Raw genomic sequence first — 115,343 nt, forward strand, 5'->3', positions numbered from 1 at the left:
CGATCACCGCATGTTTCGACGCCGCGTAGATGCTCATCTTCGGCGCTGCACCCAGCCCGGCCACCGACGCCGTGTTGACGATCGCGCCACCGCCTTGGGCCAGCAGCAGCGGCAACTGATACTTCATGCACAGCCAGACGCCTTTGACGTTGACGCCCATGATCGCGTCGAACTCGTCCAAAGAACCGTCGGCGAGTTTGCCTTTCTCGATTTCGATCCCGGCGTTGTTGAAGGCGTAGTCGAGACGCCCGTAGGTAGTGATCACCTCATCCATCAGATTTTTTACATCGCTTTCCAGCGTCACATCGCAGCGCACGAAGGACGCTTCGCCACCGGCTGTACGAATCAGCGCCACCGTGCCTTCGCCTCCAGCCGCGTCAAGGTCAGCCACCACCACTTTCAGGCCTTCGGCGGCAAACGCCAGGGCTGTCGCGCGACCGATGCCGTAGGCGGCTCCCGTGATTACAACCACCTGACCGGAAAATGTCATGCTCATGGAGATGTCCTCGAATGCAAAAACTGGAGATGTTGCGTCGCAGCATAGCCAAGGGCGGCGAAAGCGCGTCAGCACTATGCAATCGCTGTTTACCGGCGCATGCGCTGCAGTGATGAAACCCGCCGCGTAACCATCACTGCACTGGATCGTCTCGCATTCGCCGTATCAGCCAACCTTGCGACATCGCCGTTGAAGAGCTATCAACAAGGCTTCCTTCCATTCGAGTGCCTGTCATGACCAACCAGACCAATCGCCAGTTCCTGCTCGCCAAACGCCCGGTGGGCGCCGCGACTCGCGAAACTTTCACTTACCAGGAAGTACCGGTCGGCGAGCCACAGGCGGGACAGATTCTGGTGAAAAACGAATACCTGTCCCTCGACCCCGCCATGCGCGGTTGGATGAACGAAGGCAAGTCCTACATCCCGCCGGTCGGTCTCGGTGAGGTCATGCGCGCACTGGGCGTGGGAAAAGTCATCGCCTCGAACCATCCTGGCTTCGCCGTCGGCGATTACGTTAACGGCGCCCTCGGTGTGCAGGATTATTTCCTCGGCGAGCCGCGCGGTTTTTATAAGGTCGACCCGAAACTCGCGCCATTGCCACGCTATCTGTCTGCACTGGGCATGACCGGCATGACCGCCTACTTCGCCCTGCTCGATGTCGGCGCACCGAAAGCCGGTGACACCGTGGTGCTATCCGGCGCGGCCGGTGCGGTGGGCAGCGCGGCCGGGCAGATCGCCAAAATCAAAGGCTGCCGCGTCGTTGGCATCGCCGGCGGGGCCGACAAGTGCAAATTCCTCATCGATGAGTTGGGCTTTGACGGCGCCATCGATTACAAGGCCGAAGATGTTGTGGCCGGACTCAAACGTGAATGCCCGAAAGGCGTGGACGTGTACTTCGATAACGTCGGCGGTGACATTCTCGACGCGGTGCTGAGCCGCTTGAACATGAAGGCGCGAGTGGTGATCTGCGGCGCGATCAGCCAGTACAACAATAAAGAAGCGGTCAAAGGCCCGGCCAATTACCTGTCACTGCTGGTCAATCGCGCGCGCATGGAAGGTTTTGTGGTGATGGACTACGCCGCGCAGTTCGCCAGCGCCGCGCAGGAGATGGCCGGCTGGATGGCCAACGGGCAGCTCAAGAGCAAGGAAGATGTGGTTGAAGGACTGGAGACGTTCCCGGAGACGCTGATGAAACTGTTCAACGGCGAGAACTTTGGCAAATTGGTGTTGAAGGTTTAAGGCAAGCCTGAAACCAATGTGGGAGCGAGCCTGCTCGCGAAAGCGGTGGATCAGTCGGTTATGATGCCGACTGACACTCCCCTTCGCGAGCAAGCTCGCTCCCACAGTTGGATCTTCAATAAGCTTCAGGCGATTTCGGCTACCACCGCCGCCAACGCCTGCGCCGGATCTGCCGCCTGGCTGATCGGACGGCCGATCACCAGGTAATCGGAACCGGCATCCAGCGCCTGACGTGGGGTCAGAATGCGCCGTTGATCATCTTGCGCGCTGCCCGCCGGGCGAATCCCCGGGGTCACCAGTTGCAGCGACGGGTGCGCGGTTTTCAGCGCCGACGCTTCCAGCGCCGAACACACCAGACCGTCCATCCCGGCCTTCTCGGCCAGCGCCGCCAGACGCAGCACTTGTTCCTGCGGCTCGATATCCAGGCCGATACCGGCCAGATCCTCGCGCTCCATGCTGGTCAGCACGGTCACACCAATCAACAACGGTTGCGGACCACTGCGCTTGTCCAGCACTTCACGGCAGGCCGCCATCATGCGCAGGCCACCGGAGCAGTGCACGTTGACCATCCACACACCCATCTCGGCAGCGGCTTTCACGGCCATCGCGGTGGTGTTGGGGATGTCGTGGAATTTCAGGTCCAGAAACACTTCAAAACCCTTGTCACGCAGGGTGCCGACGATTTCCGCCGCGCAACTGGTGAACAGTTCCTTGCCCACTTTGACCCGGCACAGTTTCGGGTCCAACTGGTCGGCCAGCTTCAGTGCGGCGTCACGGGTGGGGAAATCCAGGGCGACGATGATAGGAGTCTGGCAGGCGGACATGGATGGGCTCTCAGGCTGGTCGAAAACGGCGCGCATTGTAGCGGAACCGGCGGCGGCGCGGCACCCGATGATCGGTAAATCGTCGCGCCGACCGTGATCAGCTTAGCCGGCGCGGTGAATGTGTCGACTCCGATACACAGCCGACACGCCCGCAACACGCACCGGGGTTAGCCTCGCCGGCGCAACACGTCCTTACAACAGCACTTCCCGCCTCCCGGCTGGACGCCTATGCTGAAACCACCTCTGGTAGTGAACAGCCCCATGCCCAACGCCCCGACAACCGTGACGGATGAAAGCAAAGACGACAAGCGCTGGAGCATCCGCGCTTTGATCGTCGACGACGACGTGCCGATCCGCGAGCTGATGATCGATTACCTCGCCCGTTTCAACATTCACGCCAGCGGCGTCACCGACGGCGCGGCGATGCGCCAGGCGCTGCAGGGCGAACATTTCGACGTCATCGTCCTCGACCTGATGCTACCCGGCGAAGACGGTCTGTCGCTGTGTCGCTGGCTGCGCGCCGAATCGGACATCCCGATCCTGATGCTCACCGCCCGCTGCGAACCCACCGACCGCATCATCGGCCTGGAACTGGGCGCCGACGATTACATGGCCAAACCGTTCGAACCACGCGAACTGGTCGCCCGCATCCAGACCATCCTGCGCCGCGTGCGCGACGACCGCACTGACCAGCGCGCGAACCTTCGCTTCGACAACTGGCGCCTCAACAGCGTCCTGCGCCAAGTGGTCGCCGACAACGGCCTGGTAGTGCCCTTGTCCAACGCCGAATTCCGCCTGCTCTGGGTCTTTCTCGAACGCCCGCGCCGCGTGCTCAGCCGCGAACAATTGCTCGACGCCGCTCGCGGTCGCTCGATCGAAGCCTTCGACCGCAGCATCGACCTGCTGGTCTCGCGCCTGCGGCAAAAACTCGGCGACGATCCGAAAGCCCCGCAACTGATCAAGACCGTACGCGGCGAGGGTTACCTGTTCGACGCGCGGGACATCGGCTGATGAAGGCGCGCTTCGACACGCTGTTCGGGCGTCTGTTTGGCGTGCTGTTCGTGGCGATTGTCCTGGCGCACTTGCTGGCCTTCGCCTGGTTCAGACTCTACGGCCCTCCTCCGCCCCCACCGCCGCCAGAACTCTCAACGAATATCGACGGCCAACCGCCCATGCACGATCCTGCTTACCCTCCGAGGCAAGCACGGCCCTGGTTCGGTGGCCCGGTGGTGCCGCTGACCTTTCAATTCATCACGCTGATGATTGCTGCCTGGTACGGTGCGAAACTGCTCAGCCGACCAATCCAGCGCCTGAGCGACGCCGCCGAACGCCTGAGCGAAGACCTCGACAGCGCCCCCTCGACGAATCCGGCCCGCGCGAAGCCCGGCAAGCGGCGCACACCTTCAACCTCATGCAACGGCGCATCCGCGAACAGGTCCAGCAACGCGCGCGCATGCTCGGCGCCGTCTCCCACGACCTGCGCACGCCACTGTCACGGCTGAAACTGCGCCTGGAAAACATCAGCGACGACAAGCTGCAAAACCAGATGCGCCAGGATCTGGACGACATGATCAGCATGCTCGACGCCACCCTCACCTATCTGCACGAACAACGCACCAGCGAAGCCTTGCAACTGCTCGACGTGCAAGCGCTGGTCGAATCGCTCTGCGAGAACGCCCAGGACCAGGGCGCCGATGTACAGGTCAGCGGCGGCTGCACGCCCTTGCCGGTGCAACCGATGGCACTGCGTTCGTGCATCAACAACCTGCTGGACAACGCCCTGCGTTACGCCGGACAGGCAAGGATTGAACTGCTGGAACAGCGCGAAGAACTGCTGATTCGGGTAATTGATCACGGGCCGGGCATTGCTGAAGACCAGCGGGAAGCCGTGTTTGAACCGTTCTACCGACTGGAAGGCTCGCGTAATCGCAACTCCGGCGGCGTGGGGTTGGGCATGACCATTGCCCGGGAAGCGGCGCAGCGGTTGGGTGGGCGGTTGGATCTGGAAGAAACGCCGGGTGGCGGGCTGACTGCCATTGTTCGGTTGCCACGGGGCTGAGGCTCAGCCGACTTGAAGTGTGAGCGAGCCTGCTCGCGAAAGCGTCTGATGATTCAATGCCTTGGTTGAATGTATCGGCCTCTTCGCGAGCAGGCTCGCTCCCACAATGAAACTGAGTGTATTCGGCAGATATTGGTTGGATGTGGAGGCGCTATCGCTGGCAAGCCAGCTCCCACAGGGATCGAGTGGTTTCAGAGAGAGATGGGTTGGCTTTGTGGGCGCTATCGCGAGCAGGCTCACTCCTACAGTTTGATCGAGCGCGTCCAGCAAAAAGGGGTCGGCTGCCAGGCCGCCTTCGCGAGCAGGCTCGCTCCCACAAAAGCAAAAGCAAAAGCAAAGCAGCGCAGCTGCCCGCGGCGAAGCCGCCCCACTCAACAATGAGCGCAAGCTCGAGTGCTCTTGATCTTGATCCACCGGCGACGTCGGAAGGCTGAGTGGAGGGATTGATCCGGGGTGGGAGCGCAGCGACCGTCTGGCGCAGCCAGACACAGCGGAAGGAGGTGCAGCGAAGCAAACCGTAGCCGCTGCGCCCGGATCGATCCCGTAGCGAAGGAACCCGAGCCTGCGAGGGCCGAACGCAGGAGCAAGCCTTTTCGGTTACCTTTTTGGCGTTTGAAAAAGGTGACCCGCCGTAAGGGCGGAACCGTAATCAGCAACACCCGCAGAAACGGATATACACCCAAAACCCCAAGAGCCTGGTCGGCCCAAAGGCCGCCAAGCCCCCTAGACCCGAGCCTGACTCTTACTCCAATCCGTCAAAAGACTATAAGCCACCGCCAACAAAGTAGGCCCAATAAACAACCCGATAAACCCAAACGCAATCAACCCGCCAAACACCCCAAGCAACACAATCACCAACGGCAGATTGCCGCCACGGCTGATCAGATACGGCTTGAGCACATTGTCCACGCCACTGATGATGAACGTCCCCCAGATCCCGAGAAAGATCGCCATCCCGTACTCACCCTTCCACACCAGCCAAGCCGTGGCCGGCACCCACACCAGCGGTGGCCCCATCGGAATCAGACTCAACATAAACGTGACGATCCCCAGCACCAGCGCCCCAGGGACCCCGGCAATGAAAAAGCCGATCAACGCCAGCACCGCCTGCGCCGCCGCCGTACCAATCACACCGTTGACCACCCGCTGCACCGTGCCCGCCACCAATTCGATGTAATAACCGGCACGATCGCCAATCAAGCGCTGCAACAGACTGTGCACAAACGCCGCCAGTCGTGGCCCGTCACGGTAGAAAAAGAACACGAACACCAGACTCAGCGTCAGCTCGAGAATCCCGCCGCCGATCTGCGCACTACGCGCCAGCAGCCAGTTGCCGACCTGGCCCAGATACGGCTTGATCGAGACCATCAGCGCCGCGCCCTGCTGATCGATGCTGTCCCACATCGCCACCAGCCGCTCACCGACCAGAGGCACGCTGCCAAGCCAGGTCGGCGCTTCCGGCAAACCGTCGACCTGCACGTCCTTGATGAATGCCGTGGCATCGCGCACATGATCGGCAAGATTGAAACCCAGCCACACCAGCGGCGCCGCCACCAGCAACATCCAGCCCAGCGTCAGGATCAACGCAGCCAGCGATTCGCGGCCATTGAGCGCGCGGGTCAACAGACGCATCAGCGGCCAACTGGCGAACGCCAGCACCGCGCCCCAGAACAGCGCCGACCAGAACGGCGCCATCACCCACAGGCTGGCACCAAACAACACCAGCAGCAGAATCTGCACCAGCAGGCGATCGTTATTGAGCATGGAAAATCCCGGCAAAGTCAGTCAGCGAAAGAGTAGGCGAACACTGCGTGCGTGCTCGCCCGGCACAGCTTATCGCAACAGGTCGATGCGCAGGCCAGAGCCGTCGAGATTGCCGGTTTCCATCCGCGCCGCGCGCACACCCTGAGTGATCAGCGCCTGGCGCCACGCTTCGGCCTTGGCCCCGGAAACCGTGACCCGCAAGGTCGTGTCGAGATTCAGGCCACGGGAAATCAAGCGCAGCCAGGTGGCATCCGGCTCATCGACCAGTTTCGGGAAATCCAGCTCGCCAGTGCTCTTCAATTGACGCAGCAAGGTCGCCGAGGTCGGCAGCAACTCGCCCAACGGCGCAACCGCCTCGAATTGCTCGACATGCAGATAGGCTTTGCGATTGCCGCGAGTGATGCTGTAGAGCGCCACCAGCGTGTTGTCCTCTGGCGCCGCCAGCCTGAGCAACAGATAGGCCTGTTGCTCGTCAGCGCCATACAGTTTGGCGTTGCCGAACACTTCGTTGGCCCACAGGCTGCTTTCGCCGCAGTCACGTGCCTGACACCAGAACAGCAACTCGGCATCCTGCTGTTGCAGGGCTTCGCGGGCGGCGGTAAAGGCTTCGGTGGCGGAATGTTCCGGCGGCAACTCGTAGGTCACCGAGGTGGTCTGGCCGCGAGCGGTGATCTGGCCGTCGAAGCGCAACTGGCCGCTGATCTTGCGAATCGAGCCCAGCGGGTAGATGCGCTCCAGCTCGGCCGCCGGGCGATAGTCGACGATCTGTGCGTCGGCCAGACGCGGCACGATTTGCAGATCCTGGCTGCCCGGCACATCGGCAGCGAAGGACAAGGGGCTGAAGCAGCACAGCGCGAAAAGACTGAGTGACCGCATAGTCAGGCTCACCGGACGGTCATGGCTGGGCGGGTCGGGGTCGCAGCGGTATAGAAATCCATCGAGTTTGTCTCCCATTTCAACCCGCCCAGCCTCGGCAGTTGCCCGCAGCAAGTCAAGGCATGGCGAAGAAGCGATTGAAACAGTCTGCTACAAGACCTGCGCCAGCCTCGTCATTCAGGTGCAGATGATGCCCGCCCGGCAGCTGTTCGTGGCTGAAGGGTAGACGCTGCAGCAACTCAGGATGCCTGGCCAGCATGCCATCCGCCGCGACTACCAAATGCGCCGGGCAACTGACGCGCGAGGCAAACGCCATTGCCTGTTCTTCCGTCAGGCGCAGCGGCGATGGCAGGGTCAGGCGATTGTCGGTGCGCCAGGTGTAACCGCCGGGGACCGGCATCAAGCCGCGCTGGGCCAACAGCTCAGCAGCTTCGCGACTGACCGCCACCAGGCCTTTCATCCGCGCCTCGATGGCTCGATCGAGGGTGGTATAGACCGGTTTGCGCTTTTCGCGCAGATCGAGTTGCGCCTGCAAGGCCATGCCCATGCGCTCGGCGGCGTTCTCACCTTTGTCTGTCGGAGGAATCACTCCATCGATGAGCGCCAGATGGCTGATGCGCTCCGGCAGCGAACCGGCGAGGACCATCGAGACAATCGCGCCCATCGAATGCCCGAGCAAACCGAAACGCTTCCAGCCCAATTGCTCGGCGACTTGCAGCACATCATGGGCGTAGTCCCACAGGGCATAACCGGCGCCGCTTGGCCGATGAGCGGAATGACCGTGGCCGGCCATGTCCAGCGCGACGATACGCAAACCGTGGAGCTTCGGCGCCAGCCGCGCGAAGCTGTTGGCGTTGTCGAGCCAGCCGTGCAACGCGATCACCGGCAGGCCGTCCTCGGGGCCGAACAGATGCGCGGCCAACTCGATATGCGGCAGGTTCAGGCGCACTTCTTCGCAGGTCGGGCTCATGCGCAATCCTTGTTCTGCCGCTGTTCCCAGCGCATGAACAGGCTCTTGAGCAATCGCGCCGTGTCCTGCGGGCGCTCCAGCGGAAACATGTGCCCGCCGGGCATGCTCAGTGCCTCACCTTGCGGCAGTCGCGAGACGAAACGCGTGTGATGACGCATCACCACGCGGCTCTTGTGCCCGCGCACCATGGCCAGCGGCACCTGCAACTGGCGGGTGCGCCCCGGACTGGTGTGCGGCACGCCGCGATAGATGCTGATTTCCGTGGCTGGGTCAAAACGCAGACGAAGCTTGTCGTCGACCTGATGCAAACCGTGTTGCAGGTAGGCATCGAAGCATTCCGGATCGAAGCCGCGAAACAGGGTTTTGCCGGAAAAATAACTGCGGGCGCTGTCGAGATCGGCGAATTCTTCACGGCGCCCAAGGGTGCGCCCGGCCGGAGTCAGCTTATCGATGAAACCAAAGCGTTTGGCCGCACGAATCACCCACTGATCAGTGCGGGTCAAGACTGGCGAGTCGAGCATCACCACACCGCGATACAACTCTGGACAACGCAACGCCGCGTGCAAATGCAGCAGACCACCAAAGGAATGGCCAACGCCCCATACCGGCTGTTCCTGCTGCTCGAGATGATGGATCAGTTCATCGACGAGGTTGTACCAATTGTCGTCCGCCGGAAAACGCGGGTCATGGGCGTGCTGCTCCAGATGCGCGACCCGGTACTCCGGCGCCAGCGCCGCGAACAACTTGCCGTAGGTTCCCGAAGGAAGCCATTGGCGTGGGCGAAAAAGATCGGTTGCGACATGCGGGCAAATCCATGAGCGGGAAACGTGCGTTGATTGTCCGCAAGACCCGGCGCCGCAGCAATGACCATAACTGCCAGAAATGGTGGTGGAGACGCTTCGCAAGCAAAAGACCACAACACCGAAGGCTGCGGTCTTTTGATCTTCAACCTGTCAACGCAGCGGCGGCTGCTCTCCCAGCGGCACCACCGCCATGGTCAGGCGCGACACGCAACTGGCCTTGCCTTCGTCGCTGGTCAAACGGATGTCCCAAACGTGCGTGGTGCGGCCGATATGGATCGGCGTGGCCACCGCCGTCACCCGCCCACTGCGCAAACCGCGCAGGTGATTGGCGTTGATCTCCAGGCCAACGCAATAGAACCTGCTGGCATCGATGCACAGATAACTGGCCATCGAACCCACGGTTTCCGCCAGCACCACCGACGCGCCGCCATGCAGCAGACCATAAGGCTGATGGGTGCGGTGGTCGATGACCATGCTCGCCGTCAGCGACTGTTCATCGAAGGCTTCGAAACGAATATCCAGCACTTCGCCGATGGTGTTCTTCTGGATCGCGTTCAACTGTTCGATGTCGGGAGTAGTACGCCACAAGCTCATCGCAGACTTCCTTTGTTGTTGTAATCGATGCCTAATCCTGCCACAGCACCGCCTCGCTGCGCGCGCTCCATTCTTCGAAGCGCGGCCCGTAGCGATCCTCGATGACGTTGCGTTTGATTTTCAGGGTCGGTGTGAGGAAGCCGTTGTCCACCGCCCAACTGTCCTTGACTACGACCAGCCGGTGCAGGCGTTCGTGCTTGTCGAGGGCGGCGTTGACCTCCCCAGCAGCTTTTCCAGGCTCGCGTGCAGGCTGGCACGAGGCTCTTGCTGATTGACCGTCGACAGCACGCACAAGCCCAGCGGCGCCCTCAGGCCATCGCCGACCACGCACACTTGCTCGATGCGCGAATGCACGGCCAGACGGTTTTCGATCGGCGCCGGCGCGACGTATTTGCCCTTGCTGGTCTTGAAGATTTCCTTGAGTCGCCCGGTCAGGCGCAGGCGCCCTTCACTGTCCTGCTCGCCCTTGTCGCCCGTGCGCAGAAAGCCGTCTGCGGTAAGCGTCTCGGCGGTTTTCTGCGGTTCCTTGAAATAGCCGAGCATGTTGGCCTGGCTGCGCACCTGCACTTCGCCGGACTCATCGATGCGCACCTCGACTTCCGGGCATGGCTGGCCGATCCAGCCCTGCTTGTACTGCCCCGGCAAGCAGATATGCGAATAACCGCAGCCCTCGGTCATGCCATAGACCTCCAGCACATCGAGGCCGAGTTTCTGATACCAGGCGAGCAAGGTCTGCGGTACCGGCGCGGCGCCGGACAATGCCACGCGCAAGGCGTCCAGCCCAAGCCCGGCGAGCACTTTGCGCCCGACCCGTTTACCGATGAAGGGCAGCCCGAGGAGAAAATCCAGACGCTTTGCCGGAATCTTGCCATACACGCCCATCTGGAATTTGGTCCAGATACGCGGCACGCCAAACATCGCCGTCGGCCGCGCGCGCTGCAGATCGGTGATGAACGTCTCGAGGCTTTCGGCAAAGAACACTGTCTGCCCGGTATAGATCGAGGCCAGTTCGACAAACATGCGCTCGGCAACGTGGCACAGCGGTAGATACGACAGCAGCCGATCGTTCTCGTTGAGCCCGAACAGCTGCGTGCCACGACTGGTGGCGAAACCGAGATTGGCGAAACTGTGCATCACGCCTTTCGGCAGGCCGGTGGTGCCGGAGGTGTAAATGATCGTCGCCAATTGCTCGGCGGCGGGACGTGGATCGTCCTGGATTGGCGAACAGCTCTGCAGGTCCGCCCAGCTGTAATCGAACTCGCCTGGCGGATGCAGCGGCAGGCTGATGGTCGGCAGGCCCGTCGGCACGCCCTGCGACATGCCCGCCCAGTCATCGAGCTTGCCGATGAACGCCAGCGCACTTTCTGAATGAGTCAGCACCTGCGCCACGGACTCGGCGGTGAGATTGGGGTACAGCGGCACCGACACATGTCCGGCCATCCAGATCGCCAGATCGGCGATGATCCAGTGCGCGCAATTTTTCGAGATCAGGGCGATGTGGCTGCCGGGCGGCAGCTCCCGCGCCCGCAACCAGTGCGCGGCGCAGCGGGCCTGATGGCCGACATCGGCCCACGTCAGCGTCTCCACCTGACCACCGCCGATGGGCTGCACCAGAAAGCGCTGGCGCGGGTGCCGGGCTTCCCGTTCGTAGAACACGTCCAGCGGCAAACGGAAGGCGGCAGACATGCGACTCGCTCCTGTTTTTTTGGTCTGGAGCAAGCGTAGTCAACCAAGCAAGTGCTTGGTTGGAATTTTCAAACAAATAATTTCCTAAGGATTGCGCCGCTCAAATGTGGGAGCGGGCTTGCTCGCGAATGCGGTGTATCAGACACATCAACCGTGAACGACACACCGCATTCGCGAGCAGGCTCGCTCCCACAGGGATATGGCGTTAAGGGTGCTTGAGGCTGTTGAGCTTCATCGAGCCAATCAGCAGCTCGCTGTGCTCAAGCTCCGCCAGCCCCGCTGTACTGACCTTCTCCGACGGATGCCCGGCGCCGTGTTGCAGATAGCTGAGCAGATTGCCCACCAACGGGTTGTGGCTGACCAGCAGCACATTGCTCACCGACACCAATTGCTCGGCCACCTTGTCCGGATCGCTCTCCGGCGTCAGCCATTCGACCGTGCGAATCTCCGGCTCGAACCCCAGCGCCTCGCGGACAATCTGCGCGGTTTGCTGAGCGCGTACATAAGGGCTGGCATAAATCGCCGTCAGCGGCTGCCCGATCAGATGCGCCGCGCTGCTGAGGACTTCCTTACGGCCGTGCTCGGTCAACTCGCGTTCGGAATCGATTTTCGAGCCGTGAGGCACCGCCTCACCATGACGCAATACCCAGAGTTTCATAGTTTGGGCTCCTCATCGCGCACGGGATGCGCGGCCGGGGCGACGGTGTGCGGCGCTTCCCCTTCCGGGGTGCGCGGCGCCGGCCAGTCGGCGAACGGCCAGGGCTTCTGGTCACTGTGAAACGTGCCGAAGCGGCCGATCTGCGCGAGGAACTGGCTGAGGCTGTCGCCAAAATTCATCAGGCTGGCGCTCGGTGCGCCGTAGATCAGGCGGTAGATCAGTTGCACCAGGACCACCGCGCCGAGGATGAATTGCGCGACTTGCCAGACCAGCAGATAAACGATCATCCACAACACCCGCAGGAGAATGGATTCGTACTGGGTTTCGCTTTTCGGATCGTTCATGGCTTGCTTCCTGTCCGTGTAACAGCTGAATCAGTTGAAACCGCTGGTGGAAATAAAGTCGACGTCGGTTTTCGGCTCGGCACGCATCAGTAGACCGATCACCTGCTCCAGCGTGCGTCCTTCGAACAGGATCGCGTGCAGCCCGGCGACCAGCGGCATGTACACGCCGACTTCCTGGGACTTGGCCTTGAGCACCTTGAGGGTGTTGACCCCTTCAGCGACCTCACCGAGACGCGACACCGCTTCGTCGAGGCTCAAGCCCTGACCGAGGGCGAAACCGACCTGATAGTTGCGGCTTTTCGGTGAAGAGCAGGTGACGATCAGATCGCCGACCCCGGCCAGACCGAGGAAGGTCATCGGGTTGGCGCCTTGATTCACCGCAAATCGGGTCATCTCGGCCAAGGCGCGGGTGATCAGCATGCTCTTGGTGTTCTCGCCCATTTCCAGCGCCACCGCCATGCCGGCGATGATTGCGTAAACGTTTTTCAACGCACCGCCCAGCTCGACACCGAAACGGTCGGCGCTGGCGTAAACGCGGAAGGTGCGCCCGTGCAGCGCGGCTTGCACCGCTTTGCACAGTTCTTCGTCTTCGCTGGCGACCACCGTGGCGGTCAATGCGTGCTCGGCGATTTCCCGCGCCAGGTTCGGCCCGGACAACACGCCGATGCGTGCCTGCGGGGCGATCTCTTCGAGGATCTGGCTCATCAGCTTGAAGGTCTGCGCTTCGATGCCTTTGGTCAGGCTGACCAGCATCTTGCGGCTCAAACGCTCGGCGTGGGCGGCGAGTACCGTGCGCAAGGCGCTGGACGGCAGCGCGACAAAGCACAGATCGCAGGCGTCGAGGGTGGCTTGCAGGTCGGTGACGGCGGTCACGCCCGGCAGAATCTTGATGCCTTTGAGGTAACGCGGGTTTTCGCGATTTACCCGGATGGCCTCGGCCTGCTCGGGGTCACGCATCCACTGAAGGACTTGATGGCCGTTCTCGGCCAGCAGATTGGCCACGGCGGTACCAAAACTTCCGCCTCCCAGGACCGCAATCGGGCGCTGTTCAGTCATATGCAATCCGTTAATCCATACCAGTGGCGATGCCGGGCATTATACGGGGCGCCCCGGTGGCGGCCAGCCCCAGCAACAATTACCGACATTTGTAGGAAGAAGACCAATAAAACCTACGAAAATGCCTGTAACGTCACTGGAAAAGTCGCGGCCCTCGGTTAACATGCGCGCCAATTCCTTTCTCTGCAGGCTGTGTCGTGTTTTCTGGCCCTCCTCCTCCGCGCTCGCCCCTGCTACTGGCGCTGCTGTTCAGCCCGCTGATACTGGCGGACGACCTGTTCGTCGACAGCCAGACGCTGCCGCCGGTGCTGACGGCCACGCGGCTGAAGCAGACGCCGGCGGAAGTGCCCGGGAGCATGACCGTGCTCGACAACGAATTGATCAACGCCAGCGGTGCCCGCGATATCAGCGAACTGCTGCGGCTGGTGCCCGGAATGATGGTCGGCAGCATCAACGGCAATCAGCCGGCGGTGAATTACCACGGCACGAATGCCAGCGAAGCTCGGCGCATGCAGGTGTTGATCGATGGCCGCTCGGTGTACCGCGCCGGCCTGGCGACGGTGGACTGGAGCGATATTCCGGTAGCGATGGAAGACATTGACCGGATCGAGGTGTTTCGCGGCCCGAACACGGTCAGCTACGGCGCCAACGCGCTGATGGCGGTGATCAACATCATCACCCGCCACCCGGCCGACAGCCACGGCACGCGCCTGAAAATCACCCGCGGTCAGCGTGGCATCAACGACTTTTATGCCAGCCAGGGCACCGGTTGGGATGGCGGTGATCTGCGCCTGTCGCTGTCCGGCCAGGAAGACGACGGTTTCGACAGCGACCGCAACGGCGCCGATTATCGCGACAGTCGACGCTTGAATCGTCTGAGCCTGGCGGTCAGCCACGACCTCAATGAAGGGCAAAGCCTCGACTGGCAGCTCAACGCCAAGGACGGCAGCAATCAGCGACCTTATACCTATCGCCCGGTGTTCTCGGGGATTACCGACGCCGGGAACAATTCCGACGTGGTGGCCAAGGATTACGCCGGCTCGGTGCGCTGGAACCTCGATATCAACCCCGAACACAGCCTTTATGTACAAGGTTCGGCGCAGCACTGGGATCGCCAGCAAGTCTGGCGCGCCTGCGATGCCGAGGTGTCGTTCAGCCCCGAGCTGGCGCAGCTGTGGCAGCTCAACCCGAATTACACCGAGCGGCTGGCGCGCAACATCAACCAGTTCACCGGCCCCGGCGCCGCGCCCGGCACGCCACAGGAAATGGCGCTGGCCAATCAAGTGCTTGAGCAATGGCGCAACGGCGCCAGCCAGACCCTGTGCGGCGACATCGACCAGAGCGCCCGCGAATCGCGCTACGACTTCGAACTGCAGGACACCCTCAGTCTGTCCGACAGCCTGCGTCTGGTCAGCGGCCTCAACTACCGCTACGACCGCGCCGATTCCGAGACCTATTTCAACGGCACCCTCGACGACACCACCTGGCGCGCCTTCGGTCAACTGGAATGGCGCGCCACCGAGCACTGGCTGCTGCAGGGCGGTGCGATGTTCGAAGACACGCAACTGATCGGCAGTTCGCTGACGCCGCGCTTCGCGGTCAACTACCTGATCAACCCGCGTCACGGCCTGCGTGCGGTGTATTCGGAGGCGATCCGTTCGCCGGACATGTTCGAGAATAACGTCAACTGGAGCTATCAGGTCAGCAACCTGCGGCCCTCGGCGTACGGCCAGTCGTCGGCGCGTTATTTCGTCAAGACCCGTGGCCCCGGCGATCTCGATCAGGAGCACATGCGCTCGCGTGAATTGGGCTACAACGGTTATTTCGCCGAACTCGGTCTGGCGGTGGACGTGAAGCTGTTCTACGACGAAATCACCGGGATGATCAGCGAGCCGCTGCGCAACAACCAATACATCGCCAGCAACGCCAACAGCTCGCGCTTTCGCGGCACCGAAACGCAACTCGACTGGCGCCTCGGCAGCGCCGACCGCTTGCGTTTGACCTACGCCTTCGTCGACGCCGAGGCCAGCAATCCGCTGGACCAGCAGTACACCTCACGCCACAGCGGTTCCGCCGGTTGGCTGCGCAACTGGGGGCATGGCTGGAACAGCGCCCTCTTCTATTACGGCGACAACGCGCTCAACGGCTATCGCTTCGAACGCGTCGACACGCGCATCGCCAAACGTATCGCCATTGGCAAAGCTCAGCTGCAATTGGCCGGGGTGCTGCAACAGCGCCTCGATCATCAGCCGAACACATTCGTCGACAATAATTACGATGAACGCCGGGTGATGTATTTCAGCGCCGAGCTGGAGTTCTAGGATGCGCAACGGCCCGTCACGGAAGACGCCAACCCTTGGCCACTGGCTGGCCGGGCTCTGCCTGTTCTTGACCGCGTGGCTGCACGGTGTCGCGGTGCAGGCGGCGGATATTCTGTTGACCGGCGCCGAGGAAAGCCCCGGCGTGCAAGCTTTTGTTCAGGCACTGAGTGAACTGCGCCCGACTGACAACGTGCGGTTTCAGCCGCTGGCCAGTTTGCCGGCTCCGGGCAAACTGCCGGCCAGCCTGCGCTTGATCCTGCTCGATCTGCCCAGCCTCGACTGGCGCCTGCAGGACTCGCAAGGCCCGTCGACGCTGGTGTTGCGCATCAGTCGCTTGCAGGCACGCCAGCGTTTCGCTGACTCGCACCCGGCGCGCCTGAGCCTGTTGTGGAGCGATCCGCCGCTAAGCCGACAATTGCAACTGATCCGACGGATTCTGCCGCAGGCCCGACGCGTCGGCGTGTTGTTCGATGAGCATGGCGAGTTCCTTCTCGACGAATTGCGTGCGGCTGCGCGGCCGTTGAATCTGGACATCGTCAGCCAGCGCTGGGACAACACCCACGACAGCCGTCCGCTGCAAGCGGTGCTGAAAAACAGCGACGTATTGCTCGGCCTCGACGATCCCGACCTGTACAACTCGCAAACGGCGAAAAACCTTTTGCTCAGCAGCTACTCGCGACAGGTTGCGCTGATCGGCCCCAACATTGCCTTCGTTCGCGCGGGCAGCCTCGCCAGCACGTACAGCGACCAGAGTGACTGGCTGGCGATTCTCGATCATTTGCTCGACCAGCCGACCAGTGCCTGGCCACGAACGCTTTATCCCGCTCGTTTCAAAGTCTCAAGTAATGCGCAGGTGGCTCGTTCCTTAGGCATCGAACCGCTGAATGAAGCATCTGTCGCCAGTGCCTTGGCCGAAGGAGAGCGCCGCCCATGAGTTTTCGTCGCCGTTGGGACATCAACACCCGCACGCAGCTGATCAGCCTCGGGCCGGCGCTGTTGCTGACGTTGCTGTTGATCAGCTTCTTCACCTTCGTGCGCATTCAGGATTTGCGCCAGGAGCTGAACCACACCGGCCAGTTGATCGCCAACCAACTGGCCCCGGCCACCGAATACGGGGTGATCTCCGGCAACAACGAAGTCCTGGAAAGCCTGCTCAAGGCGACACTGGCCACGCCCAATGTGCGCTTTCTCGAAGTGCAGGACAGCGCCAACCGGATTGTGGTGTACGTCGAACAACCGGCCGACAGCCACAGCCGCCCGCATCAGGTCGAAGTATTCCAGGCGCCGGTGCGTTTGCAGCGTATCGCCTTGCACAATGATTTTTTCCAGGACGGCAAGGTCAGCAACAGCGCTGCCGGCGAGGATTATTTGGGGCGGGTCATCGTCGGGCTGTCCAATGACGCCTTCAGTCAGCGCCAGCAGGAGATCCTGTTCAAGGCCGGGATTCTCGCGCTGTTCGCCCTGCTCTTCACCTTTGTCGTGGCGCGGCGCCTGGCCGGCAGCCTGTCGCAGCCGATCCGTGACATTGGCAACGCTGTCAAAGCGATCCAGGAAGGCGACTACAAAACCCCGTTGCCGATTGTCGATGACACTGAATTGGGTGCGCTGTCGCAGCACATCAATAACCTCGCCCAAGCGCTGGAGCAGGCCAGCCGCGAACAGCAGCAGGCGATGGCGCAATTGATCCAGACCCGCGAAGAAGCGGAAAAGGCCAACAACGCCAAGTCGGATTTTCTGGCGATGATGAGCCACGAACTGCGCACGCCCATGAACGGTGTGCTGGGCATGTTGCAGTTGCTTGAAACCACCGAGATGACCGACGAGCAGGCGGAATACGCGGCGCTCGCGTCGGAGTCGACCGAGCATTTGCTCAAGGTCATCAACGACATTCTCGACTTCTCGCGAATCGAGCGTTCGGAGCTGGAGCTTGAGCACATTCCGTTCAACCTCGCCGAGTTGATCGGCGCCTGCGCGCAGTCGTTCCAGCACAGCGCGGTGCAGCGAGGCCTGGCGCTGAATCTGCGCATCCCCGATGACATGCGTGGCTTGCAGGTCCAGGGTGATCCGACGCGGATCCGGCAGATTCTGGTCAACCTGGTCGGCAATGCCTTGAAGTTCACCGAGCAGGGCCGGGTGAGTATCGAGGCGCAATGGCAGTCGCTGGATCATGAACTGCTGTGGTTCACCTGCTCGGTGCGCGACAGCGGCATCGGCATTTCTTCTGAGAGTCTGGAGCTGATGTTCAATGCCTTCCAGCAGGCCGACAGTTCGATCTCCCGTCGTTACGGTGGCACCGGGCTTGGTCTGCCGATCGCGCGGACTTTGGCCGAACGCATGGGCGGCACCTTGCGCGCACAGAGTGAGGAAGGACGCGGTTCGGTATTCACTCTGGAAATTCCATTGGCGCTCTATAAGCAGGCAATGCCAGCGCTGGCCGCGCCGCGCACCCTGAACGGCAGTGGTCAGGGCGAGGGACGCCATGTGTTGCTGGTCGAAGACAATCCGGTCAACCAGACCGTGATCGAAGCGATGCTGCGCAGCCTCGGCTTTGCCGTCAGCGTGGCGACCGATGGCGCGCAAGCGGTGCGCAGTGCCGAGGGTGGCGAATTCGAAGTGATTCTGATGGATTGCCGGCTGCCGATCATCGACGGCTACGAGGCCACGCGGCAGATCCGCGACCTGCCCGGACGCCGCGATGTGCCGATCATCGCGCTGACCGCCAACGCCTTGCAGGGCGATCGCGAAACCTGTCTCGCGGCGGGGATGAACGATTACCTGGCCAAGCCGTTCAAACGCAATGACCTGCAGCAGATTTTGCAGCGCTGGGTGTCGTAGTGTGGGCCTTTCGACCATCTGCGACTGGCGTGAAAAGCGAAAGTGCGGCAGTCTTAGGCACCCGAACGAGCCCCAAAGGGGCTTGATTAAAAATTTCAGTGCACAAGTGTACATTCATGTCCTTGGTGCTGTGACTTTCACCACAACGCAATAGTCTATGAGTAGGCTGCCGGTTCGAGGCATGAACGCCTTGAACGGTCGGGAAGATCTGCCCCACCTGCCGCATGGGATTATTGAGGAGCTCGCATGACCAAACAAAACGCCTTTACTCGGGAAGACCTGCTGCGCTGCAGTCGCGGTGAGCTGTTCGGCCCAGGTAACGCGCAACTGCCCGCCCCGAACATGCTGATGGTGGATCGCATCACCCATATCAGCGAAGAAGGCGGCAAGTACGGCAAAGGTGAATTGGTCGCCGAGCTGGATATCAACCCTGATCTGTGGTTCTTCGCCTGCCATTTCGAAGGCGATCCGGTGATGCCGGGCTGCCTGGGTCTGGACGCCATGTGGCAACTGGTCGGTTTCTTCCTGGGCTGGCAAGGCCTGCCGGGCCGCGGCCGTGCGCTGGGTTCGGGCGAAGTGAAATTCTTCGGCCAGGTGCTGCCGACCGCCAAGAAAGTCACTTACAACATTCATATCAAACGCGTCCTCAAGGGCAAGCTGAACATGGCCATCGCCGATGGTTCGGTCAGTGTCGACGGACGCGAAATCTACACCGCCGAAGGCCTGCGCGTCGGCGTGTTCACCTCCACTGACAACTTCTAAGGGTTATTCGCATGCGCCGCGTCGTTATCACTGGTCTGGGCATCGTTTCGTGCCTGGGCAATGACAAAGAGACCGTCTCCGCTAACCTGCGTGCAAGCCGCCCTGGCATCCGGTTCAACCCGGAATATGCTGAAATGGGTCTGCGTAGCCAGGTTTCCGGCTCCATCGACCTCAACCTTGAAGAGCTGATCGATCGCAAGATCTATCGCTTCGTCGGCCATGCAGCGGCTTACGCCTACCTGGCCATGAAAGACGCGATCACTGACTCCGGTCTGACCGAAGAGCAGGTGTCCAACCCGCGCACCGGTCTGATCGCCGGCTCCGGCGGTGCTTCCACGCTGAACCAGATGGAAGCGCTGGACATCCTCCGCGAGAAAGGCGTGAAGCGCGTTGGCCCGTACCGTGTAACGCGGACCATGAGCAGCACCGTTTCCGCTTGCCTGGCCACACCGTTCAAGATCAAGGGCCTGAACTATTCCATCGCATCTGCCTGCGCCACCAGTGCTCACTGCATCGGTACCGCCATGGAGCAGATCCAGATGGGCAAGCAGGACATCGTCTTCGCCGGTGGTGGTGAAGAAGAGCACTGGAGCCAGTCGTTCCTGTTTGACGCGATGGGCGCCCTGTCCAGCAAGCGCAACGACACCCCGGAACAAGCTTCCCGCGCCTACGACAAGGACCGCGACGGTTTCGTCATCGCTGGCGGCGGCGGCATGGTTGTCGTCGAAGAACTGGAACACGCTCTGGCCCGTGGCGCGAAGATCTACGCCGAGATCGTTGGCTACGGCGCAACGTCCGACGGCTACGACATGGTTGCCCCGAGCGGCGAAGGCGCGATCCGCTGCATGCAGCAGGCGCTGTCCACCGTCGATACCCCGATCGATTACCTGAATACCCACGGCACTTCGACTCCGGTCGGCGACGTCGCGGAGATGAAAGGTGTGCGTGAAGTGTTCGGCGACAAGGCTCCGGCAATCAGCTCGACCAAGAGCTTGTCCGGTCACTCCCTGGGCGCTGCCGGCGTGCACGAAGCGATCTACTGCATGCTGATGATGGAAGGCAACTTCATCGCCGGCTCCGCCAACATCGACGAGCTCGACCCGGAAGTGGCCGATCTGCCGGTGCTGACCAAGACCCGCGAAAACGCCACCATCAACACCGTGATGAGCAACAGCTTCGGCTTCGGCGGCACCAACGCCACGCTGGTGCTGAAGCGCTGGGAAGGCAAATAATTCCCCGCTGCTGAGCCACACATGAAACGCCCCGACTGGTTCGGGGCGTTTTTTTCGTCTGCAGAAAATAGCAGGTACACCGCAAAACCTGTGGGAGCGAGCCTGCTCGCGAATGCGATATTGATCGTTCCCACGCGGAGCGTGGAAACGATCAAAGACAGGGATCCAGAGCGTTCTGGAGATGAAACTTCTGTCATGAAACTTACTGCCCTGCGACCGAATGTCGCGGTTTACGCGGCCTCCAGCTTTGTTGCGAAATCCGCAACAACACCTTGCGCCAATCGGCAGTTTACTTAGCTGACTAACAAATCCTATAACAGAGTCCTGCACATGCCTTGCTGCAGAAACCTGAAAAAATTGGAGCTAGCAGATGACTGTAAAAGTAACTGAACGCGACGATTCACACATGTCCCACGAAGGCCTGGCCGCCGGCATCCGTATCTGGGATGTGCATCAACAAGATTTGCTGGTCGGCATGTTCCACAACGAGATCGATGCCCACAACTACAAGGCCGAACTGGAAGTGCAGGAACAGCAACGAGAACTGAAGTCCGCCTGAGGCAACCACAGCATTGAAAACGACAAGCCCCGCCATGAGCGGGGTTCGTCGTTGTTACAGCCGTGGATTTACCACATCAGATCGTCAGGGATCTGGTACGCCGCGTACGGATCGTCCTCAGCGTTGACCTCTTCGGTCTGCACGTTGAGCTGGACGATGCGCTGCGGGTCGCGCTCCTGGATCTTCAGCGCCGCTTCACGGGGAATCACTTCATAGCCGCCGTTGTGGTGCACGATCGCCAGCGAACCGCTGCTGAGCTTGTTGCGCATCAGCGTGTTGACCGAGATGCGCTTGACCTTCTTGTCGTCGACAAAGTTGTAGTAGTCCTCGGTGGTCAGCTTGGGCAGACGCGAGACTTCAATCAACTGCTTGACCTGCGCGGCGCGGGCCTTGGCCTCGGCCTTCTCCTGCTGCTGACGATTCAGCTCCTGGTCGCGCTTGACCTTCTCGGCCATGGCTTCCTGGGCAGCGCGCTGCTGCGAATCGTCCAGCTCGGCCTGGCCTTTGTGGGCCAGGCGCTGTTGCTTCTGCTTGTCTTTGCTGACCTGTTTGGCCTGCTTTTGGTTGACCAGGCCTGCTTTGAGCAACTGGTCGCGAAGGGAAAGGCTCATCAATGCTTACTCACTTGGGCAACGGCTCAGCCACAGCTGGGCTCATTCTTTTCCTGGCGTTTGGCTTCGCCCCACAGGGCGTCCAACTCTTCGAGGGTGCAATCTTCCATGGGACGGTGGGTGTCGCGCAATGCCTGTTCGATAAAACGGAAACGTCTTTCAAACTTGCCATTGGCGCCGCGCAAGGCGGTTTCCGGATCGACCTTCAGATGCCGGGCCAGATTGACCACGGAAAACAGCAGGTCGCCGATCTCGTCGGCCACGGCTACCGGGTCATTTTCCGACATCGCCTCGAGCACTTCATCGAGCTCTTCGCGCACCTTGTCGAGCACTGGCAAAGCGTCCGGCCAGTCGAAACCGACCTGCCCGGCGCGCTTCTGCAACTTGGCCGAGCGCGACAGTGCCGGCAAGGTGGCCGGCACATCGTCGAGCAGGGACAACTGCTCGGGCGCCGATGCTTTCTCGGCGCGCTCTTCGGCCTTGATCTCTTCCCAGCGCTGCTTGACCTGCTCTTCGCTCAAGCGCGGCACGTCGAGCGGCGCGTAGAGATCGCCAGTGGGGAATACGTGGGGATGACGGCGGATCAGTTTGCGCGTGATGCTGTCGATCACCCCGGCGAATTCGAACCGCCCTTCTTCCTTGGCCAACTGGCTGTAATACACCACCTGAAACAGCAGATCGCCTAACTCGCCCTGCAAATGGTCGAGATCGCCACGCTCGATGGCATCCGCCACTTCATAGGCTTCTTCGAGAGTGTGCGGGACGATAGAGGCGTAGGTCTGCTTGATGTCCCACGGGCAACCGAACTGCGGATCACGCAGACGGGACATCAGGTGGAGCAGGTCTTCGAGTGAATACGTCATTTATCTGTCTCACCACAAAATCCTGTGGGAGCTGGCTTGCCAGCGATTGCATCACCTCGACTCTCCTGAGAGACCGAGTTGTCTGCATCGCTGGCAAGCCAGCTCCCACATGGGATCAGAGTCATCTTCACGGGGTACGGTTACGCCGCGTTTCGATGATGTTCGGCAATTGCGAAATCCGCCCCAGCAGCCGCCCGAGCGCATCCAGACCGGGGATCTCGATGGTCAGCGACATCAGCGCAGTGTTGTCTTCCTTGTTCGAGCGGGTGTTGACCGCCAGCACGTTGATGCGCTCGTTGAGCAGCACCTGCGAGACGTCACGCAGCAGCCCGGAACGATCGTAGGCGCGGATGATGATGTCCACCGGATAGGTGAGCACCGGCACTGGCCCCCAGCTGACCTGAATGATCCGCTCCGGCTCGCGCCCGCCCAGCTGCAGTACCGAGGCGCAGTCCTGACGGTGAATGCTCACGCCACGGCCCTGGGTGATGTAACCGACGATCGCATCGCCCGGCAGCGGCTGGCAGCAGCCGGCCATCTGCGTCATCAGGTTGCCGACGCCCTGGATCTGAATATCGCCGCGCTTGCCCGGTTTGTAACCGGTGGCCTTGCGCGGGATCAGTTCCAGTTGCTCGTTGCCGCGCTCCGGTTCGACCAGTTGCTGCGCAAGGTTGACCAGATGCGCCTGACGCAGGTCGCCGGCGCCGAGGGCAGCGAACATGTCTTCGGCGGTTTTCATGTTGGCCTTTTCGGCCAGCTTGTCGAAATCCACCGCGGGCAGCCCGAGGCGAGTGAGTTCGCGCTCGATCAGGGTTTTACCGGCCGCAACGTTCTGATCACGAGCCTGCAACTTGAACCAGTGAACGATCTTCGCCCGCGCCCGCGAGGTGGTCACGTAACCGAGGTTCGGGTTCAGCCAGTCGCGGCTCGGCGTGCCGTGCTTGCTGGTGATGATCTCGACCTGCTCGCCGGTCTGCAGGCTGTAGTTCAGCGGGACGATACGGCCGTTGATCTTCGCGCCCCGGCAGTTGTGGCCGATTTCGGTGTGCACGCGATAGGCAAAATCCAGCGGCGTTGCGCCTTTCGGCAAGTCGATGGCGTGACCGTCGGGAGTGAAGATGTAGACCCGGTCGGGCTCGATGTCGACGCGCAGTTGTTCGGCCAGACCGCCGATATCACCGAGTTCTTCGTGCCATTCGAGGACCTGACGCAGCCAGGAAATTTTCTCTTCGTAATGGTTCGAGCCGGATTTGACGTCGGTGCCCTTGTAGCGCCAATGCGCGCAGACGCCGAGTTCGGCTTCTTCGTGCATCGAATGGGTACGGATCTGCACCTCGAGGACCTTGCCTTCCGGGCCGATCACCGCCGTGTGCAGCGAGCGGTAGCCGTTCTCTTTCGGGTTGGCGATGTAGTCGTCGAATTCTTTCGGGATGTGCCGCCACAGGGTGTGGACGATACCGAGCGCGGTGTAGCAGTCGCGCATTTCCGGCACTAGCACGCGCACCGCGCGAACGTCGTAGATCTGGCTGAACTCCAGACCCTTGCGCTGCATTTTGCGCCAGATCGAGTAGATGTGTTTGGCCCGGCCGCTGATGTCGGCGTCGACGCCGGTGGCCTGCAGTTCGTCCTTGAGCTGGGTCATCACGTCGCTGATGAAACGCTCGCGATCCAGCCGCCGCTCATGCAGCAACTTGGCGATCTGCTTGTATTGATCGGGTTCGAGATAGCGGAAGGACAAGTCCTCCAGCTCCCATTTGATGTGACCGATGCCGAGGCGATGGGCCAGCGGTGCGTAGATGTCGAAGACTTCGCGAGCAACGCGGTTGCGCTTTTCATCGTCGGCGGTTTTCACCGCACGGATGGCGCAGGTGCGTTCGGCCAGTTTGATCAGCGCAACGCGCACGTCATCGACCATGGCCACAAGCATCTTGCGCAGGTTCTCGACCTGCCCTTGCGTGCCCATGACCATCGACTGCCGTGGGCTGAGGCTGGCGCTGATGGCCGCCATGCGCTGCACGCCGTCGATCAGCTTGGCCACTACCGGACCGAAGCGCTGGCCGACTGCTGCCAGTTCAATCTGGCCCTCACGCACGCCGCGATACAACACGGCGGCGACCAGCGAATCCTGATCGAGCTTGAGGTCGGCGAGGATCTCGGCGATCTCCAGGCCCGTGCTGAAACTGCCGGAGCCTTCGGCCCACAGGTTCTTCTTCGCATTGGACTGCTGTTCGGCCTCGCGGGCGAACTCGCAGGCCTCTTTCAAGGCCTCGCGATCCAGTGCCAGATCGACACTGACCGCGTGATCGAGCCAGGCCTCGAGATTGATACTGCCGTCGGTGTTGATCGGCTGGTGTGCTCTCACCTGTACCATGCTGCTTTACCTTCCCTACGACGCAGATTCAATGCGTCAAATCGCTGATCCTCGGTGTCCGTTCGCGCTCGCGGGGCTCAGGCGAGCGCTGCGCGGACAGATCAGGCGGATTCAGACGAGCCGTCCTGGCTCGCTTCAAATAACGCCATGGCCTCGACATGTGCCGTCTGAGGAAACATATCGAGAATCCCGGCACGTTTTAACCGGTAGCCCTGCTTGATCAATTCCTGCGTGTCGCGCGCCAGCGTGGCCGGGTTGCACGACACATATACCAACCGCCTGGCACCCAGGGTCGCGAGCTTGCGCACCACCTCGAAAGCACCGTCACGCGGTGGGTCCAAGAGTACCGCAGAAAAGCCGTTTCCGATCCACTGGGCATCGGTCAAAGGCTGGGATAAATCGGCTTGAAAAAACTTTGTGTTATGCAAATTGTTACTGACGGCGTTGGCAGCGGCCCGCTCGACCATGGTCTGCACGCCCTCCACCGCCACCACTTCACGGACGCTTTTGGCCAGCGGTAGCGCAAAATTTCCCAACCCGCAAAACAGGTCGAGCACGCGTTCTTCAGCCGTCGGTTTCAGCCAGTCCAGCGCCTGGGCGATCATCGCTTCGTTGACCCCGGCGTTGACCTGAACAAAGTCTCCCGGTCGGTAAGCCAGCTCGAGATTCCACTCTTCAAGGCGATAACCGAGGCTCTGACCGGCCTCGACCGGTTGCGGTTCACCTTCGCCATGCAGCCACAATTGCGCCTCATGAAACTGGCAGAAATCCTTGAGAATCGTCAGATCCGCTTCGGACAACGGCGACATGTGCCGCAGCAATACCGCCAGCGACGAACCACTGAACAACTCGACATGGCCCAGCGCCTGCGGTTTGCTCAGGCGCCGCAGCATCTCCGGCAAACGGGTCATGATCGGTTGCAAGGGTTGTACCAGCACCGGACATTCGCTGATCGCGACGATGTCCTGACTGCCGGCAGCGCGAAAACCCACTTCGAGCTTCTTCGCTTTCATGTCCCAGCGCACGGCGATCCGCGCGCGCCGACGGTAACCGAATTCCGGGCCGGTCAGCGGCGCTGCCCACTCTTCAGGTTCGACACCGGCCACCCGCGACAATTGCTCGGCGAGCATGCGTTGTTTGAGGGCAAGCTGTTCGGTATGGGGCAAGTGCTGAACGCTGCAACCGCCACAGCGGCCGAAGTGTGGGCATGCTGCCGGGCGACGCAATTCGCTGGCAGTGAAGACGCGCTCGGTGCGTGCTTCGACCACTTTGCCGTGGGCGCCGAGCACCCGCGCTTCGACCTCTTCACCGGCGAGGGCGCCGAGGACGAACCAGGTTTTGCCTTCGAAAAACGCGATACCGCGACCGTCATTGGCCAGGCGCTCGATACTCAAGCGCTGCTTTTTGCCGGTCGGGATCTGTGGCGCCTTGCTGCCGCCGGTGGGCTGGAAGCGCAGGCCTCTTTCGTGTTTGGCCATCAGTTGGGCGCGTCGAAAATGCCGGTCGACAGGTAACGGTCGCCACGGTCGCAGATGATCGCGACGATCACCGCGTTTTCAACTTCTTTGGACAAGCGCAGCATCGCCGCCACCGCACCGCCGGAGGACACGCCGCAGAAGATGCCTTCTTCGCGGGCCAGACGCCGGGTGACGTCCTCGGCCTCGCTCTGCGCCATGTCGACGATACGATCGACGCGGTCAGCCTGATAGATCTTCGGCAGGTATTCCTGCGGCCAGCGGCGGATGCCGGGAATGGCCGAGCCTTCCATCGGTTGCAGGCCGACGATCTGCACGCTGTCGCTCTGCTCTTTGAGGTAGCGCGACACGCCCATGATGGTGCCGGTGGTGCCCATCGAACTGACGAAATGGGTGATGCTGCCCTGGGTCTGACGCCAGATTTCCGGGCCGGTGGTGGTGTAGTGCGCTTCGGGGTTGTCGCCATTGGCGAACTGGTCGAGCACCTTGCCACGGCCTTCGGCTTCCATACGCTGGGCCAGATCGCGGGCGCCTTCCATGCCCTCTTCCTGAGTCACCAGGATCAGCTCGGCGCCATACGCGGTCATCGCCGCTTTGCGCTCGGCGCTGGAGTTGTCCGGCATGATCAGGATCATCTTGTAACCCTTGATCGCAGCGGCCATCGCCAGCGCGATACCGGTATTGCCGGAGGTCGCCTCGATCAGCGTATCGCCGGGATTGATCTGCCCGCGCAACTCGGCGCGAGTGATCATCGACAACGCCGGGCGGTCCTTGACCGAACCCGCCGGGTTGTTCCCTTCGAGCTTGAGCAAAAGGGTGTTGCTGGTGGCGCCGGGCAGGCGCTGCAAACGCACCAGCGGCGTGTTGCCGACGCAATCGGCGATGGTTGGGTACTGCAAGGTCATGGCGTATTCGCAATCCAGACGTGCGGGGGCGCCTATCATACCGGCAAACCCGCGCAGGCCATATCACGCAAAGTGCGGTGCTTATGGTTTATGGGAATAAGGGACAACAGTCCAACCAGTGGTGAGACATTTAAGTTCGCCAGACTTCATCTGCAGCGATGCGGATGGCCTCATCGCTGGCAAGCCAGCTCCCACAGAGACCGAGTCTTCACACGATTTGTGTTTGGCAGAAACTCCCTGTGGGAGCTGGCTTGCCAGCGATAGCGCCAGTCGGTGCGACACCATCATCCGCCCGCAAGCGCAAATTCAGTCGCAGCCCCGCCCCGGCATTTTCCGCCCAGAGCATCCCGCCCTGGCGCTGCACAGCGTTGCGGGCAATGCTCAAGCCCAGGCCAAACCCGCCATCCCCCGGCCTCGATCCATCCAATCGAATAAACGGCGAAAAGATCCGCTGCAGATCTTCGTCAGCCACGCCGCCGCCCTGATCCTCCAGCCACAAATGCCAATACTCGCCATCACGCCGTGCATCGAGACGCACAATCCCGCCCTCGGGCGAGTGACGAATGGCATTGCGCAGGATGTTTTCCAGCGCTTGCGCGAGGGTATTGAGGTTGCCGCGCACCCAACACGAAGCTTCGACCGAGCATTGCAATTGCAGGCTCGGCCAGCCGCTTTCATAGCAGGCGTTGTCGGTGAGCATTTCCCACAGCGCCTGAATCTGGATCGCTTCATCCGGCAACGGCGAGCGGTCGGTGTCGAGCCAGGCCAGTTGCAGGGTGTCTTCGACCAGCCGCTGCATGCCGTCGACCTCGCGGCCGATGCGTTCGCGCAATTGCGCCAGGCCCTGTTCGCTTTCACTGGCCACGCGCAGGCGGCTCAGCGGCGTGCGCAGTTCGTGAGACAGGTCGCGCAACAACTGCTGTTGCAGGGCGACTGTGCTTTGCAGGCGCTCGGACATGGAATCGAAGGCCCGCGCCAGCTCACCGAGTTCATCCGGGCGCTGGGTGATGCCGCTCGACAGGCGCACATTCAATTGATCGGCACGCCAGGCATTGGCCTGTTCGCGCAGGTTGTTCAGCGGCACCACCAACAGGCGATACAGACCGACGCAGAGCAACAGAGTGAACAACCCGGGAATTACGCCGTTGGTGATCACCCGCCAGAACACCCGGTATTTGCCTGGCACAAAACGTTCAGGCAGCTCGATGACGAGGATGCCGGCGGCCGGATCCTGAGGGAACGGTACCCTCAGCCAAGGTCGGCCCTTCTTGTGGATCGGCCAGTCGAGGCCGCGCAAAAGGTCAGGTGCTGCACCTCTGCCGCGTTCAACGGCTGGCTGCTCAGCGACTGCAAATCAGCGCCGATCACGCCGACCCAACTGGCCTCGCGCAATTCCATGCTCTGCAACCAGTCATCGACGCCATTGCGCCCGCCGCGCTGCCACGCCTGTTCGGCTTGCGCGGCATAACGGCTGAGGGTGCTGCGCGCGTCACTGGAGAGGAACTGGTTGCGCTCCTCCATGTAGCGACCCCACGACCAGCTCAACCAGATCATCAGCAGACAGAACGCCACCAACAGGCACGCCAGTTTCCAGAACAGCGAATGCCGCCCCGGCAGTTCAGACAGTTTCATCGGCGGCACTCAAAACGTAGCCCTTGCCCCACACCGTACGCACTTCGCGCTCGGTGTAACCGATGGCTTTGAGTTTGCGGCGGATCTGGCTGATGTGCATGTCGAGGCTGCGGTCGTGCGCGGCATAGCCGCGTTGCAATACGTGCTGATAAAGGAAGGCTTTGCTCAGCACTTCTTCGTTGTTGCGGTGCAGGGTTTCCAGCAGACGGAATTCGCTGCGGGTCAGCCCGGCGGCTTGCTGGCGGAAGAACACGTCGCAGTTATCATCGTCGAAACGCAGGGTGCCGCTGACGACCGCAGGGGCGACAGCGGGCGGGCGCCGATCCAGCGCAACCCGGCGCAGGATCGCTTCGATGCGCACATGCAGCTCGGCCATGCTGAACGGCTTGGGCAGATAGTCATCGGCGCCGAGGCGGAAACCGCTGATGCGATCAGCCTCGGCACCCAGCGCCGACATCAGCAACACCGGCGTCGAATGGCTCTGCCGCAATTGCGTCAACAACTGCAGACCATCGAGCCCCGGCAGCAGAATATCCATCAGCACCACGTCGAAAGGCTGGCGCTGGGCGATGTTCAGACCTTCCTGGCCGTTCTGGCACCAGGTCACCTGAAAACCGCTGCGGCCCAGATGCTCGTGCACGTACGCGCCGAGGACCGGATCGTCTTCAATGGAAAGAATGCGTGGCTGGCCAACGGAAACAGGAGTCATGAGTATCTGCAAGTAATTCTCAGTTGGCGGATTATTCAAGATTGTCCGACAGCGGGCAACACAAGCTTGGCCTGTCGGACGAACGAGTGCCTGGGCGGCGCTGCATTTTCCGCAAGATTGCCCGCCTGCAAATCGCTACACTGCGCCCATGTCGCGTGCCGGATGCACGCATGTGTCAACAGATCAGCGGGATGCGGGAGATAGGCGTGCTCAAGAAACTGGGAATCAAAGGTCGCGTGCTGTTGCTGACCTTGTTGCCGACCAGCCTGATGGCGCTGGTGCTGGGTGGCTATTTCACCTGGACGCAGCAGACCGACCTGCAGAGCCAATTGATGCAGCGCGGCGAAATGATCGCCGAGCAACTGGCGCCACTGGTCGCGCCGGCGATGGGCCACGGTGACGCCGACCTGCTTGAACGCATCGCCACCCAGTCCCTTGAACAACCCGACGTGCGCGCGGTGACCTTCCTCGCGGCGGACCGCTCGCCTCTGGCCCACGCCGGCCCGACCATGCTCAATCAGGCACCGAGCGGCGACAGCGCGCTGCTGCAGCGACGCAGCGGCAATGACGCGACGCGCTACCTCATGCCAGTGTTCGGCAAGCACCGCAACCTCGCCGGTGAAATCATTCCCGAAGAATCCGAACGGCTGCTCGGCTGGGTCGAGCTGGAGCTGTCGCACAACGGCATGTTGCTGCGCGGCTATCGCAGCCTGTTCGCCAGCCTGCTGCTGATCGCCGCCGGACTGGCCGGTGCCGCCCTCCTCGCGTTGCGCATGGGCCGCACCATCAATCGTCCGCTGAGCCAGATCAAACAAGCGGTCGCCCAGCTCAAGGACGGTCATCTGGAAACCCGCTTGCCGCCCCTCGGCAGCCAGGAACTGGACGAACTGGCCTCGGGCATCAACCGCATGGCCGGCACCCTGCAGAACGCTCGCGAAGAATTGCAACACAGCGTCGATCAGGCCACCGAAGACGTGCGGCAGAATCTGGAAACCATCGAGATCCAGAACATCGAACTGGACCTGGCGCGCAAAGAGGCGCTGGAAGCCAGCCGGATCAAATCCGAATTTCTCGCCAACATGAGCCACGAGATCCGCACGCCGCTCAACGGCATTCTCGGCTTCACTCACCTGTTGCAGAAAAGCGAACTGACCCCGCGCCAGCTCGACTATCTGGGCACCATCGAAAAGTCCGCCGACAGCCTGTTGGGAATCATCAACGAGATTCTCGACTTCTCGAAAATCGAGGCCGGCAAACTGGTGCTCGATCACATTCCGTTCAATCTCCGTGATCTGTTGCAAGACACCCTGACCATTCTCGCCCCGGCGGCGCACGCCAAGCAGCTCGAACTGGTCAGTCTGGTCTATCGCGATACGCCGCTGTCGCTGGTCGGCGATCCGCTGCGCCTGAAGCAGATCCTCACCAATCTGGTCAGCAACGCGATCAAGTTCACCCGCGAAGGCACTATCGTCGCCCGGGCGATGCTCGAAGAAGAACATGAAGACAGCGTGCAGTTGCGCATCAGCATTCAGGACACGGGCATCGGCCTGTCGAGTCAGGATGTTCGCGCGCTGTTCCAGGCCTTCAGTCAGGCCGACAATTCATTGTCACGTCAGCCCGGCGGCACCGGTCTGGGGCTGGTGATATCCAAACGACTGATAGAACAGATGGGCGGCGAGATCGGCGTCGACAGTACTCCGGGCGAAGGTTCGGAATTCTGGATCAGCCTCAGTCTGCCGAAGACTCGCGACGATGCCGAGGACCTGCCCGCCGCGCCACTGCTCGGGCGCCGCGTGGCGGTGCTGGAAAATCACGAACTGGCGCGTCAGGCCTTGCAGCATCAACTGGAAGACTGCGGCCTCGACGTCACTCCGTTCAACACCCTGGAAAGCCTGAGCAATGGCGTTACCGGCGCGCATCAGACCGATCAGGCGATTGATCTGGCGGTGATCGGCATCACCAGCAACGACATGCTCCCGGAACGCTTGAACCAGCACATCTGGGACCTCGAACACCTCGGCTGCAAAGTGCTGGTGCTGTGCCCGACCACCGAGCAGACGCTGTTCCATTTGTCGGTGCCCAACCCGCACAGCCAGCTTCAAGCCAAACCGGCGTGTACGCGCAAATTGCGCCGGGCCTTGGCCGATCTGGTCAATCCGCGCCAGACCCGCAGCGAACCGGGCGAACCGCTGTCGAGCCGTGCGCCGCGCGTGCTGTGTGTCGACGACAACCCGGCCAATCTGTTGCTGGTGCAAACCCTGCTCGAAGACATGGGCGCCCGCGTACTCGCAGTGGAAAGCGGTTACGCGGCAGTCAAAGCGGTACAGAGCGAATCTTTCGATCTGGTGTTGATGGACGTGCAGATGCCGGGCATGGACGGTCGCCAGACCACCGAAACCATTCGCCAGTGGGAAAGCGAGCGGCATTGCACGCCGCTGCCGATTGTTGCGCTTACTGCCCACGCCATGGCCAACGAAAAACGCGCGCTGCTGCAAAGCGGCATGGACGACTACCTGACCAAACCGATCAGCGAGCGGCAACTGGCACAAGTGGTGTTGAAGTGGACCGGACTGGCCCTGCGCAATCAGGCGCCGGAGCGCAGCGGCGACAGCGCGGCGAGTCAGCAGGAACTGCCAGTGCTTGATCACGAGGAAGGCTTGCGCCTGGCGGCGGGCAAGGCCGATCTGGCGGCGGACATGCTGGCCATGCTGCTGGCCTCGCTGGAAGCCGACCGCGAAGCGATTCGCGCCGCGCGTGACAGTCACGACCAGAATGCTCTGCTCGAACGCGTGCACCGGTTGCACGGCGCAACCCGTTATTGCGGCGTGCCACAACTGCGCGCCGCCTGCCAGCGCAGCGAAACCCTGCTCAAGCAGGACGATCCGAAAGCCGCCGCCGCACTGGATGAACTGGAGCGTTCGATCAATCGACTTGCGGCGCAGGCGCGCATCAGCGCCTGATCCACGGCAAGGCACGGCGCGCGCAAAGCGCTACAGTTGTCGCGGGCCATTGCGGCCCGCGTCGATGTTCCAGGAGGATTCATGCGCACGATCATTTTCAGTAGCCAGACCTACGACCGCGACAGCTTCCTCGCCGCCGACTGCCCGGCCGGGCTTGAACTGCACTTTCAAGCGGCGCGACTGAGCCGCGATACGGCGGCGTTGGCCGAACAGCACGAAGTGGTCTGCGCGTTCATCAATGACGACCTCAGCGCCCCGGTGCTGGAACGCCTTGCTGCTGGTGGCACGCGGCTGATTGCCTTGCGTTCGGCGGGTTACAACCATGTCGACCTGCCGGCGGCGAAACGCCTCGGCCTAGCCGTGGTGCGTGTGCCGGCCTACTCGCCGCACGCCGTGGCCGAACATGCGGTGGCGCTGATCCTCGCCCTCAATCGTCGCTTGCACCGTGCCTACAACCGCACCCGCGAAGGCGATTTCAGCCTGCATGGCCTGACCGGTTTCGATCTGGTTGGCAAGACCGTCGGCATCGTCGGCACCGGGCAGATCGGCGCAACGTTCGCAAAAATCATGCATAGCTTCGGCTGTGATTTGCTGGCTTACGATCCGTATCCCAATCCCGACGTGCTGGCGTTGGGCGCACGTTACCTGAGCCTGCCGGAGTTGCTCGCAGAGTCGCGGATCATCAGCCTGCATTGCCCGCTCAACGAGCAAAGCAAACACCTGATCAATCGCCAGTCATTGGCGCGCATGCAACCGGGGGCGATGCTGATCAATACCGGGCGCGGTGGTCTGGTGGACACGCCGGCGCTGATCGACGCACTGAAGGACGGCCAACTCGGGTATCTGGGGCTGGATGTTTATGAGGAAGAAGCCCAACTGTTTTTCGAGGACCGCTCCGACCTGCCGTTGCAGGACGATGTGCTGGCGCGGCTGCTGACGTTTCCCAACGTGATCATCACCGCGCATCAGGCGTTCCTGACGCGCGAGGCGCTGGGCGCGATCGCCGCGACCACCCTGCACAACATCGCGACCTGGGCGGCGGGGGCGCCGCAGAACCAGGTCGAGGGTTGAAGCGCTTACTTGGACAGCGAAGACGCCAGGATCAGCAAGCCCAGCCAGCCGAAACCGAGCAGGCGCTGCTTGCTGGAGTGGCCGCTGCGCAGCAGGAACCAGACAAAAAACGCTGGTAACAGAAACACCATGATTTTCAGCCAGCCTTCCACCGGACGGCTGCCATCTGCGTTGAGCGGTTGTTGTACCTGGCGTGCCTGTTCCGCAGCCTGCTGACGACGGCGACGCCCTGCTGCCGCCGGCATCACTTTGGGTAAAGGCTCGGACACTGGTGGCGCAACCGCCTCGGGCACAGCCTTGTTGCGAGGCAAGCTGCCGAAGGAAATCGTCGAGATCTGCGCCGCTGCCGCAGTGGATTGCGCCTGCATGGCGGCGTGTTCGGCCATCGGCGCGCCGCAGTGAATGCACACCAGCGCTTCGGAACTGATGCTCCGCTTGCATTCATAACATTCGATCAGCGCCATGTTCCGTTCCTTCAGATTCGGGGGCCGGCAGTTTGCCATGACTGTGCTCTCATTTGAACCGGATCGAAGGTCGCACGCGCGCATCATTCTGCAATCGAGCCCGTGCTAGCATGTCGCGCATATTTGGAGGACCCATGGTCGAACACGATTTCCGCTACACCCTGATGAACCCGCAACACACCCTCACCGAATGCCGCGCCCTGGTTCCGGGCCGCTATCAGGTGACCGGCAACGGTGGCTCGATCCGTATTGGCGATGCCCTGCTGGTCACGCTCAAAGGCAGCAAGGATTTGTCCATGCGCCTGACCGTCGACACCGTCCGCCACCTGATCAACCCGCCAGGCCAATGGACCGCAATGACCACTGGCCCGGTGTTTGGCGAACTGGCGATTCACACCTGGCAGGTCAACTGCGACAGCTGCGCGAAAGAGCTGAGCTTTGAATTTGCCGTGGATGCCAAGCTGGGCAAGACCGCCGAGAAACCCGCCGCCACCGCGCGCATCGCCGAGCTCGGCTGGAAAGCCGTGGGCGACAAGCACCTGTGCCCGAAATGCCAGGAGCCTGCGTGATGAAACGGCTTGCCCTGACCGCACTGATCGGTGTCGGCCTGGTTGGTTGTGCCGCAGAGCCGGTGCAACTGCAGCACAACCGCAGCTACATCCTGGAATGGATCGGCGAGCGGCCACTGATGGATTACAGCCATCTGACTGTGACCCTCGGCGATGACGGCCGCGCTTATGGCAACGGTGGCTGCAACCATTGGTTCGCGCCTTATACGCAGGACGGCGACAAGCTGACCTTTGGCAAGATCGGCAAGACCCGCAAACTCTGCGCCCCGGCGCTGATGGAGCAGGAACAACGGTTCTTGCAGGCGCTGGAAAAAATCGAGCGCTGGGACATTTCGCCGATCGAGCAGGTGCGCTTCTGGCCGGCTGAAGGCAAGCCATTGCGCTGGTGGCTGGAAGAGGGCTGAGCCCCTTCTTTGCCCGCAGGGGACCTGTGGCGAGGGGATTCATCCCCTCGCCACAGGTTACTTGTTCCGCAACGCCTCCAGCTTCGCCATGACCCTGCCGCCGTCTGCTCGCCCAGCAATTGTTCACGCACCTTGCCCTTGTCATCGATGATGAACGTCACCGGCAGCGCTTCACTGCGCGGCAGGTCGAACAGCTCGGCCGGATCCTGCGCCAGCACGGTGAACTTGATGCCGAGTTTTTCACTCGCCTCTTTCAATTCCGCGCCCTGCACGTTGTCGAAGTTGACCCCGAACACCCCGACATTCTTGCTCTTGAGCTCATCAGCCAAATGATTCAGCTCAGGAATTTCCGTGCGGCACGGGCCACACCACTCGGCCCAGTAATTGAGCACCACCCATTGTTTATCCAGACGTTCGGACGCAACCTTCTGGCCGTTCTGGTCGATGCCGTAATCATTGCCGCAGCCCCCAGCATCAACGCCCCGAGAATCGTCAATGCCGCTGCCAATCGCCGTGTCATGTCGTGTTCCTTGTGAAAATTCGAAAGCGCCTGCGACCCATCGCCTCTGACGGTTCTGGATTGCGCGCCGCACAGTTAGAATAGCCGCCACTTTACGCCAGAAGCGACCCGCCATGACCGATCTGACGCTTTATCACAATCCGCGCTGTTCGAAATCCCGCGGCGCGCTGGAACTGCTCGAAGCCCGCGGCTTGACTCCGACTGTCGTGCGCTACCTGGAAACGCCGCTCAGCGCCGCGCAGATCAAGGCCTTGCTCGGCAAACTCGGGATCAGTGCGCGGCAGTTGTTGCGCAGCGGTGAAGAGGAATACAAAACCCTGAACCTGGCGGACGCCAGCCTCAGCGAACAGCACCTGATCGACGCCATCGCTGCGCACCCGAAACTCATGGAGCGGCCGATTCTCGAAGTCGGTGACAAGGCCGTCATCGGTCGCCCGCCGGAAAACGTGCTGGAGTTGTTGCCATGAGCACGCCGTACATTCTGGTTCTCTATTACAGCCGCAACGGTTCGACCAACGAGATGGCCCGGCAAATCGCCCGTGGCATCGAGCAGGCCGGAATGGAAGCGCGTTTGCGCACAGTGCCGGCGATTTCCACCGAATGCGAAGCGGTGGCCGCGGAGATTCCCGATGAGGGCGCGCTCTACGCCAGCCTCGATGATCTGAAAAACTGCGCCGGCCTCGCCTTGGGCAGTCCGACGCGTTTCGGCAACATGGCCGCGCCGCTCAAGTACTTCCTCGACGGCACCAGCAACCTCTGGCTGACTGGCGCGCTGGTCGGCAAACCGGCCGGTGTGTTCACCTCCACCGCCAGCCTGCACGGCGGTCAGGAAACCACGCTGTTGTCGATGATGCTGCCGCTGTTGCATCACGGCATGTTGATCACCGGCCTGCCCTACAGCGAATCGGCCCTGCTCGAAACCGAAGGTGGCGGCACGCCTTACGGCGCCAGCCATCACGCTGGTGCCGACGGCAAGAGTGGCCTGGATCAACACGAAATGGCGCTGTGTCGCGCACTCGGTCTGCGTCTGGCGAAAACCGCGCAGAAACTGGTGAGCTGATGGCGAAGAAGCCGAAAGTTCTGCCCTCGGTGGCGTGGCTTGAGCCACGGGTCAAGGCGATGCGCGTGCTCAGCCTGCTGAGCTTTTTCGCCCTCGCCGGCTTGCTGGCCGCTTATTATCTGCTGTTCGCCGACCTGCATGGCGCGCGGCCGTGGGTGATTCTGCTGGTCGAGCTGATCCCGTGGCTGGTCCTCGCCCCGGCGATGATCATGGGCAGCGCCCGTGGTCATTCGTGGATGTGTTTTGTGGTGAACCTGTATTTCATCAAAGGCGCACTGGCGGCGTACGATCCCAACCGGCAGCTGTTCGGCCTGCTGGAAATGGCCGCGAGCCTGGCGGTGTTCTGCTCGGCGCTGCTGTATGTGCGCTGGCGCTATCAGTTGAATCGCAAATTGGCGGGCGAAGGCGAGATCAGCGTCGCCTGACCAAGCGCTTTCGCGAGCAGGCTCGCTCCCACATGATCGTTCCCACGCTCCGCGTGGGAATGCATCCCGTGACGCTCTGCGTCACAGTGGACGCGGAGCGTCCATGGCGGCATTCCCACGCGGAGCATGGGAACGATCGGATTGACTCAATGGTTGACGGTATAGGCGAGCATCATCGAAATCTGGCTCATCGGCCGGCCGCCGCTCTGTTCGTGCCACTGGTTGAAGGCGTTCTGCACCGTTGCCAGATCACGCTGGCTGGTCGGCACTTTGTCGACGATCTTCTGCGCATTCAGCGCCGCGACCACGTCGTAGCTGGGCACGAACGTGTCCTTGCCGACCATGCGCAAAAAGCGTGGCGCCGACAGCCCGCCGAGTTGGTGGCCGTGTTTCTTCAGGTATGTCCACAGGCCGACGATATCGGTCACCGGCCAGTCGGCGATCAGCGCGCCAAAGCTGCCCTTGTCCTTTTCCACATCAAGAATGAACTGCGCATTGCGCGGCACGCTTTTCAGCTTGCCGAGGTGGCGGATGATCCGCGCGTCCTGCATCAGCCGCTCCAGGTGTTCGGCGCTCATCAGCACGACTTTTTCCGGATCGAACTTGAAGAACACTTCTTCGAACGCCGGCCACTTGGCGTCGACCAGGCTGTGCTTGAGCCCGGCGCGAAAAACCCGCAGGGCCATGGTCGAGAGGTAGCGGTCGTCGCGGATCTTGCGCAGTTGAGCGGGGGTCTTGGGAACGGGCAGATGGGCTTCCAGTTCAGCCGCCGAACCAAAACGGTTCAGACAGTATTCGTGCAGCCACTTGTAATCGCGCATGCCCTCTCCTGAGGTTTGGAAATGAATAACACATGCAGAAGCTGTCCCCTCAACCACAGGGCTCGCTTCTACAGGTTGTGTTTACAGATTGACGACATTGACGAAACGCGAAGCCGCGGTTTCGTCGATCTTCAGGCTGGTGAAGTCGAAAAGGTTGCGGTCGGCCAGTTGCGACGGCACCACGTTCTGCAGGCTGCGGAAAATCGATTCGGTACGGCCCGGAGTCTTGCGGTCCCAGTCCTGGAGCATTTCCTTGACCACCTGGCGTTGCAGGTTTTCCTGTGAGCCGCAGAGGTTGCACGGGATGATCGGGAATTGCTTGAAGTCCGAGTAGGCCTGAATGTCCTTCTCGTTGCAGTACGCCAGCGGACGAATCACCACGTTGCGGCCATCGTCGGCGCGCAGTTTCGGCGGCATCGCTTTCAGGGTGCCGTTGAAGAACATGTTGAGGAAGAACGTTTCGACGATATCGTCGCGGTGGTGACCGAGGGCCATTTTCGTCGCGCCGATTTCGTCAGCGAAGGTGTACAGCGTGCCGCGACGCAGGCGCGAGCACAGCGAGCAGGTGGTCTTGCCTTCCGGCACCAGTTCCTTGACCACCGAGTAAGTGTCCTTCTCGACGATGTGATACTCGATGCCCAGTTCTTTCAGGTAGCCCGGCAGCACGTGCTCGGGAAAGCCCGGCTGTTTCTGGTCCATGTTCACCGCAACGATGTCGAACTTGATCGGTGCAACCTTCTGCAGGTGCATCAGCACGTCGAGCATGGTGTAGCTGTCCTTGCCCCCGGACAGGCAGACCATGACCTTGTCGCCGTCTTCGATCATGTTGAAATCGGCGACCGCTTCGCCGGCCAGGCGGCGCAGGCGCTTTTGCAGTTTGTTCTGGTTGACCGTAAGAGTGCCCATGACGCGAAATCCGTGAGGTGTGACGAAAGGCCGGCATTTTACGCAAAAACCCCAGTAGCGCGAAGCATCTGTGGCGAGGGGATTTATCCCCGCTGGGTTGCGAAGCAGCCCTGAAACCCGAGAACTCGTATCGCCTGACACTGCTCGGTGAATGGCTTGGCGACTGCTGCGCAGCCGAACGGGGATGAATCCCTGGCCACAAAAGTGTTTCGCCTCAAAAATGCCTTCCCCGCAAGACCCCGAGGCGATTACCTGCAATGTTTACAGCGCGATTTGCTCTAAGCCCGGCATAACGGTGCGCTGGAGTCCTTCCTATACTGCGACATAAGGTCGCACACGTCTTTAGACCTGTATTTGCTCGGCCACCTTGGCCCGTAGGCGCTCCGTTGGGGGGCGATGGCAATGACAAGAGGAGTGAATGGCATGATCCATCACGTAGTGGGACTGTTTACCCACCCCGATCAGGAATGGAAAGAGATCCGTGGCGACCAAGAGGAAAGCATCAGCCACATGTACTTGACGCACACGCTGATCCTGGCGGCGATCCCTGCGGTCTCGGCGTTCATCGGCACGACCCAGGTGGGCTGGGTGATCGGCAATCGCGCGCCGGTGATGCTCACGTTCGAAAGCGCCTTGTGGATGACCATCATGTCGTACCTGGCCATGCTCGGCGGGGTCGCGGTGATGGGCGCCTTCGTGCACTGGATGGCGCGCACCTACGACGCCAACCCGAGCCTGGCCCGTTGCGTGGCGTTTGCCACTTACACCGCAACACCGTTATTCGTGGGTGGACTGGCCGCTTTGTATCCGCACATGTGGCTGGGGATGATCGTCGGCACGGCGGCCATCTGCTACACGGTGTATCTGTTGTATGTCGGCCTGCCGACGTTCATGAACATTCCTTCGGATGAAGGTTTCCTGTTTTCCAGCTCAGTGCTTGCCGTCGGCCTGGTGGTGCTGGTGGCGATCATGGCATTCACCGTGATTGTCTGGGGCCTGGGTGTCGGCCCGGTCTATACCAACTGACCTGTTTCCTCCTGAGAAAAACAACATCTGCCAATACAGGCCGCCGCAAGGCGGCCTTCTCGTTGGGCGACGACCATTCGGCAGGTCGGCGATTCGCAAGTCGCCGGGGTTGCGGCATACTCGGCGTCTCTGGAGATCCATCAAGCATGCCCGAGCAACTCAATACCCGCGTCGAAGATTGTTACCAACTCGCTGAATCCTTTTTCAAACGCTCCTTCAAACGCCCCGTGGTCAGTCTCAAGCTGCGCGGGCAGAAAGCCGGTGTCGCGCATCTGCACGAGAACCTGCTGCGCTTCAACCCACAGCTGTACCGGGAAAACACCGAGCACTTCCTCAAGCAGACCGTGGCCCACGAAGTCGCCCACCTGATCGCTCATCAACTGTTCGGCGACCGCATCCAGCCCCATGGCGAGGAGTGGCAACTGATCATGCGTGGCGTCTACGAATTGCCGCCGGACCGCTGCCACACCTATGAAATCAAGCGACGCAGCGTGACCCGCTATATCTACAAATGCCCGTGTCCCGACAGTGATTTCCCGTTTACCGCCCAGCGTCATGGCCTGGTCGGGAAAGGACGTCGCTACTTCTGCCGACGGTGCCGCACGACATTGGTGTTCAGTGGTGAGATGCGGGTGGAATAGTCAGTTCCTGCGGTGCCCTGAATGGCCCCTTCGCGAGCAGGCTCGCTCCCACAGGGGAATGCATTTCAATGTGGGAGCGAGCCTGCTCGCGAAGGCGGCGCCAGGGCGCTACAAAATCACTCTGGCGGAACGCAGCTCAGCGATCTTCGAAGCACTCAACCCCAACTCCCCAACACCTCATCCGTATGCTGCCCCAACCCGGCGCCAACATGCCTTGGCGCCGGCAACGCCTCGGAGAATTTCAACGGACAGGCGATCTGCGCCTGCGTCGTGCCATCGCCGCGCGGCACTTGTGTCATCAACTCCCGCGCCTGTAGCTGCGGATGGCGCACCGCCTCACCCAGACTCAATACCGGCTCGACACAGGCATCGACCCCGGCGAACAACTCACACAGTTCTGCAAAATCATGCCGTTCGAATTCGATCCGCAACGCCTCCTTCAGTGCCTGTCGCTGCTCAGGCCTGGGCGACAATCCTTGCGCTGCCAGTTCCGGTCGGCCCAGCGCCGTGCACAGTTGCTGCATGAACGCCGGTTCCAGACTGCCCACCGACATCCAGCGCCCATCCCGGGTGCGGTAATAATCGTAGAAGCTGCCGCCATTGAGCATCTGGTCTTCCCAACCCGGTTCCGCGCCACAGGCCAGATATCCCGCGCCGGCCATGGCGTTCAGGCTGAACGCGCAATCGGTCATGCTCACATCCAGATGGGTGCCCTGCCCGGTTTGCTGACGGGCAATCACCGCTGCCAGCAGGCCGATCACGCCGTGTAGTGAGCCGCCCGCCACGTCCGCCACCTGCATGCCCAGCGGCAACGGCCCGCTGTCGGCGCGTCCGGTGTAGCTGGCGAGTCCCGCCAGGGCCAGATAATTGATGTCATGCCCGGCGCGCTCCTTGTACGGCCCGGTCTGGCCGTAACCGCTGATCGACACATAAATCAGCTTTGGGTTGATCGCCTTCAATGCCTCATAACCCAGGCCCAGACGCTCCATCACCCCGGGGCGAAACTGCTCGAGGACGATGTCGTATTCGCCCAGCAGTTGCTTGATGATCTGCAGCGCTTCGGGCTGTTTCAGATCCAGCGCCAGACTGCGCTTGTTGCGGTTCAGATAAGCGTGGCTGGCTGATACCCCGCCATCATGCGGTGGCAACACCCGCAGCAGATCCATACGGGTTGGCGATTCGATGCGCAGCACCTCGGCGCCCATGTCCGCCAGCAGCAACGAGGCGAACGGCCCCGGCAGCAAGGTCGAGAAATCGAGAATCTTCAGTGAGGCCAGCGGTGCGGACATGGGCAAACTCCTTGGGCGATGCACTCAGCCTAGGCAGCCATTGTCGATGCGGCAATCACCGCAAATGTCAGCAGGTGTGACCGTTGCGCTCAAATCCCGGGCAAGAAAAACCCCTGTGGCGAGGGATTTATCCCCGATGGGTCGCGAAGCGGCCCCTTCTCTGGAATTGGAAGAAGAGGCCCGCTGTGCAGTCCATCGGGGGTAAATCCCTCACCACAAGGGATTTTTACAACCTCACATCGTACTGATGCGCAGTTCTTGTATTTACTTCACATTGCTCGGGGTTGGGCCTTCAGCCACACCCAGGTCGTCTTCTTCACGCTCGTCGGAGATGCCGCGACCGCCGGAAGCCAGCTCGGCTTGCAGTTGATCGGTGTCCAGCTCCTTGACCCACTTGGCCACAACGATGGTCGCAACAGCGTTACCGACCAGGTTGGTCAGTGCGCGGGCTTCGGACATGAAGCGGTCAATACCGAGGATCAGCGCCAGACCGGCCACCGGCAGGTGACCTACTGCCGACAGTGTCGCGGCCAGCACGATGAAGCCCGAACCGGTCACACCCGCCGCGCCTTTGGAGGACAGCAGCAGTACCAGCAGCAGAGTGATCTGGTGGGTGATGTCCATGTGCGTGTCAGTCGCCTGGGCGATGAACACGGCGGCCATGGTCAGGTAGATCGAAGTACCGTCGAGGTTGAACGAGTAACCGGTCGGGATCACCAGACCGACAACCGATTTCTTCGCGCCCAGACGCTCCATCTTGATCAGCATGCGTGGCAGTGCCGATTCCGACGAGGAGGTGCCCAGTACGATCAACAGTTCTTCACGGATGTAACGCACCAGCTTGAACACGCTGAAACCGTGAGCCCGGCAGATCGCACCCAGCACCAGCACGACGAACAGTACGCAGGTGATGTAGAAGCAGATCATCAACTGGCCCAGTTGCACCAGCGAGCCGACACCGTAGGCACCGATGGTGAACGCCATGGCACCGAACGCACCCAGTGGCGCCAGTTTCATGATCATGTTGATGATGTTGAACATCACGTGGGCGAAGCGATCGATCATGTCCAGCAGCGGACGACCGTACGAGCCGAGGCGATGCAGGGCGTAGCCGAAGATCACCGAGAACATCAGCACTTGCAGGATGTCACCGGTGGCGAACGCGCCGACGATGGTGTTCGGGATCACATTGAGGAGGAAACCGACAATGCTCTGGTCTTTACTGGCCGTCACGTAGGTGGCGATTTTCGAGGCGTCGAGGGTGGTGACGTCGATGTGCATGCCGGCGCCCGGTTGCACAACGTTGACCACGACCAGACCGATCAGCAGGGCAATGGTCGAAACGATTTCGAAGTACAGCAGCGCGTAGCCGCCGGTCTTGCCTACCGATTTCATGTTCTGCATGCCGGCGATGCCGCTGACAACAGTACAGAAGATGATCGGGGCGATGACCATTTTGATCAGCTTGATGAAGCCGTCGCCCAGTGGCTTGAGGGCCACACCGGTCTGCGGATAGAAGTGACCGAGCAGGATGCCGATGGCGATGGCAACGATCACCTGGAAATACAGGGATTTGTACAGTGGCTGACGAGTCGTCATTGCAGGTTTCCTCAAGCGTCCAGCGGCAACATCCATCTGTCGAGCGCCGAACCTTAATTGCGAACCCTCCTGCACTGGAGGGATTTGTTGTTGGAGCGGCATCCTCCCGGGCGGGAAAAATGCACGCTTCTGTCGCTTGTATCGCAAACGTCGTGCCAGATTGGTGCGATTGCCAGCAAGCCTTTTGATATCAGGGGCTGCAGGATTTTTCCTGTCCCCCATCGGCGACTTGAGCATGGCGGATTTCCGCCAACCCGCCGCGCGTCGTCCTGAAATTTGGCGGAAATCCGCCTTGTTGCGTTGCAGGCCCGCCATTACGATCGGTGCCTGAACAAGGATTGCCGCTTATGCGCGAACGCACCATCGCCAGCCATTTCGCCCGTGCCGCTCTTGGCGGCGCACGCCGGCGCGGCCTGGATTATTCAGGCCTGTTACAGCAAATGGGGATCAGCCCGGAGTTGCTCGACGAGCCCCGCGCGCGGATTGCCCCTGAGCAGTTCACCCGGCTGATTCAGGGGCTGTGGCTGGCGCTGGACGACGAATACCTGGGTTTCGGTAACGCCCCGAGCAAGCCCGGCAGCTTCGCCATGATGTGCCACGCCTCGATTCACTGCCGCAACCTGGAGAAGGCTCTGCAACGTGGCTTGTTGTTTTACAGCCTGTTCCCCGACGCCCCGCGCCTGGCCCTGCGCCGCGAAGACGAATGGGTGCGTTTGAGCCTCGACGATGCGCAGTGGTGGGACCCGGATCATTTTCTCAGCGAGAGTTTGTTGGTGATCTGGCATCGCCTCGGCAGTTGGCTGATCGGCCAGCGCATTCGGCTCGAGCAGGCGACTTTCAGCTATCCGCGCCCCGAGCACGGCGGCGAATACGACTTGCTGTTCCCCTGCCCGCTGACCTTTGATGCCGAGCAGAGCAGCCTGCTGTTTCACAGTCGCTACCTGGCCATGCCGCTGTTGCAGGACGAACGCACGCTCAAACATTTCCTCGAACGCTCCCCGCCGACCTGCTCTCACGCCCGGACGACGGCGACAGCCTGAGCAGTCGCCTGCGCCGCTTGCTCAGCCGCGACGCGGCACATTGGCCGGATCTGGAAGCCGTCGCCGCGCACTTGCACATCAGTCCACAGACCTTGCGCAGGCATTTGCGTGAAGAAGGCACGAGTTTTCAGGAGCTCAAGGATCAGCTGCGGCGGGATATCGCCATCTATCATCTGGGCCGGGCGGATCTGTCGTTGCAGCAGATTGCCGAGCAGCTCGGGTTTTCCGAGCCTTCGGCGTTTCACCGGGCATTCAAGAAATGGACGGGGCTGACACCGGGGGCTTATCGGGCGCAGGAGTTGTGAAGTCAGACGCCTTCGCGAGCAGGCTCGCTCCCACAGGGGAATGCGTTTCAAGGTGGGAGCGAGCCTGCTCGCGAAGAGGCCGGCACGGCCAACCTTCACACCGCCGGAAAATGAATCCTGAACGCCGCCCCGCCCATCGGTGAATCACCCAAAGCCAAGCGCGCGTTGTAGCTTTCGATGATGTCCTTGACCACCGCCAGCCCGATCCCCTGCCCCGGATGCTGGGCGTCCAGACGTTCGCCGCGTTCGAGAATCCGCGCACGCTGATCGAGCGGTACACCCGGCCCGTCATCTTCTACGCACAATTCGATCCCGGCCAGTGACTCGCGCACGCTGACCCGCACTTCGCCGAGGCACAGGCGATAGGCGTTCTCCAGCAAATTGCCGAGCATTTCCAGCAAAGCGCCCTGTTCGATCGGCACGTAGCAATGTTCCGGCAGATCAAAGGTTACGCGCACGTGTTTGTCGCGGTAGACCTTGTCCAGCGTATCGCAGAGGCTTTTGAGCACCGGTTGCAGGCGCACCTGATGGCGCACCAGGCCGCTTTTGCGCAGGCTGGCCCGTTGCAGTTGGTAGCTGATCTGCTGGCTCATGCGTTCGATCTGGCTTTGCAGGACCCAAGCCTGGTCGCGGTCTTCCGGGCGCTGCGCCATGTCTTCGCTGACACCTTGCAGCACCGCCAAGGGGTTTTCAGGCTGTGGGCGAGGTCGTCGAGGAGTCGCGGTAGCGGCTGCGCTGCTGGCGTTCGCTGAGCAGCAGGCGGTTGAGCGAGCCGGTCAGGCGCAGCAGTTCACGCGGGTGTTTTTCCGTGAGGCTTTCGCGAGTGCCGCCTTCGATTTCGTCGAGTTCCTGGCTCAAGCGGCGCAAGGCCTTGAGGCCCCAGGTCAGGCCGATCCATAGCAGCGCCAGCAAAACCAGCAATGCCGCGCCGAAGCCCAGATAGAGGTTTTCGCGCAGGCCTTCGAGAGTGGTTTCGTATTCGCGCACCGGTTGCAGGGCGACGATGCTGAACGCTGCGCTTTTGCCGCCGAGCAATTTGACTTCGACGTCGTAGACGAAGAACTCCTGACCGCTGGCTTCCCGGATCCGCGCGAACTCGTTGCCGAGGCCGTCGTAACGCGGTTTGTAGTTGATCTGTTCTTCCTGGGTGGCTTTCGAACGCCACACCAGTTTGCCATCGCGGTCGTAGATATAGCCGAGCAAGCGGAAATCAGTGAGATTGAAGCGCTCGTCCGGCAATTGCGACGGCATCACCAGCCGACCGTTTTCCACCCGCGCGGCGGAGATAAGTGTGGTGACGTCGGACGCCAGGCGTTGTTCGATCGAATCCTGCAAGGCAAGGCTGAACGCACCCTGCATCGCCGGCAGCAAGGCAAGCATGAACAACACCGCCAACGTGGTGGCGGCGAGCATCAAGCGAACGCGAAGGGAACGGATCAAGTGCAGCGCTCATTGAACAGGTAGCCGAGGCCGCGCACGGTGTCGATCGGTTTGAACCCGGCCGGGCCTTCGAGTTTGCGCCGCAGACGGCCGACCAGCACTTCGATGACATTCGGATCGCGCTCGTCATCGTCCGGATAAAGCTGCTCCATCAAGCGATCCTTGGGCACCACTTGCTGATGATGGCGCATGAGGTATTCGAGGATGCGGTACTCGTAGGCGGTCAGCGCCAGCGGCTGCTCATCAAGGCTCGCCTGTTTGCGATTGAGGTCGAGCAGCAACGGCCCGGCAACGATGGTCGACTGGGTGAAACCGCTGGAGCGGCGCAACAATGCGTTGAGGCGTGCGTCGAGTTCTTCGAACTGGAACGGCTTGACCACGTAATCGTCGGCACCGGCGGCGAGCCCTTCGACCTTGTCCTGCCAATTGCCGCGCGCGGTGAGGATCAGGATCGGAAAGGTCTTGCCGCCCGAGCGCAACTGGCGGATCAGGTCGAGGCCGCCCATGCCCGGCAGGCCGAGATCAATCACTGCCAGATCGAAGTTGTACTGTCCGGTCTGGTACAGCGCCTCCTCGGCATTGGCCACGGACTCGACGACGTGACCGCTTTCCGTCAGGCGGGTTTGCAGGTGATGACGCAACAGCGCCTCATCTTCGACGACCAACAGTTTCATGTCCTTCTCCCCATCACTTGAACACTCCAGTCACAACCTGTGGGAGCGAGCCTGCTCGCGAATGCGGTCATTCAGTCAACGATGATGTTGAATGAAACATCGCTTTCGCGAGCAGGCTCGCTCCACACTTCAATCGGCGGCAACCGCTTAGAAATAGTAGTTGGCCGACAGGTAGGTCTGCGCGCTGCTGGTCAAGTCCAGCGAGCCCTGTTTGCTGCCGCCGCTCTCTTTCATTTCGGTGCTGGCGTTGCTGCGCAGGTAACGGTAACCGAGTTCCACCGACGTGTTCTGCGAAACCTGCTGCAACACACCGACCTGACCACCGATGGCGTAACCGATGTCGCTGTCACGGCTGAAGCCCGGCGAATCCTGCGTCAGCTTGGTCAGACCGGCGGTGGCGCCACCGAACAACTTGGTGCTGCCGCCCACCGGGTAGAACAGGTCATAGCTGCCGAGCAGATTTTCCTGGCGCAGTTTAACGCCATTGTGCGAGCCGGAAACGTTGTCGTAGGTGGCGTAGTAGCGGCCCTGGCTGTTTTGCTGACCGAGGCGCATGCCGTAGGTGTTGTTGCCGTCGATGGCCCCGGTGGCGTTGGGGTGGCCAAGGTTATTGTTCAGTGCGTGGGACTTGTCGATCTTGTCGCTGGTCTGGCCGAACGTCAGGCCGGCGAAGTTGCTGGTGTCGTCGGCATTGGCCGCGATGCTGGAGCCTAACAGGGTAAAAGCCAGCAGCAGTTTGTTGATACGAGTCATGGGTATTTCCTCTTTCACAGTGCTGTTTGGGTATGGCGCAAGGTTACTCAGCCGCCCCTGTACGGCCCCTGAACCGTCTCTGAACCAGACCTGAACCAGATCGACTAGGCTGTTCTGATCACTTTCAATAAGGAGACCCGACCATGCGCCTGTTCCTCGCCCTGACTTTGCTGGCGGTCAGCAGCCTCACCCAGGCTGCGATCAAGACTGCAGAAATCCCCTATCAAAGCGCCGACGGCAGCCAACTGATCGGTTACTACGCCTATGACGACGCGATCAAAGGCCCCGCCCCGGCGTTGTCGTGGTCCACGAATGGTGGGGGTTGAACGATTACGCCAAGCGCCGCGCGCGGGATCTCGCCGAACTCGGCTACAGCGCGCTGGCCATCGACATGTACGGCGAAGGCAAGAACACCGAGCACCCGAAAGACGCCATGGCCTTCATGCAGGCAGCGACCAAGGACGCCGATGCTGCCGGTAAACGCTTCGCCGCCGGGCTCGATCTGCTGAAGAAGCAACCGCAGACCGACCCGAACAAAATCGCCGCCATCGGCTATTGCTTCGGTGGCGGCGTGGTGCTGAATGCGGCGCGTCAGGGTGTGCCGCTGGCCGGTGTGGTGAGTTTCCATGGCGCGCTGGCAACCAAGACCCCGGCGACTCCGGGTAGCGTCAAGGCGAAGATTCTGGTCGAGCATGGTGCGTTGGACAGCATGGTCACTCAGGACCACGTCACCGCGTTCAAGTCGGAGATGGACAAGGCCGGGGCGGACTACCAGTTCGTCAGTCTGGATGGCGCCAAGCATGGTTTCAGCAACCCGGATGCCGATCGCCTGAGCCATGGCGAGCATGGCGGGCCGGACATTGGTTACAACAAAGCGGCGGACGAGAAGTCATGGGCGGATATGCAGGCGTTCTTCAAGAAGATTTTCGGTTGAGTCAGTAACGACCGAGGCGTGGCTTTCGCGAGCAGGCTCGCTCCCACACCGGATATCTGTCGCACAGAAGATCCTGTGGGAGCGAGCCTGCTCGCGGAGGCTTTACCGCCGATCTCGACCTCGCCCCGACTAACCGGCAAAATGCCCGCCATGCATATCACCCTCGCCCTGCCCGCCTGCTGCACTGCCCTCGACAGCCATTGGCCGTTGCCGACGGTCTTGGCCGATACCGTGCTGCTCAGTACCCACTTCGACCCGGCACGCCTGCTTGGCGATGACTTCCAGCGCAGCGCTGTGCTGGCGCCGCCGAGCATTCAGCGCTCGGTGGCCAAGCGCCAGGCCGAGTTTCTCGCCGGGCGCATTTGCGCCCGCGCCGCGCTGCAACAACTCGAAGGCCTGGATATCGTCCCACCGATCGGCGAAGACCGCGCGCCGGTGTGGCCGGCGCACATTTGCGGTTCGATCACCCACAGCACTGGCCGTGCGGCGGCGATTGTCGCCAACAAACAGCACTGGCGCGGCTTGGGCATGGATCTGGAAAACCTGTTGAGCCACGAGCGCGCCGAACGCCTGGCCGGGGAAATTCTCACCCCGGCGGAACTGCAGCGCATGGCAGCGGGATCTGAGGATCAGTTGGCGTTACTGGTGACCCTGACGTTTTCGGTCAAAGAAAGTCTGTTCAAAGCGCTGTACCCGATCGTGCAGCAGCGTTTTTATTTCGAGCATGCCGAAGTGCTGGAATGGACTGCGGCGGGTCAGGTCAGGCTGCGGTTGTTGACGGATCTGTCCAGCGAATGGCGCAACGGATCGGAGCTGGAGGCGCAGTTCGGAGTGCAGGATGGGCAGTTGTTGAGTCTGGTCAGTATTCGGGCCTGAAGTTTTGCATTGCCTGCATGGTCCTCATCGCTGGCAAGCCAGCTCCCACAGTATTCGCGGTGTACACAGAGACAATGTACACCCGCAAAACCTGTGGGAGCTGGCTTGCCAGCGATGGGGCCAGCCCTGCCACTACACACCCTACCGGCGCTCCTGATTCCTCGGCCAACTCAGACTGAAACACGCCCCACCCAGGCTCTTGCTCTTGCCAATGATCGCGCGGCCGTCGTGCCAGTGAATGATCCGCCGCACAATCGACAGCCCCAGCCCATGCCCGCCCGACGCCCGCGTGCGGCTGTCGTCGAGGCGCAGAAACGGCGTGAAGATCCGCTCCCACGCCACCTCCGGCACGCCCGGCCCGTCGTCCTCGACGTCGATCCGGCAGCGCAATTGGCCGACCTGATAACTCACCGTCACGTGCGAATGCGCATGGCGCATCGCGTTGCCCACCAGATTCTGCAGCGCCCGATGCAAATAACGCGGTTCAGCCTCGACCCAGGCGCCGTCATTGTCGGCCGATGACAGACACAAACCGCGCTGCACCGTGACTTCGGCGCGCAGTGGCGCCAGTTCTTCGATAACCTGATTGACCAGCGCATCCAGATCGATGCGCTGGAAGGTCAGCGCCGGTGAGCCTTGCTCCAGTCTTGCGTAGGTGAGCATCTCGTCGACCAGCTTATCGAGGTCTTCGATGTCGTGATCCATGCCTTCGCGGTATTTCTCCAGTGCCTGCGGGGTGGTCGCCGTACCGATCATCTCCAGACCGAAACGCAGCCGCGCCACCGGCGTGCGCAACTCATGGGATACCGCGCGCACCAGTTCACGCTGGATCGCCAGCAGTTGCTGCAAATGCTCGGCCATGCCATTGAACGCCGACGCCAGCCGCCCGACCGAGTCGGCTCCGCGTGCAGGTACGCGGGTTTCCAAGCTGCCCTTAGCGATGCGCGTGGCCGCTGCTTCGAGGCCGCGCAAACGCCGCTCAAGCTGACGCACCAACAGATAGACGATGAGACCGATCAGCGTCAGACCCAGAGCGGCAATCAGCACCAGCCATTCCGGCGGGTACGGATTCATCTGATACAGCGGGCCGATTTCCAGCACCCACGGCGTGCCGACCATGCCGGCGAAAACGCGGATCGAATCGCCGCCCTTGCCCAGCGCCATCACCGTATCGCCCTCGGCCACGCGGCGGCTCTGGTCTTCGTCCATGTCGGCGTCATTTACCGTGACCAGACGCAGATCGAAGCCGAAGCCTTTTTCCTGCTTTATCTGCGCCAGACGTTTGGGCTGTTCGCCGACCGGTACTCGCACCAGTTCATCGGCGAGCAAATAAATGGTCGCCCGGGCCAGTTGCTCGCTGATCTGCTGTACCTCTCCTACCAGTACAAGCTGCTCTTTTTCGCTGACCAGTCGATAGACCTTGGCCGCGTGGGGTCCGGTCTGCTCGACCAGCGCTTGACCGCGCAGCACACGGGTGCGCTGGGCCAGATCGAGGTCGCTTTCGGGGAATTTCTTCAGCGTCAGCGGGATGCCGAGCAGCCGCTCCCACACCAGCAACGCGCGATGGCGTTCGGTCTGGTTCATCGGTTGCAGGTTGTCGGCCATCAGCGAGAAAGTGCCGTGCGCCAGGCGTTCGCGATATTGCTCGCTGCGCACCTGATTGAGCAGGTTCAGTGCCAGCACGCCGAGCACCGCCACCAGAATCAGCGCGGCGCACATGCCGCCGTAGATGCGCAGGAAGATCGAATTCACAGCGCCAGGTCTGCGCAGGCTTCAGGGACGAACAGGTAGCCTTTGCTGCGAATGGTCTTGATCAGACGCGGATGATCGGGGTCGTCGCCGATTTTCGGACGGATGCGTGAGATGCGCACGTCGATCGAGCGGTCCTGGCCGTCATAGCCGATGCCGCGCAATGCGGTGAAGATTTCTTCGCGGGAAAGAATCCGCCCGGCGTTGGAGACCAGCAGCCAGAGCAGGTCGAACTCGGCGCTGGTCAGCTCGATGCCGTTGTCGCTCAGCCAGGCTTCACGCAACGCGTTGTCGACCACCAGCGGGCCGAATTGCAGGCGACGGGATTTTTCCGCGGCCGGTTCCGGTGTGTCACTGCGTCGCAGCAACGCCTGGATCCGCGCCAGCAACAAACGCGGGCGCACCGGTTTGCAGACATAGTCGTCGGCACCAAGGTCGAGGCCGTGGATCTGATCAGCGTCATCGGTGCGCGCGGTGAGCATCAGGATCGGCCCGTCGTACTGGCTGCGCACCTTGCGGCAGATGCTCAGGCCATCCTCGCCGGGCAGCATCAGATCGAGGATCACCAGATCCGGCTGCTCCCTGATGATCCGCGCCGCCGCCAGCGCACCGTTGCCTTCGATCTCCACGCGCAGGCCATTGGCTTGCAGGTAGTCACGGGTGAGCTCGGCCAGTCGCTGGTCATCCTCGACAATCAATACCTGCCAGGTTTGTTGCTCCACCGGTGACCTCTGTTTGCTGTTTTTATTAAAAGAAGAAAGACAATCGCCTGACACGGACAAAACCTGTGGGAGCGAGCCTGCTCGCGAAAGCGTCTGTTGCTCCAACCTGAATGCTCAGTGGTCAACCGATTCGCGAGCAGGCTCGCTCCCACAATCCTGCGTGTACCTCCCGATCATCTGTCATGTTTCAGGAGGATAAAAATGCCCATGCAGCCAGCGATTGTATAAACGCCGGCCACCCGGAAAACAAGTCGGTAAATGCGTTCGGACAAGGCGGAATTCTGTGATAGGGTTCGCGCCCTTAAAAACCGCTGTAACGTTTTTCCAGGCAAAAAAACAGTGACAAACGGTCTGGCTCAGCAGGTTCGCGGCCTACACGCGTTTTCCCTGTTTCTTACACAAATTACGCACAGGCTTATCCACAGGTAGTACGTTGCAATCCCCCCTGAAACGCATTATCTTGTAGCACCGCGAAAACGCAGACCCTACATATAGGGTTTTCGTCTAAATCGCCCAACCACATTTCAGACCTGAAACTCAAGCGCTTTATGGCGAGTTTCCGGTTGAACGAACGAGTTTTTTCAAGCCCAAACCGCACTGGCGGATGGCACCGTTTTATTTGGTCCGAAACGGACAAAACGGTATGGGTGTTGCAGTCATGACTGTCACCCGCGAAGGAATCCGGTGGCGAGCTTCGGCTGGCTACCAAAACTTCGGCAAGGATGCGGCGTTGCAGCCTTTTTCCTACTGTTCCGAAGTTTGTAATGCCGACGCCCGTCGGGCGCAGTGCTTCGGTACAGAACGGTGAGCACCATGACGGTGCCAAACAAACATAGAGAATGTGGAGACCACCCCCATGCAAACCGACACAACTCGCGAGAACCCGCAGGGCACCTTGCCGCAGGCCGCCGATTCGACTTCGGATCTGGCAGCCACCGCGCCTGGCCAGCTGCGCGTGATCAAGCGTAATGGCACTGTCGTTCCTTACACCGATGACAAGATCACCGTCGCTATCACCAAAGCGTTCCTCGCAGTTGAAGGCGGCACCGCTGCCGCCTCGTCGCGAATCCACGACACCGTTGCGCGCCTGACCGAACAGGTCACCGCGACCTTCAAGCGTCGCATGCCATCGGGCGGCACCATCCACATCGAAGAAATCCAGGACCAGGTCGAACTGGCCCTGATGCGTGCCGGCGAGCAGAAAGTCGCTCGCGACTACGTGATCTACCGTGACGGCCGTTCGAAAGAACGCGCTGCCCACGCCCCGGCCGAAGCAGCCGTCAACGCGCACCCGTCGATCCGCATCACCCGCGCCGACGGTAGCCTCGCGCCGCTGGACATGGGCCGCCTGAACACCATCGTTACCGAAGCCTGCGAAGGGCTGGAAGAAGTCGACGGCGACCTGATCCAGCGCGAAACCCTGAAGAACCTGTACGACGGCGTCGCCCTGACCGACGTCAACACCGCACTGGTGATGACCGCCCGCACCCTGGTCGAGCGTGAGCCGAACTACTCGTTCGTCACCGCCCGCCTGCTGATGGACACCCTGCGTGCCGAAGGCCTGAACTTCCTCGAAGTCGCCGAAAGCGCCACCCATCACGAAATGGCCGACCTGTACGCCAAGGCCCTGCCGGCCTACATCGCCAAGGGTATCGAGTTCGAACTGCTGAACCCTGTGCTGGCCACCTTCGACCTGGAAAAACTGGGCAAGGCGATCAACCACGAGCGCGATCAGCAATTCACCTACCTGGGCCTGCAGACCCTGTACGACCGCTACTTCATCCACAAGGATGGCGTGCGTTTCGAACTGCCGCAGATCTTCTTCATGCGCGTGGCCATGGGCCTTGCGATCGAAGAGAAGCAGAAAGAAGACCGTGCGATCGAGTTCTACAACCTGCTGTCCTCGTTCGACTACATGGCTTCGACCCCGACCCTGTTCAACGCCGGTACCCTGCGTCCACAGCTGTCGAGCTGCTACCTGACCACTGTGCCGGATGACCTGTCGGGCATCTATCACGCGATCCACGACAACGCCATGCTGTCGAAATTTGCCGGCGGCCTGGGCAACGACTGGACGCCTGTTCGTGCGCTGGGTTCGTACATCAAGGGCACCAACGGCAAGTCGCAAGGCGTGGTGCCGTTCCTCAAAGTGGTGAACGACACCGCTGTGGCCGTGAACCAGGGCGGCAAGCGCAAAGGCGCGGTGTGTGCCTACCTGGAAACCTGGCACATGGACATCGAAGAGTTCATCGAGCTGCGCAAGAACACCGGTGACGATCGTCGTCGTACCCACGACATGAACACCGCCAACTGGATCCCTGACCTGTTCATGAAGCGTGTCTTCGATGACGGCAAGTGGACCCTGTTCTCGCCATCCGAAGTACCGGACCTGCACGACCTGACCGGTAAAGCCTTCGAAGAGCGCTACGAGTACTACGAAGCGCTGACCGAGTACCCGGGCAAGGTCAAGCTGTTCAAGACCATCCAGGCCAAAGACCTGTGGCGCAAAATGCTGTCCATGCTCTTCGAAACCGGCCACCCATGGCTGACTTTCAAAGACCCGTGCAACCTGCGCAGCCCGCAGCAGCACGTCGGCGTGGTCCACAGCTCGAACCTGTGCACCGAGATCACCTTGAACACCAACAAGGACGAAATCGCCGTTTGCAACCTGGGCTCGATCAACCTGCCGAACCATATCGTCGACGGCAAGCTCGATACCGCCAAGCTGCAACGCACCGTCAACACCGCTGTGCGCATGCTCGATAACGTGATCGACATCAACTACTACTCGGTGCCGCAAGCGAAGAACTCCAACTTCCGCCACCGTCCCGTCGGTCTGGGCATCATGGGCTTCCAGGACGCTCTGTACCTGCAGCACATTGCCTACGGCTCCGACGCTGCCGTCGAGTTCGCCGACAAGTCGATGGAAGCGGTCAGCTACTACGCGATCCAGGCTTCCTGCGACCTGGCCGACGAGCGCGGCGCCTACGAGACGTTCAACGGCTCGCTGTGGTCCAAAGGCATCCTGCCGCTGGATTCGCAACAGATCCTGATCGAACAGCGTGGCGAGAAGTACATCGACGTCGACCTGAAGGAAACCCTCGACTGGGCACCGGTTCGCGCCCGTGTACAGAAAGGCATCCGTAACTCGAACATCATGGCCATCGCACCGACCGCGACCATCGCCAACATCACTGGCGTCTCGCAGTCGATCGAACCGACCTATCAGAACCTGTACGTGAAATCGAACCTGTCGGGCGAATTCACCGTGATCAACCCTTACCTGGTTCGCGATCTGAAAGCTCGCGGTCTGTGGGACTCGGTCATGATCAACGACCTGAAGTACTACGACGGTTCGGTGCAGCAGATCGAGCGCATCCCGCAAGAGCTCAAAGAGCTCTACGCGACCGCGTTCGAAGTGGACACCAAGTGGATCGTTGACGCCGCCAGCCGTCGTCAGAAGTGGATCGACCAGGCCCAGTCGCTGAACCTGTACATCGCCGGCGCATCGGGCAAGAAGCTCGACGTGACCTACCGCATGGCCTGGTACCGTGGCCTGAAAACCACTTACTACCTCCGTGCCCTGGCCGCGACCAGCACCGAGAAGTCGACCATCAACACCGGTAAGCTGAACGCTGTTTCCAGCGGCGGCAACCACGGCGACGATTCGGTCCTGGCCGCTCCGGCAGGTCCGGCACCCGTGCCAAAGGCCTGCGCGATTGACGAGCCGGATTGCGAAGCTTGCCAATAAGCTGAGCTGATTTCAGGCGTTGCGAGACGCCTGGAATCTCAAGGCAAACAAAACCCCCGACAGACTTCTGGTTTGTCGGGGGTTTTGTTTTTGGGGTTTAGGTTTGGGTGAATATCCGTTGCAGCGATAACGGCTTCTTATGGTTTCGCTGTTACAGCGAGTCACCTTTTCAGAGACCTGGTCGTAGGTTGCTGCGCTTCCTCCCCGGATCGATCCCGTAACGAAGCCTGCCGAAGGGGCGAAAGATCAAGAGCCGAAGCAAAGCAAAAGCCAGATCAAGAGCCAGATCAAAAGATCGCAGCCTTCGGCGGCTCCTACAGTTGGATCGTGGGTATCTGGGCGAAATTGGTTGGCCGCAGACCGCTATCGCGAGCCGGCTCACTCCTACAATTGGATCGGGTACACCCGCGAAATCAGGTCAGCTGTCAGGCCTCCTTCGCGAGCAGGCTCGCTCCCACAGAAAAGCAAGCAGCGAAGCTGCCCGCGGCAAAGCCGCCCCACTCAACAATGAGCGCAAGCTCAAGTGCTTTTGATCTTGCTTTTGATCCACCGGCGACGTCGGAAGGCTGAGTGGAGGGATTGATCCGGGCGTGGGAGCGCAGCGACCGTCTGGCGCAGCCAGACACAGCGGAAGGAGGTGCAGCGAAGCAAACCGGAGCCGCTGCGCCCGGATCGATCCCGCAGCGAAGGGACCCGAGCCTGCGAGGGCCGAACGCAGGAGCAAGCGTTTTTTTGCTTACTTTTTTTAGGCGTTTGTAAAAAAGTGAGTCGCCGTCAGGCGAAACCGCCAGCCGCAGCACCGCAAAAAACGGATATACCCCTAAACCCCCAAGAACCTGGTCGGCCCAAAGGCCGCCACGGCCAAAAAAAGCCCCTCAAAACCGAGGGGCCCAAAAAACCAGCTCAGAAACCCGAATCAGGTCATCTGAATAATGGTCTGCATAATCGTGCTCTGCGTCGAAATGGTCTTGGCGTTCGCCTGATAGTTGCTCTGGCCTTTGATCAGATCAACCAGCTCATTGGTCAGGTTAACGTTCGATTCTTCCAGCGAGTTGGACACCACCGAACCCAGCGTACCGGTCTCAGGCGCATCGTAGCCCGGAATACCCGAAGCAAACGTCTCTTTCCAGCTGGTGCCACCGATCGCCTGCAGGCCCTGTTCGTTGGTGAAGCTCGCCAGTGCAACCTGTCCGATGGCCTTGCTCTGGTTGTTGCTGAAGTTGGCGAACAAGGTACCGGTACCGTCGATGGTCAGGTTGGTGATCTGGCCAGTCGCGTAACCATCCTGAGTAGGAATCGTGCGCGAGGTGTCGGCGTTGTACTGAGTGGTCTTGGCCATCGAGATGGTCACACCCGCCGGGTTTGCCGCCGCGCCGTTAGCCTTCCAGACACCATCGGTCACAGTGCCTGGCACCCAGCCCTTGAGTGTCAGGTCGCTGCTGATGATGGCCGGGCCACCCAGCGGATCTGGCGTGCTGACCTGGGTCAGCTTGCCGGTCGCGTCAAAGGACAGCGTCGAGGCTACAGGCGCGGTGGTCTTCGGATCGCTGCCGGTCGCATCCGGGTTACGACCGTCCACCAGGGTGTAGACCTTCCAGGTGTTGGCGCCGGTTTTCACCATGTATTGATCCATGGTGTGCTGGTTGCCCTGGCTGTCATAGATCGGGGTGCTGAACGACTTGGTGTAGGTCGCAGTGTTGGTAGGGTCGAATTTGCCTGCCGCGACCGTATCGTCGATCACCGCAGCGGTCGAGTTCAGATTGATGGTCGAAGCCACCGCCGAAGTCGACTTCGGGGCCAGGTTCGAGGTATCGATCTTGAGGTCGGTCAAGACGCCGTTAATAATCTTGCCGTTGGCATCCACACCGTAGCCCTGCAAACGCGAGGTGTAGTCAGTGTTGGTGATGTAGCCGGCGTTATCGACCTTGAACGTACCGGCACGGGTGTAAGACACCGAGCCGTTGTTGTTCATGGTGAAAAAGCCAGAGCCGTTAATGCCCATATCCAGCACGTTGCCAGTGTTGTTGATGTCACCCTGGGTGAACTGCTGGGACACGTTGGCCAGGCGTACGCCGTTACCGATCACTTTGCTGCCGCTGCCCAGACGAGTCGCCGAATAGACGTCTTCGAATTCTGCGCGCGAGGATTTGAACCCGGCGGTGGCGACGTTGGCGATGTTGTTGCCGGTTACGTCGAGTTGTTTGTTGGCGGCATAGAGACCGCTAAGGCCGATGTTAAAAGACATGTTCCACTCCTTCGTGCCGGGTTAGTCGGCTCTATATACCAATGGTTTGTACTTTGGACAGGGCAACGGTGCCCTTGCCGGCCAGGTTGAGCATCAGCTCGCCACCGGTCTGGCTGATCGTCACGCTGTTGACGGTCGCTGGCAGGTAGGTCGCCAGGTCGGTCGCGGTGCCGTTGATCGGTGCGTTGGCCTTGAACGTATAGGTGCCAACCGGGACCACGGTGCCGGCAGTGTCCTTGCCGTCCCAAGTGAAGCTGGCATCGCCGGCAGCGCGGCTGCCCAGGTCGATGGTGCGCACGGTTTTGCCGTCCTTGTCGGTGATGGTCACGGTGCCGCCGGCAATCGACGAAGGCACGGTGACCGAACCGGTCAGGCCTTTGCTCGGGTCATCGAGCTGGGCGGTGTTGGTCTGCACGATCACGTTGCGACCGACCAGCGACGAGGCTTGCAGCGCCTGCGACGAGTTGTAGTTGCCGGCAAGGCCACTGACTGTGGAGTTCAGCGTGGTGATGCCTTCAAGGCTGCTGAACTGCGCCAGTTGCGCCACGAAAGCGCTGTTGTCCTGCGGGTCGAGCGGGTTCTGGTTTTTCAGCTGGGTGACCAGCAATTGCAGGAACGCATCCTTGCCCAGCGCCTGGCCGCCGGTGGCACTGTTGGTCGCCGAGGCGATGCCGCCCGACGTGGTGCTACTCGTCTTGGACGAGTTGGCCAGGATGTCTTTCATGCTCAGGGTGCTGGTGGTGTCCGTAACGCTCATGGCATTCGTCCCTTATTACTGACCGAGGGTCAGTACCTTCTGCATCATGGTCTTGGCGGTGTTCATCATTTCCGCGTTGGTCTGGAACGAGCGGCTGGCGGAAATCATGTCAGCCATTTCTTCCACCACGTTGACGTTCGGGTAGTAGACGTAGCCCTTGGCGTCAGCGGCCGGGTGGTTCGGCTCGTAGCGCGCCTCGAGGTTGCTCTGGTCTTCGACAACGCCGAGCACCTGCACACCCTGCCCGGCCGCGTCCTGGTTCTGGAACAACGAACTGCTGCCGCCGGCCTGGCCGCCCTGGAACATGGTGGCGAACACCGGGTGACGGGCGCGGTAGGTCTGGTCGATGCTCGACGAGACGGTTTCGGCGTTGGCGATGTTCGAGGCCACGGTGTTCAGACGTGTGGTCTGCGCGCTCATGCCGCTGCCGGCAATGTTGAAAACGCTGGACAGGGACATGGATTATTCTCCGCGCAGGGCTGACACCAGCCCTTTGAATTTGCTGTTGAGCAAGGTGAAGCTGGCCTGGAAACCGACGGCGTTTTCCGCGTAGTTGGACTGTTCCAGTTGAGCGTCGACGGTGTTCTGGTCGATCGAAGGCTGCATCGGCGTGCGATACATCAGCGACTCGTCGCCGTTGCCCAGCCCTTCAGCCTCGATGTGACGGCTGTTGGTCATGTTCAGGGCAAAGTGGCCGCCGGTCTTGGTTTTCTCGGTCTGTGCTTCGAGCACTTTGGAGAAATCCAGATCCCGCGCCTTGTAGTTCGGGGTGTCGGCGTTGGCGATGTTATTGGCCAGTACTTCGGCACGCTGGGCGCGGAAGCCCAATGCCTTTTCGTGAATGCCCAGCGCTTTGTCGAAGCTGATGCTCATGTCGGGAACCTTCAGGTGACCGGTTTTTCGTATCTGAGCTTTAGCAAGCGCCGTGCCAGATTGTAACCCCCCGGTTTCCGGGGCTTTGCCGGCCGCCGGCAAAGCGGCAATGCCAGAAAAGCGGCAACCGGCTTCCGCCAGATGCCGCTTTTCTGCCGCTTGGCTGCCTCTATCGCCGGCGAAAAACTGTGGGAGCGAGCTTGCTCGCGAAGGCGGAGTGCCAGCCAATGCAAATGCAGAATGTGACGGCCTCTTCGCGAGCAAGCTCGCTCCCACAGGGATTGTTGGTGTTAAGAGAATTTCTTCGGACATAAAAAAACGGGAGGCCTTTGCGGGCTTCCCGTTTTTTGTATGAGCGCAAACCGCTTATTTCGCCTTGTAAATAATCCCCGGGCTGCACTGAACCATCTGGTAATGATCCGGCAATCCGTTCAGCGCTTCGGACGCGCCAAGGAACAGGTACCCGCCCGGCTTCAATGTGCTGTGAATGCGCAACAGGATGTCCTTCTTCACTTCGGCAGAGAAGTAGATCAGCACGTTGCGGCAGAACACGATGTCGAACTTGCCCAGCGCCGCGTAACTGTCGAGCAGGTTGAAAGAGCGGAATTCCACCCGGCTCTTGATCGGCGCCTTGACCACCCAGCGCCCCGGCCCTTTCGGGTCGAAGTAGCGTTGCAGGCGTTCCGGCGACAGACCGCGACCGATCGCCAGGCTGTCGTACTCGCCGGTCTTGCAGTTGTTGAGCATCAGACCCGACAGATCGGTGGCAACAATCTGCACGCCCATCTTCAACTGGCCCAGGTTGCTGCGCTCGAACTCGTCGATCGACATCGACAGCGAGTAGGGTTCCTGCCCCGACGAGCAGGCCGCCGACCAGATCCGCAGACGCTGGTTGGGGCTGGCCTTGATCGCTTCCGGCAGTACCTTGTTCTTCAAGACTTCAAACGGATAGGTGTCGCGAAACCACAGGGTTTCGTTGGTCGTCATGGCATCGACCACCTGCTCGCGCAAACCGCTGCGCGGCTGGGTCTGGATGCGCTGCACCAGCTCACCCAGGGACTTGATGCCTTGCTGCTCCATCAGTTTGTTGAGACGGCTCGAGACCAGATACTGCTTGTTTTCACCGAGCAGAATGCCACAGGCTTTTTCCAGGAAGACCCGGAACTGTTCGAAATCCAAATTACCCGTAGACAATGATGCCGCCTCTTAAATCGTGTTGAACGCCAAGGGCAAAACGCCCCTAGCTGATATCTGCTGCTTTGATCCGGTCGACTACCCGGGATGCGAGGTCATCAGGACGGAATTTGGCCAAAAAGTCATCAGCACCGACTTTCTTCACCATCGCCTGATTGAATACCCCCGACAACGAAGTATGCAGGATGATATGGAGCTTTTGCATGCGTGCGTCGCCGCGGATTTCCGCCGTCAGGGTGTACCCGTCCATCTCCGGCATCTCGATGTCGGAAATCATCATCAGGAACTCTTCTTCCGGCTTCTTGCCCTCGTCGACCAGCTTGCGCAGGTAATCCAGCGCCTGCTTGCCGTCGTTCAGCGCCACCACTTCGACACCGATGGTCTGCAGACAACGCGTGACCTGCTTGCGCGCCACCGACGAGTCATCGACCGTCAGCACCCGCAGCGACAATGCCTTGGTCTGCGTCTCGACATCGACCACGCCCACCGAAATCGCTTCCGGCGTCGGCGCCACTTCGGCCAGCACCTTCTCGACATCGATGATTTCGACCAGCTGGTTGTCGACCCGAGTCACAGCGGTCAGGTAGTGATCGCGGCCGGTTCCCTTGGGCGGCGGATGGATCTCTTCCCAGTTCATGTTGACGATGCGCTCCACCGAGCGGACCAGGAAACCCTGGGTCTTGGTGTTGTACTCCGTGATGATCACGAACGGGCTGTTCTTGTCTTTCAACGCACCGGAGCCCGTTGCCATTGCCAGATCCAGGATCGGAATGGTCGCTCCCCGTATATTCGCTACCCCGCACACGACAGGACTGGATTTGGGCATCAACGTCAGGGACGGGCATTGCAACACTTCCCGTACCTTGAACACGTTGATCCCATAGAGCTGCGGCCCGTCGAGACGGAACAACAGCAGCTCGAGGCGATTCTGCCCTACCAGTTGCGTGCGCTGGTTCACCGAATCCATTACACCAGCCATGCCCAGACTCCTACATCAACGCCAAGTGTTGTTGCGACGCACATTCATTGCTAAACGGCACGGCGCTTGCTTTTTAACTCGTATGAACGCTCAAACGACATTTTCCCGACGCCTGACATCTACCCTTCGCAAAGGGCTTTGCGCGGTGTCCGCCGTTTGCTGCTTGCTTGCTGGCAGTCCTGCCCATGCAGATGCGGTTACCTTGCCTGATATGCTTATCGGCGTGACTCAGGGCTTTCTTGAATTCACCGTAGAAGACTATTTGGCTTCCAGTCAAACCGAAGGCCGCTACGAAATCGAAGTCAACCAGCTCGACCCGCGCATGCGCATGCCGATGTGCGACAAGGAATTGACAGCCACGCTGGAGAGCCCGGCACGCCCGCTGGGGCGCGTCACGGTGAAGGTTCGCTGCGAAGGCAGTTCGCCCTGGACGGTGTTCGTACCCGCTCAAGTCCGCCTGTTTCGCGAGATCGTGACCACCACTCGTCCGCTGAAACGCGCCGGTATCATCGAGCCGCAGGACGTGACGTTGCGCGAGCGCGATGTCAGCACGATCAATCAGGGTTTCCTTACCTCCGTCGACGAAGCGATCGGGCAGAAATTAACCCGACCAACGGTAGCCGATCAGGTCATCACGCAGGTGCATCTGGAGCAGGCCGAAGTCGTGCGCAAGGGTGACCAGGTGGTGATCACAGCGCGCAGCGGCACCCTCGCCGTACGCATGCCGGGGAAGCACTCTCCAATGGCGGCATGAAAGAACAGATTCGCGTAAAAAACCTTAATTCTCAAAGAGTTATCAAGGCGCAGGTGATTGCGCCGGGACAGGTCGAAGTGGCCATGTAAAAGCCTCGCGGAGAAAACTGGCGCCGATCCCGTCGCTTCCCTAAACTGTGCCGCAGCAGGTCTCGCAACGGCGCATGCAAGCTTATGGTTGATTGGGCCTAAAGTTTTTCAGGGGATAGCCGAAAACATGGCAAGCGTCCAAATTCCCAGAGGTTTTTTATCATGGTTATCGATTTCAACCGATTGAACAGTTCCTCGTCACTTACCGGCAATACACGTACCAGCAACGCCAGGGAAAGCGCTGAAAACAGCCCCTCCGCGCCGCTGAATACCCAGGCCGAACCGCCCAGTGCCGCCAAAAGCGGGGAATCGGTACACCTCAGCAATGAGGCTCAACAGTTGCAGAAGGTCACTGACAAGCTGCGCGATCAGCCTGCTGTCGACAAAGCCCGTGTGGCCGAGTTGAAAGCCGCGATTGCCGATGGCAGCTATAAAGTCGACAGCAACCGTGTAGCCAGCAAACTGCTCAACTTCGAAGCCCAGCGCTAGGCTTTTGCCGGCGCCAGGCTTTTGGACGCTTAAACCCCAAGGCCAGCCATGCACGACACTAACTTATTGCAACTGATCAATGACGACTTTGCTCCAGCGCAACAATTGCTGGAGTTATTGCAAACCGAATCCCTCGCTTTGCATGGTCGCGACATGCCGTTGCTGGAAGAAATTCTGGCGACCAAGCAAGCGTTGATCATTCTGCTCGAGCAGCATGGCCGCAAGCGCAGCGAAATCCTCGCCAGCCTCAACCTGCCGACCGACCGCACAGGTCTTGAGCAACTGGCCAGCCAGTCGAGCATTGGCGACCAGTTGCTGACCCAGGGCGATGCCCTGACCGCGCTGATCGCCCAATGCCAGGCGGCCAACATCAAGAACGGCCAGTCGATCCAGATCCAGCAGGCGACTACGGCCAACCAGCTGAAGATCCTCACCGGCGGTGAGCCGCCAGCGCTGTACGACGCCAGCGGGACCTTTGCCAAACCGGTCAAGCCGCGAACGCTCAGCCAGGCATGAGCCATTCGCTGGCCCTGCACTATCCACTTGCGCAACATGCTGGCAAAATACTGGCCAGTCGTCTTATTTTGTCTGGAGATTGAAGAACCGTGTCCAACACCCTAAGCGCGGATGATGCTCCGCAGCCTCCGAAGGTGCTCACCACGCCACTGGAAATCTCCAGCAACCTGCGCCAGCTGCAAGACAGCCACGATCCGCTGATCATCACCTTCCATGAACGCAGCCAGCGCTTTCAGAGTTACCTGATCAAGGTCGACCGCGAAACCGCAACGATTGCGCTGGACGAAATGATCCCGCGCGATGGCGAGCGCTTCCTCCAGGCTGGCGAACCGTTCAAGGTCGAAGGCTTTCATGACGGCGTGCGCATCGCCTGGGAATGCAACGGCACGCTGAACATCGAAGAATCCGACGGCGACCGTTTCTACACCGGCGACCTGCCGAGCGAAGTGGTCTATCACCAGCGCCGTAACGCCTTCCGCGCTGCGTTGAAGCTCACCGATCTGGTCAGCGTTGAACTGGGCGGCGAAAAGCTCAAGGCGCCTATCCACGGCAAGCTGCTGGATATTTCCGCGACCGGTTGCAAGTTCCGCTTCGAAGGCGACATCACTGATCGCCTGCAACTGGGCCAGGTCTACGATCGTCTGATCGCCCCGCCGCTGTTCGGCAATCAGCCAACGTCGGTCGAGCTGCGCTACCTGCACTTCGAAGAAAAACTCAACATCACCTTCGCCGGTCTGCGCTTCCACAACATCAGTGGCCAGGCTGCGCGCAACGTCGAGCGTTTTGTTTACCAGTTGCAACGTGAAGCACGGCGTTTCGACAAAGACGATCTCTGAGTCGCAGCGATCAAAAAGGGCAGTCCCGCACAGGGCTGCCCTTTTTATGCGCCGGTGTTTACCTTCGATTCAGGGCCTGCCACCGCTGATATCCGGCGCAGGCTTGTCTTCATTGCCGCTGTCCAGTTCGGTTTCAACGACTGCTTCCGGCTGCGCTTCGGGCTCAGGCTCAGGCTCAGGCTCAGGCTCAGGCTCAGGAGTGACCGGCGCCGGGTCCTGGACCATCTGCTCCTGCACCACCTGCTCATCGACACGCGGGTCAAGCGCCGCCACCAGCGGCGAGCTCGACATGCTGTCCGGCATTGCCACGTGATGCAGCGGTGCGTCGTCGACCTGGTGCAGGTTGGTGACCGCTTTCGGACGAATCCGCCAGACCAGCACCAGCGCGAAGAAACTGAAGAACGCATACAGGCTCTGACTGCCGAGAAACTTCATCAGCACGCCCGCCAGCAGCGGCCCGATGCTCGCGCCGACGCCATAAGTCACCAGCAACATGGCGGTCAGCGACACCCGGCGATCGCCTTCGACGTGGTCGTTGGAAAACGCCACCGCCAGCGGATACAGGCAGAACTGCACCAGCGAACAGAAGAAACCGACGACGAACAGCACCTCCAGCGGCACCTGCGGCATGATCGCCAACGGCAACGCCGCCACCGCGAGAAACCCGGCAAAGCAGCGAATCAGCAGCGCGCGGTCATAACGGTCGGACAACCAGCCCAACGGCCACTGCACCAGCAGACCGGCAAAAATGCAGCTACCCATGAACAGACCGACCTGCTCGGTCGACAGCCCTTGCTGCGAGGCGTACAGCGGTGCCAGACCATAAAACGAACCAATGATCAGACCGGCGCCGAGCACCGTGCTCAGCGATTGCGGCACCCGTTTGATAAAGAAGCGCGGCTCCATCGGCGCCGGGTGCAGGGGCGCCGGGTGAATCCGTTGGGTCAGCGTCACCGGCACCAGACACAGGGCAAAGCACAGCGCGACCAGCATCAGCAGTTCCAGGCCGAGGCCGGGGTGCATGACCAGAATCAGCTGGCCCAGCACCAGGCCCAGATACGAGGCGATCATGTAGCCGCTGAACACCAGGCCGCGTTGATTGGCATCGGCCTGCTCGTTGAGCCAGCTCTCGATCACCATGTACTGACACATCATGCCCAGACCAACGATTGTCCGCAGCACCAGCCACGCCGGCAGCCAGTCCACCAGCCCATGGCCGAGCACCGCCGCGCCGACGATCCCGGCACACGCCGAGTAGGCACGGATATGCCCGACCCGGGCAATCAGGCGATGGCCGATCTTGCCGCCCAGCACCAGACCGAAATAGTTGGCCGCCATCAGCGCACCGACCCACAGACCGTCGACATTGTCGGCGGCCAGACGCAAAGCCAGATAAGTAGAAAGAAGGCCAGAGCCGATCAACATCATCAGCGAGGCGAAATACAGTGCTCGAAAGGATTTCCAGATTTGGCGCATCGGCGTTCCGAGCGGCTCCTTGCAGTAAATACCGGGCGGTCAGAACGACTGCCCGGCAGCAGCGATACGTCAGGCCTGGGCGGCCAGCACACGGCGCTCCCAGGGAGTGATTTCATCAAAGAAGCTGGTCAACTCCATGGTCTTCGAAGCGATGTAGCCTTCGATGAACTCCGACCCGAACAGTTCCCTCGCCAACTGGCTACGTTTCAGACGCTCCAGCGCGGCGTGCAAGGTACACGGCAAGGCCAGATTATCCGGCACGGCGAACTCACCCTGGATTGCCGCGCTCGGCTCCAGTTCCTGCTCGATGCCATGCAAACCCGCAGCCAGACTGGCGGCGATGGCCAGATACGGATTGGCATCGGCGCCCGGCAAACGGTTTTCGACCCGACGGGCGACCGGCGAGCTGGCGGGAATACGCAAGCCGGCGGCGCGATTGTCATGGGACCAACAGGCGTTGTTCGGCGACGCGTACGGATGACACAGGCGCTGATAGGAATTCACATTGGGCGCGAACAGCGCGGTGAAGTCGGCCAACCCTGCCTGCTGCCCGCCGATGAAGTGGCGGAACATCGCTGTCGACTCACCGTTCGAGTCGGTAAAGACATTCTTGCCGCTGCCGATCTCAACGATGCTCTGGTGAATATGCATCGAACTGCCCGGTGTGTGCGCCAGCGGTTTGGCCATGCACACCACGCTCAGGCCATGCTTGAGCGCGACTTCCTTGAGCAGGTGCTTGAACAGGAACGTCTGATCGGCCAGCAGCAGCGGATCGCCGTGCAGCAGATTGATCTCGAACTGACTGACGCCCATTTCATGCATGAAGGTGTCACGCGGCAGGCCAAGGGCGGCCATGCATTTATACACTTCGCTGAAGAACGGCCGCAGACCGTTGTTGGAACTGACGCTGAACGCTGACTGGCCATCCTCGCGGCGACCGTCGAGGCCTACCGGCGGACGGAACGGCTGAGTCGGATCGGTATTGGGTGCGAAGACAAAAATTCCAGTTCGGTCGCCACCACCGGCGCCAGACCGTGCGCGGCATAACGGGCGATGACCGCTTTGAGCTGGCCACGGGTCGAGAGACTTGAGCTCTCCCGCTCAGTTCGTCGGCGTCGCAAATCGCCATGGCGCGCGGCTCGTCGCTCCACGGCAAACGATGAATCTGCGCAGGATCGGCGACCAGCGCCAGATCGCCGTCGTCACTGCCGTAAAACCGCGCCGGCGGGTAGCCGCCCATGATGCATTGCAGCAGCACACCCCGCGCCAACTGCAAACGCCGCCCCTCGAGGAACCCCTCGGCGGTCATCACCTTGCCCCGTGGCACCCCGTTCAGATCCGGGGTGACACATTCAATCTCATCAATGCCGGTCAATCGCTGCGCGAGTGAACCCTGGCCATCGGTTGTCATGACGCAATCCTTGTTGTTGTGCGAGCCGCGAACGGCGACCCGGACAAAATAGGCTGCGGCTGTTCGGAATATCAAGCAGCGTCAAACAAAAAGCCTGTCATGGCAGATAGAGGCTGAACACCCCACCACCCAACGGCCCGCCGTTGCTGATTTCGGTGCGCCCTTCCACACCGTTGCGCTGGTGCAGCGCGGCGATGCGATTGGCGAAATACAGTCCCAGCCCAGTGCTGCCGCTGCTGTGATTGATGCCCTGGACATAATCGGCCTGACGCTCAAGCATCTGCGCCGGATAGCCGTCGCCATCGTCATTGATGCTCAGCACCAGTTGCCCGGCTTCGTCGCTGACGGTGATCAGCAGCGACTCGCGGGCGTAACGGATCGCGTTATTGATGCAGTTACCGAGCACCGAAGCGATCAGCTCGCGATCGAAGAAACCCAGCGGGCTCAACGGATCGACCTCATAAGTGGCGATGATGCCGCGACTGGCAAACACTTCCTGATGCGCGGCCAGTTGCGCCTCGATGAAATCGTCGAGTTCGTGATACGCCGGCTGCAGCGGCAACTGATTGACGCCGAGTTTGTACAGCCCGAGCAACTGCACCAGCATGCCGTTGAGGTGGGCGAACTCGAAGTCGATCACGCCCTGCTCCGAGCCTTCGCGCAACTCTTTCGGCAAACGCGCCAGCCACTGGCTGTGCGCCTGCATCAGCATGGCTAGGGAGTTCTTCATGTCGTGAACGGTGGAGGCAATCACCGTGGAAAAATCCAGCGCCGGATCAATTGGGTTCATTCGCCAAACGCCTTGCTTTTCAGCTTCTGATAACGCGCAAACCGCGCGTCGGTGTCGGGCATCAGGCCCACCAGTTTCAGGCAGGCCCGACATTCTTCCAGCTCCGCCGACGGCACACTGGTGTCGGTGCCATGCAACAGCGACTGGGCCAGGTTCAGCGCAATACTGATGTTTTTCGGTTGCAGCTTGAGCGCCTTGCGGAACACCTCGCGGGCCTCGACCAGATTGCCGGTCTTGTACACACGCACGCCCTGACGGTTGAGATCGGCCGCAGCGTTGCTCGAGCTGAGAATGGTCGGATCGTCAGTGAGCTTGGCAATGTCTTTCATCACCGCCGGATCATCACCGTAGATCTCCGCGCAGCTCTTGAGCATCGAAGTGCCCGCCTCGGCCTGACCGAGCATTTGCAACTGCTTGGCCACCAACAGCGCCGCCTCGGGGCTCATGAATTGTTCCATGCCATCGAGGCGCATCAGCGCCTGTTCAGTAAGCTTGTCAGCGGTTTCGGCGTCGTTGAGCAACAGGCTGGTGGCTTTCATCAACCGCGCGCGAATCTGCAGGCCTGGATCGCTCGGGTTCTCTTTGGCTACGGCGCTGAGTGTGGTGTTGATCTCCAGCCGCGTGCGCGTGTCGAGACCGCGATCGCTGCCCTTGCTGATCAGCGCGTGCGCCAGGCCGAGGTTGCTCTCCGGGTCCTTGAAACGCGACTGCGCGCCCTGTGCCACCGCTTGGCGATAAGCACGCGAGGCGGTTTCGAAATCTTCGTTGGCCATCGCCAGTTTGCCGAGCAAGGCCTGACGACGCACTGCCAGCGGCGACAGACGAATCGCTTCTTCCAGCACCCGTTGCGCGCCTTTGCTGTCGCCTTCGGCCACCAGCACATCAGCCACGCCGTCATACAGCGCCGGCATCATCGGGAAGACTTTCAGGGCTTTTTCATAAACTTCTTTGGCCTGCGAGACCTGCCCGCGTTTGAACAGCAACTTGCCCAATCCAGCGAAGGCCCATGGCAATGGGCGGTCGGCAATGATGCCGTCGTAGAGTCGCTCCAGCGCTTCGTTCTGGTTCATGTCGCGCAGGGCGTCGGCGCGGTAACGCAGGCACAGCGGCGAATAGCGGATGTCCTGTTTGCACAGGGCAATACAGGCATTGAGCACCTCGACCGGCTTACCGCGATCAAGGGCTTGCAGAATCGGTTTGAGCAACGTCTTGCGTTGTTCCAGACGCTCAAGGCGCTGGGCCAGTCCGGAACGGTTGAACGGCTTGGTCAGGTACGCATCCGGCTCATGCTCCAGCGCACTGAGCACCATCGCCTGACTGGTTTCGGCGGTGACCATGACGAAAACGGCTTCGTGGCTGATGAGCTTTTCCGACATCAGGTCTTCGAGCACCTGCTGGCCGTTCTTCTTGCCGTCGCCGAGGTGGAAGTCCTGAAGAATGAAATCATAGGACTTCTGCGAGCACATCTTCAGCGCCTGCTCGCCAGTGTCGGCAGTATCGACATCCTTGACGCCGAGCTCACGCAACATCGAACGCACGGAACTGCGGAAATCGGAAAAATCATCGACGATCAGAAAGCTTTTTGGTGATACGACGACATCGAGGATTTCCAGGCAATTGAAGAAAACGAACCGAGGCGATTTCAGGCGCGCAGATGATAGCTGGAGGCCACGCGCCATCAAGCGATTTCGCTGGAGTCTGAACTCACCGTTCGGGTTATCGGCCAAAAGTGCCGGGGCCTGAGGGTGGTGCTTCAAGAATGTTGCTTCGAGTATTACTCTGCGCGCCTGCTCAAGGATTTCCATAAGGACTGAATCGTGTACATCAAGGGAAGCTACATCCTGTCGGCCTTTTTGCTGCTGTTTATCCAGCCAATGAGTGCGGCGGCAATGGACTGCACCAAAGCGGCGAACGACGTGGAAAACACGATTTGTGCGAACAAAACGCTGTATGAGCTGGACGCCCAGATGGGCACGCTTTATCGCCAACTGATGACAGCTGCCGCAGCGGCGCAACCTGAACTCAAGCGCACCCAGCGCGCCTGGCTGAAAAGCCGCAACACCTGCGCAGACGATGTCGCTTGCCTGGATGGCAGCTACCGCCAGCGCCTGCAAGCGTTGCAGGCACAATGGACGCAAGCCGCAATGTGGCAGCCGGACGCCGTGGATCTTCAGGCGATGAACGATCTGCAGGAACGCATTCGCGCCGAGAGCAAAAATCACCCGGAATTTGCGCTGGAACGTGCCTTGGCCGCGTGGGCTGTCGATTCATCCGAGACATCGTTCGCAGGCGATCCAGTCGACGACAGTTACGGCGAGCAAACCACTTTCCCCAAGTCGCGCCCCAAAGGCGTGAGCGAGGACGAATGGAAAGCATTGAACGCCTCACGCATTGAAGGCGCCGCCGAGACCGGACGGACTTCCTACGCACTGCTGGATCTGGACGATGATGGCCAACGCGACCTTATCGTCGACACATACGCAGGCGGCACTGGCCTGTTCACCTACGTGGAAACCTGGCACCGAACGGGCGAGCGGTTTGTCAAAAGATCGGTCGAGCCGGAAAGTTCGCTGTTCTACACCAACGACCGTGGCGCCAATCAGGCAGTCAGCTGGATCAGGCTTCACGACAGAATTTATGCCGCTTACCGAAACGGCGCCTATGGTGTCGATAATCTGTACCTGCTCAATCCGCTGAAGATCAACCGTCAGGTACCGACGGTGTCCGTGCGTTACGCTTACTCCCTGCAAGTGCCAACCACGCAACATAAAGAAGACGACACCAGCACGTATGAGCTCGAAGCGAATTTGCACGCGGCACTCGACCACGCCATCACTCAAGCGATGAAAGCCGCCCCCGACTCAACCAATAACTCGCCCCTTTGCCCAATTCCTCCCACGGGTACCGGAGACGACGATTACTACAGCTACGGCCCAACGCACTATGCCATCGAAAAGATCACCGACCTGCCGGTGATGATTGGCGGCGAATGCTACATCGGGGCGCTGGTCAACTGGTTCGGCAGCTACAGCGAAAAGGCTGGGTTATTCGCCCAACTGGCCGTGCGCAAGCCGGGCGTCGAGGCCAGCGGGACTAGCTACGAAGTCTACGGCCGCCGGCATGTTACCGAGGTCAGCGGGAGCCTTGGCAAAGTCGAAATCAACGACGACTGACCACCGATCATCACACCGGCAAAATAATCGGCACGGTTGCCAATCGCCGGAGGTCAAAGACACAGACAGCACATTTGTCCTTCAAAAATGCAGGCAGATCCGCAAATGAGGTTTATTCTGCTCAATTACCTGCGCCCCCGGACGTCCGCGATACGCTTGTACCGCCACAAAAAAGGCCGAAGTGATGACCTCGAAAACCCCTGCCTCGCCCTCTGCGCCCGAGCGCAAGGATGTGACCCCCAGCCACCTGAATTTCCCGGTGGTAGGCATCGGCGCCTCGGCGGGCGGCCTGCAAGCGATCAAGCTGTTTTTCGAGCATATGCCGAAGGACAGTGGCATGGCGTTCGTGATCATTCTGCATCTGTCGCCCGATCACCAAAGCATCGCCGACCAGATCATTCAGGAATCGACGCGCATGCCGGTGCTGCAAGTGACGCAGCCGGTGCCGATCGAAAAGAACTGTGTGTACGTGATCTCGCCAGCGCATTCGCTGTCGATGAACGACGGCTATCTGCGGGTCAGCACGGCCGGTTCGCCGCAGGCGCGCCACACGGCCATCGACCTGTTCTTTCGCGATCTGGCCGATGTGCACCGTGAGCGGGCGTTCTGCGTGGTGCTGTCAGGCACCGGTTCCGATGGTGCGGTGGGTTTGTCGCGAATCAAGGAACAGGGCGGCGTGACGCTGGTGCAAGTGCCGGAAGACGCCGAGTTCGACAGCATGCCGCGCGCCGCCATCGAGACGCGCATGGTCGATCTGGTGCTGCCAGTGGTCGAGATGCCGCAGAAACTGATGGAGCTCTGGCGCAACTCCCAGAACATCAAATTACCCAGCGCCAATGATCCCGACTTGAAAGCCTTGAAGCCTGCAAACGAACACGAGGCGTCGATCGCCGAACAACGCCTGCATGAAATCCTGTTGTACCTGCGCAGCAGCACCGGTCACGATTTCAAACACTACAAGCGCGCCACCGTGCTGCGCCGCATCGAGCGGCGCATGCAGGTCAACAGCCAGTCTGACCTCAGCGCTTACTACAACTACCTGCAAAATACCCCGGAAGAAGCCAAGGCCTTGCTCGGCGACATGCTGATCGGCGTGACCAACTTCTTCCGTGACCGCGAAGCCTTCGAAGCCCTTGAGCGCGATGTGCTGCCGCAACTGGTGCAATCGGTTGCCGACTCGTCGGAAAAAGAAGAACTGCGCATCTGGTCTGCCGGTTGCTCGACCGGCGAGGAAGCCTACAGCCTGGCGATCCTGCTCGACGATCAGATGCAGGTACAAAGCAGCAAGGCCAATCTGCAAGTGTTCGCCACCGATATCGACGAACGTGCGATCACCACCGGCCGCGCCGGCACCTACCCGCAAGCCATCGTTACCGACGTACCGCCAACCCGCTTGCGACATTATTTCGTCAAGGACAATGAGCATTACCGGATTCGCAAGGAAATCCGCGAGAAAGTTCTGTTCGCCAAGCACAGCCTGTTGTCCGACCCGCCGTTCTCGCAGATCGACCTGATCGTTTGCCGCAATCTGCTGATTTACCTGGATCGCGAGGTGCAGCGGGAAATCCTGCAGATGTTCCACTTTGCCCTGCGACCGGGCGGTTTCCTGTTTCTCGGCACCTCTGAAAGCGCCGATGCCTGCCATGAATTGTTCGCGCCAGTGGACAAGCGCAACCGCATCTTCCGCGCCAAGACCGGTACCCCGAACAGCCGCCGCACCCCGACCATGCCACGTGGCGGTTACATGCGCACCAGCGTTTCCCGACCGCCATCGAAAGCCATCGAGCCCGTCAAGCTGTCGTTTGCCGATATCCACCGCCGCGCCATAGAACGCTTCGCCCCGCCGAGCATCATCGTCGACACCAATGCCGATATTCTTCACATGAGCGAAGCCGCCGGGCGTTTCCTGCGGCATGTCGGCGGCGAGCTGTCACGCAACTTGCTGACGCTGATCCTGCCGGAACTGCGCCTGGAAATTCGCACGACACTGTTCCAGGTGCAGCAAAGCAACCTCACTGTTTGCTCGCGTGAAGTGCTGCTCAAGCGCGAGGAGCGCCAGTACCGCATCACGCTGATTGCGCAGCCGTACAAGGACGACGACTTCGACAGCGAGTGCGTGCTGGTGACCTTCGATGAAACGGAGATTGACGCGCACGAGCAGGCGCTGACCACGGTGCTGCAGACTGAAAGCCAAGTGCTCTCGAACCTGGAACGTGAGCTGCAACGCACCAAATTGCATTTGCAGGACACCATCGAACAGTCGGAAATCTCCAGCGAAGAGCTCAAGGCTTCAAACGAGGAGATGCAGGCGATCAACGAAGAATTGCGCTCGGCCACCGAAGAGCTCGAGACCAGCAAGGAAGAGTTGCAGTCGATCAATGAAGAGCTGTTGACGGTCAATTACGAGCTGAAGACCAAAGTCGAGGAAACCGACAAGATCAACGATTATCTGACCAATCTGATCGCTTCAACTGACATTGCTACGGTGTTCGTCGATCGCAGCATGCGCATCAAATGGTTCACGCCGCGCGCCACCGACATCTTCAGCATGCTGCCGGTAGACACCGGCCGTTCGCTGCTGGATATCACCCATCGCTTGAATTACCCGGACATGGCCGAGGACGCTGCGCAGGTATTTGAATCGCTGAACATGATCGAACGCGAGGTTAACAGCACCGATAATCGCTGGTACATCGCCCGGCTATTGCCTTATCGCTCCAGCGAAGACCATATCGACGGCACGGTGCTGACCTTCATCGACATCAGCAAGCGCCGCGAAGCCGAGGAAGAGCTGCGCCTGGGCGAAGAGCGCATGCGCCTGGTCGCCGAAAGCACCCGCGATTACGCAATCATCATTCTCGACGAGATGGGCGTGATCACCAGTTGGAACAAGGGTGCCGAGCTGATCTTCGGCCACACCAAGAGCGAGGCCGAGGGGCAGTTTTACGATTTCATTTTTACCGGTGAAGACCGCAACGCCGGTATGGCCGAAAACGAACTGGCGACGGCTCGTCAGCACGGACGCGCTCAGGACGAGCGCTGGCACATACGCAAGGATGGCAGCCGGTTTTTCTGCAGCGGCGAAGTCACGTTGCTCAGCGGCGATCACCTGCAGGGTTATGTGAAAATCGCTCGCGATCTGACCGGGCATAAACGCGCGCAGGACGAGCAAAACCAGGAACTGGCCCAGACACGCAACACGGTGTCGTTGCGCGACGAATTCTTTGCGGTCATGTCCCACGAACTCAAGCATCCCTTGAATCTGATTCAGCTCAACGCCGAACTGCTGCGTCGCCTGCCGATGATCCGTACTGCCGGCCCGGCGACCAAAGCGGTCAATACCATCTGCGATGCGGTCAACAGCCAGGCGCGGATCATCGACGACTTGCTCGACGTGGCTCGCGTACGCACCGGCAAGCTCAAGCTGCAACTGGCCCGCGTCGACCTGAGCGCTGTGCTGCGTGACATCCACACGGTCGTGCTGAATGAACAGCATGCAACGCACATCGACCTGCAACTGCCCGAAGAGTCGCTGTTCATCCATGCCGATCCAACCCGCGTCGAGCAGATCATCTGGAACCTGGTGAACAACGCGCTGAAATTCACCCCACCGACCGGACGCATCGAATTGATTGCCAGCAAGAGTGGGCAAATGGCTCAACTCAACGTCAAGGACAACGGCGTCGGCATCGCAGCGGAAAACCTCGAACACGTGTTCGACCTGTTTGGCCAAGCGGAAAAACAGCACACCAATCATCAACGCGAAGGGCTCGGCATTGGCTTGTCGCTGGTACGGCAACTGACCGAGGCGCAACACGGCACCGTACGGGTTGCCTCACCAGGGCTGGGCGCCGGATGTACGTTCACCGTATGCCTGCCGCTAGCCACCGAAACCGTGGAAACCTCCGAGCAGCCGCCGGCAGAAGCCGGAATCGGGCAAGCTGGTGGGCTTGAGCATTCTGCTGGTCGATGACTCGCCGCAAGTGCTGGAGACCTTGAAAATGCTGCTCGAAATGGAAGATGCCGAAGTGACCGCGTTCGACCATCCCGTGGGAGCGCTGAAAGCTGCCGAGGGCACGCGCTTCGATCTGATCATTTCCGACCTTGGCATGCCGGTCATGAGCGGGTACGAACTGATGGCTGCACTACGCAAGCTGCCGCTGGTGAAAAACGTACCGGCGATCGCCCTCACCGGTTATGGCACTCAGAGCGACATGCAGAAATCCCGTGAAGCCGGGTTCGATCAGCATCTGGGCAAACCGGTGGCGTACGACGACCTGATTGAAACCATCGAGGCGTTGCGCCGCTCAGAGTTGCTGTAACGGCGCTCAGCACAAATAAGCGCGTTGCACGCAGACCCGACGATCGATCGCCTGCTGCAAACGCGCCTTGCTCTCGGCCCAGAGGCCAGGATCGACGCGCGTGCGGCGCATCAACTCAAGCACGACGGCTTTGGCTTCCAGGTATTCCGACCAGGCGTCGGCAGCCTTGAGCTTGAGCCGCTCGGTTTCGCTCATGTCCATCCGGCGCAGGGCCAGCGCCAATGGGTCGGTGACCACCGGACTCAAGACGCACTGAACCCGGTGCGGTGAAACGAACCCCTGGTAGTCGAGCAAGATCTCCCGCGCGCGCCGGGTCCCCCACTTCAAGGCCACCTCGCAGGATTGCTCGGTTTCACGATCGTGAAACTCCTCACTGAGCGCCCGCCCGTCCTCCAGGTAAACCCCGACAAACACCTGTGTCACGCCGCGTGTGTTGATCCGCGCCTGCACTTCGATCTGCAAGCCGTCGCTCAAGACTTCTTCATGGCTGTACAGCGCTAAACGGCTGTTGCTCCAAAACCAATACTGGGCACCCCGACGTCTCACCATGGCTCTCCTCCCCCGCGAGTCGGAAATTAAGGCACAGATTCGGCGGATCGCCAGGACAACTCGTCAGCTGACACCAACGCAAAAAGCCCCGTCGCACGGATAGATGCGACGGGGCTTTTCGGTGTTGAAGAGGTGGTGTCCCAGGCGGGGTTCGAACCTGCAACCTTCCCCTTAGGAGGGGGATGCTCTATCCAATTGAGCTACTGAGACACTGATTGAGGCGCGCTGGACGCGGCGCGACAGACGGCGTGCATGTTAACGGCCAGCCCTTGTTTTGTCATGTCGTCCGTAGGGCTTTTTAAGTGTAGGCAAGCGCCCCGCAAGATTGCGGGAACTTTTACCGGGCAAATTGCACTGGGCGAAAATGCAGTCATTGCAGATTGCAATCAGCGCTTCGCGAAAAACCTTACCAAACCCTTGTTTTTAAAGGACTTATCACCCGTTACACTGTTGGCACGGCGACTGCTATGCCTGTTCTATCAAAAAGAACAATTTGGAGCGTCGTGCCATGAACAGCACCCTCTTGCTTGCAAACGCAGCGGCTCTGGCTTTCTTGCTCGGATCACATTTTTTCCCAAGGCTGACGCTGAGCAGCCAGTAGCGCAGCGCGTGCCGCATTACCTGCAGGTGCAGAAAGCGCCGCAGTGGGCAGTTTTGAGTGAACGCAGCGACGCTTCTACGCAAATGGTCAGCGAGCCTGAGCAAGCCTCGGCGCCGACCACCGAACGTCTGGTTTTTGAAATATCTTCAGGAGTAGAACATGTCCAAATCGGCGACAGGATTTCTCATCCTCGCTTTACTGAGTGGCGTTACCCACCTGGCGCTGTTCGAGGAGACGGAAGTCACCTTGCCTCTGGTTGGCTGTGGCGTATTTGCAGTGCTGTTTGTGCTGGCGCTGATCGCCGGGCGCAAGATCAAGTTCGATCCGGTCCTGCGTTGAGTTGAACCCATTCCAGTAACGCGGCGACAGCGACGGCAAGGTCGGCAGAATTATCGATCTGGTGAACGGGGCTGTCGCTGGATCTTCGGTCTTTGAACAACGCGTTGCGAGCCAGCCTCGCATCGATCTGCTCAGGGGTTTCCCGGCCACGCTTGAGCAAGCGCTTGCGCAGGACCTCGTCGTTGACGGTCAGCAGGATCGGCACAAGGGTCGGATACAACTCCATCGCCTGGCGCAGGTTCGCTCTCGAACCATTCACCAGCACATGCTGCCCGCCTCGCAACCATTCATCCATTTCTTTGGTAATACCGTAAGACAGGCCGTTGGCTTGCCAGGCCAAGGAAAAGGCCCCGGCGCGCTGTCGCCGGTCGAACTCTTCAGGCGTCACGCCAATTGCATCTTCGCCAACGGACTCCGCTGATCGGGTAATCACCCGGCGCATTACTTCACAGTTCAATGCTCGCAATGGCTCACGCGATGCCTCGATCAGGCTGTCCTTGCCCGAACCGGACGGCCCCATCAGGTAAAAAAGCTTGCCATCCATCCTGTAAACGCCCTCCGACAGGTTCTGCCTCTAGTAAATCGGCAAATTGCCACTATCCTGTACAGACAGGGATCAAGAATAGCGAGCTGCATAGCATGCACGTTCTGGCGTCTTCGGACATCAACAGATGTGCATTCGAAAGCGGGCAGCGATACGGACGAATGGAAAGTTTTCCAACCAGTCCGCATTTCTGACAACTGGTGCTGGCATTACGCCTTTACCCGGCTCAATATTTGTCACAGAATTGACGCCAATGATCTGGCAATTTTGAGGCATGATGCCGGCCTCTTAACAATTCAGGTTGAACCAATTGGTCCGGATGCTTGTCCTACCACACATCCTGCGGCCAATCCCGAGAACCGCTCCCTGAACTAACCGGTTAAATATATGCGCCCATTGAAACAGGCAATTTATTCCAGCCGTACGGCTGACAAGTTTGTCGTACGTCTGCCAGACGGAATGCGTGAACGCATTGCCGAGGTGGCTCGCAATCATCATCGCAGCATGAACTCCGAGATCATTGCGCGCCTTGAGCAGAGTCTTATTCAGGAAGGCGCACTGGGCGAAGAGCTGAGCATGCGCCTGGACAGCCCGGAGCTGTCGCTGCACGAGCGCGAGCTGTTGCAACGCTTCCGTCAGCTGTCGCACCGTCAGCAGAACGCCCTTGTGTCGCTGATCGCCCACGACGCCGAGATGGCCGCAGACGCGTCCTGAGCTAAACCGAACATATTGAAGCCAGCATGATTGCTGGCTTTTTTTGCCTCGGTTTTCGAGATTTCGCAGGCGCAAAAAAAGCCCGTCAATTTGACGGGCTTTTCATTCACTACAGATCAGAGCAGGAAGATTGTCGCCAGCCCGAGGAAGATGAAGAACCCCCGCTGTCGGTCATCGCAGTGATCATGACGCTGGCGCCCATCGCCGGATCGCGGCCCATTTTGGCCAGCGTCATCGGGATCAACACGCCCATCAATGCCGCCAGTAACAGATTGAGCGTCATTGCTGCCGTCATCACTACGCCAAGCGACCAACTGCCGTAAAGCATGTACGCGACCACGCCGATTACCCCGCCCCAGACCAGACCGTTGATCAAACCAACCGCCAGCTCTTTGCGCATCAATCGCGAGGTGTTGCCGGTGCTGACCTGATCCAGCGCCATGGCGCGCACGATCATGGTGATGGTCTGGTTGCCGGAGTTGCCGCCGATACCGGCGACGATCGGCATGAGTGCCGCCAGCGCCACCAGTTTCTCGATCGAGCCCTCAAACAGACCGATCACCCGCGATGCCACAAATGCAGTGATCAGGTTCACCGCCAGCCACGCCCAACGGTTGCGCAGGGATTTCCACACCGAGGCGAAGATGTCTTCCTCTTCGCGCAGACCGGCCATGTTGAGGACTTCGCTTTCGCTTTCCTCACGAATCAGGTCGACCATTTCGTCGATGGTCAGACGGCCGATCAGTTTGCCGTTCTTGTCGACCACCGGCGCCGAGATCAAGTCGTAACGCTCGAACGCCTGAGCGGCGTCGTAAGCGTCTTCATCCGGGTGGAAACTCACCGGATCGCTGGCCATTACTTCGGCGACCTGTTTTTCCGGATCGTTGACCAGCAGACGCTTGATCGGCAACACGCCCTTGAGCACGCCGTCGTAATCGACCACGAACAGTTTGTCGGTGTGACCGGGAAGCTCTTTGAGGCGACGCAGATAGCGCAGAACCACTTCAAGGCTGACGTCCTCACGGATCGTCACCATCTCGAAGTCCATCAGCGCACCGACCTGATCCTCGTCGTAGGAAAGAGCCGAGCGCACGCGTTCGCGCTGCTGGTTATCCAGACTCTCCATCAGCTCATGGACGACGTCTCGCGGCAGCTCGGAGGCCAGGTCAGCGAGTTCGTCGGCGTCCATGTCCTTGGCCGCAGCCAGGAGCTCGTGATCGTCCATGTCGGCGATCAGCGTTTCACGGACGGAATCGGATACTTCGAGAAGAATGTCGCCGTCGCGGTCGGCCTTGACCAGTTGCCAGAGCGTCAGACGATCGTCCAGCGGCAAGGCTTCGAGAATGTAGGCGACGTCGGCGGAGTGCAGGTCATCGAGCTTGCGTTGCAGCTCGACGAGATTTTGCCGGTGAACCAGGTTTTCCACGCGGTCGTGGTGCGGACCTTCCTGGCGATGAGTCAGGTCTTCAACGACACGCTGGCGCTGCAGCAACTCGACGACCTGAGCCAGGCGGTCCTGCAGGCTTTCCTGTGTTTTCTTTACTTCGATTTCGGACATAGGCGAACTCCACTCCCAGCAGCGGGGCACGCCGGAAGGATCAATCAGTCAATTCATGATTGGTGAAACGGTTTACTGAACAACTACTGGGTAAGTCCATGGAGGTTTTCCATAAGCCCCGGCGGGGCTGACGGGCGCAATGATACACGCCTGACGGTTTAAAACGTTTAAAAAATCACGGCTGAAACAAGCGCTTGCGAAACAAACCTGAGCGCTTGCGTGATCCGTGCAAATGCGACGACTCATCTTGAAAAGAAAACACACCGGCATTGCAAAAAGCAGCGACTACCCTTCAGCGTAGATCGTCACGGAGGACACCGAATGCCATTAAAACCCGCGCTTTTACTATTGACCGCCCTGCTCCCCGTCATCCCTTCCAAAGCCGCCACGCTTCATCGTTGCGAGGCCGCTGACGGCAGCGTCACCTTCACATCGATGAGCTGCGCAATGGGTGAGCAACTCTCGGTTCAGGAGGTTCATCCCTATTCTCCCGGCTGGGTCGCAATCATGCCGGAGCTCAATCACGAAGCTGTGACAGGCATGAACGACCGCGGCCGCGAACCGGGCATCGTCGGCGGCGCCGAACACAAATGTGGAAACCAGATCGATAACAGGCAGCGGCGCGGAAGCAATCATCAACCGGCGGGTGATTGCCGGCATGAGCCAGCGGGACGTCGAAAGCGCACTGGGCAAGCCGGACAAGATCAACACGCGCACATCGACCACGAGCTATCGTTACGACCTCAAGCGAGGCCGCAGTGCTCAAATTGATTTTGATGAAAGGGGTTGTGTGAAGGGAAAAGCCAAATCCCGGACAGCAAAAAGCCCGCGTTAAACGCGGGCTTTTTGGTATATGGTGCACTCGACAGGATTCGAACCTGTGACCGCTCGGTTCGTAGCCGAGTACTCTATCCAGCTGAGCTACGAGTGCATTTTGTGTTTTTAAACCAGACCACAACTGGTTGAAGCCGAGTTACTCACCTTACAGCAAATAACTCTTAAATGGTGCACTCGACAGGATTCGAACCTGTGACCGCTCGGTTCGTAGCCGAGTACTCTATCCAGCTGAGCTACGAGTGCATTTGTTGCCGCGCATTATAGGCCGTCTAATCTCTATGTCAAACACTTTTTCTAGTAATTTCAACAACTTACAGAAGAAGCCAGATTACGACGTACTAAGCAAATAATGGCGGAGAACGGGGGATTCGAACCCCCGACACCCTTTTGAGGTGTACTCCTTAGCAGGGGAGCGCCTTCGGCCACTCGGCCAGCTCTCCGCAACACGGGGCGTATATTAACCAGCTTCTTCCCCGTTTGCAAACATAAAAATCGATAAAAATTAATGGCTTGGTTCTTCGTCCTTCTCTTTCTTTATACGCAGGTAAATTTCCTCACGGTGCACCGCAACCTCTTTCGGAGCGTTGACGCCGATACGCACCTGGTTTCCTTTGACGCCGAGCACGGTCACGGTGATTTCGCCGTCACCGATAATCAGGCTTTCCGCGCACCGACGAGTCAGAATCAGCATACCTTTCTCCTTACGCCATTCATTTCAGGGACAACAGTCTGCAAAAAAGGCACCCGACCTACAACCGCAGCGATCGTAGCCCTACATGCCTGAGTATTGACCAGCGCGAGCAAAAGAACAGTTCCGGGGCTCGCGCCATTCAAAAATAAAGGGCGCGGTCAGACCGCGCCCTTCACTGAAGCGGATTACTCGCCCTGACGGGCCGGAGCATCCAGTTCGAAAGCCGTGTGCAGCGCGCGCACGGCCAGTTCCAGGTATTTCTCTTCGATCACTACGGAAACCTTGATTTCCGAAGTCGAGATCATCTGGATGTTGATGCTTTCTTTCGCCAGGGATTCGAACATGCGGCTGGCCACGCCTGCGTGGGAACGCATGCCGACGCCGACGATCGAGACCTTGGCGATCTTGGTGTCGCCAACGACTTCACGGGCACCGATCTCGCGAGCGGTGTTTTCCAGCACGGTCTGTGCGGCCTGGTAGTCGTTGCGGTGCACGGTGAAGGTGAAGTCGGTGGTGTTATCGTGCGCGACGTTCTGCACGATCATGTCGACTTCGATGTTCGCGGCACTGATCGGGCCGAGAATCTTGAACGCCACACCCGGGGTGTCTGGCACGCCACGGATGGTCAGCTTGGCTTCATCGCGATTGAAAGCGATGCCGGAAATGATCGGCTGTTCCATGGTTTCCTCTTCATCAATAGTAATGAGGGTGCCCGGACCCTCCTTGAAGCTGTGCAGTACGCGCAGCGGAACGTTGTACTTGCCGGCGAATTCCACCGCACGGATCTGCAGGACCTTGGAACCTAGGCTGGCCATTTCCAGCATTTCTTCGAAGGTGATCTTGTCCAGACGCTGAGCGACCGGCACCACACGCGGGTCGGTGGTGTAGACACCGTCGACGTCGGTGTAGATCTGGCATTCATCGGCCTTCAAGGCAGCTGCCAGTGCCACGCCGGTGGTATCGGAACCGCCGCGACCGAGGGTGGTGATGTTGCCGTGCTCATCGACGCCCTGGAAACCGGCGACAACCACCACGCGACCGGCCTTCAGATCACCGCGAATCTTCTGGTCATCAATCTGCAAGATACGCGCTTTATTGTGTGCGCTGTCAGTCAGGATCCGCACCTGATTACCGGTGTACGACACCGCCGGCACACCGCGTTTGATCAGCGCCATGGCCAACAGGGCAATCGTCACCTGTTCACCGGTGGAAACGATCACGTCAAGCTCGCGCGGAACCGGTTGTGCCTCGCCACTGATTTGCTTGGCCAGATCGATCAGACGGTTGGTTTCGCCGCTCATTGCAGACAGCACAACCACCAGGTCATCGCCGGCATCGCGGAATTTCTTAACCTTGTCGGCGACCTGCTCGATTCTCTCGACAGTGCCGACCGAGGTGCCTCCAAATTTCTGTACGATCAAAGCCATTTCAAAGCCGCCTCTGCCCATGAAGGGCGCCCAATAATCTTTCGAACAGTCGCCGGGCCCGCCACTAGACTGCGGGCCCGGCGAGCCGTCTTATAAAGCCTGCTCGACGAATGGAACGGTCAGCGCCAGTGCGCCATCCAGCGCAGCGGCATCGACACCGCCGCCCTGCGCCATGTCCGGACGACCACCGCCCTTCCCGCCCACTGCCGCAGCAGCCTGTTTCATCAAATCACCGGCTTTGAGTTGGCCAGTCAGGTCCTTGGTTACGCCTGCAACCAGTACGACCTTTTCCTCATGGACACCGCCGAGCAGGATCACTGCGCGGCCGAGTTTGTTTTTCAGCTGATCGACCAGCGCCAGCAGCGCCTTGCCATCCTGACCGTCCAGACGGGCGGCCAGCACCTTCACATCCTTGACGTCCACCGCCGAGGCCGACAGATCGTCGCCCGCCGCGCTGGCAGCCTTGGCCTGCAACTGCTCGAGTTGTTTCTCCAGCAGACGGTTGCGCTCCAGTACCGCCGAGAGCTTGTCGATCAGGTTGTCGCGGCTGCCCTTGACCAGGCTGGCCGCTTCCTTGAGTTGTTCTTCCGCCGCGTTCAAGTAGGCCAGCGCCGCAGCACCGGTGACTGCCTCGATACGACGCACGCCCGATGCCACACCGCCTTCGCTGATGATTTTCAGCAGGCCGATGTCGCCGGTACGGTTGGCGTGGATCCCGCCGCACAGTTCGACCGAGAAGTCGCCCATGCTCAGCACGCGCACGCTGTCGCCGTACTTCTCGCCGAACAGCGCCATGGCGCCTTTGTTCTTTGCGGTTTCGATATCGGTTTCTTCGGTTTCAACGGCGGAGTTCTTGCGAATCTCGGCGTTGACGATGTCTTCCAGCTGCTTGATCTGTTCTGGCTTGATCGCTTCGAAGTGGCTGAAGTCGAAACGCAAGCGCTGACTGTCGACCAACGAACCTTTCTGCTGCACATGCTCACCGAGCACCTGACGCAGCGCGGCGTTGCAGCAAGTGCGTAGCCGAGTGGTTCAGCGCAGTGGCGTGACGCACTTCGGCGTCGACGTGGGTTTCCACCGGCGCGCCAATGGTCAGACTGCCCGAGGCCAGCACGCCGTGGTGCAGGAATGCGCCGCCGGTCTTGGTGGTGTCGCGCACGTCGAAGCGGCTGCTGCCGGCCTGAATGAAACCGCAGTCGCCGATCTGGCCACCGGATTCGGCGTAGAACGGCGTCTGGTTGAGCACGATCACGCCTTCCTGACCTTCGCTCAGCACGTCGACCGACTGACCATCCTTATAGATGGCAACGATTTTCGCCGAGCCGCTGGTGGCGGCGTAACCGGTGAATTCGGTGGCCACGTCAACCTTGACCAGAGTGTTGTAGTCCAGACCGAACGAACTCGCCGAACGCGCGCGCACACGCTGGGCTTCCATCTCGCGCTCGAAGCCGGCTTCGTCGACGGTCAGGCCGCGTTCGCGAGCGATGTCGGCGGTCAGGTCCATCGGGAAACCGTAGGTGTCGTAGAGTTTGAACACCACGTCGCCCGGCACCACGGTGCCTTTGAGCTCGGCCAGATCCTGCTCGAGGATTTTCAGGCCGTGCTCCAGGGTCTTGGAGAACTGCTCTTCTTCAGCCTTGAGCACGCGCTCGATATTGCTTTGCTGCTTCTGCAGTTCCGGGAAGGCTTCGCCCATCTCGGCGACCAGCGCCGCGACAATCTTGTAGAAGAAGCTGCCGGTAGCGCCGAGCTTGTTGCCGTGACGGCAGGCGCGACGGATGATCCGGCGCAGCACGTAACCGCGACCTTCGTTGGACGGCAGCACGCCATCGGCGATCAGGAAGCCGCAGGAACGGATGTGGTCGGAGACGACTTTGAGCGACGACTGATCGCCGTTTTCGCAGCCGATCGCTTCAGCCGAAGCCTTCAGCAGGTTCTTGAACAGGTCGATGTCGTAGTTGGAATTGACGTGCTGCATCACCGCACTGATCCGCTCCAGGCCCATACCGGTGTCCACCGACGGCGCTGGCAACGGATGCAACACGCCATCGGCGGTGCGGTTGAACTGCATGAACACGTTGTTCCAGATTTCGATGTAGCGGTCGCCATCTTCTTCCGGCGAGCCCGGCGGGCCGCCCCAGATGTGCTCGCCGTGATCGTAGAAAATCTCGGTGCACGGGCCGCACGGGCCGGTGTCACCCATGGTCCAGAAGTTGTCGGACGCGTACGGTGCGCCCTTGTTGTCGCCGATGCGGATCATGCGCTCGGCTGGCACACCGATTTTCTGTGTCCAGATGTCATACGCTTCGTCGTCGGTGGCGTAGACGGTGACCCAGAGCTTTTCCTTCGGCAGCTTGAGCACGCCAGTGAGGAAGGTCCAGGCGAAGGTGATCGCGTCGTGCTTGAAGTAGTCGCCGAAGCTGAAGTTGCCGAGCATTTCGAAGAACGTGTGGTGACGCGCGGTATAACCGACGTTTTCCAGGTCACTGTTCTTGCCGCCGGCGCGCACGCATTTCTGGCTGCTGGTGGCACGGGTGTACGCACGTTTTTCCTGGCCCAGGAAGCAGTCCTTGAACTGGTTCATCCCCGCGTTGGTGAACAGCAGGGTTGGGTCGTTGCCCGGAATCAAAGAGCTGGAGGCTACACGGGTGTGGCCTTGCTCTTCGAAGAAGCGAAGGAAGGCTTCACGGATTTCTGCGCTTTTCATTAGGTTCTTCCACGGAGGCTGCGGCCAAAGGCCTGTTCGAAACGTCGTGAGACGAAGCGACGGCAAAGGGCCGCATTATATCGGCCCTGCGCGCGGGGTACAGCGTGTTTATACGATAGAAACGGTCAATTGGACGGCTAACGCTGTCACTTGCGTGAAAACTCGACGAATGTCGCGATCACTTGCTCGATTTGCGCGCGGCTAACGTCCACGTGCGTAACCATGCGCAAGCGCGCAGCGGCGCTGAGCCTGATCCCGCGTTCGCCGGCAAAGGCCTTGAGTGCTTGGGCTCTTTCGCCCATTTGCACATAAACCATGTTGGTTTGCACGGGTTCGACGACGAAACCGGCCTCACGCAGACCATCGGCGAGTAACTGCGCGTTGGCATGGTCATCCGCCAGCCGTTCGACGTGATGATCCAGCGCGTACAAGCCAGCCGCCGCGAGCAACCCGGCCTGACGCATGCCGCCACCGACCATTTTGCGCAAACGCCGCGCTTTGCCGATCAGTTGCTCGGAACCGCACAGCACCGAGCCGACCGGCGCGCCGAGGCCTTTGGACAGGCACACCGACACCGAATCGAAATGCTGGGTGATCTCCCGGGCATCGACGCCGAGCTTGACCGCCGCGTTGTACAACCGCGCGCCATCCAGGTGCAATTGCAGACCATGCTCCTGAGTAAAGCGTCGGGCGCGCGCCAGAAACTCCAGCGGCAGCACTTTGCCCTGCATGGTGTTTTCCAGCGCCAGCAAACGGCTGCGGGCGAAATGGAAATCGTCCGGTTTGATCGCGGCGGCGACCTGATCCAGATCCAGTGAACCGTCGGCCTGCACTTCCAGCGGCTGCGGCTGGATCGAACCAAGCACCGCCGCCCCGCCACCTTCGTACTTATAGGTGTGCGCCTGCTGACCAACGATGTACTCGTCACCACGCTCGCAGTGCGCCATCAGGCCAAGCAGGTTGCTCATGGTCCCGGTCGGCACGAACAACGCGGCGGCAAAGCCCAGGCGTTTGGCCAGTTCGGCCTCGAGGCGATTGACCGTCGGATCTTCACCGTACACATCGTCTCCGGTGTCCGCTGCAGTCATCGCCTCGAGCATGGCGGGAGTCGGTTGGGTGACGGTGTCGCTGCGAAGATCGATAACGCTCATGAACCTGGCCTCTGGTCAGATGGGGAAATCCCTTTGTGAAGTGGGATTACTGCGGTCATGGCGCCGATTAATCAAGCCTTGAAGAAGGAAAAATCGCGGTCTCGCTGAAAAAGCGCCATCCCTGTGGGAGCGAGCTTGCTCGCTCCCACCGGTTCTGTGCAGGACCGAAAAATATGTGTTACAAACTGCGCGCTGCCCGAGATCGGGCGGCGAAAACGTTCTCAGGGCGGGGTGCAATTCCCCACCGGCGGTAATTGCGCGCAACGCGCATAGCCCGCGAGCGCTTGGCGTTGCACACGACTTGAGTCGGGTGCGTCGGCAAGGTCAGCAGACCCGGTGTGATTCCGGGGCCGACGGTCATAGTCCGGATGAAGAGAGAACGGGATCGACGCCAAAGGGCCGTCCGCGTGCATTCGTGCCTGCGTTCGCACCCTTGCATCCCTTTCGATTCATAACGCCCTGTTTTTCACACAAACAGGAGTCAGAACATGCAACCCACCGTTATCGACAGCAAAAGCAAACACCCACAGGGCGAGCGCGTCGCGTTTATCCAGGCCTGCTGGCACAAGGAAATCGTCGACCAGAGCCGCAAAGGCTTCATCGCCGAAATGCTGGTGCAGGGTTATCAGGAATCGGACATCGATTTCTTCGAAGTCGGCGGCGCTTTTGAGATGCCGCTGCACGCCAAGCTGCTGGCCAAGTCCGGCCGTTACGCCGGCATCGTCGCCGCCGCCCTGGTGGTGGACGGCGGCATTTATCGCCACGAGTTCGTCGCGCAATCGGTGGTCAGCGGCCTGATGCAGGTGCAACTGGAAACCGAAGTGCCGGTGTTCTCGGTGTCGCTGACCCCGCATCACTTCCATTCGGGCGAAGAGCATCAGAAGTTCTTCTTCGAGCACTTTGTGCACAAGGGCCAGGAAGCAGCGCGGACTTGCGCGGATACGTTGCTGAAGATTCGCGCGTTGCGTCGAACCGAGCCGCGCGCTGTAGCGGTCTGATTCTCACATGATCGTTCCCACGCTCTGCGTGGGAATGCCTCAATGGACGCTCTGCGTCCGCTGTTGGGACGCGGAGCGTCCCTGGCTGCATTCCCACGCGGAGCGTGGGAACGATCCACACGGAATGCGGTGAAGTCAGGCAAGGTTTTCGTCTGTGGTCGGGACGATCAGGATGCCGGCGCGCAGGCCATTCTTGACCTTGGGGTTGGGGAAGATGATTCGTGCGCCCTGCTCTTCGATCACCCAACGGGTATTGGCCAGGTCTTCGGCCAGCACATAACCCGGTTCCAGCTCGGAAAAGTTCTCGATGTCCTGAGGCAGATTCAGGCGGAACGCATCGCTGTGCTTGATGATTTCCCGCGCCACGCTGAACAACTGCAAGCCGTCCAGCCCTTCTTCTGTCTCCGGCTCAGTGCCTTCGATGATCTGCTTCAGGCGGGTTTCCAGCAGTGAAACGTTAACGCCATCGTTCTGCCCGAACGGTCGCGCCTTGCCCAATTCCAAGGTAAAAGCCTCGGCGTCGAGCTTGTCGTAGGTATAAGAACTGAACACGATCGACGGTTTGTTCTGCAACAGCACCGCCTCCATGCCAGCAGCGCGCAGGCGCGCCAGTTCGCGACGGGAATGCTGGCGCCCTTCCTTCCACGGGTACAAGGCGAACTGTTCGATCTTCGACCCACGAATCGCGGTGTGCAGGTCGTAGTGCAGCCGCTGGCGCTCGGGCTTGCTGAAGAAACTCGCCGCCAGCCGTTCCAGCTCGCAGGCGCGCAACGCTTCCGAGCCGCTGCTTTGTTCGTGGCGGCCGTTGAACAGCCGGTTGACGTCCTGCTCGACGAAACGCTCACCCTTGCGGATGGCTTCCGGGTTGCCGAACAGGAACAGAATGCGTGCGCGCGGCTTGAGATCGCCGCGTGCGATGTCGTGCAGCAGCCGATCGAGCAACTCGATCGGTGCGGTTTCATTACCGTGGATGCCTGCCGACAGCAGCAGGTCCAGGCCATTGTCGCGCGCTTCCGGGGGCCGCACTTCCAGCGCCCCTTCGCTCAACCAGCGCATGCGCACGCCTTCGACAGTCAGTTGAGTCTTCTCCGCCGGTTCGCGGCCGGCGAGGGTCAGTTCAAGCAGTTTGCCGAGGGCGAGCATAGAGCGATTTCCTTAATGGTCGTGGTTGCAATCCGGGCCGTGTACGTGATCCTCGTCAGCGCCGAGGTCAGCCGGTTCCATTTCCAGTTGCAGACTTACCAGATTAGTCGCCAATGGGCGCAGCAGCAGGTTGGCGTACTCTTCGTCACCTTCCTCGACGTCGACGCCGATCAGCAGCTGGCCACGGCCGTCCTGCTGGATCCACAGCTCTTTGCCTTGCCACATGACCGCAACGCGGGTGCACGAGGTTTGCAATTGCGTGCCGTCGGTGTCTTCAAGGATCAGCTGCAGGGAATCGCTCATGTTTTTACTCTCTTGGGGTGACACGCCGCGCGCCACGTTCAGGCAGCGCGCCGGCGATCAATTGATCTGGAAGGGATAAACCGCGCCCAGTTTAAGGATTTGCGTCAGTTCATCCAGTGCCGTCCGGCATTCAAGCAGCAACTGCGGGTCCGCCAGGTCGGTTTCGCTCAGGCGGTCGCGGTAGTGCTTTTCAACCCATGCGGTCAACGAACCGTACAACGGGGCCGTCATGATAACCCCTGGGTTGACCGCCGCCAGTTCGGTTTCATTCAGCGCCACACGCAGACGCAGGCACGCCGGGCCACCGCCGTTCTGCATGCTCTGCTTGAGATCGAAGACCTTCACTTCGCGGATCATGCCACCCGAGCTGGTCAGGCTTTGCAGATAAGCCCAGACACGTTCGTTGGCCTGGCATTCCTGCGGCACGATCAGCAGCATCGAACCATCGGCACGCGACAGCAACTGGCTGTTGAACAGGTAGGAACGCACCGCATCATCGACGCTGACCGCCGAACGCGGCACACACACCGACTGGAAGTTGCCGCCGACCTTGGCCAGTTTGCCTTGCAGTTCGGCAAGCATCTTGTCGGTCTCGAGGAACGCGTCCTCGTGATAGAACAGCACTTCACCGTTGCCCACGGCGATCACGTCGTTGTGGAACACGCCCTGATCGATGACATTTGGATTCTGCTGCGCATAGACCACGCCTTCGTCACGCAGACCGTGCAGACGCGCGACCGCTTGCGATGCTTCGAGGGTCTGGCGCGCCGGGTATTTCTGCGGCGCCGGGAAACGATTGTCGAAAGCACTGCGGCCGAATACGAAAAACTCGACGCCCGCTTCACCGTACTCACGGCAGAAACGCGTGTGGTTGGCCGCGCCTTCATCACCGAACTGCGCCACTGCCGGCAAAGCGGCGTGATGGGCGAAGTGCTGTTGATTGGCGAACATCGCACCGAGCACGCGGCTGGTGGTCGGGTGCTCGATGCTGCGGTGATATTTGCAATTGAGGTTGGCGGCGGTGAAGTGCACGCGGCCGTCAGCGGTATCGGCGCTCGGGCTGACCGTCGCGGCATTGGCTACCCACATGCTTGAGGCCGAGCAACTGGCAACCAGCAGCGGCATCGCCTCTTTGGCGGCGCGCTCGATCACTTGTGCGTCAGTGCCGCTGAAGCCCAGACGACGCAGCGCGGACACGTCGGGACGTTCTTGCGGAGCCAGCACGCCTTGCTGAAAGCCCATGTCCATCAGCGCTTTCATCTTGGCCAGACCTTGCAGCGCCGCTTCCTTCGGATTCGAGGATTGCTGACTATTGCTCTGCGAGGCGACGTTGCCGTAGGACAGACCACCGTAGTTATGGGTCGGCCCCACTAGACCGTCAAAATTGACTTCATAGGATTTCATCAGCGAGGCTCCACGAGAATCTGTTGTTATAGGCATCGAGTAACAATTAGGTAAGACCGCGGTGCGGCCATCGCTGGCAAGCCAGCTCCCACATTGACCGCGTCGTACACAAAATGTGTGGACGTCTCTGACCCTGTGGGAGCTGGCTTGCCAGCGATTGGGCGCTACGCCATTTTCACGCCGGGTGTCAGCGAGGCAGGCAGCACCAGGCTCGGGGTTTCCAGCGATGCCACCGGGTAAGCGCAGTAATCCGCTGCGTAGTAGGCACTGGCGCGGTGGTTGCCCGAGGCGCCAACGCCGCCGAACGGCGCGCTGCTCGCGGCACCGGTCAGCTGTTTGTTCCAGTTGACGATGCCTGCGCGGCTTTCCAGCCAGAACTGCTGGTAACGCGCTTCGGAATCGGAGAGCAAACCGGCGGCCAGCCCGTAAGCGGTGTTGTTGGCTTCAGTGATCGCCGCAGCGAAATCGGCGTAGCGGATCACTTGCAGCAACGGCCCGAACAGTTCTTCGTCCGGACGCTCGGCCACGGCCGTCACATCGACAATGCCCGGAGTCAGCAAGGCCGATTGCGCCTGTGGCTGAGTCATTTCCAGCAGCGCCACCGCGCCGTTGGCCAGCAGTTGCTCCTGCGCATCCATCAGCGCCTTCGCCGCGCCAAGGGAAATCACCGAGCCCATGAACGGCGCCGGTTGCTGATCGAACGCACCGACTTCAATGGTCGAACTGACTTCCACCAGACGCTTGAGCAGGCTGTCGCCCCACGCGCCTTGCGGCACCAGCAGACGGCGGGCGCAGGTGCAGCGCTGACCGGCGGAAATGAACGCCGACTGAATGATCGTGTACACCGCCGCGTCCAGATCGGCGACCTGATCGACCACCAGCGGGTTGTTGCCGCCCATCTCCAGCGCAAGAATCTTGTCCGGGCGCCCGGCGAATTGCTGATGCAGGTGATTGCCGGTGCGGCTGGAGCCGGTGAAGAACAGACCGTCGATACCCGGGTTCGCCGCCAGAGCAATACCGGTTTCGCGGGCGCCCTGCAGCAGGTTCAAAACGCCCGCCGGCAGACCGGCTTCGATCCAGCACTTGACCGTCAGCTCGGCGACTTTCGGCGTCAGTTCACTGGGCTTGAACAGCACCGTGTTACCGGCCAGCAGCGCCGGGACGATATGACCGTTAGGCAGGTGACCGGGGAAGTTGTAAGGGCCGAACACCGCGACCACGCCGTGCGGCTTGTGGCGCAATACGGCGGTGGCGTCGCCCAATGGGCCGCTCTTCTCGCCGGTCCGCTCACGGTAGCTCTGCACCGAAATCGCGATCTTGTTGACCATGCTGGTCACTTCAGTCGCGGCTTCCCACAGTGGTTTGCCGGTTTCTTCGCCGATGGTGCGAGCCAGTTCGTCAGCGTGGTTTTTCAACGCAGCAGCAAAAGCTTCGAGGACGCTGATGCGCTCCTCGAGGGTGCGACGTGCCCACTGAGGAAACGCCTGACGAGCAGCCTGCACCGCCGATTCGACCTGCGCGGCAGTGGCGCCCTCGCCCGCCCACAGCACTTGCTGGGTCACCGGGTTCAAAGATTGAAAGGCTTCGCCCTGACCGGCCAGCCACTCACCTGCGATGTATAGCGAATTCATTATTTCGACTCCCGTGCAGCGGACAACGCCACGGCGCGAACCTGATCGCCGGCGCTGAGTTGAAGACGTTTCGCGGTCTGCGGATCGACCACCAGGGTGCCCGCAGCCAGGCGCGCTGGTGCAGCCGTAATGCGGCAATCCTCGCGTTTGCGGTTGTGGATGATGAACGGCGTGGCGTCATCGCCCGGCGTGCCGACGGCCAGCACCAGCGCTTCGCTGTCACGCACCGCGCGGATCTTGCTGGTTTCGCATTCGATGGCCGGGCCGGCGTCGAAGATATCGACGTAACCCTGATAGCTGAAGCCTTCGCTCTTGAGCATCGCCAGTGCCGGCTCGGTGTCCGGGTGCACCTGGCCGATGACGTTGCGCGCGTCCGGCGAAAGGAAGCAGGTGTACAGCGGGAACTTCGGCATCAGTTCGGCGATGAACGCCTTGTTGCCGACACCGGTCAGGTAATCGGCCTGGCTGAATTCCATCTTGAAGAAATGGCGGCCGAGGCTTTCCCAGAAGGGCGAGCGCCCGGCGTCATCGGACACGCCGCGCATCTCGGCGATGATCTTGTTGCCGAACAGCTCCGGGAACTCGGCGATGAACAGCATGCGCGCCTTGGACAGCATCCGGCCGTTGAGACCGTTGCGGTAATCGGCGTGCAGGAACAGCGAGCACAGCTCGGAATTGCCGGTCAGGTCGTTGGCCAGAAACAGCGTCGGAATCTCTCGGTAGATGTTCAGCTCTTGGGAAGCGCTGACCGTCAGACCGACGCGGAAGTTGTACCAGGGCTCACGCAGGCCGACCGCACCGGCGATGGCGGAAATCCCCACCACACGGCCGTCATCGTCTTCGAGCACGAACAGATAGTCGGCATCACCGCGCCCGGCTTCGCCGCGAAAGGTCTTCTCGGCCCAGCCGACCCGGTGGGTCAGGCGCTCTTCGTTGGCCGGCAAGGTAGTCAGGCCGGTGCCGGTGCTGCGGGCCAGGTCGATCAGCGCGGATAAATCGCTGCTGCGTACGGGACGAACAATCATGCTATCTCCTCAAACGGGCCGCTCGCGCCACCCGTGAAACTCGCTAAGGCGTTAAACCGCCACCAGGCGCACGCTGGCACCTTCACCGACGCCCAGGGCTTCGGCCGCTTCCATATCCAGCGTCACCGGTTTGCCCGGCGCGTAGTCCAGCTCGAGCAACACCGCGCGGTAATCCTGCAACTGCGCGTTGGCCACCAGGTACTGGCGTCCGGCGCCTTTGACCGGCTCGCCGATCTTCACCGGCACCACGCGGCTCTGGGCGATCGAACGGATCCCGGAAACCCGCGCATGCAGGGTCGGGCCGCCGTCGAAGATGTCGATGTAGTGATCGGTCTCGAAGCCTTCGCGCATCAGGATGTCGAAAGTGATCTGCGCACGCGGGTGCACCTGGCCCATCGCCTCTTGGGCGGAGTCCGGCAGCAGCGGCACGTAGATCGGGTAATGCGGCATCAGCTCGGCGAGGAAGGTGCGGCTTTTCAGCCCGCACAGACGCTCGGCCTCGGCGTAGTTGAGGTCGAAGAAATTACGCCCGATCGCATCCCAGAACGGCGAGTCGCCATTCTCGTCGCTGTAACCGACGATCTCGGTCACCACCGAATCGGCAAAACGCTCCGGGTGGCTGGCGACGAACAGCAGACGGCCACGGGAATTGAGCTCGGCCCACGGCGAACCGACCAGCTCGCGCTGCACGTAGAAACTGGTCAGCAAGCTGTTGCCGGTCAGGTCGTGGCACTGCGAGAGCACGTGGATCTTGTTGTGGATCTTCAGCTCGCGGGAGGCGTGGACGAAGGTCTCGTTGCGGAAGCTGTAGAACGGCTCCGAGTAGCCGGCGGACGCGACGATGGCCGAGCAGCCGACCAGTTTGCCGGTGCTCGAGTCTTCAAGGACAAAGAAGTAACTCTCTTCACCGTTGAAGCTCACTTCGGCGGCAAACGAAGCTTCGCTCGCGGCGATCTTGTCGCTCAGACGTTCCACGTCATCCGGCAAGGAAGTGACACCAATCGGGCTGTCCGCAGCCAGACGCTGTACCTCGCCCAGATCAGCCATTTGCGCGGGGCGCATCACCAGCATGGTGTCACTCCTTTCTCTTAATATTCACAGAAAAAAACACCGGACCTTGTAGGAGTGAGCCTGTGTGGCGAGGGATTTATCCCCGTTGGGCTGCGTAGCGGCCCCTTTTCTGGGGTGCTTCGCGCCCCAACGGGGATAAATCCCCTCACCACAGGGCTCACTCCGACAGTCGAATCTGTCCGATGTAAAAATTGGCTTCGGCGCCGGAAAACCTCCAGGCGCCGAAAGGTCCATCAGGCTTGCGTCAACTTCGCCGCGGCGCGTTCGAAGCGGTCGAGACCGGCATCGATATCGGCGTCTTCCACCACCAGGCTCGGGGCGAAACGGATCACGTCGGGGCCGGCCTGGAGAATCATCAGGCCTTCCTGTTCGGCGGCGTTGAAGATGTCCTTGGCCTTGCCTTTCCAGGCTTCGCTCAGCACGCAACCGATCAGCAGACCGAGACCACGCACCTGGGTGAACAGGCCGTACTTCTCGCCGATCTGTTGCAGGCGGGTCTTGAACTTGTCGTGCTTGGCGTTCACGCCGTTCAACACTTCAGGGGTGTTGACCACGTCGATCACCGCTTCGGCGACGGCGCAGGCCAGCGGGTTGCCACCGTAAGTGGTGCCGTGGGTGCCGACGACCAGATGTTTGGCCAGCGCTTCGGTGGTCATCATCGCCGCGATCGGGAAACCGCCGCCCAGGCTCTTGGCGCTAGTAAGGATGTCCGGGGTCACGCCGTAATGCTGGTAGGCGAACAGCTTGCCGCTGCGGCCCATGCCGGTCTGCACTTCGTCGAACACCAGCAATGCGTTGTTGGCGTCGCACAGCTCGCGGGCACCTTGCAGGTAGGCCAGCTCGGCCGGCAGCACGCCGCCCTCACCCTGGATCGGCTCGAGCACGACCGCGCAGGTCTTCTCGGACACCGCGGCTTTCAGCGCGGCCAGATCGTTGTACGGAACGTGGGTAATGCCGGTGATCTTCGGGCCGAAACCGTCGGAATACTTCGACTGGCCACCGACGTTGACGGTGAACAGGGTACGGCCGTGGAAGCTGTTCAGTGCGGCGATGATTTCGTATTTCTCAGTGCCGAAACGGTCGAATGCGACGCGACGGGCCAGCTTGAATGCGGCCTCGTTGGCTTCGGCGCCGGAGTTGCAGAAGAACACGCGCTCGGCAAACGTGGCGTCGATCAGCTTGTGCGCCAGGCGCAGCGCCGGTTCGTTGGTGAACACGTTGGACACGTGCCACAGCTTGTTCGCCTGTTCGGTCAACGCACCGACCAGCGCCGGATGCGCGTGGCCCAGGACGTTGACGGCAATCCCGCCGGCGAAGTCGATCAGCTCGCGGCCGGCCTGATCCCAGACCCGGGAACCGGCGCCACGCACCGGAATGAAAGCGGCAGGCGCGTAGTTGGGAACCATTACCTGGTCGAAATCGGCGCGTTGTACCGCAGCGTGCTCAACGGACATCGGAGTCTCCTGAAGAGGAACACCCGCCTGGAACTGGCGAGCGATGAGGGGATTGTAAGGACAGTTGGGTGCTCGGCCTTGTCGCCAAGCGACAACTTCTTATAGCGCAAACCCCGGATTTTCCCGGGTTTACGGCAATGCGACATATAGCGTCGCAAAGGCGCAGTTTACCGGGCGCGGCCGATTTGCGGCAGGCCGCGCAGAATACCAAGTCAGCCTCGCCGCAGAGAGATAAATATGTACCGCACGGTGGGCGCTTGTTGCTGATTTGCTGAGGGTTCTTCTCAACGCCAAGGAATGCTCATGCACCTGTCTGATGGCCACTCACCGACAACCTTTAGCAAGACGCCCGAACCACAACATCCGGACGAGCACTATCAACCGCTGAAAAACGCGATTCCCCAATGGCTCGGCAACACCTCGGCCTCCCGCCGCGAGGCACTGAAAAACAGCCCGCCTCTAGTGCCTGAGGCGCTCAAGTCCGCTCCCGCCGAGCAACACGCCGTGATGAAGAAACTCACTGCGACCACTCTCACCGCGCAGAGCGAGGTAGACAAAAGCCTGGAACATCTGCAGGACGCCGCCGCTTTCGCCGAGCCTCTGCTCAAAGCGGAACTGAAAAACTGCTTCAACCTCGACGTGGATGTCAGAAACACCTATGTGCGCTTGTATATTCCGGTGACGACACCATGGTTTGCCATCAGCACCGGCGCCCGCGTCTGGACGGTGTCGTTGCTGGACGCCGCACTGCATAACTTCGAAGACCGTGAAACCTACGAAAACGCTTTCGAAGCCGCATCGACCTACACCACCGCACCATCGGCCAGCGGGCAGTTCGAGCCACTGCCGGACATCAAGGCCAGACTGAGCATCCCGGCGTTTACCCAACTGTGCCGCCGACTGGATATCGGTGCGCAGTACAAGGCCAGCCTGGAAAAAATCTCGGTTACTCCGACCCTGCGCTCGCCTCGAGCCTGCGCGCCAAACTGGACGCCAGCGAGAAGGCCGCGATGAAAGCCGCGTTGCAGTGGGCGCGGATGCACCGTGACGTGTCGGAAAATCATTTCCGCCTGGTCGACGCCATGCTCGACGGCATGACAGGGCTCTACATCAACGGTGCACCGGTGCTGTGTCATGACGTGACGATGCTCTGCGCACCACTCACCGGCATCGTCGTGTTCGCTGCGGATCTGTACCAGACGCGCAATGTCGCACGCGTCGTGGCCTATGTACCGAATGATCCCGATCATCCGTTCAAGGAATATGCGTCCCCGGCTGAAATGCTCGTCGAGCTGACGCGCCAGTTGCGCTCAAAAGAGTACCAGCAGTTCTTCAGCCGCTTCGTCAATCACGAACAGCGCGGCTACTTCTTCAGCACACTCAACAGCCGCCTGAGCGCAATCAAATGGCATCCCCACGAGCCCGGCAGCGCCCTGCCCGCGTGGCGCGAGGCGCCCGTGGAACGGCCTGACCTGCAGACCGCGCTGGTGCCGTTTTACGATGGCCTGTGGCAACACCTGCACCAGGCCAAACTGAACAAGGTCTTCAACGATGCCCGGGTCATCGCCGTCCCGACGGCCTGGGTCGATCAACGCGCACGCTGGGCCTTCTGGGATTCGGTGGTGAATATCCTTTCCAGCATCGCCCAGACCGCAGCCCTGATTGTCGCGCCATTCGTGCCGGTACTGGGCGAAGCAATGATGGCGTATATGGCTTACCAGATGCTCGACGAAACCTTCGAAGGCATCGTCGAATGGGCACAGGGTCGCAACACCGAAGCCATCGGGCACTTGATGGACACCGTCGAATCGATGATTCAGCTGGGCCTGTTCGCGGTGGGCGGTGCGATTGGCGCAGCCGAGTTTCGCAAGGTGCTGCCTGCAGACGTGCTGGCGTTCATCGACCGTTTCAAACCGGTGAAACTGGCCAAAGGCGAAACCCGCTACTGGCAGCCTGATCTTGAGCGCTACAAGCACCCGCTGCGTCCGCCCGTCGACTCGCAACCCGACGCACTGGGCCTGCACGCCCATCAGGGCAAGCAACTTCTGCCGCTCGACGATGCGCATTTTTCCCTGAAGCCCGCCGAGGAGCCCGGGCAGTACCGCATCGAACACCCCACCCGGCCCGACGCCTACCAGCCTGCAGTCCGCCACAACGGTGAGGGCGCCTGGCACACAGAGCTCGAACAACCGCTCGAATGGGACGGCGAAACCGCACTGCGCCGCATCGGCCCGTCGGTGGAGAGCTTTTCACCGGCCGAGCGGGAAACCATTCTGCAGGTCAGCGGCACCAGCGAAGACGCCCTGCGCAAGATGCACGTCAATCAGGAAAAGCTCCCGCCGCTGCTGGCCGACAGCATTCAGCGCTTCAAGATCGACCAGCAGCTGCAGCGCTTCGTCGATCAAATGGACAGCGAAACGTCTGAAGATTTCTTGCGTGCCGATCCGGTCACCCAGTTGCAACTGCTGACCGACCATGGCCGTTGGCCGAGCAACAGGCGGCTGCGTCTGGTTGATCGCAACGGCGAACTGCTCTGGCAATCCTCCGCAGACGAAAGCCTGCCCCTGACCGAGTTGAGGCAGGATCGGCTGATCGGCGGCGACCTGCTCAAATCCTTGCTCTCCGCCCTCGACGAAGAACAAATCAAGGCGCTGCTTGACGAACCCTTTGCGCTGACCCCACCACTGGATGTCCGCAGCCAGACCCTGCGCAAGCAACTGGCCGGCCTTGCGAAAACCCACAAAAGCGCGCTGTTCGAGTCGCGCTATCAGGCGCTGCAGGGTATCGACGATCCACTGGCCCAACCGCTCAAGGCCCAGGCACCCGAGCTGCCGGCCAGCGTCACCCGCGAACTGCTCGACACCGCTACCGGCGACGAAATGTTGCAGCTGGATCAGGGCCAGGTTCCGCCGCGTCAGCAGGAGCTGCTGCAACTGGCGCGCCAGGAAGTGCGCGTCACCCGCGCCTACGAAGGACTGCAGCTCGGCTCGGTGAGCAATGCCGATTCCGATTACCTCGCCCTGCACAGCCTGAAACTGCTGCCAGGCTGGAGCGGCGACGTGCGCATCGAAATCCGCGACGGCCGCTACGACGGCCCGGTCCTCGATAGCATCGGAAGCGAAGAGGCTCCCGAGCAGAAAGTCCTCGTGCGCAACGATGATGGTCAATATCAACCTTACGACGATCGCGGCCAGGCACTGCATTCGCTCAGTGACTTCTACTCCAGCCTGCTCTATGCGCTGCCGGACAGTGAACGCCAGAGCCTCGCCCTGCAAATCGGAGAGGGCCAGACACTGAAAACCGCGATTCGCGAACACACGCTGGAACGCAGCGAGCTGCGGCAGGTGCTGTCGGAGAATCCGATCAAGCCACCGATGACCGATACATTACGGATCCTGGGGACGGAGGGTTACCCGCGTCTTCCCCTCCAATCGTCGTGACAGGCGAGACCATTGACGCCCTTGAGCACGACATAAGAACACTCTATCCAAGGATGTCGGCCGCGGAATCAAGCCGCTTCGCACAACGCCTGCGCGCCAGTCCTCTGGGCTGGCGCGCGGAAATGGTCCGCTTGCAAACCGACTATCTGCAATTGCAGAACGAGCTTCAGGTCTGGGCCAACAACCCACCCGCCCGGCACCCTCTGACAGGCAGCGCGCTCACGTCAATCGAGCGACAAGCCGAAATTCGCAACCGACGTTTATTCAGGGAACAACTGCTGCAGGGCTGGCGACGGGAGAATGTCGTCGGGATCGATGCGCAGGGTGCCGCCTCGGGCCACGCCATGTTGCTGACTCTCCGCATCATGGGTGACTTGCCGGTGATGTCGGCCGATTTCAGCCATATCATCTGGCTGGCGATCGATGGCAACACCATGACCGGTTCTTTCGACAGCTTTTTGCAGTCGTTCCAGCGGTTGCAGAGACTGGATGCGTACAATCTCAACCTGCCGAGCCTGCCTCAGTCGCTCACCTCGATGCCGGCGCTTCGCGAATTGCGCATGCGTGATTGCCGGATCAGCCTGACCACCACCACGCAATCGGTGCTCGCGTCGTTACCACAACTCACCCTGCTGGACCTGCAAGGCAACTCGCTGGGCCTGCCTCCCGACCTGCACACGATGCCTTCGCTGCGCTACGTCAACTTGTCCAATACCGGGCTCTACGCCGTGCCGGATGACCTGCTCGATCACCCGCGATTGATCTCCGCGCAGTTCGACGGCAACCGGATCACGAGCATTCCCGAGCGGTTCTTCAACCTCGCCAGCTCCCTCAGCGATGGCTACACCTTTGCCGACAATCCATTGTCGACGGCATCAAGGGAACGGGTGAAAAACTATTACAACCACACCGGCAAATACTTCGGTGTCCGCCCCGAGACGCAAGACCTGCAACGCACCATGAACCTGTTTCCCAATATTGACGCCGAGCAGGCTACTGAGGTGTTGTACCGGTTGCCCGGGAACTGGGCCGAGGGACGGGCACAGTTGTCACGCTGGGAGGCAGAGCTGAGACAACTCAATCTCGAACTGGAGCGGTGGGTCGAACAGGCATCCGTGACTCCATCTGGATCGGACGAGCCGTTGAGCCCTGAAGCACAGACCCGCGAGACCAATGCAAGGCGCTCCTTCGCCCGGCAAATTCAGTTGTTCTGGCGCACCCGGACCGGGTTCGGCCGCGCTGACGAGCTGAGGGCGCGTGCCGAGTTCAGCGGCGCCATGCCCGTCCTCAGCGCCAATTTCGACCATGTGTCGCGATTGAACCTGAGCGGCAACAGCAACCTCTCCGCCATCGCTTCTTTCGTGGAACGCTTCCCCAACCTGACTACCCTGCGTCTGGACAGCTTCGCACTGGATACACCGACGCTGGCCGGAATCAGCCTGCCCGGTCTGACCGAACTGGAGCTGAAAAACTGCGGCGTGGTTCTGACCCCGAAAACGAGGCAGCCCTGATGTCCATGAACGGCCTGCGCAGGCTGGACCTGGGCGACAACCCGCTGGGGACATTTCCCGATCTGAACCTGCTGCCTGAACTGAGATACATCGACCTGTCCAACAGCGGTCTCACTGTACTCCCCGATGGGCTGGCCACTCATCCGAAGCTGCCCATTGCGGTGCTGACCGGCAACCGCATCACCGACCTCCCCGACGCCCTGTTCGAGATCCCGGGGCTCGCAGCGACGGCATTTATCTTTCCGACAACCCGTTCTCGGCCACGACACGCGACAAGATCAAAGCCTATTACCGCCTCCATCAGAACGATTTTGATGTGCGCGCCGATGATCAGGACATTGCCCTTGCCCGACAACTGTTTACCGGGCTGGATCAGCAACAGGCCAGCGATATGATTTACGACCTGCCAGGCGACCTGGCGGACAGTCGCATGCAGCTTGATCAATGGCGCGCAGAGCTGGAGCAGATGCAGCTCGATCTCGCGCAATGGACAGAGCAAATCACCGCCACTCATCCGGTTACCGGGCAGGTGCTGTCGGCCGATGAATTACAGACGCAAACGGCGGCGCGAACGGCGTTCAAAGAAGCATTGGAAGCGTTTTGGCGACAGCGGTCGAACGAGACTGCAGCGCGAAGCGAGTTTTTTGCCGCCGACCTGAAGTTTTTGGCGACATGCCACGGCTGTCGGCGGATTTCAGCCACGTTGCAAGTCTGAAGCTCAACGCAAACGCTGCAATCAGTAACATCGGCACGTTCGTCGAACGCTTCCCCAACCTGCAGGCTCTGGAGCTCAAAGCCGTTGCCCTGAACGATATACCAGCATTTGTGGCGGACCTGCACACGCTCAAGGAACTGCGCCTGCGTCATTGCGCCGTGAAGCTCACACCTGCCGGACAGGAAGTACTCAATTCCTTGCCCACGCTGAAGCTTTTGGATCTGAGTAATAACCCGCTGGCCATGGCGCCCGATCTGCGCACCATGCCGGCGCTGGTGGATGTCTTTCTGATGAATGCCGGCCTGACCGTCCTGCCCGAAGGCATTGTCGATCACCCGGTCTCTGCAGTACGCGTACCTCAATGACAACCTCATCACAGAATTGCCGGAGACTCTATTCGCCGCGAATCCACAACGCCTCGATGGCTTGTATCTGAACGACAACCCGCTGTCCCTCGCTACCCGTGAGCGAATCAAGCGCTACCATGCCAGCCACGCACACGACTTTGGGGTGAGCCCCGCGCCGGCGGACATCGCCCTGGCGCGAAAGCTTTTCCCGGGACTGAACGACTTGGCGGCCAGCGACATGATCTACCGTCTGCCCGGCACCTTGCAGGCCGGCACGGCGCAGTTGCTTCGCTGGGAAGCGGAACTCGCCCGAATGATCGCCGACCTCAATACATGGCGTGACCAAATCCCAGCCAATGATCCGTCCACAGGACAATTCTGGACGGCCGAGCAAAGAGTGGCGCAATTGGACGCCAGACAAGAATTCGCGAAGCGACTGGAACGACTGTGGCGTGGCCGACGAACCGGAAATTTGGCGTTACGCCTGGACAGGTTTGAAACGAGCGCTAAGTTTGCCGGCGAATTACCGCCGTTGAACGCTGATTTCGGCCACATTACGCATTTGCAAATTGATGGTAATCCGGGGCTGAGCGTGCCTGACGGCTTTCTACGCAGCTTCAACGGATTAAGCGGGCTGGAACTCAAAGACTTCAACCTTGGCCGGATCCCGCAGGTTCTGCAGAGCACACCGTCGCTGGAAACCCTGATGCTGAGCAAATGCCGGATCACGCTCGATGCGGCGGGGCAAGCGATCTTGTCCACGCTGGGCCGTTTGAAGGCGCTGGACCTGTTCGGCAACACTCTGGAGGCCACCCCGGACGTATCAGCGCTGACGGATCTGAGATTTCTCGACCTGATCCGGACCGGAATCGACTCTGTGCCCGCAGGGCTTGAGCAACTGCCACAGTTAAACGCCGCGTTATTGAACGACAACAACATTGCCGAGCTGCCCGGCGACCTCGTTCCTTACGCCGGGCATGGCATTGACGTAGGCGCCAATCCGCTGTCAGCGGCGTCCAGAGAGCGCATCAAGGCAACGTTTCAAATGACCACAGACAACTTTGGCGTCTGGGCCGAACCGGCCGACCTCAACCTGATGCAATCGCTGTACCCTCTTTGACCGGCCTGGAAGCCAACGACTTGTTGTACGGTCTGCCGGGCACACTGGCGGACGGACGTGTCGAACTGGCGCGCCGACAGACGGAGATGACGCGCCTGCTCACGCGACTCGATACCTGGTGCAACGAGACTGCGCACCATCCGGTTTTGCGTACGCCGCTGACCGGCGAAGCGGCGCGGCGGGAATCAGCCAGCCGAAAACGCTTCAAGGAAAATCTGGAGGCGCGCCTGCGCCGCTATCCGAAATCGCCAAAGGACAACGCGTTCGTCTGCGATCTGGCCTTCTCGGGAGAGTTGCCGCCATTGGCCGGACGCTTCGACTACATCGAACAGCTGGAACTGACCAGCACCTCCGCTTCGCCTCCCGGCGTCAATCGCCTGGTGGAGCTTTTTCCGAAGCTGAGCGTGGTCGACATCCGCAATTACCCGCTGAGGGAAGTCCCGCCGGCAATCACCGGACTGGATGCACTGACGACCCTGAGTTTGCCCGACTGCCGCCTGACGCTGCCCCAGCAAACTGCAGATGCCATCGCCGGAATGCAAAACCTCGTCTCTCTGGACTTGGGCGACAATCCGCTGGGCAACGTTCCTGCGCTGAGCAAACTGGCCAATCTGCAGATATTGCGTCTGAACAATATCGGCCTGCGCGCAACGCCCAAAGGACTGTTCGATCTGCCAGGACTGAAGTCAGTGAACCTGGCGGATAACGTCATCAGCGAGTTGCCAAGTCAGTTTCCATCGACTCCCGGCGACGTGGCGACGCACTACAACTTCAGCGGCAATCCACTGAATCCGCAGAGTCTGCAACGCCTTGAGGCTTACAACCGCGCACGGCAAATGCGTCTGCTTGAAGAGCAGGCCGGTCAGGTCAACCTGAATCCATCGCCCGATGACAGTGACGGGTCGGAGATCTCCGTCGGCGTGGAGTTCAACCGCGACAGTTAAGCCGCGATCAGCCGCGCTCTGGCGGCACTGACGACAATTCGAACGGGCTGCTGCTGCGCCGCTGGTTGCGATCTTCCCGCGGCGTGGCACCGAAGAAATTGCGGTAGGCGCTGGAGAAATGCGGCCCCGAGGAGAAGCCACAGGACAGGCCGATCTGGATGATCGACTTGCTGGTCTGCATCAACATCTGCCGGGCCTTGTTCAGGCGCAATTCGAGGTAGTACTGGCTCGGCACGCGGTTGAGGTACTGCTTGAAGATCCGCTCCAGCTGCCGACGGGATACGCACACATGCTGGGCGATTTCGTCGGTGGTCAGCGGCTCTTCGATGTTGGCTTCCATCAGCAACACCGCTTGGGTCAGCTTCGGATGGCTGGAGCCGAGGCGATTCTGCAACGGAATGCGCTGACGCTCACCGCCCTCGCGAATGCGCTCGACCACCAGCTCTTCCGACACCGCACCGGCCAGTTCCGCACCGTGATCACGGGCCAATACTGCCAGCAGCAGATCGAGCACCGACATGCCACCGCAAGCGGTCAGACGATCGCGATCCCAGTCGAACAGATGACTGGTGGCAATGACTTTGGGGAAGCGCTCGGCAAAATCGTCCTGCCAGCGCCAGTGCACGGCGGCGCGATAACCGTCGAGCAGACCGAGCTGGGCCAGTGGATAGACACCAGCCGAGAGACCACCGATCACGCAACCGGCGCGCACCACTTGCTTGAGCGCACTGCTCAGCGCCGGTGCCAAAGTGGTGGGCGGCTCATCAGCGAGCAGGAACAGTTTCTGGAAATTCTCGAGCTTGCCGGCCCAGGGCTCGCCGGGTAGCTGCCAGGCACCTTCGGTCTGCGGTTCGGCCTGCAAGAACGTCAGTTCGTAAACCACGTCCGGGTGCACCCGCTGCGCAACACGCAAGGCCTCCTCCGCCAGCGCCAGCGTCAACGCTTTAGTGCTGGGCCAAATCAGGAAACCAATTCGATGGGCAGTCATGGGCGGGCAATCCGAAACGAACAACGGTGATGAAGGCATGGGCCAATGCTAGCCCGGAAATGAACACACATCCTGAAACCAACGAAGATCAAATGTGGGAGCGAGCCTGCTCGCGAAGTCGGTGTATCAGTCAACATGATTGCTATCTGTACCACCGCTTTCGCGAGCAGGCTCGCTCCCACAAGGGATCTGAGCCAGCCAGAAGATCGCGAAGCATGACCTAATCTGGTGCACAACGGCAGCCCTGATTTATTTCAGGCTGCCCGACAGGAACTGCTGCAAGCGCTCCGACTGCGGGTTGACCAGCACTTCGCGCGGGTTGCCGCTTTCTTCGACGACGCCTTTGTGCAGGAACACCAACTGGTTCGACACTTCACGGGCGAAGCCCATTTCGTGAGTCACCACAACCATGGTGCGACCTTCCTGCGCCAGCGCCTGCATGACTTTCAGCACGTCGCCGACCAGCTCCGGGTCGAGGGCCGAGGTCGGTTCGTCGAACAGCATCACTTCCGGCTCCATCGCCAGCGCCCGGGCAATCGCCACACGCTGCTGCTCGCCGCCGGACATATGCCCAGGGAATGCATCCTTACGATGGGCCACGCCAACCTTGTTCAGGTAGTGCTCGGCTTTCTCGCGGGCTTCGGCCTTGGATACGCCGAGCACGTGCACCGGCGCTTCCATGATGTTTTCCAGCGCGGTCATGTGCGACCACAGGTTGAAATGCTGGAACACCATCGACAGGCGCGAACGCATGCGCTGCAGCTGCTTGGGGTCAGCCGCTTTCAGCGCGCCGTCCTTGTTCGCCACCAGTTTCAGCTCTTCGTTGTTGAGCAGAATCTTGCCGGCGTGCGGCTGCTCGAGCAGGTTGATGCAACGCAGGAAAGTACTTTTGCCGGAGCCACTGGAGCCGATGATGCTGATCACATCGCCGGCGGCGGCTTTCAGGGACACGCCCTTGAGCACTTCGTGACTGCCATAGCGTTTATGCAGGTCTTGGACTTCAAGTTTGTACATGCGGTCGGTTCTCACAAAAACAGTCAGTCAGTCGTTGAGCAAGCGCCCGTGACGCAGCGCTTCGCGCCCCGCCACCTTGGCCAGCCAGAAACCGGGTTGGGCATAGCGCAGCCGTTCAATGGCAAACAGCACCCCGGACGTACCAGCACACACCGTGCTGACCCGATCGGACACAGGGTCGATCACTTGAAAAATCTCGTCGCCCGCCTCGACCCATTCGCCGGGCTTGCGGGAAAAACTCACCACACCGGGGTGCGGCGCAAACAGCAATTCAGTGCCTTCGAACGGCATGCCTTCGCACGGTTCGAAGGCCGGGTTCGGCCACTCGCCAGTGATCAGGCCCTGCTCGGCGAGAAACGCGAGAATGCCTTCGGCGTAAGCCTCGGCTTCGACGCGGCCAGTGTCGGCCTGCCCGCCCAGCTCGATGGTCGTCGCCAGGCATGCCAAAGGAATCTGCGCGTCGGGGAACTGCCGCGACAGGCGCAGCCACGGCAACGAGCAGGCTTCGTCGAAGGAGCTGCCGCCGGAATCTTCCGCGAGCAAACCGACCTTGACGTTCAGGTGCGCCGACAATGAACGCCACTGCGGCCAGTGCTGCGGCAGCGCATACATGTGCAGCGCGGCTTCGGCATCGCAGTGCAGATCCAGAACCACGTCGGCGGTGCAGGCGTGGCTGAGCAGCACACGCTGCATGCCTTGCAACTGGCTGCTCGCTTCGGGCAATCCGGCCAGGTGGTCGGCCATTGCCTGACGGATCAGGCGCACGTTGGCATGCGGATCATCGCCGAGCCTGTCGCCCAGTGCCGCCGCTACCGGCGCGCTGAGCTCGACGAAGTCACGGTTGAAATTCTTGCCGCTGCCCGCCTCGAAACGGCCCTGGAAATTGCCTTGCAGCAATTGCCCGAGACCCAGAGGATTGGCCACCGGCACCAGCTCGATCACACCGTTGAGCAAGCCCTGCGCTTCGAGCTCGCCGAGGCGCTTTTTCAGCTCCCAGGCGGTGCGCATGCCCGGCAGTTCGTCGGCGTGCAGGCTGGCCTGAATGTAGGCCTTGCGCTCGCCGCTACCGAAACGGAAAACCGAGACTTTGCGCTCGCTGCCCAGGTGGCTCCACGGCAATACGTGGTCGATGCGTTGCATATCAGTGCTTCCGTGGCGCGAGGTAGCTCAACCAGCGACGCTCGGCCAGTTTGAACAGCTTGACCAGAATGAAGGTCAGGCACAGGTAGAACACGCCAGCGGTGATGTACGCCTCGAACGGCAGGTAGAACTGCGCGTTGACGGTTCGTGCCGCGCCAGTAATGTCGATCAGCGTCACGATCGACGCCAGACTGGTGGTCTGCAGCATCATGATCACTTCGTTGCTGTACTGCGGCAGCGCGCGGCGCAGGGCCGACGGCAGCAGAATGCGCTTGTACAGTTTGAAGCGCGACATGCCCATGGCCTTGGCCGCTTCGATCTCACCGTTCGGCGTAGCCTTGAGGCTGCCGGCGATGATTTCCGCGGTGTAGGCGCTGGTGTTGATCGCGAAAGCCAGACACGCACAGAACGTCGCGCTCGACAGCCACGGCCACAGGAAGCTTTCGCGCACCGCTTCGAACTGGGCCAGACCGTAGTAGATCAGGAACAGCTGAACCAGCATCGGCGTGCCACGGATCACGTAGGTGTACAGCCACGCGGCGCCGTTGACGAACGGGTTTTTCGAGACGCGCATCAGCCCCAGCGGCAACGCCGCGAGCAAGCCGAAGAACAGCGACAGCGCGAGCAGTTTGAGGGTGGTCAGCAGGCCGCCGAAGTACAGCGGCAGTGCCTCCCAGATGACGTTGTAGTCGAAGATCATAGATCAGCCGCCCTTACGCCTACCGAGTAGCGCTTCTCAAGGTGACGCAATGCCAGCAACGAAACACTGGTGATCACCAGGTACATCGCCGCCACTGCGAGGAAGAAGGTGAAAGGCTCGCGCGTGGCATCCGCCGCCTGCTTGGCCTTGAACATCATGTCTTGCAGACCGACTACGGAAATCAGCGCGGTGGCCTTGGTCAGTACCAGCCAGTTGTTGGTGAAGCCGGGAATCGCCAGGCGGATCATTTGCGGCACCATCACCCGGAAGAACACCTGAAAACTGCTCATGCCGTACGCCATGCCCGCTTCGGCCTGGCCCTTGGGAATCGCCATGAACGCACCCCGGAACGTCTCCGAAAGGTACGCACCGAAGATGAAACCGAGGGTACCGATACCGGCGGCCAGCGGGTTCAGGTCGATGTAGTCGTCATAGCCAAGCATTGGCGCGACGCGGTTGAGCAAGTCCTGACCGCCGTAGAAGATCAGCAGGATCAGCACCAGATCGGGAATGCCGCGGATCACCGTCGAATACAGGTCGCCCAGCCACGCCAGCCAGCGCACCGGCGACAGGCGCAACGCGACACCGATCAGCCCGAGAACGATGGCCAGAGCCATGGACGACAAGGCGAGCTGAAGCGTCAGCCATGCGCCATCGAGGATGACAGCCCCGTAGCCTTTCAACATGATTCAGGTCCTCGAAAGTTGGGATGAAAAAATGGCGCAAACCGCAGAGATTCTGTTGCTTGCGCCATTTCGGACTTGTCGCAGAGACGTCTTACTTGCCGTAGATATCGAAGGCGAAGTACTTGTCCTGGATTGCTTTGTATTTGCCGTTTTCGCGGATGGCCGCGATGGCCGTGTTGATCTTGTCTTTCAGGGCGTCGCCCTTGCGCACCGCGATACCTACGCCGTCACCGAAGTATTTGACGTCGGTGAAGGCCGGGCCAACGAACGCGAAGCCTTTGCCGGCGTCGGTTTTCAGGAAACCGTCGTCGAGCAGGGTAGCGTCAGCCACGGTACCGTCCAGGCGACCGGCAGCCACGTCGAGGTAGATTTCGTTCTGCGAGCCGTACGGCTTGATCTCGGCGCCCAGTGGAGCGAGAACTTCGCGGGCGAAACGCTCGTGGATCGAGCCACGCTGTACGCCGATGTTCTTGCCTTTCAGCTCAGCCAGACCCTCGCTGACCTGAGTGCCGGCCTTCATGACCAGACGCGCCGGGGTGTTGTAGTACTTGTTGGTGAAGTCGACCGACTTCTTGCGATCTTCGGTGATCGACATCGACGACAGGATCGCGTCGATCTTGCGCACTTTGAGAGCCGGGATCAGACCGTCGAACTCTTGCTCGACCCACACGCACTTGACCTTCATCTCTTCGCACAGCGCGTTGCCGATGTCGTAGTCGAAACCGACGATGCTGCCGTCCGGAGCTTTCGAAGCGAATGGAGGGTAAGCCGCTTCGATGCCGATCTTCACAGGTTTTTCGTCAGCGACGGCATTCAGCGACAGCACGGACAGTGCCAGGGCGCCAAGCAGCACAAGTTTCTTCATCTTGGGACTCCATCGGTAAAGGGCAAAAACGGCAGAGTGAGCGACAGCCCAATATGCGAATGGGTGAATCGGAAATCGGTTGCGCATCGGCGGGAAATTTCCCATTGAAACCGCAGGCGATTTCAACGTCGGCCACGATGAGCGAGTGATCGGCATTCTAACGACAGGCCCGAAGCCGATATTTCTTCAATGCGACAACTAATTACAGATGCACCGAGAAAGCGGTTTGAGCTCATTGACAGCTCTGCAATTTCATGCAAGAGCGAAAGACAGTGAACCGATACATATTGCAAGTTGCGGGCCCATTATTCGCAAACCCTTCTAATCCGGCAAGCGCAGCGTTGTGTCTTATTTTTCAGCGGTGGTTTTGAGGCTCTGGAATGGGGCGTTGCGTTTCCCTTCGCCCCGTTGCGGGGCAGGCGGTTACACATTGGGTTGTGGTGGGTAACAGCGGGAAAGGTCCTGCGGTGCAGGTCGATAATTATTGGTTGGCCAAATGATCGTTCCCACGAGGGACTACACCGGAGTCTGACAAATTGCCTTCGCTGGCAAGCCAGCTCCCACAGGGATTTGTGCCGGAACCGAAATCTGCAATACACCACAAAACCTGTGGGAGCTGGCTTGCCAGCGATGAGGCCAGCCCTACCAACACAAAACCAGCAGACACAAAAAAGCCCTGTCCGGCATACACCGAACAGGGCTTTTCAGCACATCAAACCGCTACTTAAGCAACATTCATGGTCTTGTGCGTATCAATCAAATGCTGCACCACACCCGGATCCGCCAGGGTCGAGATATCCCCCAGCCCGTCGTATTCCGCCGTGGCGATCTTGCGCAGGATACGGCGCATGATCTTGCCCGAACGGGTCTTCGGCAGCCCCGGCGCCCACTGGATCACGTCCGGCGAAGCGATCGGGCCGATCTCCTTGCGCACCCAGTTCTTCAGCTCCAGACGCAACTGCTCGGTCGGCTCCTCGCCGTTCTTCAAGGTCACATAGACATAGATGCCCTGCCCCTTGATGTCATGCGGCACGCCCACCACCGCAGCTTCGGCCACCTTCGGATGCGCGACCATCGCGCTCTCGATCTCGGCGGTGCCCATGCGGTGCCCGGAGACGTTGAGCACGTCGTCCACGCGCCCGGTGATCCAGTAGTAACCGTCGGCATCGCGACGCGCGCCGTCACCGGTGAAGTACATGCCACGGAAGGTCTTGAAGTAGGTATCAACGAAACGATCGTGATCGCCGTACAGCGTACGCGCCTGACCCGGCCACGAATCGAGAATCACCAGATTGCCTTCGGCCTCGCCCTCGATGATATTGCCGAGGTTGTCGACCAGCGCCGGCACCACGCCGAAGAACGGACGTGCCGCCGAACCCGGCTTCAGCGCGTGAGCACCCGGCAGCGGGCTCATCATGTTGCCGCCAGTCTCGGTCTGCCACCAGGTATCGACGATCGGGCAACGCGACTTGCCGACATTCTTGTAGTACCAGTCCCAGGCCTCCGGGTTGATCGGCTCACCCACCGACCCGAGCAGGCGCAGGCTGCTGCCATCGGCGCCTTCCACGGCGGCCTGACCCGAAGCCATCATCGCGCGGATCGCGGTCGGTGCGGTGTAGAGGATGTTGACCTTGTGCTTGTCGATGATCTTCGCCACCCGGGTGATGTCCGGGTAGTTCGGCACACCTTCGAACAGCACGGTGGTCGCGCCGTTGGCCAGCGGGCCGTAGACGATGTAACTGTGACCGGTGACCCAGCCGACGTCGGCGGTGCACCAGTAGATTTCGCCCGGGCGGTAGTCGAACACCCGCTCGTGGGTCATTGCCGCATACAGCAGATAACCGCCAGTGGTGTGCTGCACGCCCTTCGGCTTGCCGGTGGAGCCGGAGGTATAAAGGATGAACAACGCTTCTTCGGCGCCCATCTCTTTCGGCGCGCAGACGGTGCCCGCGACTTTCATCAGGTCTTCGTACCAGATGTCGCGATGCTGGTTCCACTTGATGTCGCCACCGGTGCGCTTGCACACGATGACTTTCTGGATGCTGCTGGTTTCCGGGTTGGTCAGGGCGTCGTCGACGTTGGCCTTGAGGGAAATCTTCTTGCCGGCACGGATGCCTTCGTCAGCGGTGATCACCACTTTCGAGCGGCAGTCGATGATGCGGCCGGCCAGGGCTTCCGGCGAGAAACCGCCGAACACCACCGAGTGAATCGCGCCGATCCGGGTACATGCCAGCATGGCGACCACGGCTTCGGGAATCATCGGCATGTAAATGGTCACCACGTCCCCACGGTGCACGTCCTGACCACGCAGGGCGTTGGCCAGTTTGCACACTTGCTCGTGCAGTTCGCGGTAAGTGATGTTGCGGCTTTCGGAAGGATCGTCACCTTCCCAGATGATCGCGACTTGGTCGCCGCGCTCGGCCAGATGACGGTCGAGGCAGTTGTAGGAAACGTTCAGGGTGCCGTCGGCAAACCACTTGATGTCGACGTGGTGATCGTCGAACGACGTCTGCTTCACCGTGGTGAAAGGCTTGATCCAGTCCAGACGCTTGGCTTGCTCGCGCCAGAAGCCGTCAGGGTTGACGACCGACTGCTGGTACATGGCTTTGTAGGTCGCCTCGTCAGTCAGCGTGTTTGCCAGAACCTCGGGACGAACGGGATACAGAGAAGCCGCACTCATCTTTCCTACCTCGGTGTAATAGTTGTTTTTGTATGACCCCGTTGTAGCCGGGTGGGGCCCATAGAACCATTCGACGATGGTAGTAACAAGCCCCTACAAAATGTCCGCATTCCATGTGGGAGCTGGCTTGCCAGCGATGCAGTCAACGCGATCCGTCAGGCAAACCCATCCGGCCAGACACCAAGACCTGAATCGATTGTTACCAAATCTATCAAAAGTGTTTATCAAAACCGCCCCTGTTTACCGACACCCCACCGCCCTAAAATTCACCTCGCCAACAAGGCAACCGCGATTAACAACGTTACAGCCCCCACGAAGGCCGTTAATCCAGCTCTCCAAGTAACGCATCAACTACTCAAGCTCCACACGCAACCCTAAAAGGTTGCGTGACCCCACTCGACCTCAAAAAGGTGAATTAGAAATGAAAGCTTTATTGGTTCTGGCCCTCAGCAGTCTGTGCGCAACCGCCATGGCAGACGAGGTCCCGACTGATGTCGCACAGCAACAACCGGTCATCGAGGAATACACTTACTCCACACATCTGGACATCGCCAAAGTTGTATCGATGAGCGAAATTCCAAATGTCTGCGAAGTTGTACCGGCAAAAATGGAATACGACGACTCCAAAGGCCAACGCCACATCCTGCGCTACAGCATCATGGGCAACGGCTGCACGAACTGAATCAGACTGCACCGAATCGGATCGCTCAGCGCTACATTGAGGGTCGATTCCAGCCCGGCTTCGGTCGGGCTCAGTTGTGTCTGGAGCCGCGAAAAAGGCTTGCAAAACACTAGATATAGTGAAAAACGCACTTTTCTGGCTATTTTTTAAACAAAAAACCACCTGCCAAAAAATTAACGAAAAAAAATCTGCTCGGGTCGATTCCGCGCAAAGCCCTGTAATCCCTCGGTCGGACCGAAATCCACCCCTCCTCGGCCTCGCCATGAGCCGATTCGCCGCACCACGCCGGTAAAAATTTCCCTATAATGCCGCCCTATACGGGTCAGCAATATTCCCTTACAGGGAGCAAAAGCCATTCTGAAGCCCCGCAACAGCGCCAGACGCTGATTGCGCCCATCAGAGGCTCTCGGAACCCGTCAAAATTTCTGTTATTTGCCTGCGTGCAGCGCTGCAAAAAACGACATCCAACGCGGCTTGTTTGGCCGTGTGAAAAACCAACCCATCAGGTTTCACACGGGCACAAGCCCTCACGCAGGAGACGACACGTCATGCTGAGCTGGGACGAATTCGATAAAGAAGACAGTGAAGTCGCAACCGTGAAAGGCGCCAACGCCGGCCACGCAAGCGAAGCCAACATGGACCGCCTCGACAACGCTGGCGGCGCCGCCGCGCTGGAAGCCCGCGCCGTCACCGCCGACGACTCGGCCGCCGTGGCCCGCGCCAAGGCTGCACTGAACTCCTCGACGTCGCCGAAGGCCTCGCCGAACTCGAAGGCGCCTCCGCCCGTGTCGCCGTTGACGAAAAGCGCATGATCAACTGCCGCGCCGACCTCAACCAACTCGTACCATTCAAGTACGACTGGGCTTGGCAGAAGTACCTGGACGGTTGCGCAAACCACTGGATGCCGCAAGAAGTCAACATGACCGCCGACATCGCCCTCTGGAAAAACCCGGAAGGCCTGACCGACGACGAGCGCCGCATCGTCATGCGCAACCTCGGCTTCTTCTCCACCGCCGACTCCTGGTTGCCAACAACCTGGTCCTGGCCGTGTACCGCCTGATCACCAACCCGGAATGCCGCCAGTACATCCTGCGCCAGGCTTTCGAAGAGGCGATTCACACCCACGCCTACCAGTACTGCATCGAATCGCTGGCCATGGATGAAGGCGAAATCTTCAACATGTACCACGAGATCCCATCGGTCGCGAAAAAAGCAGCCTGGGGCCTGAAGTACACCCGTTCGATCTCCGATCCGAAGTTCGAAACCGGCACCCCGGAAACCGACAAAGAGTTGCTGCGCAACCTGATCGCCTACTACTGCGTTCTGGAAGGCATCTTCTTCTACTGCGGCTTCACCCAGATCCTCTCCATGGGCCGCCGCAACAAAATGACCGGCGTCGCCGAGCAGTTCCAATACATCCTGCGCGACGAATCCATGCACCTGAACTTCGGCATCGACGTGATCAACCAGATCAAAATCGAAAACCCACACCTGTGGGATGCCGAAATGAAGGAAGAAGCGACCCAGATGATCCTGCAGGGCACCCAGTTGGAGATCGAATACGCCCGCGACACCATGCCTCGCGGCGTACTGGGCATGAACGCGGCGATGATGGAGGATTATCTGAAGTTCATCGCTAACCGTCGTTTGTCGCAGATTGGTTTGAAGGAAGAGTATCCAGGGACTACGAATCCGTTCCCTTGGATGAGCGAGATTATGGACTTGAAGAAAGAGAAGAATTTCTTTGAGACTCGGGTTATTGAGTATCAGACTGGTGGGGCGTTGAGCTGGGATTGATTGATATGGCCCTGCTGCTCCAATTGCAGCAGGGCCATAAAAATATCAAAAGGCTGTTATTCAGAAGGCAGAAACAAGAAACCCGCAGCAATCGCGCCAACGATTGCTGCGGGTCTTGACCGCACCATTGAACAGAAGCCCGAGGGTGCGGGCCGTGACTGGAAGAACTCAGATCACGATGCATTGGGAAAATGCGCGACGTGATTATAGACATCTTTCGGACGGTTACAACGGCCTCACGTCGGAGAATTCGTCATGAACGATTATCCGGTGGCACCGCCAGGATACAGAGCTGTTTTCTGTATGAGTTTCAAGCACTGGCGTAGCGGAAAAGACGTCGTTCGCAAAGACGGGCGTCCTTTCTGTTTTTTTGTGAAAGCCTAACCGTGCGGGACAGGCAACTGTCCCGTTCTATAATCACGTACAGAGAATTCCTATGAAGCAGACAATTATTGATGCAATCAGTAACTATCAAGTTTTAACGTTCACATACAGCGGTATTCCACGGGTAGTTGAACCGCATGCCGTTGGTCTTTCTCGCACTGGAAAAGAAGTAATCCGTTGCTTTCAAACCCATGGCGGCCATGTAACTCCAGGCCACGAATGGGATCTGTGCGAGCTCAATAAAATATCAGACCTGAAAACATCTGGCGCTACGTTCCATACTCCTCGACCAGGTTATCGTCGGGGGATAGCCACATGACTCATATTTTCGCGGAGCTCTGACGTTTCAAGTAAAGAAAAAAGCCCTGATCTGATCAGGGCTTTTAAATTTCCTGAAAAATAATTACATCCCTACATCAGCGCTCTAAATCTCCTACAGCACTTACAGCCGCTTCCCATTGAAGCCTGATACGAGCACTACTAAGCTCTAGCGCAGGTGCCTAAGAAACGCCCAACGTAGAAAGCTCGATCAGTGACACAGACGCGTAATTCGCCGGTGACAACTGCTCTGCTCGTTGGGATTTCTTAAGTCCGCTCTACGTTGGGGTCAGGCCCGCCCAAAATCCATAACGTAGAG

The 115,343-nt window shown here is 60.4% G+C and carries 87 protein-coding genes, 4 tRNA genes, 17 pseudogenes and 1 riboswitch (1 of these 109 cut by a window edge); of the genes and pseudogenes, 44 read left to right on the top strand and 64 right to left on the bottom strand.

Translation table 11 applies throughout. From position 1 onward, the window contains the following. Positions 1–496 carry the 5' portion of an SDR family oxidoreductase gene (locus LJU32_24530; protein ID WKV88524.1) on the bottom strand. It extends 266 nt beyond the left edge of the window, so 496 of the gene's 762 nt are visible here — the first part of the coding sequence; it begins with the start codon at positions 494–496; its stop codon lies off the left edge, out of view. 233 nt (positions 497–729) lie between these two features. Here LJU32_24530 and LJU32_24535 point away from each other — a divergent pair, with 233 nt between their 5' ends. Continuing rightward, a complete protein-coding gene (locus LJU32_24535) occupies positions 730–1,734 on the top strand; it encodes an NADP-dependent oxidoreductase (protein WKV88525.1) in 1,005 nt (334 codons plus the stop codon). A 125-nt stretch (positions 1,735–1,859) separates the two neighbouring features. Here the strand turns inward: LJU32_24535 and pyrF are convergent, their stop codons facing one another. After that, positions 1,860–2,558 (bottom strand): orotidine-5'-phosphate decarboxylase, encoded by a 699-nt coding sequence (gene pyrF, locus LJU32_24540; protein ID WKV88526.1) that lies wholly within the window; start codon positions 2,556–2,558, stop codon positions 1,860–1,862. A gap of 261 nt (positions 2,559–2,819) precedes the next feature. Between pyrF and LJU32_24545 the strand changes: the two genes are divergently transcribed. Next, positions 2,820–3,569, top strand: a complete 750-nt coding sequence (locus tag LJU32_24545) for a response regulator transcription factor (GenBank protein ID WKV91189.1) — start codon at positions 2,820–2,822, stop codon at positions 3,567–3,569. After that, a pseudogene (locus tag LJU32_24550) lies at positions 3,569–4,617 on the top strand (HAMP domain-containing protein). The gene LJU32_24545 and the pseudogene LJU32_24550 overlap by 1 nt, the downstream one beginning before the upstream one ends. A 723-nt stretch (positions 4,618–5,340) precedes the next feature. Here the strand turns inward: LJU32_24550 and LJU32_24555 are convergent. From LJU32_24555 to LJU32_24595, 9 genes and pseudogenes are all read right to left on the bottom strand, one after another. After that, entirely contained in the window at positions 5,341–6,381 is a 1,041-nt protein-coding gene (locus tag LJU32_24555; protein WKV88527.1) for an AI-2E family transporter, read from the bottom strand. A 69-nt stretch (positions 6,382–6,450) separates the two neighbouring features. Continuing rightward, complete coding sequence (locus tag LJU32_24560) at positions 6,451–7,257, bottom strand: DUF4892 domain-containing protein (protein WKV91190.1); 807 nt, start codon at positions 7,255–7,257, stop codon at positions 6,451–6,453. A gap of 115 nt (positions 7,258–7,372) precedes the next feature. Beyond that, positions 7,373–8,227 (bottom strand): alpha/beta hydrolase, encoded by an 855-nt coding sequence (locus tag LJU32_24565; protein ID WKV88528.1) that lies wholly within the window; start codon positions 8,225–8,227, stop codon positions 7,373–7,375. Then, positions 8,224–9,029: pseudogene (locus LJU32_24570) on the bottom strand (alpha/beta hydrolase). Before LJU32_24570 ends, LJU32_24565 begins: the two are co-directional and overlap by 4 nt. Positions 9,030–9,180: 151 nt before the next feature. Further along, complete coding sequence (locus LJU32_24575) at positions 9,181–9,624, bottom strand: hotdog fold thioesterase (GenBank protein WKV88529.1); 444 nt, start codon at positions 9,622–9,624, stop codon at positions 9,181–9,183. A 31-nt stretch (positions 9,625–9,655) separates the two neighbouring features. Then, positions 9,656–11,310 (bottom strand): annotated as a pseudogene (locus LJU32_24580) (AMP-binding protein). 205 nt (positions 11,311–11,515) lie between these two features. Continuing rightward, complete coding sequence (gene sixA, locus LJU32_24585) at positions 11,516–11,968, bottom strand: phosphohistidine phosphatase SixA (GenBank protein WKV88530.1); 453 nt, start codon at positions 11,966–11,968, stop codon at positions 11,516–11,518. Beyond that, positions 11,965–12,312 carry a DUF4389 domain-containing protein gene (locus LJU32_24590; protein ID WKV88531.1) on the bottom strand — a complete coding sequence of 116 codons (348 nt, stop codon included), beginning with the start codon at positions 12,310–12,312 and terminating at the stop codon, positions 11,965–11,967. The genes sixA and LJU32_24590 overlap by 4 nt, the downstream gene beginning before the upstream one ends. A 30-nt stretch (positions 12,313–12,342) precedes the next feature. Continuing rightward, a complete protein-coding gene (locus tag LJU32_24595) occupies positions 12,343–13,368 on the bottom strand; it encodes an NAD(P)H-dependent glycerol-3-phosphate dehydrogenase (protein ID WKV88532.1) in 1,026 nt (341 codons plus the stop codon). A gap of 197 nt (positions 13,369–13,565) precedes the next feature. On the opposite strand from LJU32_24595, the gene LJU32_24600 reads away from it, so the two are divergent. From LJU32_24600 to LJU32_24625, 6 genes are all read left to right on the top strand, one after another. Further along, positions 13,566–15,689, top strand: coding sequence for a TonB-dependent receptor (locus tag LJU32_24600; GenBank protein ID WKV88533.1), 2,124 nt, complete (start codon positions 13,566–13,568; stop codon positions 15,687–15,689). Between the two features lies 1 nt (position 15,690). After that, entirely contained in the window at positions 15,691–16,623 is a 933-nt protein-coding gene (locus LJU32_24605) for an ABC transporter substrate-binding protein (GenBank protein WKV88534.1), read from the top strand. Next, the gene (locus LJU32_24610; protein WKV88535.1) at positions 16,620–18,524 is read left to right on the top strand and encodes a response regulator; all 1,905 of its coding nucleotides are present in this window, start codon (positions 16,620–16,622) and stop codon (positions 18,522–18,524) included. The genes LJU32_24605 and LJU32_24610 overlap by 4 nt, the downstream gene beginning before the upstream one ends. A 246-nt stretch (positions 18,525–18,770) precedes the next feature. Continuing rightward, positions 18,771–19,286 (top strand): 3-hydroxyacyl-[acyl-carrier-protein] dehydratase FabA, encoded by a 516-nt coding sequence (gene fabA / locus LJU32_24615; GenBank protein ID WKV88536.1) that lies wholly within the window; start codon positions 18,771–18,773, stop codon positions 19,284–19,286. 11 nt (positions 19,287–19,297) lie between these two features. After that, a complete protein-coding gene (fabB, locus tag LJU32_24620; protein ID WKV88537.1) occupies positions 19,298–20,518 on the top strand; it encodes a beta-ketoacyl-ACP synthase I in 1,221 nt (406 codons plus the stop codon). Positions 20,519–20,888: 370 nt separating this feature from the next. Then, positions 20,889–21,077, top strand: a complete 189-nt coding sequence (locus LJU32_24625; protein ID WKV88538.1) for a hypothetical protein — start codon at positions 20,889–20,891, stop codon at positions 21,075–21,077. Between the two features lie 68 nt (positions 21,078–21,145). On the opposite strand, the gene LJU32_24630 is transcribed toward LJU32_24625, so the two are convergent. The 7 genes and pseudogenes from LJU32_24630 to LJU32_24660 all read right to left on the bottom strand — a co-directional run bounded on the left by LJU32_24630 (position 21,146) and on the right by LJU32_24660 (position 29,643). Then, complete coding sequence (locus LJU32_24630) at positions 21,146–21,688, bottom strand: DUF2058 domain-containing protein (GenBank protein WKV88539.1); 543 nt, start codon at positions 21,686–21,688, stop codon at positions 21,146–21,148. Positions 21,689–21,714: 26 nt separating this feature from the next. After that, positions 21,715–22,551 carry a nucleoside triphosphate pyrophosphohydrolase gene (gene mazG / locus LJU32_24635; GenBank protein WKV88540.1) on the bottom strand — a complete coding sequence of 279 codons (837 nt, stop codon included), beginning with the start codon at positions 22,549–22,551 and terminating at the stop codon, positions 21,715–21,717. A gap of 127 nt (positions 22,552–22,678) precedes the next feature. After that, on the bottom strand, positions 22,679–24,922 hold the full coding sequence (gene relA, locus LJU32_24640) for a GTP diphosphokinase (GenBank protein WKV88541.1): 2,244 nt from the start codon (positions 24,920–24,922) through the stop codon (positions 22,679–22,681). 101 nt (positions 24,923–25,023) lie between these two features. Further along, complete coding sequence (gene rlmD / locus LJU32_24645) at positions 25,024–26,400, bottom strand: 23S rRNA (uracil(1939)-C(5))-methyltransferase RlmD (protein ID WKV88542.1); 1,377 nt, start codon at positions 26,398–26,400, stop codon at positions 25,024–25,026. Next, entirely contained in the window at positions 26,400–27,302 is a 903-nt protein-coding gene (cysM, locus tag LJU32_24650; GenBank protein ID WKV91191.1) for a cysteine synthase CysM, read from the bottom strand. Before cysM ends, rlmD begins: the two co-directional genes overlap by 1 nt. A 208-nt stretch (positions 27,303–27,510) precedes the next feature. Next, positions 27,511–28,934, bottom strand: a pseudogene (locus LJU32_24655) (sensor histidine kinase). Then, on the bottom strand, positions 28,921–29,643 hold the full coding sequence (locus LJU32_24660; protein WKV88543.1) for a response regulator transcription factor: 723 nt from the start codon (positions 29,641–29,643) through the stop codon (positions 28,921–28,923). The pseudogene LJU32_24655 and the gene LJU32_24660 overlap by 14 nt, the downstream one beginning before the upstream one ends. A 206-nt stretch (positions 29,644–29,849) precedes the next feature. Between LJU32_24660 and LJU32_24665 the strand changes: the two genes are divergently transcribed. Together LJU32_24665 and LJU32_24670 are read left to right on the top strand one after the other, a co-directional pair. Beyond that, positions 29,850–32,603, top strand: a complete 2,754-nt coding sequence (locus LJU32_24665; GenBank protein WKV88544.1) for a response regulator — start codon at positions 29,850–29,852, stop codon at positions 32,601–32,603. An 81-nt stretch (positions 32,604–32,684) separates the two neighbouring features. Next, positions 32,685–33,674, top strand: coding sequence for a 2-hydroxyacid dehydrogenase (locus LJU32_24670; protein ID WKV88545.1), 990 nt, complete (start codon positions 32,685–32,687; stop codon positions 33,672–33,674). Between the two features lie 5 nt (positions 33,675–33,679). Here LJU32_24670 and LJU32_24675 read toward each other — a convergent pair whose 3' ends face one another. Continuing rightward, entirely contained in the window at positions 33,680–34,138 is a 459-nt protein-coding gene (locus LJU32_24675; protein ID WKV88546.1) for a hypothetical protein, read from the bottom strand. Between the two features lie 134 nt (positions 34,139–34,272). Here LJU32_24675 and LJU32_24680 point away from each other — a divergent pair, with 134 nt between their 5' ends. Beyond that, positions 34,273–34,707 carry a hypothetical protein gene (locus LJU32_24680; GenBank protein ID WKV88547.1) on the top strand — a complete coding sequence of 145 codons (435 nt, stop codon included), beginning with the start codon at positions 34,273–34,275 and terminating at the stop codon, positions 34,705–34,707. Beyond that, the gene (locus LJU32_24685; GenBank protein WKV88548.1) at positions 34,707–35,111 is read left to right on the top strand and encodes an META domain-containing protein; all 405 of its coding nucleotides are present in this window, start codon (positions 34,707–34,709) and stop codon (positions 35,109–35,111) included. The genes LJU32_24680 and LJU32_24685 overlap by 1 nt, the downstream gene beginning before the upstream one ends. Before the next feature lie 57 nt (positions 35,112–35,168). On the opposite strand, the pseudogene LJU32_24690 reads toward LJU32_24685, so the two are convergent. Further along, a pseudogene (locus tag LJU32_24690) lies at positions 35,169–35,631 on the bottom strand (TlpA family protein disulfide reductase). 113 nt (positions 35,632–35,744) lie between these two features. On the opposite strand from LJU32_24690, the gene arsC reads away from it, so the two are divergent. From arsC to LJU32_24705, 3 genes are read left to right on the top strand one after another with little or no spacing between them, the layout of a single operon-like run. After that, on the top strand, positions 35,745–36,098 hold the full coding sequence (gene arsC, locus LJU32_24695) for an arsenate reductase (glutaredoxin) (GenBank protein ID WKV88549.1): 354 nt from the start codon (positions 35,745–35,747) through the stop codon (positions 36,096–36,098). Continuing rightward, positions 36,095–36,691 carry an NAD(P)H:quinone oxidoreductase gene (gene wrbA, locus LJU32_24700; GenBank protein ID WKV88550.1) on the top strand — a complete coding sequence of 199 codons (597 nt, stop codon included), beginning with the start codon at positions 36,095–36,097 and terminating at the stop codon, positions 36,689–36,691. Before arsC ends, wrbA begins: the two co-directional genes overlap by 4 nt. After that, complete coding sequence (locus tag LJU32_24705; GenBank protein WKV88551.1) at positions 36,691–37,116, top strand: DUF2069 domain-containing protein; 426 nt, start codon at positions 36,691–36,693, stop codon at positions 37,114–37,116. The genes wrbA and LJU32_24705 overlap by 1 nt, the downstream gene beginning before the upstream one ends. 146 nt (positions 37,117–37,262) lie before the next feature. Here LJU32_24705 and LJU32_24710 read toward each other — a convergent pair whose 3' ends face one another. Beyond that, the gene (locus LJU32_24710) at positions 37,263–37,937 is read right to left on the bottom strand and encodes a DNA-3-methyladenine glycosylase I (GenBank protein WKV88552.1); all 675 of its coding nucleotides are present in this window, start codon (positions 37,935–37,937) and stop codon (positions 37,263–37,265) included. Between the two features lie 81 nt (positions 37,938–38,018). After that, positions 38,019–38,843 carry a tRNA 2-thiocytidine(32) synthetase TtcA gene (gene ttcA / locus LJU32_24715; GenBank protein ID WKV88553.1) on the bottom strand — a complete coding sequence of 275 codons (825 nt, stop codon included), beginning with the start codon at positions 38,841–38,843 and terminating at the stop codon, positions 38,019–38,021. Between the two features lie 423 nt (positions 38,844–39,266). On the opposite strand from ttcA, the gene LJU32_24720 reads away from it, so the two are divergent. Together LJU32_24720 and LJU32_24725 are read left to right on the top strand one after the other, a co-directional pair. Then, positions 39,267–39,869, top strand: a complete 603-nt coding sequence (locus LJU32_24720; protein ID WKV88554.1) for a YIP1 family protein — start codon at positions 39,267–39,269, stop codon at positions 39,867–39,869. A 146-nt stretch (positions 39,870–40,015) separates the two neighbouring features. Beyond that, positions 40,016–40,510, top strand: coding sequence for a SprT family zinc-dependent metalloprotease (locus tag LJU32_24725; protein ID WKV88555.1), 495 nt, complete (start codon positions 40,016–40,018; stop codon positions 40,508–40,510). 108 nt (positions 40,511–40,618) lie between these two features. On the opposite strand, the pseudogene LJU32_24730 reads toward LJU32_24725, so the two are convergent. Continuing rightward, positions 40,619–41,799 (bottom strand): annotated as a pseudogene (locus LJU32_24730) (CoA transferase). Between the two features lie 264 nt (positions 41,800–42,063). Then, positions 42,064–43,398 carry a dicarboxylate/amino acid:cation symporter gene (locus tag LJU32_24735; GenBank protein ID WKV88556.1) on the bottom strand — a complete coding sequence of 445 codons (1,335 nt, stop codon included), beginning with the start codon at positions 43,396–43,398 and terminating at the stop codon, positions 42,064–42,066. 347 nt (positions 43,399–43,745) lie between these two features. Here LJU32_24735 and LJU32_24740 point away from each other — a divergent pair. Next, positions 43,746–44,743, top strand: a pseudogene (locus LJU32_24740) (AraC family transcriptional regulator). A gap of 95 nt (positions 44,744–44,838) precedes the next feature. On the opposite strand, the pseudogene LJU32_24745 reads toward LJU32_24740, so the two are convergent. The 3 genes and pseudogenes from LJU32_24745 to LJU32_24755 form a co-directional block, all read right to left on the bottom strand. Then, positions 44,839–46,183, bottom strand: a pseudogene (locus LJU32_24745) (histidine kinase). Continuing rightward, a complete protein-coding gene (locus LJU32_24750; GenBank protein WKV88557.1) occupies positions 46,180–46,857 on the bottom strand; it encodes a response regulator transcription factor in 678 nt (225 codons plus the stop codon). Before LJU32_24750 ends, LJU32_24745 begins: the two are co-directional and overlap by 4 nt. A gap of 147 nt (positions 46,858–47,004) precedes the next feature. Next, positions 47,005–47,610 (bottom strand): porin family protein, encoded by a 606-nt coding sequence (locus LJU32_24755; protein ID WKV88558.1) that lies wholly within the window; start codon positions 47,608–47,610, stop codon positions 47,005–47,007. 143 nt (positions 47,611–47,753) lie between these two features. On the opposite strand from LJU32_24755, the pseudogene LJU32_24760 reads away from it, so the two are divergent. Beyond that, a pseudogene (locus LJU32_24760) lies at positions 47,754–48,544 on the top strand (dienelactone hydrolase family protein). 150 nt (positions 48,545–48,694) lie between these two features. After that, on the top strand, positions 48,695–49,420 hold the full coding sequence (locus LJU32_24765; GenBank protein WKV88559.1) for a 4'-phosphopantetheinyl transferase superfamily protein: 726 nt from the start codon (positions 48,695–48,697) through the stop codon (positions 49,418–49,420). A 141-nt stretch (positions 49,421–49,561) separates the two neighbouring features. Here the strand turns inward: LJU32_24765 and LJU32_24770 are convergent, their stop codons facing one another. Both LJU32_24770 and LJU32_24775 read right to left on the bottom strand, forming a co-directional pair. Then, positions 49,562–51,172: a HAMP domain-containing protein gene (locus LJU32_24770; protein ID WKV88560.1), complete on the bottom strand. Its 1,611-nt coding sequence runs from the start codon at positions 51,170–51,172 to the stop codon at positions 49,562–49,564. Then, positions 51,169–51,891 carry a response regulator gene (locus LJU32_24775; protein WKV88561.1) on the bottom strand — a complete coding sequence of 241 codons (723 nt, stop codon included), beginning with the start codon at positions 51,889–51,891 and terminating at the stop codon, positions 51,169–51,171. The genes LJU32_24770 and LJU32_24775 overlap by 4 nt, the downstream gene beginning before the upstream one ends. An 856-nt stretch (positions 51,892–52,747) precedes the next feature. Here LJU32_24775 and LJU32_24780 point away from each other — a divergent pair. Continuing rightward, positions 52,748–55,642 (top strand): ribonucleoside-diphosphate reductase subunit alpha, encoded by a 2,895-nt coding sequence (locus LJU32_24780; GenBank protein ID WKV88562.1) that lies wholly within the window; start codon positions 52,748–52,750, stop codon positions 55,640–55,642. A gap of 916 nt (positions 55,643–56,558) precedes the next feature. On the opposite strand, the gene flgE is transcribed toward LJU32_24780, so the two are convergent. The 6 genes from flgE to LJU32_24810 all read right to left on the bottom strand — a co-directional run bounded on the left by flgE (position 56,559) and on the right by LJU32_24810 (position 61,690). Continuing rightward, entirely contained in the window at positions 56,559–57,887 is a 1,329-nt protein-coding gene (gene flgE / locus LJU32_24785) for a flagellar hook protein FlgE (GenBank protein ID WKV88563.1), read from the bottom strand. 31 nt (positions 57,888–57,918) lie between these two features. After that, positions 57,919–58,644: a flagellar hook assembly protein FlgD gene (flgD, locus tag LJU32_24790; protein WKV88564.1), complete on the bottom strand. Its 726-nt coding sequence runs from the start codon at positions 58,642–58,644 to the stop codon at positions 57,919–57,921. 15 nt (positions 58,645–58,659) lie between these two features. Further along, complete coding sequence (flgC, locus tag LJU32_24795; protein WKV88565.1) at positions 58,660–59,103, bottom strand: flagellar basal body rod protein FlgC; 444 nt, start codon at positions 59,101–59,103, stop codon at positions 58,660–58,662. Between the two features lie 3 nt (positions 59,104–59,106). Next, a complete protein-coding gene (flgB, locus tag LJU32_24800) occupies positions 59,107–59,517 on the bottom strand; it encodes a flagellar basal body rod protein FlgB (protein WKV88566.1) in 411 nt (136 codons plus the stop codon). A gap of 366 nt (positions 59,518–59,883) precedes the next feature. After that, positions 59,884–60,711 carry a protein-glutamate O-methyltransferase CheR gene (gene cheR, locus LJU32_24805; protein ID WKV88567.1) on the bottom strand — a complete coding sequence of 276 codons (828 nt, stop codon included), beginning with the start codon at positions 60,709–60,711 and terminating at the stop codon, positions 59,884–59,886. Between the two features lie 46 nt (positions 60,712–60,757). After that, positions 60,758–61,690, bottom strand: a complete 933-nt coding sequence (locus tag LJU32_24810) for a chemotaxis protein CheV (protein WKV88568.1) — start codon at positions 61,688–61,690, stop codon at positions 60,758–60,760. 82 nt (positions 61,691–61,772) lie between these two features. Here LJU32_24810 and flgA point away from each other — a divergent pair. From flgA to LJU32_24830, 4 genes and pseudogenes are all read left to right on the top strand, one after another. Further along, positions 61,773–62,533 (top strand): annotated as a pseudogene (gene flgA, locus LJU32_24815) (flagellar basal body P-ring formation protein FlgA). A gap of 162 nt (positions 62,534–62,695) precedes the next feature. After that, positions 62,696–63,022: a flagellar biosynthesis anti-sigma factor FlgM gene (gene flgM / locus LJU32_24820; protein WKV88569.1), complete on the top strand. Its 327-nt coding sequence runs from the start codon at positions 62,696–62,698 to the stop codon at positions 63,020–63,022. A 48-nt stretch (positions 63,023–63,070) separates the two neighbouring features. Continuing rightward, positions 63,071–63,538, top strand: a complete 468-nt coding sequence (locus LJU32_24825; protein WKV88570.1) for a flagellar protein FlgN — start codon at positions 63,071–63,073, stop codon at positions 63,536–63,538. An 89-nt stretch (positions 63,539–63,627) separates the two neighbouring features. Then, complete coding sequence (locus tag LJU32_24830; GenBank protein WKV88571.1) at positions 63,628–64,374, top strand: flagellar brake protein; 747 nt, start codon at positions 63,628–63,630, stop codon at positions 64,372–64,374. Positions 64,375–64,443: 69 nt separating this feature from the next. On the opposite strand, the gene LJU32_24835 is transcribed toward LJU32_24830, so the two are convergent. The 4 genes and pseudogenes from LJU32_24835 to LJU32_24850 all read right to left on the bottom strand — a co-directional run bounded on the left by LJU32_24835 (position 64,444) and on the right by LJU32_24850 (position 69,730). Further along, positions 64,444–65,850 (bottom strand): MFS transporter, encoded by a 1,407-nt coding sequence (locus LJU32_24835; protein ID WKV88572.1) that lies wholly within the window; start codon positions 65,848–65,850, stop codon positions 64,444–64,446. Positions 65,851–65,919: 69 nt separating this feature from the next. Further along, positions 65,920–67,159, bottom strand: a pseudogene (locus tag LJU32_24840) (glutamine synthetase family protein). A 199-nt stretch (positions 67,160–67,358) separates the two neighbouring features. Then, a complete protein-coding gene (locus tag LJU32_24845) occupies positions 67,359–68,051 on the bottom strand; it encodes a HAMP domain-containing histidine kinase (protein ID WKV88573.1) in 693 nt (230 codons plus the stop codon). Then, a complete protein-coding gene (locus LJU32_24850) occupies positions 68,048–69,730 on the bottom strand; it encodes a response regulator (protein WKV88574.1) in 1,683 nt (560 codons plus the stop codon). The genes LJU32_24845 and LJU32_24850 overlap by 4 nt, the downstream gene beginning before the upstream one ends. Before the next feature lie 138 nt (positions 69,731–69,868). Here LJU32_24850 and LJU32_24855 point away from each other — a divergent pair, with 138 nt between their 5' ends. After that, complete coding sequence (locus LJU32_24855) at positions 69,869–71,224, top strand: lysozyme inhibitor LprI family protein (GenBank protein ID WKV88575.1); 1,356 nt, start codon at positions 69,869–69,871, stop codon at positions 71,222–71,224. Positions 71,225–71,408: 184 nt separating this feature from the next. Beyond that, a pseudogene (locus tag LJU32_24860) lies at positions 71,409–75,546 on the top strand (PAS domain-containing protein). A gap of 6 nt (positions 75,547–75,552) precedes the next feature. Here the strand turns inward: LJU32_24860 and LJU32_24865 are convergent. Both LJU32_24865 and LJU32_24870 read right to left on the bottom strand, forming a co-directional pair. Beyond that, on the bottom strand, positions 75,553–76,092 hold the full coding sequence (locus tag LJU32_24865; protein ID WKV91192.1) for a hypothetical protein: 540 nt from the start codon (positions 76,090–76,092) through the stop codon (positions 75,553–75,555). Positions 76,093–76,228: 136 nt separating this feature from the next. Continuing rightward, positions 76,229–76,305 (bottom strand) — tRNA-Arg (locus tag LJU32_24870). Between the two features lie 298 nt (positions 76,306–76,603). On the opposite strand from LJU32_24870, the pseudogene LJU32_24875 reads away from it, so the two are divergent. Together LJU32_24875 and LJU32_24880 are read left to right on the top strand one after the other, a co-directional pair. Further along, a pseudogene (locus tag LJU32_24875) lies at positions 76,604–76,833 on the top strand (hypothetical protein). A 22-nt stretch (positions 76,834–76,855) separates the two neighbouring features. After that, positions 76,856–77,035 carry a hypothetical protein gene (locus tag LJU32_24880; GenBank protein ID WKV88576.1) on the top strand — a complete coding sequence of 60 codons (180 nt, stop codon included), beginning with the start codon at positions 76,856–76,858 and terminating at the stop codon, positions 77,033–77,035. On the opposite strand, the gene phnN is transcribed toward LJU32_24880, so the two are convergent. Next, on the bottom strand, positions 77,010–77,579 hold the full coding sequence (gene phnN / locus LJU32_24885; protein ID WKV88577.1) for a phosphonate metabolism protein/1,5-bisphosphokinase (PRPP-forming) PhnN: 570 nt from the start codon (positions 77,577–77,579) through the stop codon (positions 77,010–77,012). The genes LJU32_24880 and phnN overlap by 26 nt on opposite strands. Positions 77,580–77,966: 387 nt before the next feature. On the opposite strand from phnN, the gene LJU32_24890 reads away from it, so the two are divergent. Then, entirely contained in the window at positions 77,967–78,293 is a 327-nt protein-coding gene (locus LJU32_24890; GenBank protein WKV88578.1) for an Arc family DNA-binding protein, read from the top strand. A 116-nt stretch (positions 78,294–78,409) separates the two neighbouring features. Here the strand turns inward: LJU32_24890 and mgtE are convergent. Next, positions 78,410–79,851, bottom strand: a pseudogene (gene mgtE / locus LJU32_24895) (magnesium transporter). Positions 79,852–80,172: 321 nt separating this feature from the next. Between mgtE and LJU32_24900 the strand changes: the two are divergent. Continuing rightward, positions 80,173–80,686: pseudogene (locus tag LJU32_24900) on the top strand (cell envelope protein SmpA). Between the two features lie 19 nt (positions 80,687–80,705). Here LJU32_24900 and LJU32_24905 read toward each other — a convergent pair. From LJU32_24905 to ltaE, 7 genes and pseudogenes are all read right to left on the bottom strand, one after another. Then, positions 80,706–80,782 (bottom strand) — tRNA-Arg (locus LJU32_24905). A 72-nt stretch (positions 80,783–80,854) separates the two neighbouring features. After that, a tRNA-Arg gene (locus tag LJU32_24910) sits at positions 80,855–80,931 on the bottom strand. Positions 80,932–81,038: 107 nt separating this feature from the next. Then, positions 81,039–81,128: transfer RNA gene (locus LJU32_24915), tRNA-OTHER, on the bottom strand. Positions 81,129–81,190: 62 nt separating this feature from the next. Further along, complete coding sequence (gene csrA, locus LJU32_24920; protein ID WKV88579.1) at positions 81,191–81,379, bottom strand: carbon storage regulator CsrA; 189 nt, start codon at positions 81,377–81,379, stop codon at positions 81,191–81,193. Positions 81,380–81,564: 185 nt separating this feature from the next. Then, entirely contained in the window at positions 81,565–82,806 is a 1,242-nt protein-coding gene (locus LJU32_24925; GenBank protein ID WKV88580.1) for an aspartate kinase, read from the bottom strand. Between the two features lie 90 nt (positions 82,807–82,896). Further along, positions 82,897–85,513, bottom strand: a pseudogene (gene alaS, locus LJU32_24930) (alanine--tRNA ligase). A 146-nt stretch (positions 85,514–85,659) separates the two neighbouring features. Further along, on the bottom strand, positions 85,660–86,664 hold the full coding sequence (gene ltaE / locus LJU32_24935) for a low-specificity L-threonine aldolase (GenBank protein WKV88581.1): 1,005 nt from the start codon (positions 86,662–86,664) through the stop codon (positions 85,660–85,662). Between the two features lie 213 nt (positions 86,665–86,877). Continuing rightward, a riboswitch (FMN riboswitch) is annotated at positions 86,878–87,049 on the top strand. Between the two features lie 103 nt (positions 87,050–87,152). On the opposite strand from ltaE, the gene LJU32_24940 reads away from it, so the two are divergent. Beyond that, entirely contained in the window at positions 87,153–87,662 is a 510-nt protein-coding gene (locus LJU32_24940) for a 6,7-dimethyl-8-ribityllumazine synthase (protein WKV88582.1), read from the top strand. A gap of 135 nt (positions 87,663–87,797) precedes the next feature. Here LJU32_24940 and astE read toward each other — a convergent pair whose 3' ends face one another. From astE to LJU32_24975, 7 genes are all read right to left on the bottom strand, one after another. Continuing rightward, a complete protein-coding gene (astE, locus tag LJU32_24945; GenBank protein WKV88583.1) occupies positions 87,798–88,805 on the bottom strand; it encodes a succinylglutamate desuccinylase in 1,008 nt (335 codons plus the stop codon). A gap of 12 nt (positions 88,806–88,817) precedes the next feature. Continuing rightward, positions 88,818–89,108, bottom strand: coding sequence for a topoisomerase II (locus LJU32_24950; GenBank protein ID WKV88584.1), 291 nt, complete (start codon positions 89,106–89,108; stop codon positions 88,818–88,820). A gap of 57 nt (positions 89,109–89,165) precedes the next feature. Beyond that, entirely contained in the window at positions 89,166–90,512 is a 1,347-nt protein-coding gene (gene astB, locus LJU32_24955) for an N-succinylarginine dihydrolase (protein WKV88585.1), read from the bottom strand. 164 nt (positions 90,513–90,676) lie between these two features. Further along, positions 90,677–92,146: a succinylglutamate-semialdehyde dehydrogenase gene (gene astD, locus LJU32_24960; protein WKV91193.1), complete on the bottom strand. Its 1,470-nt coding sequence runs from the start codon at positions 92,144–92,146 to the stop codon at positions 90,677–90,679. Further along, on the bottom strand, positions 92,143–93,168 hold the full coding sequence (astA, locus tag LJU32_24965; protein WKV88586.1) for an arginine N-succinyltransferase: 1,026 nt from the start codon (positions 93,166–93,168) through the stop codon (positions 92,143–92,145). The genes astD and astA overlap by 4 nt, the downstream gene beginning before the upstream one ends. A 51-nt stretch (positions 93,169–93,219) precedes the next feature. Beyond that, on the bottom strand, positions 93,220–94,239 hold the full coding sequence (aruF, locus tag LJU32_24970) for an arginine/ornithine succinyltransferase subunit alpha (protein WKV88587.1): 1,020 nt from the start codon (positions 94,237–94,239) through the stop codon (positions 93,220–93,222). A gap of 233 nt (positions 94,240–94,472) precedes the next feature. Next, complete coding sequence (locus tag LJU32_24975) at positions 94,473–95,693, bottom strand: aspartate aminotransferase family protein (GenBank protein ID WKV88588.1); 1,221 nt, start codon at positions 95,691–95,693, stop codon at positions 94,473–94,475. A 303-nt stretch (positions 95,694–95,996) separates the two neighbouring features. Here LJU32_24975 and LJU32_24980 point away from each other — a divergent pair, with 303 nt between their 5' ends. The 8 genes from LJU32_24980 (at position 95,997) to LJU32_25015 (ending at position 103,770) form a co-directional block, all read left to right on the top strand. Further along, positions 95,997–96,707 carry a hypothetical protein gene (locus tag LJU32_24980; GenBank protein ID WKV88589.1) on the top strand — a complete coding sequence of 237 codons (711 nt, stop codon included), beginning with the start codon at positions 95,997–95,999 and terminating at the stop codon, positions 96,705–96,707. Next, a complete protein-coding gene (locus LJU32_24985) occupies positions 96,704–99,133 on the top strand; it encodes a hypothetical protein (protein ID WKV88590.1) in 2,430 nt (809 codons plus the stop codon). Before LJU32_24980 ends, LJU32_24985 begins: the two co-directional genes overlap by 4 nt. Before the next feature lie 131 nt (positions 99,134–99,264). After that, positions 99,265–100,644, top strand: a complete 1,380-nt coding sequence (locus tag LJU32_24990) for a hypothetical protein (GenBank protein WKV88591.1) — start codon at positions 99,265–99,267, stop codon at positions 100,642–100,644. Further along, entirely contained in the window at positions 100,644–101,039 is a 396-nt protein-coding gene (locus LJU32_24995) for a hypothetical protein (GenBank protein ID WKV88592.1), read from the top strand. Before LJU32_24990 ends, LJU32_24995 begins: the two co-directional genes overlap by 1 nt. Positions 101,040–101,074: 35 nt before the next feature. Beyond that, complete coding sequence (locus LJU32_25000; protein ID WKV88593.1) at positions 101,075–101,359, top strand: hypothetical protein; 285 nt, start codon at positions 101,075–101,077, stop codon at positions 101,357–101,359. Then, on the top strand, positions 101,317–101,724 hold the full coding sequence (locus LJU32_25005) for a hypothetical protein (GenBank protein WKV88594.1): 408 nt from the start codon (positions 101,317–101,319) through the stop codon (positions 101,722–101,724). The genes LJU32_25000 and LJU32_25005 overlap by 43 nt, the downstream gene beginning before the upstream one ends. Then, positions 101,684–102,826 carry a hypothetical protein gene (locus LJU32_25010; GenBank protein ID WKV88595.1) on the top strand — a complete coding sequence of 381 codons (1,143 nt, stop codon included), beginning with the start codon at positions 101,684–101,686 and terminating at the stop codon, positions 102,824–102,826. Before LJU32_25005 ends, LJU32_25010 begins: the two co-directional genes overlap by 41 nt. After that, entirely contained in the window at positions 102,823–103,770 is a 948-nt protein-coding gene (locus LJU32_25015; GenBank protein ID WKV88596.1) for a hypothetical protein, read from the top strand. The genes LJU32_25010 and LJU32_25015 overlap by 4 nt, the downstream gene beginning before the upstream one ends. 7 nt (positions 103,771–103,777) lie before the next feature. Here the strand turns inward: LJU32_25015 and argR are convergent, their stop codons facing one another. The 7 genes from argR to acs form a co-directional block, all read right to left on the bottom strand. Further along, positions 103,778–104,758: a transcriptional regulator ArgR gene (argR, locus tag LJU32_25020; protein ID WKV88597.1), complete on the bottom strand. Its 981-nt coding sequence runs from the start codon at positions 104,756–104,758 to the stop codon at positions 103,778–103,780. A gap of 249 nt (positions 104,759–105,007) precedes the next feature. Continuing rightward, positions 105,008–105,772 (bottom strand): ATP-binding cassette domain-containing protein, encoded by a 765-nt coding sequence (locus LJU32_25025; GenBank protein WKV88598.1) that lies wholly within the window; start codon positions 105,770–105,772, stop codon positions 105,008–105,010. A 27-nt stretch (positions 105,773–105,799) separates the two neighbouring features. Further along, positions 105,800–106,912 carry a M14 family metallopeptidase gene (locus LJU32_25030; protein ID WKV88599.1) on the bottom strand — a complete coding sequence of 371 codons (1,113 nt, stop codon included), beginning with the start codon at positions 106,910–106,912 and terminating at the stop codon, positions 105,800–105,802. A gap of 1 nt (position 106,913) precedes the next feature. Then, positions 106,914–107,612: an ABC transporter permease gene (locus tag LJU32_25035; GenBank protein WKV88600.1), complete on the bottom strand. Its 699-nt coding sequence runs from the start codon at positions 107,610–107,612 to the stop codon at positions 106,914–106,916. Further along, positions 107,609–108,298 carry an ABC transporter permease gene (locus LJU32_25040; protein WKV88601.1) on the bottom strand — a complete coding sequence of 230 codons (690 nt, stop codon included), beginning with the start codon at positions 108,296–108,298 and terminating at the stop codon, positions 107,609–107,611. Before LJU32_25040 ends, LJU32_25035 begins: the two co-directional genes overlap by 4 nt. A 91-nt stretch (positions 108,299–108,389) precedes the next feature. After that, the gene (locus LJU32_25045; protein WKV88602.1) at positions 108,390–109,163 is read right to left on the bottom strand and encodes an ABC transporter substrate-binding protein; all 774 of its coding nucleotides are present in this window, start codon (positions 109,161–109,163) and stop codon (positions 108,390–108,392) included. Between the two features lie 724 nt (positions 109,164–109,887). Next, positions 109,888–111,843, bottom strand: a complete 1,956-nt coding sequence (gene acs / locus LJU32_25050; GenBank protein ID WKV88603.1) for an acetate--CoA ligase — start codon at positions 111,841–111,843, stop codon at positions 109,888–109,890. Positions 111,844–112,264: 421 nt separating this feature from the next. Between acs and LJU32_25055 the strand changes: the two genes are divergently transcribed. From LJU32_25055 to LJU32_25065, 3 genes and pseudogenes are all read left to right on the top strand, one after another. After that, the gene (locus LJU32_25055; protein ID WKV88604.1) at positions 112,265–112,525 is read left to right on the top strand and encodes a DUF2790 domain-containing protein; all 261 of its coding nucleotides are present in this window, start codon (positions 112,265–112,267) and stop codon (positions 112,523–112,525) included. Positions 112,526–113,073: 548 nt separating this feature from the next. Beyond that, positions 113,074–114,322, top strand: a pseudogene (locus tag LJU32_25060) (ribonucleotide-diphosphate reductase subunit beta). Positions 114,323–114,758: 436 nt separating this feature from the next. Next, a complete protein-coding gene (locus LJU32_25065) occupies positions 114,759–115,025 on the top strand; it encodes a hypothetical protein (GenBank protein WKV88605.1) in 267 nt (88 codons plus the stop codon). The last annotated feature ends 318 nt before the right edge of the window (positions 115,026–115,343 follow it).

Origin of the sequence: Pseudomonas sp. B21_DOA, from assembly GCA_030544685.1 — a bacterium.
GTDB classification, from domain to species: Bacteria; Pseudomonadota; Gammaproteobacteria; order Pseudomonadales; family Pseudomonadaceae; genus Aquipseudomonas; species Aquipseudomonas fluorescens_AO.

Bases quoted from the DNA above. Each gene is read 5' to 3' on its own strand.
- sixA (WKV88530.1), bottom strand. From the start codon at position 11,968: ATGAAACTCTGGGTATTGCGTCATGGTGAGGCGGTGCCTCACGGCTCG.
- pyrF (WKV88526.1), bottom strand. From the start codon at position 2,558: ATGTCCGCCTGCCAGACTCCTATCATCGTCGCCCTGGATTTCCCCACC.
- LJU32_24685 (WKV88548.1), top strand. From the start codon at position 34,707: ATGAAACGGCTTGCCCTGACCGCACTGATCGGTGTCGGCCTGGTTGGT.
- relA (WKV88541.1), bottom strand. From the start codon at position 24,922: ATGGTACAGGTGAGAGCACACCAGCCGATCAACACCGACGGCAGTATC.
- LJU32_24675 (WKV88546.1), bottom strand. From the start codon at position 34,138: ATGGCGCTGATCGAATGTTATGAATGCAAGCGGAGCATCAGTTCCGAA.
- LJU32_24660 (WKV88543.1), bottom strand. From the start codon at position 29,643: ATGACTCCTGTTTCCGTTGGCCAGCCACGCATTCTTTCCATTGAAGAC.
- LJU32_25040 (WKV88601.1), bottom strand. From the start codon at position 108,298: ATGTTGAAAGGCTACGGGGCTGTCATCCTCGATGGCGCATGGCTGACG.
- astE (WKV88583.1), bottom strand. From the start codon at position 88,805: ATGCTCGCCCTCGGCAAACTGCTTGAACTGACCCTCGCCGGCCGCGAA.
- ttcA (WKV88553.1), bottom strand. From the start codon at position 38,843: ATGGGCACTCTTACGGTCAACCAGAACAAACTGCAAAAGCGCCTGCGC.
- LJU32_24980 (WKV88589.1), top strand. From the start codon at position 95,997: ATGCACCTGTCTGATGGCCACTCACCGACAACCTTTAGCAAGACGCCC.
- LJU32_24810 (WKV88568.1), bottom strand. From the start codon at position 61,690: ATGGCTGGTGTAATGGATTCGGTGAACCAGCGCACGCAACTGGTAGGG.
- LJU32_24565 (WKV88528.1), bottom strand. From the start codon at position 8,227: ATGAGCCCGACCTGCGAAGAAGTGCGCCTGAACCTGCCGCATATCGAG.
- LJU32_24595 (WKV88532.1), bottom strand. From the start codon at position 13,368: ATGACTGAACAGCGCCCGATTGCGGTCCTGGGAGGCGGAAGTTTTGGT.
- LJU32_25000 (WKV88593.1), top strand. From the start codon at position 101,075: ATGCAGCTTGATCAATGGCGCGCAGAGCTGGAGCAGATGCAGCTCGAT.
- wrbA (WKV88550.1), top strand. From the start codon at position 36,095: ATGAGCACGCCGTACATTCTGGTTCTCTATTACAGCCGCAACGGTTCG.
- flgB (WKV88566.1), bottom strand. From the start codon at position 59,517: ATGAGCATCAGCTTCGACAAAGCGCTGGGCATTCACGAAAAGGCATTG.
- LJU32_24880 (WKV88576.1), top strand. From the start codon at position 76,856: ATGTCCAAATCGGCGACAGGATTTCTCATCCTCGCTTTACTGAGTGGC.
- LJU32_24720 (WKV88554.1), top strand. From the start codon at position 39,267: ATGATCCATCACGTAGTGGGACTGTTTACCCACCCCGATCAGGAATGG.
- ltaE (WKV88581.1), bottom strand. From the start codon at position 86,664: ATGAGCGTTATCGATCTTCGCAGCGACACCGTCACCCAACCGACTCCC.
- flgM (WKV88569.1), top strand. From the start codon at position 62,696: ATGGTTATCGATTTCAACCGATTGAACAGTTCCTCGTCACTTACCGGC.
- astB (WKV88585.1), bottom strand. From the start codon at position 90,512: ATGAAATCCTATGAAGTCAATTTTGACGGTCTAGTGGGGCCGACCCAT.
- LJU32_24590 (WKV88531.1), bottom strand. From the start codon at position 12,312: ATGAACGATCCGAAAAGCGAAACCCAGTACGAATCCATTCTCCTGCGG.
- LJU32_24845 (WKV88573.1), bottom strand. From the start codon at position 68,051: ATGAACCCAATTGATCCGGCGCTGGATTTTTCCACGGTGATTGCCTCC.
- LJU32_24605 (WKV88534.1), top strand. From the start codon at position 15,691: ATGCGCAACGGCCCGTCACGGAAGACGCCAACCCTTGGCCACTGGCTG.
- LJU32_24765 (WKV88559.1), top strand. From the start codon at position 48,695: ATGCATATCACCCTCGCCCTGCCCGCCTGCTGCACTGCCCTCGACAGC.
- LJU32_25045 (WKV88602.1), bottom strand. From the start codon at position 109,163: ATGAAGAAACTTGTGCTGCTTGGCGCCCTGGCACTGTCCGTGCTGTCG.
- LJU32_24670 (WKV88545.1), top strand. From the start codon at position 32,685: ATGCGCACGATCATTTTCAGTAGCCAGACCTACGACCGCGACAGCTTC.
- LJU32_24985 (WKV88590.1), top strand. From the start codon at position 96,704: ATGAAAGCCGCGTTGCAGTGGGCGCGGATGCACCGTGACGTGTCGGAA.
- rlmD (WKV88542.1), bottom strand. From the start codon at position 26,400: ATGGCCAAACACGAAAGAGGCCTGCGCTTCCAGCCCACCGGCGGCAGC.
- LJU32_24995 (WKV88592.1), top strand. From the start codon at position 100,644: ATGTCCATGAACGGCCTGCGCAGGCTGGACCTGGGCGACAACCCGCTG.
- LJU32_25005 (WKV88594.1), top strand. From the start codon at position 101,317: ATGCCACGGCTGTCGGCGGATTTCAGCCACGTTGCAAGTCTGAAGCTC.
- LJU32_24950 (WKV88584.1), bottom strand. From the start codon at position 89,108: ATGAGCGATTCCCTGCAGCTGATCCTTGAAGACACCGACGGCACGCAA.
- acs (WKV88603.1), bottom strand. From the start codon at position 111,843: ATGAGTGCGGCTTCTCTGTATCCCGTTCGTCCCGAGGTTCTGGCAAAC.
- LJU32_24705 (WKV88551.1), top strand. From the start codon at position 36,691: ATGGCGAAGAAGCCGAAAGTTCTGCCCTCGGTGGCGTGGCTTGAGCCA.
- flgE (WKV88563.1), bottom strand. From the start codon at position 57,887: ATGTCTTTTAACATCGGCCTTAGCGGTCTCTATGCCGCCAACAAACAA.
- LJU32_24725 (WKV88555.1), top strand. From the start codon at position 40,016: ATGCCCGAGCAACTCAATACCCGCGTCGAAGATTGTTACCAACTCGCT.
- LJU32_24545 (WKV91189.1), top strand. From the start codon at position 2,820: ATGCCCAACGCCCCGACAACCGTGACGGATGAAAGCAAAGACGACAAG.
- LJU32_25055 (WKV88604.1), top strand. From the start codon at position 112,265: ATGAAAGCTTTATTGGTTCTGGCCCTCAGCAGTCTGTGCGCAACCGCC.
- flgC (WKV88565.1), bottom strand. From the start codon at position 59,103: ATGTCCCTGTCCAGCGTTTTCAACATTGCCGGCAGCGGCATGAGCGCG.
- LJU32_24890 (WKV88578.1), top strand. From the start codon at position 77,967: ATGCGCCCATTGAAACAGGCAATTTATTCCAGCCGTACGGCTGACAAG.
- LJU32_24680 (WKV88547.1), top strand. From the start codon at position 34,273: ATGGTCGAACACGATTTCCGCTACACCCTGATGAACCCGCAACACACC.
- flgD (WKV88564.1), bottom strand. From the start codon at position 58,644: ATGAGCGTTACGGACACCACCAGCACCCTGAGCATGAAAGACATCCTG.
- LJU32_24575 (WKV88529.1), bottom strand. From the start codon at position 9,624: ATGAGCTTGTGGCGTACTACTCCCGACATCGAACAGTTGAACGCGATC.
- LJU32_24610 (WKV88535.1), top strand. From the start codon at position 16,620: ATGAGTTTTCGTCGCCGTTGGGACATCAACACCCGCACGCAGCTGATC.
- LJU32_24710 (WKV88552.1), bottom strand. From the start codon at position 37,937: ATGCGCGATTACAAGTGGCTGCACGAATACTGTCTGAACCGTTTTGGT.
- LJU32_24825 (WKV88570.1), top strand. From the start codon at position 63,071: ATGCACGACACTAACTTATTGCAACTGATCAATGACGACTTTGCTCCA.
- fabB (WKV88537.1), top strand. From the start codon at position 19,298: ATGCGCCGCGTCGTTATCACTGGTCTGGGCATCGTTTCGTGCCTGGGC.
- LJU32_25065 (WKV88605.1), top strand. From the start codon at position 114,759: ATGAAGCAGACAATTATTGATGCAATCAGTAACTATCAAGTTTTAACG.
- csrA (WKV88579.1), bottom strand. From the start codon at position 81,379: ATGCTGATTCTGACTCGTCGGTGCGCGGAAAGCCTGATTATCGGTGAC.
- arsC (WKV88549.1), top strand. From the start codon at position 35,745: ATGACCGATCTGACGCTTTATCACAATCCGCGCTGTTCGAAATCCCGC.
- LJU32_25030 (WKV88599.1), bottom strand. From the start codon at position 106,912: ATGCAACGCATCGACCACGTATTGCCGTGGAGCCACCTGGGCAGCGAG.
- LJU32_24850 (WKV88574.1), bottom strand. From the start codon at position 69,730: ATGGCGCGTGGCCTCCAGCTATCATCTGCGCGCCTGAAATCGCCTCGG.
- LJU32_24940 (WKV88582.1), top strand. From the start codon at position 87,153: ATGCAACCCACCGTTATCGACAGCAAAAGCAAACACCCACAGGGCGAG.
- astA (WKV88586.1), bottom strand. From the start codon at position 93,168: ATGATTGTTCGTCCCGTACGCAGCAGCGATTTATCCGCGCTGATCGAC.
- LJU32_24755 (WKV88558.1), bottom strand. From the start codon at position 47,610: ATGACTCGTATCAACAAACTGCTGCTGGCTTTTACCCTGTTAGGCTCC.
- LJU32_24560 (WKV91190.1), bottom strand. From the start codon at position 7,257: ATGCGGTCACTCAGTCTTTTCGCGCTGTGCTGCTTCAGCCCCTTGTCC.
- mazG (WKV88540.1), bottom strand. From the start codon at position 22,551: ATGACGTATTCACTCGAAGACCTGCTCCACCTGATGTCCCGTCTGCGT.
- cysM (WKV91191.1), bottom strand. From the start codon at position 27,302: ATGACCTTGCAGTACCCAACCATCGCCGATTGCGTCGGCAACACGCCG.
- argR (WKV88597.1), bottom strand. From the start codon at position 104,758: ATGACTGCCCATCGAATTGGTTTCCTGATTTGGCCCAGCACTAAAGCG.
- LJU32_24750 (WKV88557.1), bottom strand. From the start codon at position 46,857: ATGAAACTGTTGGTCGTCGAAGATGAGGCGCTGTTGCGTCATCACCTG.
- phnN (WKV88577.1), bottom strand. From the start codon at position 77,579: ATGGATGGCAAGCTTTTTTACCTGATGGGGCCGTCCGGTTCGGGCAAG.
- LJU32_24735 (WKV88556.1), bottom strand. From the start codon at position 43,398: ATGACGACTCGTCAGCCACTGTACAAATCCCTGTATTTCCAGGTGATC.
- LJU32_24555 (WKV88527.1), bottom strand. From the start codon at position 6,381: ATGCTCAATAACGATCGCCTGCTGGTGCAGATTCTGCTGCTGGTGTTG.
- LJU32_25025 (WKV88598.1), bottom strand. From the start codon at position 105,772: ATGTACAAACTTGAAGTCCAAGACCTGCATAAACGCTATGGCAGTCAC.
- LJU32_24925 (WKV88580.1), bottom strand. From the start codon at position 82,806: ATGGCTTTGATCGTACAGAAATTTGGAGGCACCTCGGTCGGCACTGTC.
- LJU32_24975 (WKV88588.1), bottom strand. From the start codon at position 95,693: ATGTCCGTTGAGCACGCTGCGGTACAACGCGCCGATTTCGACCAGGTA.
- LJU32_24630 (WKV88539.1), bottom strand. From the start codon at position 21,688: ATGAGCCTTTCCCTTCGCGACCAGTTGCTCAAAGCAGGCCTGGTCAAC.
- LJU32_24535 (WKV88525.1), top strand. From the start codon at position 730: ATGACCAACCAGACCAATCGCCAGTTCCTGCTCGCCAAACGCCCGGTG.
- LJU32_25035 (WKV88600.1), bottom strand. From the start codon at position 107,612: ATGATCTTCGACTACAACGTCATCTGGGAGGCACTGCCGCTGTACTTC.
- LJU32_24780 (WKV88562.1), top strand. From the start codon at position 52,748: ATGCAAACCGACACAACTCGCGAGAACCCGCAGGGCACCTTGCCGCAG.
- LJU32_24625 (WKV88538.1), top strand. From the start codon at position 20,889: ATGACTGTAAAAGTAACTGAACGCGACGATTCACACATGTCCCACGAA.
- LJU32_24835 (WKV88572.1), bottom strand. From the start codon at position 65,850: ATGCGCCAAATCTGGAAATCCTTTCGAGCACTGTATTTCGCCTCGCTG.
- fabA (WKV88536.1), top strand. From the start codon at position 18,771: ATGACCAAACAAAACGCCTTTACTCGGGAAGACCTGCTGCGCTGCAGT.
- aruF (WKV88587.1), bottom strand. From the start codon at position 94,239: ATGCTGGTGATGCGCCCCGCGCAAATGGCTGATCTGGGCGAGGTACAG.